Source organism: Yersinia vastinensis, assembly GCF_044905075.1.
GTDB classification, from domain to species: Bacteria; Pseudomonadota; Gammaproteobacteria; order Enterobacterales; family Enterobacteriaceae; genus Yersinia; species Yersinia vastinensis.
On the sequence record NZ_CP173260.1, the window covers coordinates 115343 to 230685 of the forward strand.

Consider the following 115343-nt stretch of genomic DNA (forward strand, 5'->3'; position numbering starts at 1 on the left):
TGCTAACAGCCGTTTACAGCAAGATTTGCACCAGCTTTGGTTGCAAAGCCTCAATAACTTATTGGCGACATTTATTCATCGCGATGAAGCGATGGCCGAAGCATTGGCGGCCAAACAGCCCTTGGGCGAATACAGTGCACAAAGTCTGGCGGCAGAAGAGGTCATGACGCTGGCGAATTGGTGCCTGATTAATGTTGCGGACCGCGGCCTATGAACCGTTTGATGCGGATGTTATTCCTCACCCCGGTTTATCAGGGGATGCGCCGCCGCTATCATCACTATATGCAGCAAGGCTGTACGGTACTGACCGCTTTTCTCACCACGTTGGCGCTGCCACTGTGCTGGGTATTCCTGCGTCTTGAGTCCCCCAGTTGGCAATATGTGATACAAAACCGAACCTATTGGTTCCCACAAATTTCCCCTCTTCGCCCACGTCTGGGGGATGGTCTGCGCTACCTGCTGCAAGGGCTTTGGTTGCTTTTAATCCATCCAGAATCACGCCATGAGAAGAAGCGTCAGCCCGCAGCGGTTGGCAAAGGTTGGGTGAAAAGCAAAAGACAGCGTTATATCAGTTGGTTGGGGAGTGCACCTGCGCGCTTTGAACTTCAGCGGATAGAACAATCGGTGGCGACACGACTCAGCCAGCTCTCAAGGCCAGCTCGTCGTATCCTGTTCATTATTTTAGGTCTTTTTACGGGTATTCTGGCCTTACTGTGTATTTCGCAGCCGTTTGGCATGATGGCACAGTTTGTGTTTGTCCTGTTGCTATGGGCCATTGCTATGGTGGTGCGGCGTGTTCCGGGCCGCTTACCGACCTTGATGTTGATTGTGCTGTCGTTGACGGTTTCCTGCCGCTATTTGTGGTGGCGTTATACCGAAACGCTTAACTGGGATGACCCGGTCAGTCTGGTATGTGGGTTATTGTTGCTGCTGGCTGAAACCTACGCTTGGATAGTGCTGGTTCTGGGCTACTTCCAGACTATCTGGCCGCTAAACCGTCAGCCTGTTCCTATGCCAGACGATATTAATAGCTGGCCTACCATTGATTTGATGGTACCGACGTACAACGAAGATCTCAGTGTGGTGAAACCGACCATTTATGCTGCACTGGGTATTGATTGGCCGAAAGACAAAATCAATATCTATATTTTAGACGACGGTAACCGACCCGCATTTAAAGACTTCGCCGCTGAAGTTGGGGTGCACTATATTGCCCGGCCAACGCATGAACATGCCAAAGCGGGGAATATCAATAACGCCCTGAAACAGGCTACTGGTGAGTTTGTTGCCATCTTTGACTGCGACCACGTTCCGACGCGCTCTTTCCTGCAATTAACGCTTGGCTGGTTCTTTAAAGATAAAAAGTTGGGCATGATCCAAACGCCACATCACTTTTTCTCCCCTGATCCCTTTGAGCGAAATTTAGGCCGTTTTCGGCAAACTCCCAATGAAGGCACGCTGTTCTATGGTTTGGTTCAAGATGGGAATGATATGTGGGATGCCACCTTCTTCTGCGGTTCTTGTGCTGTTTTGCGTCGCAGCGCTTTAGATGCTGTTGGCGGCATTGCGGTAGAAACGGTTACCGAAGATGCCCATACCTCATTGCGTCTGCACCGTAAGGGTTACACGTCGGCTTATATCCGCATACCACAGGCCGCAGGGTTGGCAACGGAAAGCTTGTCAGCGCATATCGGGCAGCGCATTCGCTGGGCACGAGGCATGGTTCAGATTTTCCGGCTTGATAACCCACTGCTTGGCAAAGGGCTAAAACTCGTTCAGCGCTTATGTTATGCCAATGCCATGTTGCACTTTTTATCCGGCATTCCGCGGCTGATCTTCCTGACCGCCCCCTTAGCTTTCCTGCTGCTGCATGCCTACATCATTTTTGCTCCCGCACTGGCGATTGCGCTCTATGTCTTGCCACATATGATTCATGCCAGCTTGACCAACTCCCGCCTTCAGGGGAAATACCGCCACTCGTTCTGGAGTGAAATCTACGAAACAGTGCTGGCTTGGTATATCGCCCGCCCAACCACGGTGGCATTACTTAACCCACATAAAGGGAAATTTAACGTCACGGCAAAAGGTGGTCTGGTTGAAGAGCAGCATGTGGACTGGGTTATTACTCGTCCGTACATGGCGTTAGTGCTGCTGAATCTGGCCGGTTTGATTGCAGGCTTATGGCGCTTAGGGCATGGCCCTTCCACTGAGATCATGACGGTAGTCATTAGTCTTGTGTGGGTTATTTACAATATGACCATTCTCGGTGGTGCAGTGGCTGTGGCGGTCGAGGCCAAACAAGTGCGCCAGTCTCATCGGGTAGAAATTGCGATGCCCGCGGCTGTCGCTCGCGCTGATGGGCACTTATTTGCTTGTACCCTGCGCGATTACTCTGATGGTGGGGTAGGGATTGAAATGCGCGAAGCCGGGTTGCTGAAAGATGGCGAGGCTGTGCATTTGCTGCTGAAGCGGGGCGCGCAAGAATATACCTTCCCATGTGAAGTCACCCGCGCTTTCGGAACCAAAGTCGGGATGCGGATGCATAAGCTGACTGTGGCACAACATATTGATTTTATACAGTGTACCTTCGCTCGTGCTGATACGTGGGCGTTGTGGCAGGACGGCTTCCCAGAAGACAAACCGATTGAGAGCTTGCGCGATGTTTTGGCGCTGGGCTTTAGAGGTTATGTCCGTATGGCCAGCTATGCGCCGCCGGTGATTCGAAATGTACTGGTAGGATTGACCTCCCTGATTGCCTGGATTGCATCATTTGTACCCCATGGCGTGGATAAAAATCAGGCTCCGAGTAGCCAGGGCCAGACAGTGGCTCAACATTGATGATGATATGATGACGAGAAAAATAACCTGGTTTACCGCACTGGCTTTGGGATTGACGCCATTCACCCATGCCGAAACACCGGCAACGCCGTCACCTCAATCGGCGGCGTCTTCGCTTGCCGTAGAATCGACAGCGGAGCTAACACCTGCTGTGCCAACCATTGATGCCAATGTACCGGTACGGGATGTGGCGTACACTTTCGCCAAAATAGCTCCTCCACCGGGTACATTCTCACTGCGTGGCACCAACCCGGAGGGGGTGATTGAATTCGGTGTGCGCAGTGATGAAGTGGTCACTAACGCGACATTGAATCTGGAGTTTACGCCATCGCCATCGTTGATCCCGGTGGAGTCGCAGCTAAAAATTTTCCTCAATGACGAACTGATGGGTGTTACGGCAGTCACCAAAGAGCAACTGGGTAAGCCGACTCGCATTCAGTTGCCCATTGACTCGCGCTATATCACCGATTTCAACCGCTTGCGGCTGGTGTTTGTTGGTCATTACCAGAATATTTGTGAAAACCCGGCCAGTAGTACGTTATGGCTGGATATCAGCAAATCCAGCTCGCTGGATTTACGCTATCAATCACTGGCGGTTAAAAATGATTTATCCCATTTCCCTGAGCCGTTCTTTGATGCCAGAGATAACCGCCCACTGACATTGCCAGTGGTGTTTGCTGCTGTACCGGATGTGGCGCAACAGCGAGCCGCGTCCATTTTGGCATCGTGGTTTGGTGACAAAGCACAATGGCGTGGACAGAATTTCCCGGTGCTGTATAACCAGCTCCCCACCCAACATGCTGTGATCTTCGCGACCAACGCACAGCGGCCTGACTTCCTGCAAGATTATCCACCGGTCAAAGCGCCAACCGTGGAGATCATCAGCCATCCTGATAACCCCTATGTAAAACTACTGCTGGTCTTGGGGCGTGATGATAATGACCTGATCACGGCAGCGCAGGGGATTGCACAAGGCAACATTCTGTTCCGTGGTCAGAATGTAACGGTGGATAACGTTGAACAACTGGCACCTCGTGTGCCCTATGACGCACCTAACTGGGTACGAACTGATCGTCCAATGACCTTTGCGGAGCTGCAGCAATATCCAGACCAACTACAAACAACCGGCTTGTTACCGCCACCCATTTCATTATCGATGAACCTACCGCCGGATCTGTTCCTAATTCGCAGCGCCGGTATCGATATGCGCTTGAAATACCGCTATACCTCAACACGCCTGATGGATGGTTCCCGCTTAAGCATCAGTCTGAATAATCAGTTTGTGCAGGACTACCCACTGTCACCAAATATGCCGGAAGACAGTAAAATTCTGCGTCTACCCCTACTGCAAGGTTTACAAGATGCAGCGAAGCGGCTGACCATTCCGGCATTGAAACTGGGGGCCACTAACCAACTTCGTTTTGATTTTGATTACAGCACTTTACTGGCAAGCGGGGCCGAGGGGCGGTGTGAGACGTATTCTACAGCGGCAAACCACGCGGTGATTGATGGTAACTCCACTATTGATTTCTCCGGTTACCGCCACTTTATGGAAATGCCTGATCTGCGGGCGTTCGCTAATGCGGGCTTCCCGTTCAGTCGCATGGCTGACCTCTCTGAGACATTGGTATTGGTGCCACCAAAACCGGCAGCGTCACAACTGACCACACTTCTCAACGCGGTGGGGAATATTGGGGCACAGGTCGGTTATCCCGCGGTGGGAATAAATATCACCGACGATTGGTCACAGGCGAAAGACAAAGATGTTGATGTGCTGATTATCGGCACGATCCCGTCAGAGTTACGCGATGACCAGAAGATTAGCTTGCTGGTGGATCAAACGCAGAGCTGGGTCAAAATGCCCAATCGGCAAACGAGTTTGTCAGGCATGATGGCACCCGCGTCAGATTGGGTAGCAGACAGCAAGGCAACCGTCAGTTCTGAAGGGGCGATGTCGGCGATTATCGGCGTGCAGTCACCTAACTTCCCGCAACGCAGTATTGTGGCGCTATTGGCTGATAGCCCACGTGGCTATAACTTGCTGAATAATGCCCTGCTTGATACCGGTAAACGTGAGGCGGTTTTTGGCTCAGTCGCGGTGATCCGTGAGTCTGGCGTCAATAGCTTGCGTGTCGGGGATACCTATGATGTCGGTCATTTGCCGTGGTGGGAGCGCATTTGGCACACCTTGTCGACCCATCCGGTACTGCTGGCCGGTGTGGCGGTGTTGGTTGTGGTGGTGGCAGCCATGATGGCTTGGCGCTTATTACGCCTGATAAGCCGTCGGCGTTTATCGCCTGATGAGAGAGACTAATTCGGATGGTCGTGATGGTTAAACGACTGATATGCACTCTGCTGCTGCTTGCCAGTTTTGGCGCAGCGGCGGCGTGTGATTGGCCGCAATGGCAGCAATTCAAACAGCACTATATCAGTGATGGTGGGCGAGTTATTGACCCTAGTAGTCCAAGGCAAATTACTACCTCCGAGGGGCAAAGCTACGGGCTGTTTTTTGCACTTGTTGCTAATGACCGGGAGACATTCGACCGCTTATTAACCTGGACCGAGAACAATCTGGCGGCGGGTGATTTAACGGCTCGCCTGCCCGCATGGTTGTGGGGGCAACATCCACAACGTCATTGGGGGGTTCTGGATCCCAATTCGGCTTCTGATGCCGATTTATGGATTGCATACAGTTTGTTAGAAGCGGGGCGGCTATGGGATGTTCGCCACTACCAGACGATGGGGACTTTGCTGCTGCAACGTATCGCCAAAGAAGAAGTGGTCAAGATCCCAGGTCTTGGTGAGATGCTAATGCCGGGCAAAATTGGTTTTAGCGATGAAGGCCGCTGGCGGCTCAATCCAAGCTATTTACCCCCACAATTGCTGGCACGTTTTGCTTCTTTATCGGGGCCATGGAAAGCGATGGTGAAAGCCAATCAGCGGTTATGGCTGGAAAGTGCTCCTCATGGTTTCACCGCTGATTGGGTTGTCTGGCAAGAGGGCAAGGGTTGGCAACCGGATGATGTGCACCCGAACGTCGGGAGTTACGATGCTATTCGAACCTATTTATGGGCGGGTTTATTGTCTAATAACAGCCCGCAAAAAGCCGCGCTCATCCAGCGCTTTCAGCCGATGGCAGAGATTACCGAGCAGCGAGGCTTACCGCCAGAAAAAATGGATACCAGTACTGGCAAAGCCAATGGCGACGGGCCGGTAGGGTTTTCAGCGGCATTACTGCCATTTTTAGCGAGTAGCCCGGCACCGTTTAATAAACAAACATTGAGTCAGCAACAAAAACGAGTACAAGACTCGCCTCCGGGCGCAGATGCTTACTACAGTGCAGTGCTGACCCTGTTTGGTCAGGGATGGGCGCAGCAGCGTTATCGTTTTAATCGGCAGGGCGAGCTTCAGCCCTCATGGAACAGTCAATGCGCAACATTAAAATAAACTGGCTGCTAAGTTTGGCGCTGTTGCCTCAAACTTTTACCGGTGTTGCCCTTGCCGCCGAATCTGTTTCGCCGACCCAGTTCCTGTTGGAACAGGTACGGCTGGGCGAGGCGACCAATAAAGATGAGTTGGTCAAGCAGTCCCTGTATCGCTTGAACATGATGGATCCGAATAATCCTGATGTTATCGCGGCGGGAATGCGTCAGGCCTTGCGGCAAGGGAATCTGGCCGAAGCACAAAAACAGCTTGATAAACTGCAACAATTGGCACCCGACACTGACGTCTATCGGCGGGCGAAACTGATGTTGGCCCTGACTAAACCGGAAGTGCGCCAGCAGCTACAAGAAGCGCGTCTGCTGGCCACGGCAGGAAGGGTTGCCGAAGCCAAAGGGAAATATGACCAACTGCTGCAAGGCAATCCACCCACATTAGATCTTGCGGTAGAGTATTGGCGGCTGGTGGCGCGGTTACCGGGTCAGGAAGCACTGGCTACGCAGAAGCTGGCTTCTCTTGACCAGCAATATCCCGGCAATGTCGCTTTGCGGATGGCACTGGCGCGGATGTATTTTAGCCAGCAAAAGCCTGATCTAGGGTATGCGATGTTGACCAAAGTTGCCGCAGACCCCGTGGGAACGTCAGATGCCGCTGATGTGTGGATGGACACTATTAAAACGATGACGGTCAGCCCAAGCAGTGTTGCCGCATTGACCCACTTCCTTGATGTATTCTCAACAGGCCCTCAGGCCGACATTGCGCGTAAAGAGCTGGCTAATCAGCAGGCTATGTTGGTGGATCCCGCTTATCAGGCTCGGTTAAGTGGGCTGTCAAAAGTGGACAGTGGTGCGGGAATCGCCGCTGTCCCAGCACTGAAACAAGCACTGGCTGCGTCACCTAATGACCCGGAATTGTTGGGAGCACTAGGTTTGGCTTACGCCCGTGGTGGTGATCGGGCGCAAGCACTGCGTTTGTTTGAACAGGCACAGAAAGTCGACACAAATGGCCTGAAAAGTGATAAGTGGGCCAGCTTGATTAAAACCAACCGCTACTGGTTGCTCAATGATCAGGGTGATAAAGCGCTGAAAGCCGGTGATATCACATTAGCTCAACAGAAATACCAGCAGGCGAGGCAAATTGATGGCAGTGACAGCTATGCGTTAGTCGGTTTGGGGGATGTCGCTGTCGCTCGTCATGATGATAAAAGTGCCGAGCAGCACTATCAGCAAGCACTGCGACTGGACTCGACGAACAGCAGTGCTGTCCGTGGGCTAGCCAATATCTATCAACGTGAGTCCCCCCAAAAAGCACTGGATTATCTGAATAATTTGCCGCGCAACCAGCAGGCCAAAATGCGTGACACATTAGATAGCCTGCAATTGGATAGTCTGAAACAGCAGGCTGAAGCCTTGGCAGCGCAGCAACAGTGGCATCAGGCGGCAGAAAAATATCGCGAGGCGCAAAAGCGAGCGCCGGATGATGTCTGGATAACTTACCGGTTGGCGCAAGCACTGGCACAAGATGGCCACGTAACCCAAGCCGATGCGCAGTTCCACCAACTGGCAAGTCGTAAGCCGGGGGATCCGGAGCAGGTTTATGCCTATGCACTTTATCTTTCGAGCACGGGGCGTGATAGTCAGGCCTTGGGGCATTTAGATACTCTGCCAATGGCACAATGGAATGATAATATCCGTGAATTAGACCAACGCTTGAAATTAGATCAGGTGCTGACATTAGCTCGTCAGTTGCGAGCTAATGGCGATGAGGCTGGCGCAATAACGGCGTTACACCAGCAACCGGCAAATACCCAAATTGACCTTACACTGGCAGATTGGGCGCTGGAACGTGGCGACTACAGTGAGGCGCTGGCGGGCTATCAGCGTATTCGTACCCGTGAACCACAAAACCCCGATGCCCGTTTAGGTGAAATAGAAGCCTATATTGCCGAAGGTCGTCTCAGTGATGCACGCCAGCGTTTGCAGCGTGAATCCTTAACGGTGGAAGGGGCGACAATAAATACCCAACGCCGATTAGCTAATGCCTGGAGCGGTGTCGGGGAGCCACAAAAAGCGACGGATATCTTCCAGCGATTGAAGCCGGCCGCGGCTAAAGCGCCGTCACAGGATAATGCGCTGGTCTTCCGTGACTCAGCCCGCGTAGCACAATTGCAAGGGCAACCTGCGAATGCACAAGATGACTTCAAGCATGCCATGGTGGCCAGTGGTATCGCGCCGACTCTTCCCGCAGATAATGACAGCTATACCTTACTGACACGTAATCAGGCCACTGATGATTGGCTCAAGCGAGGCATTCGCGCGGATGCAGCCGACCTGTATCGCCAGCAGGATACCCGCGTCACACTCGACCATGATTATCTGCATTCCAGTGGCACCGAGGGGATTTCTGATCTCAGCGCGCATAACACGATGCTGCAAGTGGATACTTCTCTAGGGGATGGTCGGGCTTTCTTCCGAACCGATACCATACAGATGGATGCTGGCACATTTGATAAGAATACCCGATATAAAGCCGGTACATGCTACCAAACATTGATCCCTTGTCAGGCAACCATGCATCAACGCGCGACGGGTACCAGTGTTGCGGTGGGATGGCAGAATGACTACTGGGCTACAGATATCGGCACCACGCCTATGGGGTTTGAGGTCGTTGATGTAGTCGGAGGACTGGCGTACAGCAATAGCTGGAACCATATCGGTTGGACGGCAACCGCATCGCGGCGACCCATCTCCAGTTCGTTACTGGCTTTTGCCGGTACAGTCGACCCGAATACTAATGTGACTTGGGGGGGCGTGCGAGCCACTGGCGTTAGCTTAGGCACCAGTTATGACCGGGGTGAAGCCAACGGAGTCTGGAGTGATTTAAGTTATCATTATCTAACTGGCCAAAATGTGGCAGACAACCAGCGGTTGCGCTTTATGACCGGCTATTACTACAAACTGATTAATGAGGATAATCGCCGTTTCACTGTCGGCCTGAATGGCATGTGGTGGCATTATCAAAAAGATCTCAGCGGCTACACCCTCGGCCAAGGGGGGTATTACAGCCCACAGAAATATCTGTCACTGGCTATTCCGGTAAACTATCGGCAACGGACGGATAACTGGTCATGGGAGCTTGGTGGGTCTGTATCTGTATCACATTCCGCCACTAATGATCGCGCGCGTTATCCACTGCAAAATCTGCTGGTAAACAGCCTCCAGCCTATCCCAGATCGTTATGCGCCGGATGGCGGTGAAAGCAGCAATGGTGTGGGTTACACTTTGCGGGCGTTGATTGAGCGGCGTTTGAGTTCACACTGGACGTTAGGGGCTGGGGTAGATATTCAACAAGCAAAAGATTATACCCCAAGCCATGCACTGATCTACCTGCGCTACTCAATGGCAGGGTGGCAGGGTGATTTGGATATGCCGCCACAGCCATTAGTGCCCTACGCAGACTTCAAATAATCAGTCATAAGTGCCGATTTGCCTGAAAAAGCAACGTCAGAGGGAGAAATAACGCTCTGACGTTGCTTTCTCGGTAGGAAAAGACCGAAACCCACGGTATTCTTCCCCTCCGGTTTGTTATCACGGATAAAATCTGAAAGCGATCGAGTATACTCAGACAGAATCGACGAGTAGCCATCTATCTGTGGCAACCATTTTACTTTATTCAGTCGACATTGGCGGAGAACGAGTTTGCGGGTAAGGCGTTCATTAACGATTAAACAAATGGCGGCAGTGGCGGGTGTTGCACTGGTGACTATCTGTATTTTTATCGTCCTTCAGTTGTTCCACTTTGTGCAGCAGCGCAAAGATGACTACGCCAAACAGTTGGAGAGTATCGCTTATTCTGTCCGCCAACCGCTCTCAGAAGCTATCTTGAGCGTTGATATTCCGCAAGCCAAAAAAATCCTCAATAACTTATTGCCGATTGGCATCCTCAGTCGCGCAGAAGTGATATTGCCGAACCAAATTCAGGTATTGCATGCCAATTTCCCCACTGAAAGGCCGGTTCCTCATTGGGCGAAACGTATTTTTTCTCTGCCGGTAGAGATAACTGTGCCGCTATATGCGCTAGAGCGGGTATCGGCCAACCCGCAGCCACTGGCACATCTCGTGTTGCGGGTGGATTCATTCCGCATGTATCAGTTCATTCTCAGTGCGTTGTCAGCAATGCTTTCCACCTATTTACTGCTGGCATTGGTATTGTCGGTTTCTATCGCTTGGTGCATTAACCGTCTGATTATTCACCCTTTGCGGGCGATGGCGAAAGAGCTGGAAAAGATTGGTCAACAAGGCGTACTGAATCACCAACTCACCTTACCCGCCCATCATCAGGACGATGAACTGGGGGTGTTGGTGCATAATTATAATCGTAATCAGCAACTGCTTGCTGAGGCGTATACGGACATGAACCGTATTCATGGCAACGAGTTGTCCGCGTTAGACAAAACACAAAAACAGCTCACGCAGACACATGATATTTTGCAAGCCATTGAAAAAAATGATTTTGTCCTGTTTTTACAACCCCAATGGGATATGAGTGAACCACGGGTTATTGGTGCAGAAGCATTATTACGCTGGCGTCAGGCAGATGGTCGTTATCGTTTACCTTCCGAATTTGTTCCTGATGCAGAAGAAAGTGGTGCAATGACCCCGCTGGGCAGTTGGGTACTGGAAGAAGCTTGCCGTATTCTCGCCGATTGGAAAGCACGAGGTATTACCTTATCGTTGGCGGTCAATATCTCCGGCTTGCAGGTACAATGTGATCATATCCTTACGCATCTACGCACTGTCATTAACCACTATGACATTGATCCGCGCCAATTGGTGCTAGAGATTACCGAGACCGCCCGTATCCGTAACCTCGATAAGGCGCTGGCGTTACTGCATGAGCTACGTGGGCTAGGTTTATCTATCGCGCTGGATGACTTTGGTACTGGGCATTCAAGCCTGCAATATCTTAACCACCTGAAAAGTTTGCCGATCAACATTATCAAACTGGATAAAAGCTTTGTGAAGCACCTGCCAGAAGATGATGCGATGGCGCGCATCATTAACACTATCTCCGGGGTGTTGAATCTTCGCGTAATGGCTGAAGGGGTCGAGACCGAAGAACAACGGCAATGGTTGCTGCAGAATGGTATTCATTGTGGGCAGGGGTTTCTATTTTCGCAGCCGTTACCACGAGAGGTGTTCGAGACCCGCTACACCCTTCATCCTTGACGCTACAACGTTGCTAGCGGCACTCATATGCTCGGCCCCTCTCCTCAAGGCTCCGGCTTGCAGCCTTCAAATTGGCTCCCGGCAGATTTGTCACCCAAATCACTGGGCCTGAGTCAGTGCGTCAGTGATTAACGGGCCGATTAATTTGGTTCAATCACTGTAATTCGGCAGAATGTCAGAACTTTCGGCTAAATAGAAAAATTCAAAATAATACTCTTTCTTATATTAAATCCCCAAAACGTTAAATCAATAATATCCGCTCTGGCGTACTCTTCCACTATATTAACGAATATTTCTCTATCAAAAATAGAGCGAATAATGACTATTATATAGAATTAATTAAAACCAACAATAATACCGATAAGAAAATATTCGGCTGACATCTATTAATTTATTTCTTCTTACCTAAATATTATCAATCCGTCAAGACTATTTATCACCCAAGTCATTTCGCTGAAAATAGCGTCAATCCCTTGCTACACCTGCGATATAACATAAAAATTACAGGAATAGGCAGTAATAAAAACTATTTACTTTGAACCGTGTCACATAAATGGATATTTGTTTTATTAATTTCGAACTATCAGTCATTGATCGCGGAACTTAATATCAAAATAAATAGAATGCTGTTTCATAAGTGCGGTTGGTATTTATCATAATAATTAATATCTTTTATTAAAATAAGGTAACTGTAATGAAATTTAAATTACTATCTCTGGCAGTGGCATCACTTATCAGCACCAGCGCAATGGCTGTAACTATTGACTATCGTCATGAAACTCAAGACCAAAGTGGCAATAACCACAAAGACCGTTTATTAATGTCTCATCGCTTTGCTAATGGTTTTGGCTTATCTCTTGAAGGTAAGTGGAAAAGCGCCAGTGACAAAGACAAGCCTTTCCACGAAGGTGTCAGTAATGGGACCGAAGTGGTTGCTAGCTACGTGTACAAAATTGACAAAACATTCTCTATTGAACCTGGTTTCTCATTAGATTCAAGTTCCACTGCTAACAACTATCGTCCTTATCTGCGCGGCAAGGCAAATATGACTGACGATCTCTCTATTTCATTACGTTATCGTCCTTATTATAAGCGCACCAGTGCCAATATTAATACGAAAAAAGACACCTCTGAACATGGTTATAATCTGACAAGTGTTCTGAGCTATAAAATTAACAAAGATTTCCAATTAGACTATGAATTGGATTACAAACAAGCCAATAAAGCCGGTGTTGTGCTGTCAGATAACGAAAATTACGATTGGGCGCATGATTTTAAATTAACTTATAAGTGGGATAAAAACTGGTCTCCTTATATGGCGATCGGCAACGTTTCCGGCAGTAAAAATACTGATGAACGTCAAACCCGTTATCGTGTAGGGATCAAATACAGCTTCTAAATTTATTTGAAATAGCACAATTCTGACCTCTGGGGTCACACCTCGCTATAACGATTTTTGACAGGTAACGAAGTAATGAAAAAAAGAGCGTTATTTTTGAGTATGGCAGTGCTGGCTACGCTGTACATGCCCGCCGGGCAGGCAGCGGATACTGACCGTCTCACTGTGGTAAAACAGTATGTCGATAATGTGTTGAATAAGGCATCAGATACCTACCACGGTGATAAACCCAGCCCGCTGCTGGCGGATGGTGTTGACCCCCGAACTGGACAACAATTGGAATGGATATTCCCCGATGGTCGTCGGGCTGTGTTGTCAAATTTCTCAGCTCAACAAAATCTGATGCGTGTCATGAGCGGTTTAAGCCAACTTAGCGGCGATGATCGTTATCAAAAACGTGCGGAGGATATTGTTCGCTACCACTTCCAGAACTATCAAGATCCAAGCGGTTTACTGTACTGGGGGGGGCACCGGTTTGTTGATCTGAAAACTCTTCAGCCAGAAGGGCCAAGCGAGAAAGAGATGGTGCATGAGCTGAAAAATGCCTATCCCTACTATGACCTGATGTTCAAGGCTGATAGCGATGCCACCGCCCGGTTTATTCGTGGTTTTTGGAATGCCCATGTTTATGACTGGCGTATCCTTGAGACCAGCCGCCACGGTGAGTATGGCAAGCCGATGGGGGAGCTGTGGGAAAGCAAATTTGAGCAGCAACCGCCTTTCTTTGCCACCAAGGGCCTGAGCTTCCTTAATGCGGGTAATGACCTGATCTATTCAGCATCTTTGCTCTACAAACACCAGCAAGATCAAGGTGCATTGGTATGGGCTAAACGGTTGGCTGACCAGTATGTGCTGCCACGTGATGCGAAAACAGGCTTGGGTGTCTATCAGTTTACCCAAGCGCTAAAACGTGAAGAGCCAACAGATGATGCGGATACCCATTCCAAGTTTGGTGATCGCGCTCAACGTCAGTTTGGACCAGAGTTTGGTCCAGCTGCATTGGAAGGCAATATGATGCTGAAAGGGCGCACCAGTACCCTTTATTCAGAAAATGCCTTAATGCAATTGCAGTTAGGTAAAGATTTAGGCCCTCAGGGACAAGATTTACTCAAATGGACGGTGGATGGCCTGAAGGCGTTTGCCCAATATGCGTATAACGATCAGGACAATACTTTCCGCCCGATGATTGCTGATGGGCAGGATTTATCTCACTACACTCTCCCGCGTGATGGCTATTACGGCAAAAAGGGCGCAGTGCTCAAGCCGTATAAAGCAGGCAATGAATTCCTGATTTCCTATGCGCGTGCCTATGCCATCGATAACGATCCATTGTTGTGGAAAGTGGCTCGCGGTATTGCCAACGACCAAGGGCTAGGTGATATCGGTACGGCACCAGGCAAAGATGTGAAAGTTAAGTTAGATACCACCAACAGCGATCCTTATGCTCTGTTTGCATTACTGGATCTCTACAATGCCAGCCAGATAGCGGATTATCGGCTATTGGCTGAAAAAATCGGCGATAACATCATCAAAACACGCTATATCGATGGTTTCTTCATGGCTTCGCCAGACCGTCAATACGCTGATGTTGATGCCATAGAGCCTTACGCTTTGCTGGCGCTGGAAGCCTCACTGCGTGATAAACCACAGGCAGTTGCACCTTTCCTTAATGGCGCAGGCTTTACCGAGGGTGCTTACCGAATGGACGATGGTTCAGCCCGGATCTCAACCCGTGATAATGAACTGTTCTTACTCAATGTGGGTGAGAAGCTGCAACCGAACGGCCGTAAATAGTCCCGACAGCGGCCCGTGCTGGGGCCGCTGTTGGTAAAAAGTGCCGAGCAGCGGCTTCCCAGGGTCTGCATGCCCGGCGCTTTTACCCACGGGTTTTCATTCAGGTGATAAAAGGATAGGTTGATGAAAAAGCAGGTTTTAGCTACCTTTTTGCTCGGTTCGCTGTTCTGCGTCTCGAGTTATGCAGCACAGATTGTTGCTGTCACGGCATCCGGTTATGACAGTGAAAAAGGCCACGTTCCGGCGAATATCGCTGATGGTGATATTAAAACACGGTGGGCGGCATCCGGGGAGAGTTGGATTCAACTGGAATTGGATAAAGAGCAAGCCATTGACAATATTCTTATCGTGCCATTCAAACCCACTGAACGTAAGCTGAAGTTCTCCATTGCTTACTCCAGTGATGGCAAGAGTTGGCAACCGCTGGCAGAAGGGTTGGAAACCTCCACGGCAGACAAAAATGGTGAGAAGCTGACCTTTGCGCCAGTTACCGCCAAATATATCAAACTGGAGACCTTTGGCACGGATGTGAATAAGTGGAGTGCGATTAACGAAATCGTCATCAATAGTGCTGCTGCTGTCCCTAGTCGAGCAATTAAGTAAGTTCGGCTCATACTACGTCATCGCCCCCTTGCTTCAGCTTAAAAAAGGGGGCAACTGCCTATAAAAAACCTCATTCAAAAATCCCCCTCATCTGCGTGTTTCTCAACCTGTCTTGTTGTTTTTCCCCCTCTTTTTCCAGTGCTAATCATTTGTGGGTAATTGTCTGGTTGATTCGACGGTATTTACGCTGTTACTTCCGCTTGAAGCGTTTCAGTTCTTAATTTCGCGTTAAGGGTGCAATCCAGTGCAACTAATAATTTCCATATTGTTATGAGGGTGTTATTTTCCGCGCAAGCACGGATAAAAAAAGAAGTGTCATTCAATCATCACAGAGAGCAACGCGACAAGCTGCCGTGCATTTCTCCAAAAGGACATAGTTATGAAAGCTTCAATATTTAAAAGTCTTTATTTTCAGGTGTTAACGGCGATTACGCTGGGGGTGTTGCTAGGGCATTTTTACCCGGATCTCGGTGCTCAAATGAAACCTTTGGGTGATGGATTTGTTAAACTAATTAAAATGATTATCGCTCCTGTCATTTTCTGTACCGTCGTTACCGGTATCGCGGGCATGGAAAGTATGAAAGCCGTGGGCCGCACAGGCGCCATTGCGCTGCTCTATTTTGAAATTGTTAGTACCATTGCGCTACTGATTGGTTTAGTGATTGTGAACGTGGTGCAACCCGGTGCTGGTATGAATATCGACCCGGCAACACTGGATGCAAAAGCGGTTGCACTTTATGCCGAGCAGGCCTCACAGCAAGGGATTGTGCCATTCCTGCTGGATATCATTCCCGGCAGTGTCGTTGGCGCTTTTGCTAGCGGCAATATTCTGCAAGTGCTGTTGTTTGCTGTCCTGTTTGGTTTTGCCCTGCATCGTTTGGGTGAAAAAGGCCAGCTTATCTTTAATGTTATTGAGAGTTTCTCCCGCGTCATCTTCGGCATCATCAATATGATTATGCGCTTGGCCCCGATTGGTGCCTTTGGTGCAATGGCCTTTACCATTGGTAAGTACGGTGTGGGCAGCTTGGTGCAACTGGGTCAGTTAATTATCTGTTTCTACATAACTTGTCTTCTATTTGTTATCGTGGTGCTTGGTTCTATCGCGAAATTCAATGGTTTCAACATCTTCAAATTTATCCGCTATATCAAAGAAGAGTTGCTTATCGTATTAGGGACATCATCTTCAGAGTCTGTGTTACCGCGCATGCTGGATAAGATGGAGAAAGCAGGGTGTAAGAAGTCAGTGGTAGGTCTGGTTATCCCGACGGGTTACTCATTTAACCTCGACGGAACCTCGATTTATCTGACCATGGCCGCAGTATTTATCGCACAGGCAACCAATACCCATATGGATGTTATTCATCAGGTAACCTTACTGGTGGTGTTGTTGCTTTCCTCAAAAGGCGCGGCAGGGGTCACGGGCAGTGGCTTTATCGTACTGGCCGCAACCATTTCTGCGGTAGGGCATTTACCTTTGGCAGGTTTAGCACTGATTCTGGGTATCGACCGCTTTATGTCTGAAGCCCGTGCTCTGACCAATCTGGTCGGTAATGGCGTAGCCACTGTTGTGGTTGCCAAATGGTGTAAGCAACTGGATAACGATCAGTTACAAGCCGCGTTATCGAACAAAACTGTGCCAGATGCTGAGATAAAACCTGGCGTCTCTTCTTGATAAAACCGTAACAAAGAATTAAGGGGTTTGTCCTGTTGAATTCCCCTTGGTTCTCAAATAATGTTTAGTTCTCAAATAACTGCTGGTGGTGTTTTTGTCTCCAGCAGTTCCTCGTTAGCCAGCCCCACATCCCCATTTCTTGTATAAATTACCATTTAGATACTATTTTTTACTCCGATGAGTGACATCGGCAAAAGCATGCGGTCTAACAGAATGGTACACTCCCACCTCACGAGTGACTTATGCAAAATTGTATCGTTTATACCCGAAGTAAGCAGGGTTAAGATTGGATAGTTTATTAAGTAGGGGTTCACATGCAGGGCACCAGAATTCGTCTTATAGTTGGTGGATTATTGTTGGCGGCTGTCAGCAGTAATGTGCAGGCTGAAGCACTACAACCCGATCCTGCCTGGCAGCAGGGGAAGTTAGAAAACGGGTTTTCATGGCAGTTGCTGGCGACGCCGCAGCGCCCTAGCGATCGGATTGAGCTACGTCTGGTGGTTAATGCTGGCTCATTATCAGAAAGCACACAGCAAGTGGGTTTTGCCCATCTATTGCCACGCTTGGCCTTAATAAGCAGCGCGAGTTTTACTCCTGCCCAACTTCAGTCACTGTGGCAGCAAGGGGTCGATAACGAACGCCCATTGCCACCAGCGATTACATCTTATGATTTCACCTTATATAGCCTGAGTTTGCCCAATAACCGCCCTGATTTGCTGAAAGAAGCCTTGGCATGGTTATCTGATACCAGTGGCAAGCTGGCCATCAGCGAACAAACTATCAATGTCGCGCTGAACAGTGCGACCGATCCTATCGCCACTTTCCCGCAGAATATTCAGGAACCTTGGTGGCGCTATCGGCTTAAAGGCTCTTCTTTAATCGGGCATGATCCCGGCCAATCCGTGGCAAGGCCTGTTGATGTCGAGAAGCTGAAACAGTTCTATGAGCAGTGGTATACCCCGGATGCGATGACATTGTATGTGGTTGGTAATGTGGATAGCCGTAGCATTGCGGCACAAATCAGCAAAACCTTCTCTGAGTTGAAAGGGAAACGCACTACACCAGCCCCTATGGCCATGTTGGCGCCATTACCACCTGAACCCGTGAGCTTGATGAGCGAACAGGCGGCGCAAGATACGTTGTCGCTGATGTGGGATACCCCATGGCACCCTATTCAGGATTCTGTGGCGTTAAGCCGTTACTGGCGCAGTGATTTAGCACGAGAGGCGCTGTTCTGGCATATCCAGCAAGTTTTGGATAAGAGTGATCAGAAGAACCTGAAGTTGGGCTTTGACTGCCGAGTGCAATATCAGCGTGCGCAGTGTGCTATTCACTTGAATACTCCGACGGAAAACCTGACTCCAGGCATGAATTTTGTGGCTCGTGAACTGGCGAGTTTGCGTGAGAATGGTCTGAGTCAGGCGGAGTTTGATGCATTGATGGTGCAGAAAAACGATCAGCTCAGTAAGTTGTTTGCCACCTATGCCCGCACTGATACTGACATTCTGATGAGCCAACGTCTGCGTTCACAGCAAAGTGGTGTGGTGGATATTGCACCGGAGCAATATCAGAAGCTACGACAGGCATTTTTGTCTGGCCTGACGCTAGCCGAACTGAATCAGGAATTGAAACAGCAACTCTCGCAAGATACCACGCTGATTCTGACGCAACCGAAAGGCGAACCGGAAGTGAATGTGAAGGCGCTACAGGATGCGTATAACGCCATTATGACACCACACACCGTGGTCCCAGAAGACGCCGCTCCTGCCGTTAGTGCTACGGAGGCCGTACCGCCAACGCCAACAACGGCACAATAAACCGCTGTACCGCTACTGCACTTTTCCACTTTAGGATTAGCCAGTAGCGGTCATCAGCTCACGTTTAATCAGACTGCTGGCATTGCCGCCAGTGGAATGATGGCTCCGCGGTATTGGATGACTGTGCTGGCAGTCAAGTGACCACGTATTGCTGCGTCATGGGCGCTGCCACCCGTCAAGCGAACCGCCAGATAACCTGCGCTGAAGGAGTCCCCGGCAGCTGTGGTATCGACCACTTTTTCTTTCGGTAGTTTAACGGCGGGCACATCGTATTGGTGAGCTTCAAAACCCTCTTTCACCCAGACAATGCAAGAATCTGCGCCGCGTTTAACAATAATCTCACTGACACCTAAAGCCTGAGTCCGGTCAATGACCTGTTCCAGTGGCTTCTCGCCCCACAGCATATCCTCATCATCTAATGTCAGGAACGCGATATCAGTGCAGGCCAACATGTCGCGATAGGCTTCTTGTGTCTCTTCTTTGCTTTGCCATAGACGTGGGCGATAGTTGTTATCAAAGATAACTTTGCCACCGTTAGCACGGCAGGCACGGAGTAATTTCAGCAAACGCTGACGTGATGTGTTGTCGAGAATTGCCAGACTAATGCCACTAAGATATAGGTAATCAAATTTTTCCAAGCGCTGACAGATGGCGTCAGCGTCTGGGCTGGTCAGCCAGAAGCGCGCGGCGGCATCATTGCGCCAGTAATAGAATGTGCGCTCACCGGTGCTGTCGGTTTCAATGAAATATAACCCCGGTAATTTATTATCCATCCGCTGAATAAGGGAGGTATCGATCTTCTCCTGCTGCCAGGCCGCCAGCATTTCTTCACTGAAGCTGTCAGTCCCTAATGCTGTCACGTAATGCACATTCAGGGCCTGCGGTGACACCTGACGGGCAACATACACTGCTGTATTTAGCGTATCACCGCCAAAGCCCCGGCTAAGGTCGGTACCTTTTTGTGACAGTTCAATCATGCATTCGCCGATAACGGCAATATTTTTGCTGGTCATGGAAAGCTGGCCTATTCCTGAATTGTAAATCAGTGGTGGGAACGAAATAGGGTTAGTCTCACTGCTGGCTTAGTCAGAGTCAATAGTATTAAAACGACGTTTTAAATTTTTTATGATATAGGTCGGGAAACTAGCAAGTTTCCCGCTGTCTAGCACCCTATTATGATGATTTTCGCAGGTCGGTAACACTGTGCCCGCCAATACCCCAGTTATCGGTATCCACTTCATCAATGACGACAACCGTTGTTGCGGGATTTTTCCCCAAAGTATCGACTAATAGTTGGGTGACACCAGCAATCAACTGCTTTTTCTGTTCCGCAGTTGCCCCTTCACGCGTAATTTTAATATTTACATAAGGCATGTTCATCTCCATATCTATTAATACCCTGCATCTTCAAGTACTTTGGGTATACACTCATGATTAACTCACTGTAGACGGCTTTACTGTGCCACTCAAAATCTATTGGGTATATATAAAGTTCTGGTCGCACGAGTCGATAACATTTCCAGAAGGAAAACCGTTTACAACAGGATGTCATCAGACTGCCCTTGCTGTCTGGTGTCCTGAACCATGGCGACTAAACTGATGATGACCAATAAAGTATCAGGTTTACTTGCGCCATCCTTTGCCGCTATTGATCGAAATAAAGGACAAAGCTTCTGGCGGCAATGTCAGCGTCGGTACACTTTTCAACCTATCTATCGTACCTCTGGTGCGCTGTTGGCGATCGAGTTGCTCACGGCAGTTTTTCATCCTTCATCACCCGATACTCGCTTGAATCCGGAGGATTATTTTACTGCTATCAGTATCCGTGCCCGTTTGGATGTGGTGCTGGAGCAATTGAATATGATTAAGCAGTGGCATGCGATATTTGTTCATCATTCAGTGCTGGTTTCTATCAATATTGATGGTCAGGCGTTGATGGCAATGCAGGATGACTTGCAGGCTAAGTTGTTGATTGATGACATGCCATACATTCGCTTTGAACTGCTTGAACATGTTGATACCTCTTTGGATACCCCCTTTGCCCGCATTGCAGAAGCCGATCGACTGTGGTTGGATGATTTTGGTAGTGGGTTGGCGAATTTCACTTCATTTATTAGCTGGCGCTATGAATATATTAAAGTTGCCAGAGATCTGTTTATCGTGCTGCAAGAAAGTGATGCTGGAAACCAACTGTTTTTCACTTTGGTCACCTTAATGGATCGTTACAGTAAAGGCGTGATTGTTGAAGGGGTGGAAACCTCGCAAGAGTGGGCGATGGTACAACGTTCTGATGCTGCGGCTGCGCAGGGTTACTATCTCTCCCGACCCACGTCATTTGATCGATTACAGACACTCCCCATGCTGTTTTGTGGTTAATCTTTCCTGAGAAACCGCCCATCTACTATAGTTAAAGCTATCTTCTGAATCTGCACTTGCCATCGGTTAACCCTTGTCTAACCGATTTTTCAATTAAAATACAGTGAACTGACTCTTGTCTGAACACCCTCGGTGTAGATTCGGCTTTATACATCATGAGTACTGGCATGGAGCTGTTATGACCAAAACCGGAAAAGTGCTGACTGGCGTTAGCGGGATTATTGTGCTGTTACTGGCAGCAGTCATCGTGTTTGTGATGACTTTCGATTGGAATCGTCTAAAGCCGACGATTAACGAAAAGGTGTCAGCTGAGTTGCAACGGCCTTTCGCCATTCGTGGCAATTTGAGTGTGGATTGGTCACGCAAAGGTGACGAACCGGGGTGGCGTGGCTGGGTGCCTTGGCCGCATATTCATGCTGAAGACTTGGTTTTGGGCAATCCTGCGGATCTCGGCGATGATAAAGCCACCAAAACCCCTGAAGACAAAACCGCATCCAGTGCTTTCCCTGCGGGGGAAATGGTCACTCTAAAACGGGTTGATGCCAGCATTGCCCCCTTGGCGCTACTGGCGAAAGAAGTGCTGATTCCACGTATTTGGCTGACCCAACCCGATGCTAACTTGCTGCGTCTGGCAAACGGCAAGAACAACTGGACGTTTAATTTGGCAAATAGCCCGACAGAGGGCGATAACCCGCCTTCAGCTTGGTCAGTAAATATTCACGATATTGTCTTTGATCGTGGGGAGATAAATTTCAATGATGCTTTGCTAAAAGCTGATCTTCACGCAGTGATCGATCCCTTGGGCAAACCGTTACCCTTTGCTGAGGTAACTGGCGCGCGTGCGGAGAAAAAGGATAACCCTGCCACTGAAAAGGCAAAAAGTAACACGCCAGATTATGTTTTTGGTTGGAAGATTGATGGCAAATATCAAGGCCAGCCATTAACCGGCAGTGGAAAAATGGGTGGTATGCTGTCGATGAGTGATGCGACTCAGCCATTTCCGTTGCAAGCAGATGTACGCTCCGGTACTACGCGGGTTGCGGTGGTGGGCACATTAACGGATCCCGGTCATTTAGCGGGATTGGATCTGCAATTGAAATTCTCGGGTGCTAGCTTGGATAACCTCTATCCACTGATTGGTGTTTTGCTACCGGCTACCCCACCTTACAACACTGATGGCCATCTCATTGCGCACCTCAAACAAGAGGGAGGGGCAGTTTATCGCTACGAAAAGTTTAACGGAAAGATTGGCGACAGTGATATTCATGGCAACTTGATTTATACCGCCAGCCAACCTCGACCAAAATTAGCCGGTGAGCTGTCATCAAACAAATTACGCTTTGCTGATTTGGCGCCGTTGATTGGCGCGGATTCTAATCAGGAAAAAGCTAACCGGGGCGAGCGAAGCCGACAGCCTGCGAATAAAGTGCTACCCACTGAGAAGTTTGACACCAAAAGTTGGAATGTGATGGATGCTGATGTGACCTACAGCGCCAAACATATCGATCGTGATAAATCATTACCTTTAACCGATCTATCGACTCACGTGGTGCTCAATAATGGTGAGTTATTGCTTGATCCGCTGCGGTTCGGTATGGCGGGGGGCAATCTCAATGCGACTTTGCGGCTGAACGGCAATAAAGACCCGATGCAAGGTAAGGTCGATTTACATGCCCGCCGCTTGCAACTGAAAGCACTGTTACCGGAAGTTCAGGCGATGCGTAACAGTCTGGGGCAAATGAATGGTGATGCATCATTTACCGCCAAAGGCAACTCGGTAGCCGCTTTGTTGGCAACCAGTAATGGGCATTTGCGTCTGCTGCTGAACCAAGGGTTAATTAGTCGTAGTTTGATGGAGTTACTTGGCCTAAATGTGGGTAACTATATCGTGGCGAAGTTATTCGGTGACGATGAAGTAAAAATCAACTGCGCGGTGGCTGATATTCAGTTGCGTAATGGCTTGGCAACACCGCGGCTATTTGTTATCGACACCGAGAATGCCATTATCAATATTACCGGAAATATCAATCTTGCGACTGAGCGGCTGGATTTATCCATCGATCCAGAAAGCAAAGGGCTGCGCATTCTAACCTTACGTTCACCACTTTATGTCAAAGGGACATTTAAGCAGCCGGATGCAGGAGTGAAAGCGGGGCCATTGCTTGCCCGTGGTGCGGTTGCTGCTGTCTTGGGTGTGGCGCTGACACCAGCAGCGGCGTTATTGGCACTGATTTCCCCCAGTGAAGCGGAAGAAAATCAGTGCACGCCATTCCTGAAAAAAATAAAGCAAAAGAAATGATGTATTAATGTGCCGGTGGTTGGGGGAGCAGTGTGCAACTGTGATCTTGCAACTCCTCCACCGAAGCACGATGCAGCTTCAATGGATTGACTTTACTGGCCAACAGCAAGAATTCTCCGTTGGGCAATGCTGTCATTGCCATACCGTAATGGCCCATGTGATCTTTCGCCCCTTCCACTTCATCTGCTAGCAAGCGAAATGCCCCTAATTGTTGTAATTCCATCGACGTTGTTCGCCGTGCTAGATAATCATGCCCCAATAAACCGCCGAGAACCGGCTGCCACTGTGGGTGGAAGCCGCTTTCTTGCGCGGCTAATGCTGTTTTTACCTGCGGTTTCAGGCAAGAGATATGAATATGAAGCTGATCCTGACTGCGGCCATATTTTGAATTTATGGCTAACGAGATATCAGCATCATCAATCGGTGCGCCATATTTATCTGCCATAAAATGACGAGCTTGCCAGGCATCAAAAAAATACTTTGGGCTGCTGGGGGTTAACAATTCCGGGCTTTCGATACCACTGATCTTAGCCGTCGGCATCAACAAATATTGCAATGGCCCGTGTATATCTTTGTACACCACAAAACCGGCGTGGGTATCGACCTCGATACAAGGCTGTGGATTATGTTCCGTTTCCATATGGGGAACACATTGCTGGTTGACTATTTTCCATAGCGCATCAGCGTTACTAAAACGTAATTTATAGATGACGGCGAGGAGAATAATGATGAGGAGTATCAGTAAAACCCCAAGTTTCTTTATATAACGTGGCATGTGCTTCCCTTCACTTTAATGACGAGCAGTCAGTGTAGTCAGAAACTCATGGGGTCGGCATCCCCCATAAGACTTATATATCATTATGGAAGAAGTATTGTTTAGGTTGGGTTTACAATGAAATGTGGTTATTTTCTTTAAAGAAGAATATGCCAGTCATTGAATGATGACTGGCATATGTGAGTTATTGTGATGTTTTATTACCCGTCTCTGGGGGTAAGGTTCCATCCTCGGCGTAACGGGCCGTAGCTATCCACGCGGCACAAAATAGCGTCAGGCGAGCGAAAAAGTAGAAAAAGGCCATTAAGCCAATCACTGAACCAAAGGCCGCGCCGGAGGGGGAACTGGCGAGACGTGGTAGCATCATGGTCATGATGAATTTAATGATTTCAAAACCGATAGCGGCAATCAGCGTGCCGCGCAGTAGCGCTTTTTTCTTGGGCTTATATCGCGGTAGAATCCAAAATATCCATAGAAATAATAGATAGTTAGCCGCTATGGATATCGATAGCGCAATCAGTGTCATCGCTGGCCGCAGCCACTCTATTCCTTCTAGCCCTAGTGCATGAACAATCGCCGACTGTGCAGCACCCGCAATGGAGGTCAGCGAAAGAGTGATAATCAATGCAATAACCAACCCGGTGAGAGAAATAAAATCGCGGGCATAGCGGTAATAGAATTTTTCCTGATCCTGCGGATTACGCTCCCATACATCGCGAGATTGCGCACGTATGGCTTCGCGTAAATTCCCCATCCAACTGATACCGGAATAAAGTGCAATCGCCAGACCGGTCAACCCGACGGTGGTGCGCTGCTGGATGGCAGTATTAACTGTATTTTTAAGTGTGGCTGCTAAACTTGGATCGCTGATGGTATTAACAATTTTATTAATTAATTCAGCTAATAAGTCAGGGTTAGAGGCCAGCACGAAACCGACCACGGCAAAAGAGACCATCAAAATAGGAATCAGTGACAAAAATGAGAAGTAGGTAATTGCGGCACCAAACTGACTGCCGAGCCGATCATTGAAACGATCTGTTGCACGGATAATATGGGCAACAGCAGGAAAAGCTTTAACACGGTGGCTTATTCGCGCTATATAGGAAATCGCTTTTTTACCCGTCTTAAACCCTGTGTTCAGTGGCGCTGAGTTATCTTGTTGTGCGTTCGGCATCATTCCCCTCAATTGCGTTAATCCATGCCTTATGCAGATGATTATTCTACAAAATATGACATAAAACGATAACTAATCTGTTGATGATAGCAGAGTTAGCGTCTATCACAACCAGCCGAATTAAATTCCACTGAGCTGAAATATCAAAATTATAACTAATTATATTTAATATTAATTAATCTTAACTTATTGATTATTTCCTACATTCTTAATTTTGTAGGAAATAACCTACAAGCAATATGGCGTAATCTCATATTAAATTGTTTATTAAATGAATACATTATTAATAAATTAGGTTGGTTATTCTTTAAATTAAACCCGCCAATTAAATCTAAATAATACCAAGAAATAGCATTTAACGAATTAAGTTGAAGATTTTCTCTATTTGAATCATTTATGTAAAAGCCCAGGTTATTAACATGAAAACACACAGAACAACCCTCTCCCCGCGCTTTCGTAAAACGTTGCTGGCGAGTTTGCTTATCCCTCTTTTCAGCCCGATCTACAGCTGGGCGGCACAAACCATCAGTGTTACGGATGGTACTACGGTTCCTATTTCGGGTGAATATGGCACTGACGGTGAATACCAGCCCGCCGTTGTTGTACAAGGTACTGATAGCACCGTCACGGGGGTATCTGACCTCACCATTAATACTACGGCGCGTGGCGCGAACGGTGTCAATGTGAGTAATGGCGGTTCATTAAACCTGGAAAATTCCACCATTAAAACCAATGGAGTGGTTGCTTATGGCATCAATAATAATAAAGGTTCGGTGGTATTAAATGGTGGGTCGATAACCACTATGGGCCAGCAGGGAAATGGTGTTCATTCTACGGGGATCGGGAGCCGCACAAGTCTTAATGGGACTGAGATAACCACCCGTGGAAGTTCAGCATACGGTGTCTCAGGCACTGCGGGCGCAGCATTAACGGTGAACAACACAACACTTAATGCGAGTGGTGGTGGTGGCTATGGCATTTATTTGAGTGATCTTGGCAGCACCTTAGCCGGTACAAATAATGTCATTAATAATACGGGCACTGGCGGCGGTACGGGTGTGTATATTTCCTATGGCGGTTTACATGCTGCCTTGGATAACACGACGATCAATATGGCCAATGGTTATGCCGGCGTTACCGTTGGTCGGGATTCCTCTATTACTCTGGATGGCCTCACGGCTACCGGTAATATTGCTCAGGTTTTTGACATCACGGGTGCGGCGACCATCAGCAATGCCAATATTGACTTGGCATCGGGTGCAGTATTGCGTGCCATGGGTAATAGTTCGACCAACAAAGCCGTCATCATATTAAACGATGTTAATGCCGTTTCTCACAGCGGTAATGCGACAATGGTTAACGTAAATATGAACGCCGATGTCACTGTTAATGGTGGCTCTTATCACACCAAAGGGACTTATGCTTTGGGGATTTGGGTGCCGGATACGACTTCATCAGTGAAAGTATATAATTCTGAAGTTATTACTGAGGGTGACGGTGCGACGGCTATTGAGAACCGCGGTAGTGCTATTGTAGATAATACTCGGGTTATCACTACGGGAAATAGCTCCCACGGTATTTATTCGGAATCAATGTTTGACGCCACGAACATGACCATCTCGACTGCTGGTGTGGGTAGTATTGGCGCGACTGCCGCACGAGGGGGAACACTGAATGTGGATCGTGCCACCATTAATACCACGGGCGATTCGGGTATGGTGCTCGGCACTTTTGCTAGCTCATTAGTGAACGCTAAAAATATTACTGGGACATCCACTGGCGCGAGTGCCTATGCTTTGTGGCTACAAACTAATAGCCGTATTTTGCTGGCAGATAGCCAAATCACGACCACGGGAGCGAATGCCGGGGGGATTTATGCAACCAGTTCAAATACAACTTATAGTCAGGCGACATTAGATAACAGCCAGATTATCAGTGAACAGGGGACTGGTATCCGGGCTTATGGTGCCAGCATCAATGTGGATGTGAAAAATGGCTCGCAACTGAGTGGCGGCAATGGGGTACTGGTCAGTGCCTCGACCAATACGGGGAGTGTTGCCACGCCATTGAATGTTGTCAGTAACGTTAATGTGAACGCCGACAATCATTCTATTTTGGTGGGTGATATTCGGGCCGATGAAAATAATACCGTTAATCTGGCGCTTAAAAATGGCTCTGTCTGGAGCGGTGCGGCCAGTAATGCCAAAAGTGTTGATATCGATGTTAGCAGTATTTGGAATTTGACTGGAGATGCCGATGTTGAGTCCATGAATATTCTGGGCCAACTGAATTTTATTTCGACGGGTAATAATCCCTCTGCTCGTGGGCCGAGCACCGGTTTCAGTACATTAACGGTGAACAGCGATTTAACCGGCAACGGCATCCTGAACTTTAATACACAATTGGGTGATGACAGTTCTCCGACGGATAGATTGCATGTGACCGGAAATGCGACAGGCGATCATCGTGTTCAGGTCATTAATCAGGGAGGGTTGGGGGCATTGACGACTGGGTCCGGTATTAATCTGATTACGGTTGACGGGGACAGTAGCGGTAGCCGTTTTGCGATGAATGGCTCTGTTGTCGCTGGTGCTTATGAGTATTTCCTGTATCAGCTTGATGAGCACAACTGGAATTTACAATCGAATCTGGCGCCTGTTGCCCCCCCACCGCCATTACCGATTCCACCTACACCACCTACACCACCGATTTCACCCACGCCACCGACTCCACCGAAGTTAACGGATCCGGCTGACCCAACCGATCCCGGTGAAATTGTTACGGTCAATCCAGTTGTGCCGGGGGTCTCTGTGCCAGAAACGGCTTATCGCCGTGAAGTTCCCGGCTATATTGCAACACCTTGGTTAAATGCATTCTACGGGTTCACGACACTGGGTAGCTTCCATGAGCGCCAAGGGGATGTAAAAGGGGCGGCGAATGGTTTTAGCCAGGGCTCTTGGGGGCGAATCAGTGGGCAACATAATCAGTTTGAAGCTGGCCGTTTTAACTATGACTCCGATATTTGGTTCGCCCAACTAGGGCATGATGTCTATCAGGCTGAAAATTCGGCGGGAACTCAGGCCACTGCTGGCGTCATGATAACCTTGGGTAAGCAGGACACGGATGCACAAGATCAGGCGCGGGCAGTGCGGCCAGATCTCTCGGTCAATACCGGAAAAATTAAAACGGATGCTTATGGCTTGGGGGGGTACTACACCTTAACTACGCCACAAGGTGGTTATGTTGACATCGTTGGGCAGGGGACGCTATACCGTAATAACTATCAAAGCCAACATGATGCAAAACAAAATGGTTATGGTGTGGCGCTATCTGCCGAAGTTGGGCAGGCATACCCCATTGTCGGAAACTGGAAAGTAGAGCCTCAAGGTCAACTGAAATATCAGTACCTGAATCTGAGTGGTTTTAGTGATAATGTTTCTGGGGTAAGTGGCACTTCATACTCTGTTGGACAGGCTCGTGCTGGGATGCGGATATTCAGTGAGGCGACGCCACAGCGAGCTATCAAACCGTATTTTTCTGCTGATGTTGTTCACCAACTTGGGCAGAACCCGCAGGTCACTATTGATACTGCCAGCCTCCGCCCAGAATTCACGAAAACCTATTGGCAGGGCGGTGCGGGTGTGACCGCAAAAGTGAATGATCGTGTTGATATTTATGCCGATGTTAAATACCAGCGTGCATTTGATGGCAAAATGGACGGCTACGCCGGTAATTTAGGTGTCAAAGTCAGTTTCTGAGTTAGCTGATTAAGTGAGCAATAAAAAAGGCTATAAACCCTGTGGTTTATAGCCTTTGACCCTCTATTTGCCCAGTCTTAGCGCATGGTGACAAATTCTTCAGCAGCAGTTGGATGGATAGCGACAGTGTTGTCGAAATCTTTCTTGGTCGCGCCCATCTTCACGGCAACAGCGAACCCTTGCAGAATTTCATCCATACCAAAACCGATGCCATGAATGCCAACAATCTTCTCTTCCGCACCGACACAGACGAGCTTCATCCGGCATGGCTGACGGTGCTGAGTCACGGCGCTGTACATGGCCGTGAATGAAGATTTGTAGACTTTCACTTGATCGTCACCAAACTTCTCGCGCGCTTGTGGTTCAGTCAAACCAATCGTGCCGATAGGTGGATGGCTAAAGACCACGGTTGGAATATTCGTGTAATCCAAATGTTCATCTGGCTTGTTATTGAACAGGCGCTCAGACAAACGGCGACCTGCGGCTACAGCCACTGGCGTCAGTTCAACCGCGCCAGTATTATCGCCAACGGCATAGACACCTTTGACATTAGTATTCTGGAACTTATCAACCTCGATATAGCCTTTTTCATTGGTTTTGACACCGCTGGCAGGCAGATTCAGGTTGTCTGTTGCAGGTTCACGGCCAATGGCCCAAATCAGATGATCGACGGTCACTCCTGTGCCGTTTTCCAGTTGCAGTGTCAGGCTGCCATCGGCATTTTTGATCACGGCTTTCGGTACGGATTCGGTATGCAGTTTTGGCCCTTCGGTGTTCATCACTTCCAACAGGGTTTCCACAATCAGTGGATCAAAGGTACGCAGTGGCGCGTGCTTACGCACAAAAAGATGTGTTTCTGTGCCTAATCCATTGAGTACGCCCGCGATTTCTACCGCAATATACCCGGCACCTACGACGGCGACCCGTTTTGGCATCTCATCTAACTCAAAGAAACCGTCAGAATCGATACCATATTCAGCACCAGGAATATTCGGACGGCTTGGGCGACCACCGGTGGCAATCAGAATATTGTCTGCGGTTATCTTCTCACCATTGACTTCCACCGTATGGGCATCAACAAAACGCGCGAAGCCGTGGATAACATCAACTTTGTTATTGCCTAAACCACGTTCATAAGACTGATGGATACGATCGATGTAGGCAGTACGATTCTTTATCAGAGTCTTCCAATCAAAATGATTGATTGTGGTGTCGAAACCGTAGTCTGGGCCATATAATTTAATCGCTTCCGCGATTTGTGCGGCGTGCCACATCACTTTTTTTGGCACGCAACCCACGTTTACACAAGTCCCACCGAGCTGTTTAGCTTCGATCAGCGCACACTTTTTGCCATACATGGCTGCCCGGTTGATCGACGCAATCCCGCCACTGCCACCGCCAATTGCTAGATAATCGTAATGTTTAGTCATCAGGGTCGTTTCCATCAAGAATCGTTTAAAAATTGCCTAAGAGTTTAACCCTTGCCAGCATTTTGTCGCAAAGGTTGCATCAATTGCTCTGATTCACGTGACCAATTGATTGATACCCGACATCTTTCAAGCCGTAGGGTTGTTGGCTGCTATCATTGATCCCATCCATTGAGTTATCTCAACGCGTTGAGTTCATTCAGTTACCACCTACGACAACTCGAAATCTATTGGGTATAGGCACTATTTACTCAGGGACTACCCACTTCACTAATGTATGACCATGGCCTGAAGGCACGAGTGCTTTGTGTAGCCATGGCAGCAGGGTATTCATTTGCTGTTCAAGTTTCCACGGCGGGTTAATCACAATCATGCCAGAGGCCGTCATACCGTGCTGGTCGCTGTCTGGGCGCACGGCCAGTTCAATTTGCAAAATACGGCGGATGCCGGTGGCTTCCAGATCACGTAATAACCGTTTGATTTGCTGACGTAGGACTACTGGATACCATAAAGCATAGGTGCCAGTTGCAAAACGTTTATAACCTTCCTGAATCCCTTTCACTACATCCTGATAGTCGGTTTTCATTTCATACGGTGGGTCAATCAGGATAAAACCCCGGCGTGATGGTGGCGGTAATTGTGATTTAAGTTGTTGATAACCATCAGCTCGTTGTACTTTTGCGCGCTCATCTTTGGCAAATTCATTACGCAATAATGGGAAATCGCTAGGGTGCAGCTCCGTCAAATGAATTTTGTCGTATTCACGCAATAAGTGGCGTGCAATCAACGGTGAGCCAGGGTAATAACGCAACTTATCACCACGGTTAAAGTAGTTGATAGCACTCATATACGGAGCTAAATCAGCAGGTAAGTCATCGCGTTGCCACAGCTGGCCGATACCTTCAAGGTATTCACCCGTGCGTTCGGCGTGTTCGCCACTTAACTGATAGCGACCGGCACCCGCATGAGTGTCCAAATAAAGGAACGGTTTTTCTTTTTCTTTCAAAGACTCAATAATCAAGCTTTGAACCGTGTGTTTAAGAACGTCGGCGTGGTTGCCGGCGTGAAAGCTATGGCGGTAACTTAACATTTTATTTTAACCAATTGATATTCTGATATAAATCATCAAGTTAATGAGAGTATATACTGTGGATTGTGACCATGCTTTGTCTGCGTGGATGCAATAAACATCCCAGTCAGAGACCGTAGCCAGCACATTATGGCAACTAGTATAAACTGTCTGGTGGATAAAAAGTGAAAAGCATTGATTTGTGGCAAATACTTCGCCTTGCGACCATGGATGTAAAAATGAATGGATAAAATAATGAATAAAAAGGCTCTCGCCGAACGATACCCTGACGCCTTGCACTGGCCATTTGGTGATAGCCCTGAAATGGCTGATGAACTGGCACAACTGGTTATCAGTGGGGCTAAAACAGCGACTTGCGGCTCGTATCATGCTTATAAGTCAGAGGTTTCGCCGAGTATTGGTGATTACAACGTCATTCTTAATGGCCGAAATGAGCCGGTCTGCGTGATCAGAACTGTTAGCCTAACACTGGTTCGTTATTGCGATGTCAGCGCAGAAATGGCTGCCAAAGAAGGCGAGGGTGATAAAAGCCTAACGTACTGGCAGCAAGGGCATCAGGCATTTTTTGAACGAGCAGGGGATTTTTCTCCTGATATGCTACTGGTCTTTGAGCAATTTAAGTTGGTTGAGGTTTTTGATTAACCTGTCAGCCATTGATTTTCGTGCTGGCAGACCTCATGTTAATAACTTATTCGTCATTTATTCTTTGTAGCCAGCGCTGTTCTGGCTGACATTCAAAACCTTATTGAAACTTAAAATAATCAGGACTGCCCTATGACAAACCCGCTGTTGACCCCGTTCTCCCTGCCGCCATTTTCTGCTATTCGCCCTGAAGATATCGTGCCGGCGGTGAAATCCGCTCTGGATGAATGCCGTCAAGCGGTGGAGCGGGTAGTTGCCCAGCCAGGCCCTTTTACGTGGGATAATTTATGCCAGCCATTGGCTGAATCCGATGACCGTTTGTCTCGCATTTGGTCGCCTATTGGGCATTTGAACTCCGTGAAAAACAGCCCGGAACTGCGCGAGGCATATGAGCAAAGTCTGCCACTGCTCTCTGAATACGGCACATGGGTCGGGCAGCATAAAGGTTTGTATCAGGCTTATGTCAGCCTGAAAGAAGGGCCGGGGTTTGATGCCTTGACGGCTCCTCAGCGCAAAGCGGTAGAAAATGCTCTGCGTGATTTCCAGTTATCCGGTATCGGTCTGGAACCCGAACAGCAAAAACGTTATGGCGAAATTGTTGCCCGCCTGTCTGAGCTAGGTTCGACTTACAGCAATAACGTGCTTGATGCCACGATGGGTTGGAGCAAGCTGATTACTGACGTTGAGCAACTGAAAGGGTTGCCAGAAAGTGCACTGGCAGCTGCCAAAGCCATGGCCGAAGCCAAAGAGCAAGAGGGCTGGTTACTGACACTGGATATGCCAAGTTATCTTCCGGTGCTGACGTATGCCGATAATGCCCAATTGCGTGAAGAGATGTATCGTGCTTTTGCGACCCGTGCCTCTGATCAGGGGCCAAATGCTGGCAAATGGGATAACAGCGAAATCATGGCCGAAATTCTGACCTTACGTCATGAATTGGCACAGTTACTTGGTTTTAATAGTTATGCGGATAAATCGCTGGCAACCAAGATGGCAGAAAGCCCACAACAGGTGCTGGGCTTCTTAAATGATTTGGCAAAACGCGCTCGCCCGCAAGCAGAAGAAGAGCTGGCCCAGTTACGTGCTTTTGCTGAAAAGCATTATGGCGTCAGTGAGCTAGCCGCTTGGGATATCACTTATTATTCCGAGAAACAAAAGCAGCATTTGTTCTCCATTAGTGATGAACAATTGCGGCCTTACTTCCCGGAACAGCGTGTTGTTGAAGGGCTGTTCGAGGTGGTTAAACGTATTTACGGTATTACCGCCAAAGAGCGCCATGATGTGGATACTTGGCATCCAGATGTGCGTTTCTTCGATCTATTTGATGCCAGTGGTGAATTGCGCGGTAGCTTCTATCTGGATTTGTACGCCCGTGAACATAAACGTGGCGGTGCTTGGATGGATGATTGCGTCGGCAGCTTGCGTTTGGCCAATGGCCAATTACAAAAACCAGTAGCCTATCTAACCTGCAACTTTAATGGGCCAGTTGGCGGTAAACCGGCGCTGTTTACCCATAACGAAGTGACCACATTATTCCATGAATTTGGCCACGGCTTGCATCATATGCTGACCAAAATTGATACTGCGGGTGTTTCTGGTATCAATGGTGTGCCGTGGGATGCGGTCGAGTTACCGAGCCAATTTATGGAAAACTGGTGTTGGGAGCCACAAGCGCTGGCTTTCATTTCGGGCCATTACGAAACCCATGAGCCATTGCCGCAAGAGATGTTAGATAAGTTGCTGGCTGCGAAAAACTATCAGGCGGCGCTGTTTATTCTGCGCCAACTGGAGTTCGGTCTGTTCGATTTCCGTATGCATTATGAGTTCGATCCGTTGACGGGCGCGCAGATCCTACCGATCTTGTATGAAGTGAAAAAACAGGTCGCTGTTGTGCCATCACCCACTTGGGGCCGTTTCCCACATGCCTTTAGCCATATCTTTGCCGGTGGTTACGCGGCGGGTTATTACAGCTACCTGTGGGCGGAAGTGCTCTCTGCCGATGCTTTCTCGCGCTTTGAAGAAGAAGGGATCTTCAATGCGGCAACCGGGCAGTCCTTCCTCGATAATATCCTGTCTCAAGGTGGTTCTGAGGAGCCAATGACGCTGTTCAAGCGCTTCCGTGGCCGTGAGCCGCAGTTGGATGCTATGCTGCGCCATTACGGTATTAAGGGCTAGAATGTGTCACAGATAAGTATTTGTTTATTGTCTGAATCAGGCGCCGATCCCGGCGCCTTGTCTATTCTGGCAGAACGCTGGCGTTTGGTGTCTGACGAGCAAGCGATAATGGCGCTGGTACTCACTCCTGAGCGCCTTGAACTGCGCAAGCGAGATGAGCCGAAACTCGGCGGGATCTATGTTGATTTTGTCTCCGGCACACTGGCTCATCGCCGTAAATTTGGCGGCGGGCGTGGTGAAGCGGTCGCCAAAGCGGTAGGTATCAAAAAAGGCTACCTGCCGCGGGTTGTCGATGCGACCGCTGGTTTGGGCCGTGATGCTTTTGTACTGGCGGCGCTGGGTTGCCATGTGCAAATGTTGGAGCGTAATCCGGTGGTGGCCGCATTGCTGGAAGATGGCTTGCGCCGGGGTTATCAGGATGCTGAAATTGGTCCTTGGCTACGCGAGCGATTAACGTTATTGCATGCTTCGAGTTTGACCGCGCTGGTGGAGATTGAGCCTCGGCCTGAAGTCGTTTACCTCGACCCTATGTACCCGCACCGGCAAAAAAGTGCACTGGTGAAAAAGGAAATGCGCGTGTTCCAATCGTTAGTGGGCGCAGATGAGGATGCCGATGGTTTACTGGCTCCGGCGCGTGCTTTGGCAACCAAGCGAGTGGTGGTTAAACGCCCCGACTATGCTGAACCTCTGGCAGGTGTGGCAGCGCAGGCCGCGGTGACGACGAAAAGCCATCGTTTTGATATTTATCCCCCTCTTTCTTAATACAACTACGATGGTCTACCCGCCATATTTCAGCGTGAGCTTGAAGTATGGCGGGTATAAATTTTATGCAGCGAATATTGGGCTGGTAATAAAATTATTTGATGACAATTGATGCTTCCCCGAGAGGTTTATCAGCATATCGTTTTCATATTCGTAATCATTAAGATCAATCAGCAGATATGTCATATCGGTCTCTTCATCAAATATCTGCATGATTTCTACACGTTCATTAATCCCTTTAAAGGTAAATCTATCGACCAAATGCATATCACTCTCTTTAGAAAGAAAGGGCGATAAATCGATTTTATCTTTATCTGCTTTAAAATCATGAATGGTATCGGCAGAGGTTGTTAAAGAATCACTATCATTAAGATAGGCAAAAGTATTATTACCCTCTTTCCCCCAAAGGTGATCAGCACCTAGCCCACCGGCCAATCGATTATCTACACTGTTACCTCTAATTTCATCATCACCTCTGCCGCCGATGGCATTTTCAATACAAACATCGGCGGCAATTGAGATATTTCCTTTTAAACCACCCACGTCAGAAAAACTGAGTTCATTCAGGTTAATTTTTTGATTTTGTGAATAACCGGAGAAATCAAATGTATCAATACCACCGGCATCCCATACGCAAAATATCAATACGTCATTGGCATCATGTGCGGTGAAATACGCCCGCTCGCTATTGGAGCTAAAACCATAAATGGTATTGCCCGTCCGTGTGTGGAGATTAGCACCATAGAGATATTGGACAGTGGCGATATCCAATATCTGCGGTGTTGATGGATAGTTCCAGCGGTAATCAGCACCAGAATATTTCTCCGACAAATAGCTCATCACACTGGCTTGCTGCGTATAGCCATAAGGAGCATGGGTATGTGCCAGCCCCAAAGAATGACCGATTTCGTGAGCAATGACATGCCCACCGTAGTTTATTTTTGTGGGATTGGTCGCACCGTTTTTAGCGTAATTAATCCATATTGGGCTGAAGCTTCCATTGTTGGGATAATAAGCATAGCCAGAAATAGGGCTACTTTGCTGTTCATAATTTAAAAATAATAGATTGGCTGAATGGTTTTCCGAGGCTTGAATAAATTGAATGTTAGCGATGTCTGCATAGCTTTGCATCGCAGCTTTAGCTTGGGTAATCTGCTTTTCATTAAATAAGAATAGGGGCGCATTTTGTTGTTTTTGAGTATCCGCTTCCCATAATGTGTAACCTTGACTAAATGAATAAAGAAGTGTGATGATTTTGTTATCTTCAGTGTTATTTTTCCATGTATAGCGAGAGGTTATCTTACTAATATTATCTATTTTCAATTTTTCTTTAGAAATTATATTTTTTTCATATGATTTATAACTGTCTGTCATTGTCCGATCCTTGGTAATGAAAACCTTTTGATAAGTAAAACAGGCTATTTAGAAAAAGAGTAATGCGACTGAGGATATTACTAATAGTGCTTATTAATTAAATAAGCATTATCCTAAATGAGAAGGTGAAATTAAATAAAATATTCGTAGGGTTAATGATAAAAATAAATATCCCATATTCTTTTTGTATTACCTTCGCAAAGAATATGGGAATAAGGATTATTTACAGCACACCTTGGGCCAGCATGGCATCTGCCACTTTAACAAAGGCGGCAATATTGGCACCGTGCACATAATGCGTTTGCTTACCTTCACCACCATGTTCAACACAAGACTGGTGAATATCCAACATAATGTGGTGCAGACGGACATCAACTTTTTCTGACTTCCAGCTCAGACGAGCCGCATTCTGTGCCATTTCCAGACCGGATGTGGCAACGCCGCCAGCATTGGCTGCTTTACCCGGAGCGAACAGCACGCCAGCTTCCAGGAAAGCATCTGTCGCTTGAATTGTCGTCGGCATATTCGCGCCTTCGGCAACGGCTTTCACGCCATTCGCAATCAACTGGCGAGCGGCAGGTAAATCCAGCTCATTTTGTGTTGCACAAGGCAAAGCGATATCAACGGGCACATTCCATGGCTGTTGGTTGGCCAAATAAACCAGATTACGTTCGCGAGCATAGTCTTCGATGCGACCATAACGTTTATTTTTAATGTCAGCCAGATGGGCTAATTTTTCCGGTGTAAAGCCGGCTTCATCCACCACTGTGCCGCCAGAATCAGAAGCCGTAATGACGCGAGCGCCCAGCTCCATGGCTTTTTCGATAGTATATTGAGCAACGTTACCCGCGCCAGAAACAGAGACTTTTCTGCCCTCAAAACCTAAACCGTGGCGTTTTAGCATGGCATCAGTGAAATAAACTAAACCGTAACCGGTTGCTTCCGGGCGAATGAGGCTGCCGCCGAAAGAAAGACCTTTACCGGTGAAGACGCAAGCCGTGTTATTAGACAGTTTCTTCATCATACCGGACATAAAGGCCACTTCACGGCCGCCAACACCAATGTCTCCCGCAGGAACATCGGTATCTGGGCCAAGATGACGGTAAAGCTCAGTCATCAAGGCTTGGCAAAAACGCATGACTTCAGCCTGACTTTTTCCTTTCGGATTAAAATCAGAACCGCCTTTACCACCGCCCATTGGCAATGTTGTCAGCGCATTTTTAAATGTCTGCTCAAAACCGAGGAACTTAAGAATTGATAAGTTTACTGAGGGGTGAAAACGCATCCCACCCTTATAAGGGCCAATCGCAGAGTTAAATTGAACGCGCCATGCTCGGTTAACCTGAACTTTTCCTTGATCATCAGTCCAAGCCACACGGAATTGAATAACGCGCTCTGGTTCGACTAAACGTTCCAGTAAGCTTTGTTCACGGTAATGTGGGTTCTGTTCCAGAAAGGGCCAAAGTGAGGTAAAAACTTCACGTACAGCTTGGAGATATTCTGGTTGGTTGGCATCACGTTGTTGTAAAGATTCTAAAAACGACTCCAGAGAGGTTAAACCATTCATCACTAATAATTCCTTGTACCAATTAAGACTCTCCCTACGAATTATTATTATTAAAACTGTGAGGAGACGATGTTGTGCATCCTTGACTATATCATCGCTTTATATTCAGACAGCAAGGGATTTTTGACGAAACTTAGTGTGCTTATTAACAACAGAGTGTTGTCGGGCAGATACAAGGAAATGCAATAAAAACGCCCGCATATGCGGGCGTTTAGGAGAGAATCAGCATCGGAAAGTTTTAATTATCTTCGTTATCGTCCTCATCACGCAGTGGCACGATGAGCATATCGACATGTACGGTATTGATTAACTGGCGCGCTGAAGACATCAACTTACTCCAGAAATCCTGATGATGGCCGCATAATACCAAGTCCATATCATATTTCTTAATGGCATCAACCAAGACCTGCCCCAAATCACCACTACCACTTAGCGTTTGCTCAATAGGGTAGCCTGCGTTTTGTGACAGCTCAGTCAACGCATTATGAGTTTCTTCAGAAATGCGTTTTTGCATATCGCCAAGATTAACGTCAATCAGGCCGGTATAGAGATCTGAGTAGTTAACATCAACATGGATCAAGGAAACTTTGGCATTGTACGGTCTGGCCATGGAGACCGCTTTTTCTACCAACACCTTACTTTCCGGAGATAGGTCAACCGCAATCAGAATGTGTTTGTAAGCCATAAGTAAACTCCTTCCATAATGTTAATTAATGGGTAAGCAAACATTCAACCTGTTGAACGGGTGCTAACGCTATATCGACATAGTAGCATTATGACCCCTAACTGAAGTGTTTCACGGATCACAACACACTGTTTTGATGATGATCACTAAAATCAGCGTCTCTATTTTTACACCAAGGAAGAGTCAAACTCTACCACTCATTACCTTGGTACACCGCCAGATTGATTGAATTTAAAGCAGATCATTACATTAAGTATAGCGCCGATAAATCATCCCGATGAATGGAATTTCATATTTGTGATGCAAATATAGCTTATAAAAAGCGGCTGTCGAATCTATGGGTGTTAGTTAAGAAAGATTAATATTTAGACAATCTCTGTGTGGATTAAACGCCATCTCCAACAAATGAGATTAAATATAAGTTAGTACTCATCGGTTCTTAACCGCGGCGAGATAAGGCTTAATTTAGAGATTATCAGGCTATTTTTCATTTCATTTCCTACACTCATAGAGGGAGTCCTACACGTTCGGATAGTGTGTCGCGCGAAAACGCATCGAGCCACCGTCAAAAAGCGAACGATAGGGGGTGGCTTTTGATGCCCTGGGGGTGTTTGTATCGGCTAGAGTGAGCGATGGCGCAAAAGGAACAGGCAACTGGCCTTAATGCGTGTGATATCGCTGGGAGGATGATTATGATCAGTACCGTCGCGCTTTTTTGGGCTTTGTGTGTGGTATGTGTGATTAATATGGCACGTTATTACTCATCACTACGTGCTTTGTTAGTGGTCTTACGTGGTTGCGACCCGTTGCTGTATCAGTATGTTGATGGCGGTGGTTTTTTTACCTCCCACGGTCAGCCGAGCAAGCAAATTAGATTAGTCGGTTATATCTTTGCTCAACGTTATCTTGATCATCATGATCCGGAGTTTATTCGCCGCTGCGAGAGGCTACGTGGGCAATTTATCCTGACCAGCGCATTATGTGGTTTAGTCGTGGTCAGTCTGGTGGGCTTAATGCTGTGGTATTAGTATGAACTTTTGGCATAAAAAAATCTAAAAAGGCGACCTAATAAGGCCGCCTTTATTTACGCTTACCGTCCGGCTCGATGACCTTTCAGTATCATCACAGCACTGCACCAAGGCGCACTGTGACAACTATCCATTCGCTCGGTTTAGATAAACTTCAACGCTATCCAATACAACCCGCCGGAAAGAAGAATAGAGATTGGCAAGGTTAATACCCACGCCAACATAATGTTCTTCACCGTCTTACTCTGCACACCGCCGCCATCAACCAGCATGGTCCCGGCAACAGCGGAAGAGAGCACTTGTGTGGTCGATACTGGCATACCGGTATAACTGGCAATACCGATAGACACTGCGGCAGTCATCTGAGCAGAAACCCCTTGTGCGTAGGTCATGCCTTTCTTACCGATTTTCTCACCGATAGTGACCGCAACACGTTTCCAGCCAACCATGGTTCCCAAAGAGAGGGCCAGAGCGACGGCAACGATAATCCAGGTCGGTGCGTATTCCACGGTTTCCAACAAATCTGTACGTAGATTGTTGAGGAAACGACGGTCTTGCGCACTGGTTTCTGGCAGTTTAGCCACTGTACCTGCGGTTTCGGCAACACACATCAGCAAGCGACGCATATGGCTGCGTTGATCAACTGTCAGGTCGTCATAGCTTTGCAGATTAGCCAGCAGTGTTTGTGCTTGCTCAATGGCTATCATGGCGCGTGAGCTATCACAGTGGAACTGTACTGGTGTATTCGGCAATGTTTCCGGTGTCGGCACCAGAGGCTTGAGCGCAACAGCATGAGGTAATACCTCAACATGCTGTTGATAATATTGTTGCAGATGAGTCACTGCATCGCGGGTGCGGGCAATATCATAGCCTGTAGCACTCATATTCACGACAAACCCGGCTGGAGCCACACCGATTAATACCAGCATGATCAAGCCAATCCCTTTCTGACCATCGTTAGCGCCGTGAGAGAAACTCACGCCAATAGCCGATAGGATCAGAGCAGTACGAGTCCAGAATGGCGGTTTACGTTTACCGTCTTTCTTTTCACGTTCAGCAGGTGTCAGGTGAATACGTTGCTGCTTCTTGGTTCCGTTCCAGTAACGACGTAGCAGGAACACCATCAGCCCTGCAATAACCAGACCCACAATCGGGGATAAGATTAATGACAGGAAGATTTGAATCATCTTAGGAACGTTCAGTGCATCGACTACAGATGTACTGGTCATTAATGCATTGGTTAAACCAATACCGATGATTGCACCAATCAGCGTATGTGAACTGGAAGCTGGGATACCAAAATACCAAGTGCCCAAATTCCAGATAATCGCGGCCAGTAGCATAGAGAAGACCATGGCCAACCCATGTGCCGAACTGACGTTTAACAGCAGATCAGTAGGCAATAGGTGAACAATGGCATACGCCACGCTCAAACCGCCCAGCATCACGCCGAGGAAGTTAAACACCCCTGCCATCACGACAGCCACTTGTGAACGCATGGCACGGGTATAAATTACGGTCGCAACCGCATTGGCTGTATCATGAAAACCATTGATGGCTTCGTAAAACAGCACGAACAACAAAGCAAGAACTAACATTAGGCCGGTATGGAAATCCAGGCCAGCGAAAAGATGTAGCATAAGCGTTACGCCAGTTTGTGGACATGAACGCGGCGCATTATCAGTGACAATGGGGGGTGGGGAAAAGGAAAATATGACCTTTTTTTGACATGACCGCAGATGAATTCATCTTTTTATACAACATATGCATGTTATATCAGCAGGTTACTTAGTTTTACCGTATGAGACATTTTCTTACTATGGCTTCCTGTCGATGGGCGACTTACAATCTTCCGCCGCAAATTTGTCGGTCGAATGAACTCAATAATACGCAAACCGACTAAAAGCGGGCAATTTTGCAGCAATGATTTTCTGACTCAGTGAGGCTCAGAGTGGAACAGTTTGATGTGGTAGTGATAGGTGCGGGTGCTGCGGGGCTATTTTGTGCGGCGCAGGCGGGGCAAGCAGGGTGCCGGGTGTTGTTGGTGGATAACGGCAAGAAAGCAGGACGTAAGATTCTGATGTCCGGTGGTGGCCGCTGCAACTTTACCAATATGTTTGTAGAACCTGCCGCCTACCTGTCACAAAACCCTCATTTTTGTAAATCTGCTTTGGCGCGTTATACCCAGTGGGATTTCATCGATCTGATGAATCGTTATGGTATCGCTTGGCATGAGAAAACGCTGGGGCAATTATTTTGCGACGATTCGGCGCAACAAGTTGTCGAGTTGCTGTTAAAAGAGTGCGAATTGGGGCAAGTGACCATTCGACTGCGCAGTGATGTTCTGTCGGTCGAAAAAAATGAGAGTGGTTTCCTGCTCCAGATTAACGATTTGAAAGTGAGTACTAACTCACTTGTAGTGGCCTCTGGTGGGCTGTCTATGCCTGGATTGGGCGCTTCACCGTTTGGTTATAAGCTGGCCGAGCAGTTTGGTTTAAAAGTATTGCCGACCCGCGCGGCATTGGTGCCTTTCACTTTGCATAAACCCCTATTGGAGCATCTGCAAACCCTTTCCGGTGTTTCTGTGCCCGCCGTAGTTACCGCAGAAAATGGTGTGAGCTTCCGCGAGAGTATTTTATTCACTCATCGGGGACTTTCTGGCCCTGCAATTTTGCAACTTTCAAGCTATTGGCAGGCTGGCGAGTATGTAAGCATTAACTTACTTCCTGATGCTGATTTAGATGCTTTCCTGAACAATGAGCGACAAGTGCATCCAAATCAGACGCTGAAAAACACCTTAGCTCAACTGCTCCCTAAACGGTTGGTTGAATGTCTGCAAACTCTGGAGCAACTGCCAGATGTCACGCTAAAGCAATTAAATGCGCCACAACAAGCAGCACTGGTCGCCAATCTTCAACAGTGGCGTGTGCAACCCAATGGGACTGAAGGCTACCGTACGGCTGAAGTCACCATCGGTGGTGTAGATACCCAAGAGTTATCCTCTAAGACTATGGAGGCCCATAAAGTGCCTGGTCTGTACTTTATTGGCGAGGTGGTTGATGTCACCGGTTGGTTGGGAGGGTACAATTTCCAGTGGGCTTGGAGCTCTGGCTGGGCCTGTGCTCAGGCATTAGCGGCGAAGCAGGTGCAATAATAAAACGACTTCGATAGTTGAAATAAAGCCTCTTAGTCCGATTTATCAGACTAAGAGGCAATAATGCAGCATGACTCTTAACGCAGCGCCTGAAGAATATTATAGGCCGCTTGTACGCGCACAGGATTAGGGTAGTTTTTGTTAGCTAGCATCACTATGCCAATCTTCTCCTGCGGGATGAAAACAATATAGGCGCCAAAACCATTGGTCGCACCGGTCTTATGAACCCAGGATGCCGGTGTTGCTGGTTGCGGTGGTAATAATTCCTCCACTTTACGCGGTTTTAACGCGATATCATTACCACTGTCGGCAATGACTGTTTGTGGATTGATAGGCCAGTTATACATTTCCCATCCCAATCCTTGGAACAGATCCCCTGCTTGGAAATAGCGAGATTGAGCTGCGACTATTGCTTTCTTTAACTTATCGTTTTCGGTCGGTAGATTGTTTGGCTCCATATTGGCCTGCATAAATCTCACCATATCTTTCGTGGTGGATTTTACCCCGTAGGCCTCCTCACCCAGCATGCCCAAGGTGACACGTACTGGCTGACCATCCTTATATCCCCACGCATAGTTTGACTGCATCGATTCAGGGACAGTGATAAAAGTATGTGTCAGTTTTAATGGCTGGAACACAGACTCTTTCATGTAGTTTTCGAATGTTAATTGGCTTTTTTTCACCGCCAACGCACCGAATAAACCGATGCTGGCATTGGAGTAATTTCGCATTACACCTGGCGCCCACTGTGGTTGCCATTGCTGATAATATTGCCACAGCGATTTTTGGTCTGTCACCGAATCGGGCAGTTGAAGAGGAAGCCCTCCCGCGGTGTATGTTGCAAGATGCAACATTTTCACACCTTGCCACTGGCTCCCCGTTAGCTCAGGGGCATATTCTGTCACTGGATCATTAAGATTCATGATGCCGGTTTGCGCGGCATATTCCCCGGCTATTCCGGTAAAGGTCTTACTGACCGAGCCAAGTTCAAACAGTGTATTTTCAGTCACTGGAATACCGGCTTTTATATCCGCTACACCATAGTTAAAAAATTGCGGCTTGCCGTCATAAAAAACAGCGACAGCCATTCCGGGTATATTCTGTTGTTCGAGCAACGGCTTAAGAGTTTTATTGACGATAGCCGCGACCTGTTGCTCCGTCAGTATGGTTTGTGCCGTGGCATAAAGTGGAGAAGTTGCGATGGTGGTAAAGACTAAAGTATTGATTATAGATTTTTTCAGCATGGGTAAATCTTCCATAGATTGATAAACGACAAGCAGTGTGGCTCCTTTTGTGCGGCAGATTTTGCGATGATTGACTATGGATAACAATCGATTATATTTGATACTTGATAATAGAAAATCTAACAGATGAGCCTATGGTGCGCAGTTATATTCCTTTAAATTCACTTCGTGCCTTCGAGGCTGCGGCCAGACAGTTAAGTTTTACTAAGGCTGCTATCGAATTAAATGTCACCCATGCAGCCATCAGCCAGCAGGTCAAAGCGCTGGAGCAACGTCTCAATTGTCGCCTCTTTATTCGGATTTCACGCGGATTAGTGTTAACAACAGAAGGTGAGAACCTGCTACCAATCCTTAATGATTCCTTCGATCGTATCGCTGACACGCTAGACCGTTTTTCTGCTGGAGTGATGCGTGAAAAAGTTAGGGTGGGTGTTGTTGGGACGTTTGCAACCGGCTACTTATTAGCCCGCCTGCGGAATTTTCAACAGCGCTATCCACATGTGGATATATTACTTTCTACGCATAACAACCGTGTTGATGTCGTGGCTGAAGGGCTAGATTATGCTATTCGTTATGGCAATGGTGCTTGGCATGATACCGAGTCACAATATTTGTGCGATGCACCATTGGCTCCTCTGTGCGCGCCTTCATTTGCGGCAAATTTACGCCAGCCTAATGACCTGCAAAAATTTACGCTGCTCCGCTCTTATCGGCGCGATGAATGGTCAGCATGGTTCACTGCTGCTGGAGGATGCATACCTTCACCTTCTCAACAAATCATGGTGTTCGACTCGTCGGTGAGTATGCTGGAAGCTGCGCAAGCAGAAATAGGTGTTGCTCTGGCTCCGCCGTCCATGTTTTCGCATCTACTACTCAGCGAACGTATCATCCAGCCTTTTAGCACGACGATTAGCTTGGGCGGATATTGGCTGACTCGCCTACAATCTCGCACAGAAACTGCCGCTATGCGGGATTTTTCAGTATGGTTATTGTCTGAGATGGCATCTGACAGAGTAGAGCCGCAGTGTCAGCCTTAGTGGTTTTATCATATAGACACGCCTAAATCAGGAAGACAATTAATCGAGCTGATTGAGTTAAAGAGAACCCTCTCATCGCGCCATAAAAAATACGCTGGAGTGAAGCATTTCTCTATATAGAAATATCCCTTACTTGTTAATAATAACCCATATTAAATAATTTTATCTCACACTAACCAAAAAAATATTTTTTTATCTAACCAATTTGGCTTAATGACAGTATTAATTTTACCAATTGTATTTTCCGCATGAAATATTTTTTACTTTAATAAATTTCCTAAGATGATGATATGATCGGTAGCTTATGCATGAATTTATCTTGCCTTGAAATATTTATGTACACAGCAATATATAACATTGAGTTAACTTCTCTCTAATAAAACACATCGTTAAGCATTCTATATTGGCTTACTTTTATTTAAGTGACTATCTAAAGGACTATATGGTGAAATACTCTAAATCTCTTTGTCTTATATTGGTGTCTATATTGTTATCAGGTTGTGCTGGTAAACAGCCTTATGATACTGAAGTCGAAAAGAAAGCCATTCGTGGTGAAAATGGCGCAGAAATACCCATCTCTGCATATAACAAGCTGGAGACAGGTGGCAGCCATGCTACGGATACCTCATTGCGTCTAGTGACACGTGCGGATACCGCTGCCGCTGTGGGTCTATCTGTTGTCACTTTTGTTGCTCAGGCATTTGCGGGTAGTGCTTCAGGTGGTACGTTTACTAAAGAGGAACTAAGAGGCACGAAAATAGTTGTTTTAAGTAACCCAAGCATTGGTTATTTCATGCCAAATATTGAAGCGGAAGTAAAGAAAGGGCTGGCGGGTAAACCTAAACATCTTTATATGGAAAAAATAGAAATACGCCCAAGTGTCTGGTTACTAATGTATGAGAATTTATCCGGTTCAGAAACTAACTATGAATTACGTTATGCCACTAGTCTAAGTAAAAATAAAGAGACTTGGCAAAAAAGCGGAATGTATTTCACCTGTGAACCTAAACCAATTAAAGCTCCGCTGGAGCAATGGCAAGCAAACAACTATGAAAAAGTGACAAAAGTCACTCAGCAATATATGGCCGATTGTATGAAAGACTTTGCTGAGAAAGTGGACAGCATCGTTAGCTAATATTTATTTTTTTGTATCTTAAATACCATTGTATTTTTATCGTCATCTTATCAGGGGGCATTTAGCTCCCTGATTTATTTGATTGCCCTGCTACTTTACAATATCTTTGGATTTCTTACTTGGAAGTTGTGTTCCCGCCAAACTTGGCATGGCTTGACGCATAATATCGAGGAATGCGCGTAATCTGGCAGGATAAAAACTGGCGTGTGGATAAACTAAATAGATGGGTAAAGGTAACCCGTGCCAGTTTGGCGCCAGATGAACTAATCGCCCTTGGGTAAGGTCATCGCTTATTACCCATGTTGAGGCAATTCCCGCACCTACCCCCGCCAATGCGGCGTTGCGTAACGCATACAGGCTGTCAGTACTCAATTGCGGCTCAATTGAAAAACGCTGAATCTCACCGTTCGTTTTATGGCTCAGAACAACTTCATTGCGGTAGAACGAATTTAATGCAATCCAGCGAAAATTTTGTAATTGCTCAGGGTGAGTGGGCAAGGGGTGATTGCCTAATAACTCAGGTGCAGCGACCACGATACGTGGTACTTCAGCTAGCAGGATAGCAACTACCGAAGGGTCGGTTACTGCACCGACTTGAATGGCACAATCAATACCTTCAGCAATAAAATCTGGGCGGCGATCGTTTAGCATCCACTCAACTGACATTTTTGGGTAGCGATACAGATAGTCCTTAAGTGGTTGGATTAACTGGTCTTGCCCGAAAGCATGCGGAACCAACACCCGCAGCAACCCTCTAGGTTCATCTGTTGCACTACGCAAATCATCCGCCATTGCATCCCAGCTCTTAACCAATTCTTTGGCATGGGCAAAGCAACGTTCGCCATCATCCGTCAATTTCATAATATGCGTGGTACGTTGCAATAATTTCAAACCAAGCAGACGCTCCAGTGTTTGTAACCGGCGGCTAATGGTTGGTTGGCTTGTTCCCAGACGAATGGCTGCTGCGGATAAGCTCCCCGCCTCAACGATACGAATAAATGTTTGCATTAATTCTATACGATCAATGCTTGCTAAATTAGATTCTTTCATACGTCAAGCGTATAACAGTTTTACTCTCTGTGCGACTACCAAGATGCATCCGAGCGCGTAAAAATACAGCCTCAATATCATTACAGGTAGCCATCATGTCAGTCATCCAATCCACATCAACCCACACCGCAAGTCCTGAACAGGCCCTTACAGGTCGAACAGTTCTGATGTTGGCAACCGGTGCAGGTCTTAGCGTCGCATCAATTTATTACAGCCAGCCGCTGCTGGGTGTCATGGGTTCTGATTTGCATGCCCGTGTTGGCGCGGTAGGTATGATACCGACACTGACCCAAATTGGTTATGCGTTGGGCATATTATTACTTGCTCCACTGGGTGATCGTCATGACCGCCGAATTATCATTCTATTGAAAGGTATTTTGCTGACAGCAGCATTGCTGTTTAGCGGTTTTGTTCCGGGTATGAGTGGCCTATTAGTCACCAGCTTTGTTATTGGTATTTCGGCAACGATGGCTCAGGACATTGTTCCGGCTTCTGCTACGTTGGCTTCAGCAGCACAAAGGGGAAAAACGGTCGGAACGGTGATGACGGGTTTACTGCTGGGAATTTTGCTGTCACGAGTATTAAGTGGATTTGTTGCTGAATACTTCGGTTGGCGATCACTGTATATCGGGGCTGCGCTGTCCGTTATTTTAATCACTCTTGTGATATGGCGCCGCTTGCCACGAGTTCCTGCGACCTCGACACTGAGTTATCCCGCATTGTTCGCTTCAATGAGTCATCTATGGCTTCAGTTTAAAGAGTTACGTCGAGCTGCGTTATCACAGGGATTATTATCTGTAGGGTTTAGTGCTTTCTGGTCAACTCTGGCTGTGATGTTACAGGATACTTATCATCTGGGCAGTGCTGTGGCGGGGGCATTTGGTCTTGCGGGTGCTGCGGGTGCCCTAGCTGCACCATTAGCGGGAACACTGGCAGATCGCCGTGGGCCACAAGTCGTGACGCTGATTGGTGCAGGTCTGGCAACACTGTCATTTGCTTCTCTGTTTCTTTTACCTTTGTTACCGTTCCAACTTCAAATAGGGCTTATTGTTGTTAGTGCAATTGGTTTTGATTTTGGGGTTCAAGCCACATTGGTAGCACATCAAACCATTATTTATGGCTTGGAACCTGCCGCTCGTAGTCGACTCAATGCATTATTATTTACCGGTGTATTTGTTGGGATGGCTGTTGGCTCTGCTTTAGGTAGCCTGATGTTGGAAAAAATGGGATGGACGGGGGTCGTTGCTCTGATTACTTTCTCTGGTATCGCGAGTCTGGTTGTTAGAGGGTGTGGTCGACGAACTCAATAGTCTGTGAGAGGGTAAGGAACGGCGAAAATAGACATGTTATCCAGCCGATTTCGGGATGCCTGAGTCAGTAGGTATCCCGATGACACATTTTAAATTCCAATATAAAGCGCTAAATTGTACCTATTAGGGCGACCTATTCATTTTGTAGATAAGCAATACTCTTGCGTACCTCTCTTTCAATATCGGCTTCTGACCAGGTATTCAACTGTGAAGAAAAGGGTTCGAAGGCATATATTCCTTGATAACCCAGCCGCTCAAGATTCATAACTTGCTGCTTACTGTTAAGTTTATCTTGCTCACTTAGCATGATGCGATCTTCATCCGTCAGTGTAGATTTTAAACGGGTTTCTTCAACACCAGAAAGATGTACTAAACCAATGGTGTTAACATCGATATGCGCATCAAACTCGGCTTGAGCAATATCACTCAGATAGTAGTGGAAGGTATCTAACACCATTTTGTAAGGGGCGGCTGACTTGCGAATGATCGATTGCGTGAGCAGATGAGAACGTAATGAACTGATACCAAAACCCAAAGGTTCCACCAGTCCGGTCACCTGATATTTTTTAAACAGTGGTGCGAGCAGCAACAACGCATTCAGCGTGTCTTGCTCTTTTTGCTCGACTGAGCGCCGGTCACTGGCACTACAGTTTGGACACAAAATAATCCCTTGGCAGTGAATTGCTTGCGCCAGTTTCAGCATGTTTTCTGCTTCTTGCTGCAGTGCAGAACTGTACTCAGGCAAATTGAAATATTGCAGTGCGTTGATAGTGACAATTTCAATTTCGTATTCACCGGCCAGAGCATTAAGTTGTGCAGTGGTCAACTCATCAGTTACCTTTCCACTCGCCATGTCATTGCGGAGTTCTACCTTATTTAATCCGCACTTTTTAACCAGACGAAAGAAGTTTTCAATACTTAAATTGGGAGCGATTTTGCGATTAATGCAGAAACGATTTTGGGCAATAGACATGTTATTTGCTCCTGCCGGGGGTTACCGGCATAGCTGTGGGTAAGGGTTGTTTTGCTCTTTTTGCCAGCATGGCCTCTTCCATATGCTCCAATGCCACACCTTTGGTTTCAGGAACAAAGCGGCAGATAAACCAATAGCTAAACAAGCAGCAAATAGCGAAAATCCACATTGGGAAGGCACCGTGGAATTGAGATGAAAGGTAAGGCTGGTCATTCATCATCGGGAAGCTTTGTGAAACAGCGAAGTTGGCGACCCACATACAACCAACGGCAATACTCATGCCCTGCGCCCGCATACGGTTGGGGAATATTTCAGAAATCAGTACCCAAGTCCCGACCCCCCAAGAGAGTGCATAGAAAATCATAAAGAACAGCATGCCAAATAGCGCCAGATATCCGGTTGATTGGTTGTAGAGCGCGAAGGAGGTTATCAGTAACCCAAGGATGGTACCGATAGTCCCAAAACGCATCAGTGGTAAGCGCCCCATGCGATCCATCAGTATTGCACCGATAACAGAACCGACCAGTTGAAGCACACCGAGCCAGATAGTTTGGAATAATGCCTCTTGCATATTACCGGTGACGACTTTCAGTACGACAGGAGCGTAGTACATCATGACGTTAACGCCGGTCACTTGTTGCAGCATCGCCAACATGCAGCCGACAAAAATAATGAAGCGAACTCTGTAATCGCCATAGTTCAACCGGTTCTTATGTTGTTGCCTATCTTGTGCCAGTGATTCTTTTATCTCGTTCAGTACATTCTGGGCATGATTGGCATTGGACACCTTGGTGAGCATGGCAAGTGCCTGTTCCTCTCGACCGACCATGACACACCAACGCGGTGATTCAGGGATAAAGAAAACAAAGATACAAAATAGTGCGCAGGGAATAACAGCTGAGCCAATCATCCAACGCCAACCATATTCAATAAGCCATAGTTCGGTTGCTTGGCTGGCAATTTTATAGTTAACGTAAAAAATCACGATCTGGCCGAATACAATGGCAAATTGCTGCATGCTCAGTGCTCGCCCACGCATATTTTTAGGTGAAACCTCAGACATATACATTGGCGAAACCGTCGAGGCCAATCCAACAGCCAATCCACCGATAATTCGATAGATAACAAATACAGTGAAAGTTGTTGCCAGCGCGGCACCAATAGCAGAGATGGTAAAGAGTGCTGCAGCCAACATTAGGGCTTTTTTGCGCCCCCAACGGCCAGCAATTGGGCCAGAGATAAAAGCCCCGATGATACAACCGATAACCACATTGGATACTGCCCAGCCCGTTTCTGCCGGACTGAGGTGAAAGTAACTTTTCAGTGAATCTATCGCACCGGAGATGACAGCGGTGTCGTAGCCGAACAAGATGCCACCGAGAGCGGCGATGCCGCAGATCCGTAACACATAGCCGGTATTCCTTTTCTGTTGATATGCCATAAAAACTCCGTTTAGTGTCCTTTGTCGCCAGCCTGCTGCATTGACCTGTTGTGAGGAATAAGCAGGAGCAAGAGTTGGATTGAAGTAACGTGCATACTTGATTGAATAAGAACATTCATTTCATTTTTATTAAATAACGAAATATTAATTTTTCGATTCAGCTCAAATATCGAGTAATAAAAACCCTTGCAAAGGCGATCTAAGGCGACAGGAATCTGAGTGGCGACACTTATATTTTTTACTTTAGCAGTTTATTTAGGATGGAAAATCTAGAAAATGCAGTTGGATGGGTGTAATGCGTAAGCGTTCTGAATATTTTGGTCGCCTTGCTGGCACCTTACAGGAACTTGCGATACATCGCACAAAATAAAATTTCTAAAGAAAGTTATTTGAAACTTTTTTTTCAATAGAATAGAGTCTGCATATCGGCTGGTTTTTCGCCTTTCTGGCGGCTGGTCGCCTTGCGGGCTATCTTGGCTCTACCACAAGATAGCCTTTACTGATTGAGCGCATGGTCCGTTAGGTGTCTGGCACTAGCCATTTTTAATGACCCTTGCGATAGCCGCTGTTAAAAAGAGGGTGAAGCATGAAAATTGTGAGTAACTTTATTGGCGGGAAAAACTGTCTGAGCTCCAGCCACCAGACTGCCGATATTCATAATCCAGCCACTGGTCTGGTTGAAGGCCAGGTAACGCAAAGTACGGCTGAGGAAGTGCATCAGGCTATCGGAGTTGCTCATGAGGCCTTCGCTGATTGGTCACGGACAACCCCTTTGCGTCGCGCCCGTATTATGTTCAATTTCAAAGCACTTATTGAACAGCACCGCGATGAACTGGCGGAATTAATTGTTCGTGAGCACGGTAAAGTTTATTCCGACGCCTTGGGTGAAATTACCCGTGGGTTGGAGGTGGTTGAGTTTGCCTGCGGTATCCCGCACTTATTGAAAGGTGAGTATTCCGCAGATGTTGGCACCGGGGTTGATAGCTTTTCAATGATGCAACCTTTGGGTGTCGTTGCGGGGATCACGCCATTTAACTTCCCTGCTATGGTGCCGATGTGGATGTTTCCAGTCGCATTAACCTGTGGCAATACTTTCATTTTGAAGCCGCCAGCATTGGACCCTTCAGCTTCAGTACGTCTGGCTGAGTTACTGACTGAAGCTGGTCTACCTGATGGTGTGTTCAATGTTGTTCACTGCTCAAATGAAAGCGCGGCTCAACTTTGTACTGACCCACGAATTCAAGCCGTGAGTTTTGTTGGGTCCTCTACCGTTGCCGAGCATATTTATACCACCGCCAGTGCTCATGGTAAGCGAGTTCAAGCCTTTGGTGCGGCTAAAAACCAGGCAATTATTATGCCAGATGCTGATCTCGATGCGACTGTAAATGCATTGATGGGGGGGGCATTTGGCTCCGCAGGTGAACGCTGTATGGCTCTGCCAATCGCGGTTGTTGTTGGTGATAGCACCGCAGATAAATTAATTGAAAAACTCAAACCACTTATTGCTCGCTTACGTGTCGGCCCTGGCTTGCAGCAAGGTGGGGAAGAAAATGAAATGGGGCCATTAATTTCAGCCGCCCATCAGAAAAAAGTCCTTGGGTATATTGATCAAGGTGTTAAAGAAGGTGCGACGTTAATCACAGATGGTCGTAATTATAAAGTCGCTGGTCATGAGCAAGGATACTATGTAGGCGGCACGTTGTTTGACCATGTCACTCCGGAGATGAAGATTTATCAAGAAGAGATCTTTGGGCCGGTGTTAGGTATCGTCAGAGTTCCTGATTATCAAACAGCCATTAGTACTGTCAATAGTCATGAATTTGGTAACGGGAGTGCCATTTTCACCAGTAGCGGTCACTTTGCCCGGCAGTTTGTTCATGAAGTTCAGGCCGGGATGGTTGGTGTGAATGTTCCGGTTCCAGTCCCGATGGCATTTCATAGTTTTGGCGGTTGGAAGCGGTCTGTATTCGGTGCATTAAATGTCCACGGCACAGATGGCGTGCGTTTTTACACGCGCATGAAGACAACCACCGCCCGCTGGCCAACGGGCCAGCAAACAGTTTCAGAATACAGCATGCCGACGCTGGGTTAATGCGACTATAAGGTGTTTGTTCGAGCTATTTCATGTTGTTAACAGGAGAATCATCATGTCTTCACTGCTTGCCAAATGTCAGGCACCAGATGCGAATGGGCGTATTCAACATATTTCACCAGAGAATGCAGGCTGGCGTTTTGTTGGATTTGATGTCTACCACCTTGCCGCTGGAAAAAAGCTGGATCTGGACAGTGCTGATAATGAACTCTGTCTGGTATTAGTTGCAGGGATTGCTTCAGTTTCAACACAGCGTGCTGAGTATCCACATATTGGCAAACGCATGAGTCCGTTTGAACGAATACCACCTTATTCTGTTTATGTACCACATCATGACCATGTAAAAATTGTAGCTGAGACTGATATAGAGTTGGCTGTTTGTCGCGCTCCTAGCCATGGTCATTTACCTTCCCGTCTCATAACTCCAGCAGATGTGGGTGTGGAGCGGCGAGGTAAGGGCCGTAACCAGCGCTTAGTACATAATATTCTGCCTGATAATGAGCCTGCGGACAGTTTGCTGGTGGTTGAAGTTTATACTGATGAAGGAAATACTAGCTCATACCCAAGCCACAAACATGATCAGGAAAATGCCACCGATGAAACTTATCTGGAAGAAACCTATTATCACCGGTTGAATCCAGAGCAAGGTTTTTGCATGCAGCGTGTGTATACCGACGATCGCTCATTGGATGAATGTATGCCAGTTTATAACCGTGATGTGGTGAAAGTACCAAAGGGTTACCACCCTGTGGCTACATTGGCAGGTTATGATAGTTATTATTTGAATGTTATGGCTGGACCGGTGCGGCTATGGAAATTTACTTGGGAAAAGGATCATGCTTGGATCAATGGTGATCAATATCCAGTAAATAAGAAATAGACTATTCCTTTGCAAGGATTGGCCAGATCATAAATTAAATGGGTAGGCGAGATCCTACCCATTCTGCGGATCTTTGGGGTATAAACAGACGTCCCAGATAACCTCTCTACTGATTTACTCTTTTGCGTTATTCAGTGCTAATGAAACCGCCAGTGTTTGTGCCAGGCACATGGATGCAACCTGTGAGCGGAACCCGTCGACCTGCGCTTCTCGCACCACAAAACAGACATCGCTAAATGCTGCTAATGGGCTGACTTGGCTGTCTGTAATGGCAATTTGTTGTGCGCCACTTTTTGCACCTAATTCTACCAGCTCTAATGCTTCTTGGGCATAAGGTGAGTAGCTTATGGCAATAACCACATCTTTAGGTTTCACCATGCTTAATTGTTCAGCGAACATTCCTCCTAGCCCATCAATCAAGAAAGCGCGCCGTTCCAGGTGACGCAATGCATAGGTCAAATAGGATGCCACACTGAAAGAGCGGCGTAGACCAATCACATAGATATTTTCAGCGTTATTCAACAACTCAACTGCTCTATCTAATTGCTCGGCACTGGTTTGTACTGCTAGTTGTTGCAGTGCTTGTGCATTTACCATCGTAAATACATTCAATATTTCAGCCGGTTTTTCTGGCGCAGTGTTGCCATCGGTCGATGTTTGACGGAATAGCCGCGCACGCTCAGTATAGTTCACAGTTTCTTCCATCAGATGCTGACGGAATACCTGTTTCATTTCATTAAACCCACTGAAACCAAAGGCATTTGCAAACCGAATTAAGGTTGAAGGTGGTACGCTGGCTTGTGCTGCAATAGATGCAACCGTATCAAATGCAATGCTATTACTGTTATCTAAGATATAACGAGCAACCTGTTTTAAACGCTTGCTTAATGTCTCATAACGATGACGAATTTGGTCTTGTAACAATGAAAGTTGAGTTGGGTTATTCATCCATTCGGCCCACGGCAGAGGAAAATTCAAGGTTATCCCCTTCGTACTTGAAGTTGCAGGGTTGTCTACTAAGTTCAATCATCCAAATTTCCTACCGAGGTAAGCTTGTAGGGATGTACCGCTTGCAACTGACCTGCGATTTCAAGTTCTTTGGGTATGTCTGTCAGATATTCTAACAGGTGGTTGGAAAATTTCATTTACTGATATTGGCATTTGCTTTTATTTCATTGCGACTTGAATCAGTCCACAAAGGCATATTAAAGGAAATGCTTGTAACCTAAAGACATTAGTTTATGAAGTTTGACAAAAATCAGGGTTTTTTCAGGTTAATACGGAATGAACAGCGCAGATAGCAGCATAATGGCGCTAGCGTGTCCCCACGTTAGCGCCATTATAGTAATTTCAAGCTCAGAGAACGGGGCGATAGTCCCGCCAATAACTTATTAGTGTTTGATAATTTTGTTTCACTTGTGAGATAAGCTCGGCATCATCCAACTCGCCTTGTAGCCAATGGCGGGATGCCTGCCCAAAGATAGTTCTGCCAACGGCAAAACCTTTAACCCACGGGGCCTGTGCTGCTGCGGCAAAACCTGCTTTTAATATTGCTTCTGGAGAGTCTAAGCCAAGAATTAACACACCTCGGCAATAAGGGTCTTGAGTTTCAATTAACTGCCCTACCTGTTGCCAGTTTTCAGCACTGAGAGGTGGTAGCTTCCACCAGTCTGGTTGAATACCTAGCTGATAAAAATGTGCCATAGTTTCAATATAATAGCGTTCATCTTTATCTTTATTATCTTCAGGTAAAATCACTTCCAACAGCAATTCATGCCCTGATTTACAGCAAGCATGGTAAACATCAAGAATGAGTTCATCTTGCTGTTGGCGCAGCTCTGCACTGTCTTTGGGGTGATAAAAAACCAAACATTTCACAACATGTTCTAGCGGCCAATCAATAAGTTGGGAACCAATATTGCCATGTTCGAGCCGTAATGGCCTTGAGCTTGGCAGTTCAATTGGTCGGCCTATCCACCACCCTTGGCCCGTAATAGCATTGAGTGCTTCCTGACCATAAGTCGTATCTGCCAGGATGCCACTTTTATGTTCCAGCCCAGACTCTTGGGCGGCCTGCTGTGCTGCTTGCAGCAGTAATGTTTTAAGTTTAGGGATTCTGTCCTCGCTCACACCTGCGTCACGAGCCATGTCAGCGAGTTGTTTACGGTGATCAAAAGCAAACACACAAAGTTCTGGCCACTGTTGTTTGCGAGTGGTCACTCGATGCAAATGGTTGAGTCGATCATCACGGTCAGGGCGTGGGACCCAATTTTCACGACAGAGATAATCATCTAATTCAATCTTGGTTGGCATGGCCGGTGCACAGCCATGTCGCGAAACAACCAGTGCGCCACAAGCATTGGCGTAGCGGCAGGCTTGTTCCCAGCTTTCATCATTAAGGTAACCGCGCAGCAGGCCAGACATAAATGCATCACCCGCCCCCAAGACATTGAGAACCTCAACACGCACACCGGAATGCAATTTGACTAACTCCCAACTGCTGGGGATTTCTCCTTCAAATACTGAGCAGCCTTGCGCTCCGCGCTTGCAGACGAGTGTTGCCTGTGTTGCTTTGCGCACATTCTGTAAGGCCTTTAGTGTGTCTGTACTGCCTCCGGCAATATGGAATTCTTCTTCGGTACCAACAATTAAATTGAAATGATGCAGAACCTCCTGCAATTCCTGAGTGACTTTTTCTGATTCAATGAAACGTGTTTCACCGTCACCAAGGGAGGTTAAGCCCCATAATACTGGGCGGTAATCGATATCCAGAGCTGTTCGTAAACCATGCTTATGTGCATATTCCAATGCTTTGAGTACCGCTGCGCGTGTATTCGGGTGAGAAAGATGGGTGCCAGTGATAGCCAGTGCGCGTGATGACGCGATATAGGATTCGTTAATATCGTCCGGTGTCAGTGCCATATCCGCACAGTTTTCACGGTAAAAGATCAGTGGGAAAGTCTCTTGATCTTTAATACCCAGAATCACCAAAGCAGTCAGGCGTTGTTTATCAGTAATAAGGAAACGGGTATCAGCCCCAACACGTTGTAATTCTTCACGTAGGAAACGGCCCATATGCTCATCACCCACACGTGCCAACATCCCTGACTTCAAGCCTTGAATCGCCGTTCCATAAGCAACATTACCCGACGAACCGCCCAAATATTTGGCGAATGTACTGGTATCTTCCAGCCGGGAACCAATCTGTTGCCCATAAAAATCGACGGCAATTCGCCCGATACATATGACATCCAGCACTTTGTGTTGTGTACCCATCCCCATTTCCTTCTGTATTAATGCAAACCCCGACAATGACCGCTGTAATCACGTTTCTGAAATCAGTATGAGGAATAAATATTTCAAATTCAATATTAAATGAAATTTATTTCCCGGTTATGTGACATGGCTAAAAGCCTGATATCACGGCTCTAAATGAGACTTACATTAATGAACTGGGCTAACTGTTGGTGGCTTTTAGAGGTAGGTATATTCGTGATAATAAGTCATATATATATAATATTATCAATTGATTATGACTATACCTTATTGATTTTAATTGATGCCGTCAGAGAGTAACAAACGTCGGCTTTATAGTTTCAATGTTTACCTGATTATTTGATCCTCATCGCAGAATGAAATGTTTCTTCTGTAATGTTATTTTATGAAAAAAATATTTGTTTATAATCCCTGCTATGTTTCACTTAACAGCCGTCAACATAGTGGAAGTCATCAAGTCAGCTTCTTCTCTTCGGCAGACGTATCCCCAGAGGCTGGAAGTATCTCAGCCACCATGGTCGCGCAAATAAAGCAAAGGATGGATAAATGAATAAGATTCGGCTAACCACGGCACAGGCATTAGTCCGGTTTTTGGACAATCAATTCCTGCTGGTTGATGGTCAGGAAATCAAATTTATCAAAGGTATTTTTGCTATTTTTGGCCATGGTAACGTACTCGGGGTTGGGCAGGCTCTGGAACAAGATTGTGGTGAATTAGTGGTTCATCAGGGGCGAAATGAACAAGGAATGGCCCATGCTGCTACCGGTTTCGCTAAACAAAAGCTGCGCCAGCAAATCTATGCTTGTACATCATCTGTCGGGCCAGGTAGTGCCAATATGGTTACCGCTGCCGCGACTGCAACAGCTAACCGAATCCCGTTACTCTTACTTCCTGGTGATGTATTTGCATCACGCCAGCCAGATCCTGTGCTGCAACAGATTGAACAATCTCATGATCTGAGTATTAGCACTAATGATGCATTCAAACCGGTCAGTAAATATTGGGATCGTATTACGCGGCCAGAGCAACTAATGAGTGCTTGTATTAATGCGATGCGGGTACTGACAGATCCTGCTGAAACAGGAGCGGTGACGCTGTGTTTACCACAAGATGTTCAGGCTGAAGCCTATGATTATCCTGATTATTTTTTCAATAAGCGCATCCATCATCTTGATAGACGCCCCGCCAGTGCTGTAATGCTTGCGGATGCCATCGCTTTGATTACTTCAAAACGTAGGCCCATTCTGGTGTGTGGTGGTGGAGTAAAATACTCACAAGCCGGTCAGGCGTTACAGCGATTTGCTGAATGTTTTGGTTTACCGTGGGTAGAAACACAAGCGGGCAAAGGTACGATTAGCTCTGAACATGAACTTAATCTCGGTGGCATTGGCGAAACGGGGTGTCTGGCGGCTAACACCTTGGCAAAACAGGCTGACTTGGTGATTGGTGTCGGCACGCGTTACACCGATTTTACTACGTCGTCTAAGTGGTTATTCCAGAACCCGGATGTTGCATTTCTGAATATTAATGTCAGCGCTTTTGATGCTGGTAAATTAGACGGCTTGCAATTGCTGGCTGATGCGCGTGAAGCATTATCAGCATTGCATCAACAACTGGGTAATACTGGCTATCATGCGGGCTGGGGCGGTGAAATAGCCCGAATGCGGGCTGAACAACTCGCTGAGACTCAACGAGTTTATCAGGTGGAATATCATGCTGATGATTTCATCCCTGAAATTAATGACCATTTAGACCGCGAGAAAGTGTTTGCTGAATTCATCAATAAAACAGGCTCTTTCTTGACACAAAGCCAAGTGCTTGGCGTGCTCAATAATCAATTACCTCAAGATGCCGTCATTGTTGCAGCTGCAGGCAGCTTACCAGGAGATTTACAGAGAGTTTGGCGCACAAAAGGGAGTAATGGCTATCACGTTGAGTACGGCTATTCGTGCATGGGTTATGAAGTTAGTGCTGCATTAGGTGTGAAGCTGGCAGAGCCTAGCCGTGAAGTCTATTCGTTAGTCGGTGATGGTGCCTTTATGATGCTGCATTCTGAGCTGGTTACGTCCATTCAAGAGCGCTGCAAGATTAATGTCGTATTATTCGACAATATGACCAATGGCTGTATCAACAATCTCCAAATGGAACATGGCATGGACAGTTATGCCACTGAGTTCCGTTTCCGTAACCCAGAAACTGGCCAATTAGATGGTGATTTTGTCCCGGTAGACTTTGCTATGTTGGCAGCCGCCTATGGTTGTAAAACATATCGTGTTTCCACTGAACAGCAACTTATCGATGCATTGGCCGATGCCCGTTTGCAGACGATTTCAACCCTAATCGACATAAAAGTCCTGCCGAAAACCATGGTGCATAAGTACCTGAGCTGGTGGCGGGTCGGGGTTGCTCAGGTTTCTGAGAATGAAAGGACGGACGCAGTGGTTCGGGTATTAGAGCAAAACATTGCCAAAGCCCGTGATTACTAACGCTAATTGTATTTGATCTAGATGTGAAGTCGTAAAACGAGCAGGTATTACCTGCAAACTGAAACTTCATGAGGAAAATAATATGTCGTTAAATATTGGTGTTATCGGAACGGGCGCGATTGGTCAGGATCATATTCGCCGTTGTAGCAAAGTCTTGCAGGGTAGCCGCGTGGTTGCTGTAACCGATATTAACCGTGAACATGCTACCAAAGTTATTCGCGACCTTGGTATCGAAGCAAATATTTACACTGATGGTTATGAAGTCATAAATGCCAAAGAGGTGGATGCAGTATTAGTCACCTCTTGGGGGCCGAGCCATGAAGAGTTTGTTTTGGCGGCCATTGCTGCGGGTAAATACGTTTTTTGTGAAAAGCCATTAGCTGTGACTGCTGAGGGTTGTAAGCGCATTGTAGAAGCAGAAGCGGCACAAGGTAAACGCTTGGTTCAAGTTGGATTTATGCGCCCTTATGATCAAGGTTACCGTGCATTAAAAGATGTGATTACTAGTGGAAAGATTGGCGAACCATTAATGCTGCATTGCGCTCACAGAAACCCAAGAGTTGGGGATAACTACACCACGAGTATGGCTATCACTGACACCTTAATCCATGAAATTGATGTATTGCGTTGGTTGCTGGATGATGACTATGTTTCTGTCCAAGTTGTTTTCCCGCGCAAAGCTAAACATGCCAAAGCGCACTTGAGAGACCCACAAGTTGTGTTATTTGAAACGGCAAAAGGGACACGTATTGATGTAGAGATTTTTGTGAATTGCCAATACGGCTATGATATTCAATGCGAGGTTGTAGGTGATATCGGCATAGCAAAATTACCCGAGCCATCTTCAGTACTCCTGCGCAGTGAAGCACGTCTATCACATGAAATCCTCATCGATTGGAAGGATCGTTTTATCGACGCCTACGATATCGAATTACAAGCCTTTATCAATGATGTTCTAGCTGAAAAACTCACAGGGCCTTCTGCTTGGGATGGCTTTGCTGCTGCGGTGACTGCCGATGCCTGCATTGCGGCGCAGGAAAGTGGTGCGATTGTTCCAGTTAGCTTGCCACAACGACCATCCTTTTATAGCAAGTAATATCAGATTCTATTTTCTGTGCGTCATCCGTCGAGCTGTCGCATCGCCCTATTTTGTTACGAATAGGGCTTGTCTCGAACTTTCCCCGTATCTCACGTGAAACCGGGAGCACTATGAAGATTGCATTTGATGTTGATGTCATTAAAGACCTTGGTATCACTAATATGGTTCGCCAAGTGGCGGATTGGGGATACAACTATATTGAGCAGTCACCACATCCGCAGCTTAATCCGTTTTATAAGCACCCGAAAGCGGGTCGTGAAGTGGTTGCAGAATATAAGAAAGCACTAAAAGAAACTGGGGTCGAAATATCCTCTTTCATTGTGGTATATCGCTGGGCGGGGCCACTTGAAGCTCGGCGGCAAGCAGCAGTGACCAACTGGAAGAGAATGATTGAGATTGCAGTTGAAATGGGTGTATCCGTTATTAACACCGAACTGTCTGGTGATCCAAACGAGCCTGAGGTTTGTGAGGAAATGTGGTATCGCTCAATGGAAGAGTTGTTACCAATTATTGAACGCGAAGGTATTAGGATAGAAATTCAATCTCATCCATGGGATTTTTGCGAAGAGAATAATGAAACTGTCGATTTAGTGAAATCACTGCGCAGCGATAATGTGAAATATCTCTATAGCGTACCCCACACTTTTTTCTACGATAAAGGTAAGGGAGATGTGGCCAGTATGCTGAAATATGCTGGTGATGACCTTTCACATGTATTAATCGCCGATACCATGAATCACACCAAACATTGTCGTTATATTGTGAACCCACCTGGCGTTGATGCTGTTATTCATCAGCATGTGGGGATTGGTGAAGGGGAGGTTGATTTCTCTACTCTGTTCCAAACATTACGCGATATGGATTTTGCCAGCCGCTCATTTAAAGTGGGTGGTGAATCAATTATTGCAACTTCTCTTTTTGGCTATCCAGAAAAAATGGTGCATCAGGCTGTTGCTACCCGTGAGCGTATTGAACGTGAATTATTGGGTAAGTAAATCTGCATAGTTATCTGATTTTTATCGCTATTTTAAATATGTTTTTCAAGCCAAGATTATTTTTGTATTAAAGGACGGGCAATTAATCACCTTTTAATTGTATTCATCTGTATAAATTAGATGTATCGCAGAGGTTTATTATGAATAAAGATCGTGTGAAGTTGGCAATCGCTCCTATTGGTTGGACAAATGACGATATGCCAGATTTAGGTAAAGAAAATACTTTCCAACAATGTATTAGTGAAATGGCATTGGCTGGTTTTACCGGTAGTGAAGTCGGCAGCAAATATCCACGAGACCCTAAAATACTAAAGCCGATGCTTGAACTACGTGGCATACAGATTTGTAATGCTTGGTTCAGTACTTTTTTTGCCGATGATCAGCGCGCAAAAACGATTGATGAATTTATTAATCATATGAATTTCCTCCATGAAATGGGAGCAAAAGTCATTGGTTGTTCAGAGCAAAGTAAAAGTATTCAGGGAACAACAAAAGCGGTCTTTGAAGAGAAACCTTATTTTACTGATATTGAATGGCAGCGTGTCGCCGATGGTTATAACGAGTTAGCCAAAATTGCTGCCACAAAAGGGATGCAGGTATGCTTGCACCACCATATGGGAACAGGGATTCAAACTAGCGAAGAAATTGATCGTTATATGAGTATGGTTAATGATGATGTTTATCTGCTTTTTGATACCGGCCACGCCTATTATTCTGAGGGCAGTCAGCAGGCAATGTTAGCTATTCTGGAGAAATACTTACCGCGTATTAATCATGTCCATCTTAAAGATGTCCGTGATGAGGTGGTCGCAGAAGTTAAAGCGAAAAAACTCAGCTTCCTTGATGGTGTGAAAAAGGGGACGTTTACTGTTCCCGGTGATGGTGTTATCGACTTCCGACCAGTGTTCAAGTTACTGGATGAAAAAGGCTATCAAGGATGGATGGTGGTCGAAGCAGAACAAGACCCAGCTATTGCTAACCCATTTGAATATGCAGTAAAAGCTCGCCACTATATTAAAGAAACGGCGGGTATTTAGCGCTCTGTTCGGCCCCTTTAAGCTGCAAGGGATAACATAGTAATGTCATCCCTTGCAGGTTAGCCTGATATTTTGACTCGACCCATATGATACGCATCAACAAACTGGCCGTCTCGGAAAGCGAATCGTGGGCTAGTGCCTTCAATTTCAAATCCAAATTTATGATACAGGGCGATTGCTGCGGCGTTATCGACAAAAACAGTCAACTCAATACGCTGTATATTCAGCCAGTTATCGCATAAATCTATCATTGTTGCCATCAGCGCACTGCCGACACCGTTGCCACAGCAATGTGCATCCACTGCAATGCCGAAAGTGGCGACATGGCGGCGGCGAGCGCGTTGATTTGCTTCAACAGTGAGCTGGCCAACGATTTTCTCATCAATACATGCAACCAGATTATGCATACCTGCTGGCAGTTCTTTAATTCTTTTGGCCCACATCTCTTGAGATGGTAGGGGTAGCTGTAATGTGTCGCGATATACCTGCGGATGAGAAAATAACTGCTGTAAGGCCGGATAGTCAGCGGTTTCCACATGGCGGATCTGGACATTTTTCATAAAGATACCCTTACTCTTACTGTTTGAATTACCTAATAAAATATCGATTTATCCCTCTGAGTCAAGAATATTGCGAGTGGTGAAAAAAAACACTTTACAAGTGAGAGTGATAATGATTATCATTGTCGTGCTTTCCGGTGAGACCATCAAAGTGTAGATGTTCACATTATGAAGGCACGACATTGCTCACATTGCTTCCAGTGTTTACTTAGCCAGCCGGGTGCTGGCTTTTTTTTTGCTTATTTTTTTGTTACCTATCTTGGTTAACCCTCACTTTGCTTCCCTGTTGGTCAGGTTTTCTCTCTAACGACTTTAAATTCAAATCATTTGTCTATTAACTAATGAGTCAGTCGAATTTTTTGAACAGAGGCGTGAGTTTTTTGCGCTTTCATATTCTCCAGCGACATCTAGACTAAAGAAAACGTTGAGGAGAACTGAACATGATTTATTTACGCAAAGCAGAAGAACGTGGCCATGCTAATCACGGTTGGCTGGATAGCTGGCATACCTTCTCATTCGCCGATTACTATGATCCAGAATTTATGGGTTTTTCAGCACTGCGAGTGATTAACGAAGATGTTATCGATGCCGGCCAGGGTTTTGGAACTCATCCACATAAGGATATGGAAATTCTAACTTATGTGTTGTCTGGTACTGTTGAACACCAAGACAGCATGGGTAACAAAGAACAGATTCATGCTGGTGAATTCCAGATAATGAGTGCGGGTACGGGTATCCGTCATTCAGAATATAATGGCCGAGACGACCAACCGTTGCATCTGTACCAGATTTGGATTATCCCGAATAAAACTGGCTTAGAACCTCGCTATGAGCAGCAGATGTTTGATATCCCGCAAGGACGGCAACTGGTGCTATCCCCAGATGCTCGTGATGGTTCGCTGAAAGTGTTCCAAGACATGACATTATGGCGCTGGGCGTTGAAACGTGAAGAGCAGTCCATTTATCAGATTCAGGCAGAGCGCCGCATCTGGATACAGGTCGTGCGCGGTAACGTGTCCATCAATGGCCATCGTGCAAGTACCAGTGATGCCTTTGCTATCTGGGATGAAGCTGCACTTTCTATTCATGCCGATGAAGACAGTGAAATCCTATTGTTTGATTTGCCACCTGTTTAAGTTAACTAAACAAGGGTATGCGCGTCGCGTAATACCCTTTTTTTTGCTAGAATAGCGCATCATTTACTCAGCCTCAGTTCATTGATAATGAAGAAAAAAAGGCCAGTGCTACAAGATGTTGCTGATATGGTTGGGGTCACTAAAATGACGGTCAGCCGCTATTTGCGTAATCCACAGCAAGTTTCTGCGGTTTTACAGGAAAAAATTGCGCTGGCACTAGATGAACTTGGTTATATTCCTAATCGTGCCCCTGACATCCTCTCTAATGCAACGAGCCATGCTATTGGCGTATTGCTCCCATCGTTAACCAATCAGGTTTTTGCCGAGGTGCTGCGCGGTATCGAGAGTGTGACTGATGCCCATGGCTATCAGACAATGCTGGCGCATTACGGTTATCAGAAAGAGCGTGAAGAGCAGCGGCTGACTTCACTACTCTCCTACAATATTGATGGTTTGATCCTCTCCGAACGCCACCATACGGCTCGGACATTGAAAATGATTGAAGTCGCGGGTATTCCGGTTATTGAGCTAATGGATTGCTCCTCGCCCTGTATCGATTTGGCCGTAGGTTTTAACAACTTTGAAGCCGCACGACAGATGACTCAGCAAATTATCGCTAAAGGCCATAAGTTCGTGGTGTATTTTGGCGCTCGTCAGGATGAGCGTACGGTTATCAAGCAACAAGGTTATGAACAGGCGATGCGTGAATCTGGCTTGACGCCGATGAGTGTGATGACCAGCCGTTCCTCATCCTATTCTGCTGGCGCGGAGTTATTACGCGAAGCGCAGGTGAGCTACCCGCAGATTGACAGTATTTTCTGCACTAATGATGACTTGGCCATTGGCGCGGTATTTGAGTGTCAGCGTCAAGGGCTATCTATCCCACATGATATGGCGATTGCCGGTTTTCATGGTCATGATATTGGCCAGTCGATGGTGCCGAAACTGGCCAGTGTGCTGACCCCGCGCGAAAGAATGGGGCAAATTGGTGCTGAGCGCTTGCTGGCTCGGTTGCGCGGAGAGGTGGTAACACCCAAGATGGTTGACGTCGGTTTCACCATCCTCCCCGGCGGCAGTATTTAAATCACCGTCGCTAACAGCAAGCAGCCAACTAAGCCGCAGACTGAAATGATGGTTTCCAACACCGACCATGACTTAAAGGTTTCGACAATCGTCAGGTTGAAGTATTCCTTGAACAGCCAGAAACCCGGATCGTTGACGTGAGAGAAAATCACGCTACCGGAACCCACAGCAATAACCATCAACTCAGGGCTGGCTCCTGTGGTGGCGATTAACGGTGCGACGATACCGCCGGCAGTAATGGCGGCAACTGTCGCCGAACCCAGAGCGATACGTAACACGGCTGCAATTGACCATGCCATCAGAATTGGTGATAGACCGCTGCTATTCATCATGCTGGCAATATAGTGGTCAACGCCACTGTCGACTAATACCTGCTTGAAAGCACCGCCACCCCCGATAACCAACAGCATCATCGCGATGATTTTTATGGAGTCGGTCACGGTATCCATGACAGATTCCATTGAACGGCCACGGTTTAAGCCAAAGGTGAAAATGGCAATTAACACTGCAATCAGGGTTGCAATTACCGGGTCGCCGAAGAACTCGGCATAAGAGAGAATCGGGTGGCCTTTGGGCAGAATCATTTCCGCCACTGCTCGCAATGCCATCAAAATAACGGGCACCAACGCAGTGCTGACACTGACCCCAAAGCTCGGCATCTCTTCATCGGTGAAAGTTTTTGGGTTGTACAGCCCTTCAGGGACTGGCTTATCAATGCCTTTCAAGAAGCGAGCAAATACCGGGCCGGCCAGAATAACTGTTGGGATCGCCAGCAACGTCCCATATAGCAAGGTCTTGCCCATATCAGCGTGGAAAATGGTCGCTATAGCAGTAGGGCCGGGATGCGGTGGTAAGAAACCATGCGTCACCGAAAGCGCAGCGGCCATCGGGACACCGACATACAATAAGGGAATGCGGGCTGAAGCTGCGATGCTAAATACCAGCGGCAACAATAGTACGAAGCCAACTTCATAGAACAATGCAAAACCGACAGTAAAACCGGTCAGTACCACAGCCCACTGAATGTGTTTTTTACCAAACTTATCAATTAGGGTGGTGGCGATTCGTTGAGCGCCGCCGCAGTCTGCCAGTAATTTACCGAGCATAGCCCCGAAGCCCATAATCAGCGCTAGGCTACCCAGTGTTCCACCGACCCCAGCTTTGATTGAGCCGACCACTTTATCAACGGGCATCCCTTGCATAACGCCGACCGCGAGTGCGACCAGTATCAAGGAGATGAACCCATTGAGTTTGAAACGAATCATCAGTAACAGCAGCATGGCAACGCCAACTGCGACAATGACTAATGGCATAGTATTTCTCCGCTTACTTAGGGTATATATCGCTTTTAGTTTTAGTTTGCAGTCAGCCTTTTCCGGCCAGCGTGATTGCGCGATTGCGTTCTATAGTGATGTTCTATCCTTTGTGATAACAGTCACATCTCCATTTGTTACCGGTATCATGATACCGGTAACATGGTAAAATACGGAACCATAGAGAGCGGTAAATTCCCATTCTGAGATAGAGATCAAAATTATGGCAGGACGTAGCATTATCGTGATGGGCGTATCGGGTAGCGGTAAAACCACCGTGGGAGAAGCAGTGGCTCGCCGAATTCATGCCAAATTTATTGACGGTGATGACCTGCATCCCCGTGCCAATATTCAGAAGATGGGCAGTGGGCATCCGCTCAATGATGAAGATCGGATGCCATGGTTAGAGCGCTTAAGTGATGCGGCTTACAGTTTGAATCATAAGAACGAAACCGGAATTATTGTCTGTTCGGCACTGAAGCGTCGCTATCGCGATCGCCTGCGTGAAGGCAACCCGGAAATGGCTTTTTTATACCTGAAAGGCAGTTTTGACGTGATTATGGAACGGCTAAAAGCCCGCGCAGGCCATTTCATGCCTACCGATCTGTTGAAAAGCCAGTTTGACGCTCTCGAAGAGCCAGGTTCAGAAGAGCCGGATGTTATCTGTGTGGATATTGATGCAGATATTGATGAAGTGGTGGCGCGGTGTGTTTTGGCATTGGGACAACATGGCTCGTGATTGGGAGTCATTGATTAGTGAGTGGGATTGGTTTACATGATATCGGTTCCGATTGAAAATCGATCTGCCCCTTTGCTGACTCCCGAGCTTCAACTGAGCAGGCCAGTTTCCTGCTCAGTTGAAGTGGCTGAGATAAGTTCATTAATGGGCAATGATCAACCGAACGGGATCACCAAGCCACGCCCCCAAACGCCCCATACAAATCACTTCATTAAATATGCTCGCACGCCGTCCAAAAACATCTGTGTTGATAGCATGACCAAAATTAACCCCATTAACCGCTCCAATGCACTGACGCCTTTACTGCCAAGCAAGCGCAGAAACAGATTCGACATCAATAAAATAGCAGCGGATAAGCCCCAGGCAATCATCAACGCCAGTACTAAATGACTGAGCTGATTAGGATACTGATGGGATAACAACATCAATGTCGCAAGAATGGATGGACCCGCCACTAATGGGATGGCCAAGGGAACCAAGAAAGGCTCTTCCCCAGCCGATAACCCGGTCACATTGCTTTCGGGGGAGGGGAAAATCATCTTAATCGCGATTAAAAACAAAATGATGCCGCCAGAAATCGACACGGTTTCAGTACGCAGATTCAGAAATGCCAAAATCTTTTCACCTGCGAAGAGGAAAATCAGCATCAATATCAGGGCAATCAGCAATTCGCGGATCAATACCACTCGTCGCCGTTTAGGCTCCAGATGTTTGAGCACCGACATAAAAATCGGCAAGTTTCCTAACGGGTCCATAATCAAAAACAGCAACACAGTTGCCGCGATCATCTCTGTCATTTTTACCTCAAAAGGCCCTAAAAGACCGGCGTTTCCAGCCAGTCAACGGCACATATTAGGAAGATTGCTTTGAATCATTCTGGTATCGAATAATTTAACTTGCCACTTTGTCCATATTTTGTAAGGTGGTATCCGGTCTATGTTCGTCAGCTTGCCGTACATAACGTGCAGCGATGCAAGATAGACATCCATTAATCGGTGTCACCTTCCAAGGCAGGACAGTAAACATGAAAAACGTTGGTTTTATCGGCTGGCGCGGTATGGTCGGCTCAGTCCTCATGCAACGCATGATTGAAGAACGCGACTTTGACGGTATCCGCCCAGTCTTTTTCTCTACCTCTCAACACGGTCAAGCTGCTCCCGCTTTCACGGGGCAACAAGGCACGTTACAAGATGCCTATGATATTGATGCATTGAATGCATTGGATATTATCATCACTTGTCAGGGGGGAGATTATACCAACGAAATTTATCCAAAGCTGCGAGAAACTGGCTGGCAAGGTTATTGGATTGACGCAGCTTCTTCTCTGCGTATGCGGGATGACGCGATTATTATTCTGGATCCGGTTAACCACAACGTCATTCAGCAAGGGCTGGATCACGGTATCAAAACATTTGCCGGTGGTAACTGTACCGTCAGCCTGATGCTAATGTCATTGGGTGGTTTGTTTGCCAATAATCTGGTTGAGTGGGCATCTGTTGCAACTTATCAAGCGGCATCCGGTGGCGGTGCGCGCCATATGCGTGAATTACTGACCCAAATGGGCATGCTGCATGCGGGTGTGGCTAAAGAGTTGCAAGACCCCGCTTCTGCCATTTTGGATATTGAACGTAAAGTGACAGCGGCCACCCGCAGTGGCACTTTACCGACCGATAATTTTGGTGTCCCGCTGGCTGGTAGCTTGATTCCATGGATCGACAAAGCGCTAGATAACGGCCAGAGCCGTGAAGAATGGAAAGGCCAAGCCGAGACCAATAAAATTCTGAATACCGGTAGCGTAATTCCGGTTGATGGTCTGTGTGTCCGTATCGGCGCACTGCGTTGTCATAGCCAGGCCTTCACACTGAAGCTGAAAAAAGACGTACCATTGCCAGAAATTGAGCAATTACTGGCAACTCATAATGATTGGGTTCGCGTTATTCCGAACGACCGCGAACTGAGCATGCGTGAACTGACGCCAGCTGCGGTCACTGGTACATTGAATACACCGGTTGGCCGCCTACGTAAATTAAATATGGGGCCAGAGTACCTTTCAGCCTTTACCGTCGGTGACCAGTTGTTATGGGGCGCGGCAGAACCACTGCGCCGTATGCTGCGAATTCTAATGTAATCAGATTTCCCCAAATGCATGATAACGCCTTGATCTTATGGTCAGGGCTTTTTTGTTTAGTGAACCTACTTATAGCAACTGACTAATATTCATCTCTTCCATTAAACGATAATTGTCTGAATAATCTACTGGTATAGCGATGACTGCAGGGCCTTGTATATCCATCGCCAGATGTAATTTATGAGTGAGTTCATCGGCGGATTCTACGGCAAAGCCTTTTGCGCCAAAGGATTCTGCATACATCTTGAAATCAATAGGGCCGAAATGGACACCTGATGGTCGGTGATATTTTTTCTGTTCTTGAATTTCCACCATGTTGTAGCCGTTATCGACCCAAATAATATGCAGCACATTACTTTTTAGCCGAACGGCAGTTTCCAGTTCCATACTCGATTGCATAAAACCCCCATCTCCTGAGACAGACACTACTTTTTGCTGTGGATTCACAAGTGCTGCAGCAATGGCCCAAGGCAGCGCAACTCCCATCGTTTGCTGGCCGTTTGACATTAGAATTTGGCGGCTACGGAAGCTGTAAAGATAGCGGGCAATCCAAATATGAAAACTCCCCATATCGACACAAAGCGTGACGTCACGGTTGACGATATCCTGCATTGCTCGCACCAGGCGAAGAGGGTGGATAGCGAAGCCGCTCATGTGGCTGGCCCGGTTAGCCAAATCGAGGCGCTGGCGTGCTCGATCTTCCAGTATTGCCTGTGTTTGGTGAGTTAAAATTAATGGGCCGTTGATCAGCTCATTCAATGCATCCAATGTGGCGGCGATATTGCCCAGCAGCTCTTTTTCGGGTTGATAAGCGATGTCTATCTCGGCGGGTAAAATATCTATATGTATGAGTGTTGCCTGCCCGGTATTCCATAGCGCTGGGTCATACTCCACCGGACTGTATCCGACGGTGATAATTAAATCGGCTTGTTGCAGTAGCTTGTCACCTGCCTGATTATTAAATAACCCGACCCGCCCAGCAAAATGGTCAAAATGTGTTTGTTCAACGACCCCTGCGGCCTGATAAGTGCTGGTAACCGGTATTTTGCTGTGACGAAGAAAGCGTCGTATCGCTTGCGCATTTGCCGGTTGGCTCGCCATCAATCCAAGTAACAAGATAGGATTTTTAGCTTGGTTGAGTAATCTCGCTGCAGCAATAACTTCATCGCGTGGGGCACTGCCGTTTTGTGGGCAAGTTTGATGGATTAGTGCATGGCTGGTGATGGGTTTATTAAGAATATCTTGTGGCAGACTCACGAAGGCGGCACCCGGTCTGCCAAATTCCGCAGTGCGAAATGCATTGCCCAGCACTTCAGACAGCGCCGCAGAAGCGGTTACTTCTGCACTCAATTTGGTTACTGGGCGGAAAATACTCACGGTATCCATACTTTGGTGGGTTATTTTCAAGCTGTCGGCCCGTTTGACTGCACCACCTAATGCGACTACCGGGTCCCCTTCTGAGGTGGCCGTCGCCAGCCCAGTCACCAGATTGGCACAACCCGGTCCGGATGTCACCAGCGCGACACCGGCTTTGCCCGTCAGGCGGCCTACGGCCCCGGCCATAAATGCGGCATTGGCTTCGTGACGCACCACGATGGTGTTGATACGGGAGTCTTCCAGTGAATCAAATATCCGATCAATTTTAGCGCCGGGGATACCGAAGACTTGTTTCACACCTTGCTGCTCTAAATGATTAACCACCAGATCGGCACCGCATTTCCAGACCTGCACATTGGATTCTCTCTTCATGATATTGCGTCCTTTATTTTATAGATTTAGCTATAACTCGTTATTTATTAAATAATTACAGCCTATTAACTCTCTACGGCGCGGATAACATGACTCAAATTTAGAGGAGAGAGGTCTGCGTGGAGAAAATCGGGGTCTTGCGGCAGGTCGATAACCAATTTTGTTACGGTGCCAAATGTCAGCATGCCGTTTTCGAGTTGGTAATCCAGTACGTGGCCGCCGCCACTGCGGTCATCGGTAATAAAATGTTCGTGATAGCCGGCAACGTTGATTCCTTGAGTATATTTGGGGCTACGAAACCCGATGATGGTGCCACTGAGACGCTCAAATTCAAATGTAGGTTGCTCGGCAATAGCCTCAAGCATAGGTTTATACGGGCGTTTTTGGCAGGGGACGGTACGAGTTTCAACATGGTTGAACATGCCATCAATGCGTAGCGCACAAAACAAGTTATCTGATTCGGCGACGTCATTAATGACATTATGAAGTTGGCTGCGGCCCATTTTATGCGTGAAGCTGCGTTTTTCTGTTGGTTGGAAAAACGTCATCACCGCAAAAGGGGTTTTCTGTTCTGGCGGCGCTGACTGAGCACTGCCATCGGCACGCAATTGGTAAATTTTACTGTTTAATGCAACCAATTCACCATCAAGATTATTAAATGTTCCTAATCCAAAATCACCGTGTTTAAGCAATTCGGCCATCGTGATATGTCCTTCATAAACCCCACTTATCAACGCGCTCATAAGTGATGTTTGGTAAATAATGCACTCGGGATGCCATTTTTTATAGTTAGCAAAGCTGTCAGTAACCTCTTGAGTACATGAACAATGTGGTGCGAATGATGGATTCATACTGTTCTCTCTTCATCAATAACATAAATTATATTTATATATAAGGTTGACGCTGAAAGAGCATAAGTACCAATATAGGAGGCTCACTTTCTTGATATCGAAAAAATATGGAACTACGTTATCTACGCTATTTTGCTGCAGTGGCTTCAGCCCGTCACTTCACTCGGGCGGCTGAAAAGTTGGGTATCTCACAGCCTCCATTAAGTCAGCAAATTCAAAAATTAGAGCGGGAGATTGGGGCACCGCTGTTGCGTCGCTTAACGCGTGGAGTTGAACTAACCGCGGCGGGGAAAGCATTCTATGCAGATGCTTGTCATATATTAATGCTCACAGACGAAGCAGTAGAGCGGGCGAAAAGTATCGCGCGTGGGGAAACAGGTAAGTTACGGGTCGGTTTTGCCAGTTCGACCGCTTTTCAGCCCTTGGTATTGCAGTTACTGCATGCATATCGGGAGAAATACCCTGAGGTGATATTGTCGCCCTGTGAAGAGACGATGCCGGTCTTAATGAATGATTTGCATAATGAGCACATTGATGTGGCCTTTATCCGTCAGCCGTGTGATGCCAGCAATGAATTTACCTGTAAGGTGCTGGAGGAGGAAGATATGCTGCTGGTGCTGCCACATCACCATCCGCTACAAGATTGCCCTAGAGTTAACTTGAAGGCTCTACAGTATGAAAAACTGATTATTTTTCCGCGAGAAGTTGGCCCCGGGCTATTTGATGCCATTATCAGTGCCTGCTACCGCGCCGGATTCCAGCCAACATTAGGGCAACAATCACCACAGATGGCCTCCGCAATCGGGATGGTTGCTGCTGGATTCGGTTTTACTCTGGTTCCTCGTTCACTGACTGCTATTCAGGCCAACAACGTGACTTATCATGAAATTGACGACAACCAGCTAAAAACCAAAATTACATTGGCATGGCGACGGCATGAGCGATCAGCCGCCGTGCTTAACATGGTGAGCATTATTACTCACCGAGATAAGCCGAGAAAGTGAGTGCTAACTTTCATTCACGGTAATAAACGGCAGTTTAATAATGATGCGGGTGAATTCCTCAGCCTTGCTTATGACGGTCACACCATATTCATTGCCGTAACGCACCTTTATTCGTCTATCTACTAGGTTCATGCCTAGCCCATCACCATTAGGTCGTGGCTGATATAAGCCCGCATTATCTTCAACTTCCAGTACGAGCACGTTGTTATCCAGTTTGCCGTGCAACCTGATTTGTCCATTGCTGAACATCTGCGATATACCGTGTTTAATGGCATTCTCAACCACAGGCTGGAGGGAAAATGCAGGCAAGCGTGCCTCCATTAAGTTGTCTGGCAATGCCATTTCGACACTCAGACGATCAGCAAAACGCGCCTTTTCTATTTCCAGATAAGCATTCACATGCTCGATTTCATCACTCAATGTGACCACATCATGGCTTCGCTTGAGGTTCTTGCGGAAAAATGTCGATAGGGATAACACCAGCTTGCGGGCATGGTCTGGATTGCGGCGGATCACCACTGACAATGTATTGAGCGCATTAAACAGGAAATGGGGGTTGACCTGAGCATGGAGTAGTTTGATTTCAGATTGGGCCAGCAGCTGTTTCTGTTGTTCGAATTCGCCCGCCAAAATCTGCGCCGACAGCAGGTGAGCAATACCTTCTCCCAACGTACGGTTAATGCTGGAGAATAATTTACTTTTTGGCTCGTATAACTTGATGCTGCCAATGACCCGATGTTCTTCGCCCCGCAATGGGATAACCAAGGTAGAACCCAGTTTACATGTTGGTGAAATTGAACAGGTATAGGGCACGGCGTTGCCGTCGGCATAGACGACCTGATTTAGCTCAATCGCCCGGTGAGTATGCTCTGAAGTGATTGCGCTCCCTACTCTATGGTGGTCAGAGCCAGTACCGATAAACGCCAGTAACTTTTCACGATCGGTAATAGCGACTGCGCCAACCCCCAGCTCTTCGTACAAAATGCGCGCCACCCGCATGCTATTTTTCTGGTCAAACCCATGCCGAAGTAGCCCCTCCGCTCGTGCTGCAATTTGCAATGCTTTGGCAGAGAATGCGGTAGTGTATTTTTCAAAAATAGCTCTTCGGTCTAATAAGATGCGCATAAACATGGCGGCACCGATGGTGTTGGTGATCATCATTGGCAACGCAATGTTTTCTACCAGCTCGACGGCTTCGGTGAATGGGCGGGCAACCGCCAAAATAATCAGCATTTGCAGAACTTCAGCCACCAACGTAATGCCCGCAACGACCAGTGGTTGGAATAACAGGTCAAGGCGATTTCTGCGAATCAAATAGCTGTGCAGGAACCCACCTAACAACCCTTCAGCCACGGTGGATAACATGCAGGCGGTGGCGGTCATTCCTCCCATAGAGTAGCGGTGCAACCCACCAGTCAGTCCCACCAAAAAACCGACCGAAGGGCCGCCGAGTACCCCCCCCAATACGGCACCGATGGCGCGGGTATTAGCGATCGAATCTTCAATATGCAAACCAAAATAGGTGCCCATGATACAAAACATGGAAAACGTGAGGTAGCACACCAGTTTGTGGGGCAGCCTAATGGTAACCTGCATTAAGGGGATAAAAAGCGGTGTTTTACTCAACAGATAGGCAATAACCAGATACACACACATCTGTTGTAAAAGGGAAAAAATCAGTTCGACCTGGCTCACGCCCATGTTAGATGACCACTGTAAGTATTATGACTATTTATGTCTGCCGCTATTGTATCCAGATTTCAGTGCGGAGAAGTTAACCCGTCTCTTTTTTTAAGAAAAAAGCCCTCTGGGCCGAATATCGTGTCAGTTTCTTGTTTTGTACATTTCATTTGGCAAGTTACGCTTTTTTTGGCGTGACTCATAAAGACATTTTCTTCATATCAGTGCCTTTTATGTAGCTCAAATGCCTCTTTTCTCACCAAATTGCATGAGAAAAAATTTCATTAATCATAAGCCGATTTTTTTACCATCCATTGACTATGCTTATAGATTGGAAAAGAAAAGTTTGAAGGCTGTGCGCTTTTTAGCAAGAAAACGGGTTAAGGCATTAAATCCATTTATTGACCTTGATCATGTCTCATACATTAAATGGATTGCATGATCTCAATGTTAGAATTTGAGGCCTTTATTCAAATTTTGTCATGAAATCATGTTATTAATCGAAGGAAGAAGATATGTCAGTACTTCCCGACCGTCAGGTGATTAATCAAATTATTTCAGGCCATTATGCCGATCCTTTTTCCGTGTTAGGGATGCACCAAACTGCGCAAGGTATACGGGTATGCGCGTTACTGCCTGATGCCAAAGAAGTCTGGCTGGTGGACACCAAAAATGGGCGAAATGTTGCTCAGTTTACCCAAGAAGACCCACGTGGTTTTTTTATTGCTAAACTCCCTCGCCGTAAAAACCTATTTCGCTATCAATTAGCCGTGACTTGGCAAGAAAGCACACAAATCATCGAAGATCCCTACCGATTCGGTACATTATTGCAAGATATCGATAGTTGGCTGCTAGCCGAAGGGACTCATTTACGCCCTTATGAACGTTTAGGCGCACATTTGATGAGTCTTGACGGTGTTGAGGGGGTTAGCTTTGCTGTGTGGGCGCCGAATGCCAAACGGGTATCTGTGGTTGGCGAATTTAACTTTTGGGATGGTCGCCGCCATCCGATGCGATTACGACGTGAAAACGGCATTTGGGAGCTATTCCTACCCGGTGTTCAGGCGGGGCAGCTCTATAAGTTTGAGATAATCGACTGTAACGAACAAGTGCGCTTAAAGGCGGACCCTTATGCGTTTGAAGCTCAGATGCGGCCTGAAACGGCATCTTTAATTAGTCCGTTGCCCGATGTGGTGGCAAATACCCCTCGGCGGCAAAAGGCCAATGACTTACGCTCCCCGGTATCTATCTATGAAGTGCATCTTGGCTCGTGGCGTCGTCATACTGAGAATAACTTTTGGCTCAGTTACGGCGAATTAGCCGACCAATTGGTTGAGTATGTTAAATACATGGGCTTTACCCATGTGGAATTATTGCCCATCAATGAGCATCCCTTTGATGGGAGTTGGGGCTATCAACCGCTGGGACTGTATGCTCCGACCCGCCGTTTTGGTACGCCGCAGGATTTCAAGGATTTCGTCGCCAAATTCCATGAGGCAGGGATTAACGTCATTCTTGACTGGGTTCCCGGTCATTTCCCCAGTGATGAACATGGCTTATCGACTTTCGATGGCACTGCCTTATATGAATATGCCGATCCGCGTGAAGGCTATCATCAGGATTGGAATACCCTAATTTATAACTATGGTCGCAACGAAGTTCGTAACTATCTGGCAGGTAATGCTTTTTATTGGATGGAGCGTTTCGGTATTGATGCATTGCGTATTGATGCTGTCGCCTCAATGATTTACCGCGATTACAGCCGTGCTGAAGGACAATGGGTGCCGAATTACTACGGCGGGCGTGAAAATCTGGAGGCCATCGCTTTCCTGCGCTATACCAACCGTACTATTGGTGTTGAGCGCCCCGGTGGTGTGACTATGGCCGAGGAATCTACCGATTTCCCAGGCGTGACATTACCCCCCGATGCGGGTGGATTAGGCTTCAACTACAAGTGGAATATGGGCTGGATGCACGACACGCTCAATTACATGCAATGCGACCCTGTTCACCGCAAATATCACCATAATTTAATGACTTTCGGTATGTTATACGCCTATACCGAGAACTTTATTCTACCGATTTCTCACGATGAAGTGGTCCATGGTAAACGGTCGATATTGGATCGTATGCCGGGCGATGCATGGCAGAAGTTTGCTAATCTGCGTGCCTATTACGCCTTTATGTGGGCGCATCCGGGCAAGAAATTACTGTTTATGGGATGCGAATTTGCGCAGGGTCGTGAGTGGAATTTCGATACCAGCTTGGATTGGCACCTGCTGGATGATGAGAATGGCTGGCATACCGGTGTGCAACGACTGGTGCGCGACCTTAACCATTGTTATCAACAAAATGCACCACTATATGAGTTGGATTATCAGCCTGAGGGCTTTGAGTGGTTGGTGGTGGATGACCATGAAAACTCAGTATTTGCCTTCCTGCGCAGAGATTCAAATGGTCAGGAACTGATTGCTATCAGTAATTTTACCCCTGTTCCGCGTTATGAGTACCGTGTGGGGATTCCACATGAGGGGCATTATCGTGAAGTCCTCAATTCCGACTCGGCGTTTTACTGCGGCAGTAATTTGGGCAATCAGGGGGGGATTGACAGCCAACCTGTAGCCAGCCATCACCATGCGCACTCTTTGCAGCTAACATTGCCACCTCTGTCGACAATTTATTTGTTGCGGGAGGGGTAGGATGGTCCGTTTGACAAGTGGTTTTCCGACTCCGAGTGGTGCTCACTTTGATGGGACTGGAATAAATTTCACACTCTTCTCAGCCAATGCTGAGCAAGTTGAACTGTGCCTGTTTGATGATAACAATCAAGAGCTGCGTATCCCGTTACCTGCTCGTACAGGGGATATTTGGCATGGCTATCTTCCGGGGGGGAAACCGGGGCAGCGTTATGGCTACCGGGTCAGTGGGCCATTCTCCCCGCAACAAGGTCACCGTTTTAATCCTAACAAGTTACTGATCGACCCCTGTGCTCATGCGCTAGACCATAAAGTAGGGGATGACCCCAGTTTGAATGGCGGGGTTAACCATCCTGATGAGCGAGACAGTGCTGCCGTCGTACCTAAATGTATTGTGGTTCACGAGGAATACGATTGGCAGGGTGATCGTTCGCCTGTCATTCCTTGGGGCAATACTGTCATTTATGAAGCCCATGTGCGCGGTCTAACCCGACTGCATCCTGATATCCCCTCTGACTTGCGTGGTACTTATGCCGCTCTGGCCCACCCGGCCATGATCCGTTATTTGAAAACGCTGGGTATTACGACGTTGGAACTGCTGCCAGTGCAATTTCACGTTGATGAGCCACGGTTGCAGAAGATGGGGCTGAGTAATTATTGGGGTTATAACGTGCTGGCTCCTTATGCTGTTGACCCTGACTATGCCTCGGGCCGTGAGGGTATATCTCCTCTGCGAGAGTTACGGGATGCGGTTAAGGCACTGCATAAGGCGGGTATTGAAGTGATCCTCGATGTGGTGTTCAACCACAGTGCGGAGCTGGATGTTTTTGGTCCGACTCTATGCCAGCGCGGGGTCGACAATGCCAGCTACTACTGGCTAACTCCCGAGGGTGACTACGACAACATGACGGGCTGCGGCAATACATTGCGGCTCAATCAGCCTTATGTGATGCAGTGGGTCATTGAATGCTTACGTCATTGGGTTGATAGCTGTCATATCGATGGTTTCCGTTTTGATTTGGGCACTGTTCTGGGCCGTACACCGGGTTTCGATCAGCATGCGCCATTCTTTGCGGCTCTCGCCGCTGATGAGCGGCTCAGTACCTGCAAAATGATTGCGGAGCCTTGGGATATAGGCTGGGGAGGTTACCAATTGAGCCAATTCCCCGCTGGTTTTAGCGAATGGAATGATCAGTATCGCGATGCGATGCGTCGTTTCTGGTTACGGGGCGATTTACCTTTAGGGGTCTTTGCCCAGCACTTTGCAGCATCAAGCAATTTGTTTAAACAGCGGGAGCGTTTGCCTTCTGCCAGCATTAACCAAATTACCGCTCATGACGGCTTTACTTTGCAGGATCTGCTGTGTTTCAACCAAAAACACAACCAAATCAACGGTGAAGAAAATCGTGATGGCAGTGATAACAATCTTAGTAATAATTTTGGTAGTGAAGGTTTGGTGGCTGATGAAGCTATCTGGCAACGACGTAAGTCGTGTCAGCGGGCATTACTGACCACCTTGCTACTCTCACAAGGAACGCCGATGTTGCTTGCAGGCGATGAGCATGGCCATAGCCAGCAAGGCAACAACAATGCGTATTGTCAGAACAATATTCTCACCTGGCTTGACTGGGGCAGCGCGGATACTTCATTAACGGCGTTTACCGCTGAACTTATTCGGTTACGCCAACAAATTCCGGCTCTGATTAAAGACACTTGGTGGGAAGACGGTGATGGCAATGTGCAATGGTTGGATAGTCAAGGACAAGCGCTGAGTGATATGGCCTGGGAGCAGGGTTGTCAGAAGCAGCTACAAATTCTGTTATCTCGGCGCTGGTTGTTGGTCATCAATGCAACTGACCAACCCTGTGAAATGCATTTACCTGTGGGGGAATGGGTGGTGGTTCCTCCTTTTGAGCCGTCAGAGCATACAGAGCCGTTAACCGTATGGAACGGGCCTGCTTATGCCGTTTGCGTGCTCGCACAGAAATTTTAAGGAGTCGTCATGGTTAAGTATGAAAACAAAGATCCGCTGATGTTAGCCAGATTATTACCGAATAAATCTGTGGCACTGATTCTGGCGGGAGGGCGGGGTACAAGGCTAAAAGACTTGACCGATAAAAGGGCTAAACCTGCGGTACATTTCGGTGGTAAATACCGGATTATCGATTTTGCGCTGTCTAATTGCCTGAACTCTGGTATTCGGCGTATTGGGGTGATTACTCAGTATCAGTCTCATTCTCTGGTTCAGCATATTCAACGTGGCTGGTCATTTCTTAATGAGGAAATGAATGAGTTTGTTGATTTATTGCCTGCCCAGCAGCGTAATAGTTCTGAGCAGTGGTACAGAGGCACCGCAGATGCGGTTTACCAGAATCTGGATATTATTCGCCGCTATAACGCGGAATATATTGTCATTCTGGCCGGTGATCACATCTACAAGATGGATTATTCGCGCATGCTCATTGACCATGTAGAGAAAGGGGCGCAATGCACCGTTGCTTGTATTCCAGTGCCAATTAAAGAGGCCACTGAGTTTGGTGTCATGGAAGTTGATGAGGATTACCAGATAACCGCCTTCTTTGAAAAGCCTGATGACCCTCCTGCAATGCCAGGCCGCCCAGATACGGCGCTGGCGAGCATGGGTATCTATGTTTTCAATGCCGACTACCTGTTCAAATTATTAGAAGAAGACCGGAATACCCCGGAGTCTACCCATGATTTTGGGAAAGATTTAATACCGAAACTCACAGAACAACGCGTCGCTTATGCCCACCCGTTTGATCTTTCCTGTGTCACATCGAACTCTGAGCTGCCACCTTATTGGCGTGACGTTGGGACGTTAGATGCTTACTGGCGAACTAACCTTGACTTAGCCTCGGTGACACCTGAACTGGATATGTATGACCGTTCCTGGCCCATTCGCACCCATATGGAGCCGTTGCCTCCGGCTAAATTTGTGCAGGATCGTTCAGGCAGCCACGGTATGACCATGAACTCACTGGTGTCCGGCGGTTGTATTGTTTCCGGCTCGGTTGTGGTGCATTCCGTGTTATTCCCGAGGGTTCGGGTGAATTCGTTCTGCACCATTGATTCTTCCGTGTTGCTGCCAGATGTTCATATTGGGCGCTCATGTCGTTTGCGTCGTTGCATTATCGACCGGGCTTGCCACATTCCAGAGGGGATGGTTATCGGGGAAAACGCAGATGAAGACAGCGCCCGTTTTTATCGTTCCGAGGGCGGGGTGGTATTAGTGACCCGCGAGATGCTAGCCAAATTGGCTGAAAAATAGGGCTATTTTATTTGCCACTTTGAACTTGGGCAGTGCGAAAAATCTTCACGTACCACGTGTACGCTCCGGGTTTTGTGCGCTGGCCGCATCTAAATTGGCTGCCACAATAACGCTCATTTGGGTCACTTTTAGTGAGAAGTGAGTGAAACCAGATGGATGACCAGGAGTGATAATGCGGGTCTTACACGTATGTTCCGAGCTATTTCCCTTGCTGAAAACAGGTGGATTGGCTGACGTTGTTGGTGCTCTACCTGCCGCTCAAATTGCTGAGGGGGCCGATGTTAGGGTTATGCTACCGGGCTTCCCTGACTTGCGTCGAGGTATTCCAGATACCGTGTTGGTCAGGGAGATAGATACCTTTGCTGGGCGTGTTTCATTACGTTATGGTCATTATCAAGGGATTGGTATTTATCTGATTGATGCTCCGGGTCTTTACGATCGCGCAGGTAGCCCCTACCACGACCAATCTTTATATGCTTACGCCGATAACTATCGCCGCTTTGCATTGCTGGGGTGGATGGCTTGTGAGCTGGCTTCTGGACTCGATGGTTACTGGCGTCCAGAAGTGGTACACGCCCATGATTGGCACGCGGGGCTGGCCTGTGCATATCTGGCAGCACGGGGGCGGCCTGCACGATCGGTATTTACCGTCCATAATTTGGCTTATCAAGGATTGTTCTCAGCCAAACATTTAGCTGAGTTACAACTGCCCGCAGCATTCTTCCAAATGTACGGGTTGGAGTTTTATGGCCAAATTTCCTATCTGAAGGCTGGGCTATTCTTTGCTGATCATGTCACTACCGTCAGCCCGACTTACGCTAAGGAGATTACACAGCCAGCTTTTGGCTACGGTATGGAAGGGCTGCTGCAAGAACGGGCCAATCAGGGACGATTGACGGGTATCCTCAACGGTGTAGATAGTGATATTTGGGATCCGCAGAGTGATGCTTTACTGCATGCCCGTTATGATGCAGAAAACCTGCAAAAGAAAGCTGTGAATAAAGTGCACCTACAAACCACGATGGGGTTGGAGGTGACGGAAAAGAAACCTATTTTTGCTGTTGTGAGTAGGTTAACGGCACAGAAAGGGCTGGATTTAGTGCTGGAGGCGTTGCCTGATTTATTGAAACTAGGCGGTCAACTGGCTGTCTTGGGGGCTGGGGACGCCATTCTACAAGAGGCATTTTTGGCCGCAGCAGCAGACTATTCCGGTCAGGTTGGGGTACAAATAGGTTATCACGAGGCATTTTCTCACCGAATTATTGCCGGTGCGGATGTGATTCTGGTGCCGAGCCGGTTTGAACCTTGTGGGTTAACGCAATTATATGGTTTGAAATATGGCACTTTGCCACTGGTCCGGCGTACGGGCGGGTTGGTAGATACCGTGGTGGACTGCGCGCTAGAAAATCTGGCGGATGGCAGCGCCTCGGGGTTTGTGTTTGATGAATGCGATGCGCAGGCATTGGTACAGGCGATACGCCGTGCTTTTGTACTGTGGAGTCGGCCAAAACATTGGCGCCATGTTCAACGCCATGCAATGGGGCTGGATTTTGGTTGGCAAGTAGCAGCGGCAGAGTATCTGTCACTTTATCGGCGTCTTTAATTGCTGGTTGGTTAGAAATACGATGGCTTGTAACCACGAATTGGGAAAACCGCTATGACATCACCGTTCAGTTATACCTCACCCGTTGTCAGTGTGGATGCGCTGAAACACTCCATTGCCTACAAACTGATGTTTATTGTTGGCAAAGATCCTTCGATTGCGACTCAGCACGATTGGCTGAATGCGACTTTATTTGCTGTGCGAGACCGTATGGTCGAACGATGGCTGCGTTCTAACCGTGCACAATTATCACAAGATGTCCGGCAGGTTTATTACCTGTCGATGGAATTTTTATTGGGGCGAACACTCTCTAATGCACTGTTATCGATGGGGATTTATGAAGATATCGAGCAGGCATTGGATGAAATGGGTCTCAGTTTTTCTGAGCTGCTACAAGAGGAGAATGACCCCGGCTTAGGTAATGGTGGGTTAGGGCGCTTGGCTGCCTGCTTTCTCGACTCACTGGCTACACTGGCCCTGCCGGGACGTGGTTACGGCATCCGCTACGAATATGGCATGTTTAGCCAGAAAATAGTTAATGGCCAACAGATGGAGTCGCCAGATAACTGGCTGGAATATGGCAATGCTTGGGAATTCCCACGGCACAATACTCGCTATAAAGTACGTTTTGGTGGGCGTATTCAGCAAGAGGGTAGCAAAACTCGTTGGTTGGAAACCGAAGAGATTCTTGCTTGTGCTTACGACCAAATCATCCCCGGTTTTGATACCGATGCGACAAATACACTGCGCTTATGGTCTGCGCAGGCCAGTAACGAAATCAATCTGGGTAAATTCAATCAGGGCGACTATTTCGCCGCGGTAGAAGATAAAAACCATTCAGAAAACGTATCGCGGGTATTGTATCCCGATGACTCGACCTACTCAGGGCGTGAGTTGCGCTTACGGCAAGAGTACTTTTTAGTCTCAGCGACGGTACAGGATATTCTGAGTCGCCACTGGACGATGCACCAAACGTTTGACAATTTGGCCGATAAGATTGCGATTCACCTCAACGATACCCATCCGGTGCTTTCTATCCCTGAAATGATGCGTTTGCTCATTGATGAACATAAGTTTACCTGGATGGATGCTTGGGATGTGGTGCAGCAGGTTTTCTCTTACACCAACCACACACTGATGAGCGAAGCGCTGGAAACCTGGCCAATCGATATGATTGGTAAGATCCTGCCACGACACCTACAAATTATTTTTGATATCAATGATCATTTCCTCAAATTGGTGCAGGAACAGTATCCAAACGAGCCAGACTTGTTGTCGCGGGTATCCATTATTGATGAAAGTAATGGTCGTCGAGTGCGCATGGCGTGGCTTGCGGTGATTGCCAGCCACAAAGTCAATGGTGTCTCTGCCTTACACTCCGACTTGATGGTGCAGTCGCTGTTTGCTGACTTTGCTCGCATTTTCCCTAATCGTTTCTGCAATAAAACCAACGGAGTTACACCACGGCGTTGGCTGGGCTTGGCTAACCGACCACTAGCGAAAGTTTTGGATGAGAGTATTGGCCATAACTGGCGGACAAATTTGAACCAACTGAGCGAACTGGAAAAGAATCTTGATTATCCGAGCTTCTTGCAGGCACTGCAAAAAGCCAAGTTAGAGAACAAAAAACAGCTGGCCGCTTATATTGCTGAAAAGCTGAATATCGTGGTGAATCCGGCAGCATTGTTTGATGTGCAGATCAAACGTATCCATGAGTACAAACGGCAATTGTTGAATGTGTTGCATGTCATTACCCGCTACAACCGCATTCTTGAAGCGCCAGATGAAAACTGGGTACCACGGGTCGTTATTTTTGCCGGTAAAGCGGCTTCGGCTTACTACAATGCCAAACAGATTATTCGGCTGATCAATGATGTAGCCAAGGTGATCAACAATGATCCGCGGATTAACAATTTACTGAAAGTGGTGTTTATCCCGAACTACAGCGTCAGTCTGGCGCAGTTGATCATCCCTGCCGCTGATCTTTCTGAACAGATCTCGCTGGCAGGAACCGAGGCTTCTGGCACCAGTAACATGAAGTTTGCACTCAATGGCGCGTTGACTATCGGCACCTTGGATGGGGCGAATGTTGAGATCCGCGAACACGTGGGTGAGGATAATATCTTTATCTTCGGTAATACCACCGAGCAGGTAGAAGCACTGAGGGCCAACGGTTATAACCCACGGAAATATTACGATGATGACCCAGAGCTGCATCAGGTATTGACTCAAATTGCGACAGGTGCTTTTAGCCCCGAAGAACCGAATCGCTATACTAGTTTGTTTGATTCACTCGTTAATCTAGGGGACCACTATCAATTGCTGGCGGATTATCGCAGCTATGTGGATACCCAAGAGAAAGTGGATAGGCTTTATCGCCATCCGGATGAATGGACGCGCAAAACACTACTCAATATTGCCAATATGGGATATTTCTCTTCAGACCGAACCATTGAAGAGTATGCCGATGAAATTTGGCATATTAAACCTATCCGATTGTAATTAAATTGGTTTTTTAACAAAGAACCCCCCTCAGAGAGGGGGTTTTCATTGACGAGAGGGACAACGCGGTATTATCAGGAAACCAGCGAAAGTGTCTGCTGTTTCTCCGCTTGTACTGTTGCCAGCCACTGCGCGATCCGCTGTTTTTGCGCATCATCTAAGGCCATACCCAGTTTGGTGCGACGCCAAATGGCATCATCAAGCTCGACTACCCACTCTTTTTCGACCAAATAGCGCAATTCTGCCTCATACAAACCATGACCAAAGTGCTCGCCCAAACTTTCGAGGCTGGTGGCATCTGCTAAAATCAGTTCGCTGTGACTACCATAGGTGCGGGTATAGCGGCGCGCCAGAGCTTCAGGTAACCAGTTATAACGATGGCGCAACTGCACGGTATAGTTGTCACGGTTGCCACCGATATCACCACCCGGTAACGAGCCAGTTTTCGTCCACGCAGGGCCGACATTTGGATAGTAACCTGACAGTTTTTCCAATGCGTGTTCTGCCAGTTTACGGTAAGTGGTCAGTTTGCCACCGAACACGGACAGCAGCGGTGCTTTGCCGCCTTCATCGGCGACATCTAGCGTGTAGTCGCGGGTAACGGCTTGCGGCGAATCTGACTCATCATCACACAGCGGGCGAACACCTGAGTAGGTCCAGACGATATCGTCGCGGCCCAGCTGTTTTTTAAAGTGGTCGTTATACACTTTCAGCAAGTAATCAATTTCTTGATCGTCAATTTTCACATCTTTAGGATCACCGTGGTATTCCACGTCGGTGGTGCCGATGATGGAATACTCATCCAACCATGGGATAACGAAAACAATACGGTGGTCTTCGTTTTGCAGAATATAGGCTTGCGGCTGATTATGAACCCGAGGAACGACAATATGGCTGCCTTTAATCAGGCGGATACCATAAGGCGATTTCAGCTTCAGGCCATCATCGAAGAACTGTTTTACCCATGGGCCGGTAGCATTGACTAGCCCTTTGGCACGCCAAGTAAAGGTTTTGCCGGTATTCACATCAACAGCTTCAACCATCCACAAGCCTTGCTCGCGCCATGCCCGGGTCACTTTGGTACGGGTGCGCACTTCACCACCACGCTCGACCACTTCCTGAGCATTCAATACCACTAAACGCGCATCATCCACCCAGCAATCAGAATATTCGAAACCGCGCACGAGTTCTGGTTTCAACACTGACTCAGGACCAAAACGCAGCCCTTTACTGGCTGGCAGACTGGTACGTTTACCCAAGTGATCGTACAAGAATAAACCGGTACGAATCATCCACGCCGGGCGCAGATGGGGTTGATGAGGCAAGCGAAAGCGCATTGGGAAAGCGATATGGGGAGCCAGTTTCAGCAAAACTTCACGTTCGGCCAGCGCTTCGCTCACCAGACGGAATTCGTAATGTTCCAGATAGCGCAAGCCACCGTGGATAAGTTTGGAGCTGGCGGAAGACGTAGCACAGGCCAAGTCTTGCGCTTCCAGCAGCAGAACGGACAGGCCACGCCCTGCAGCGTCCGCAGCGATGCCGGCACCATTAATGCCACCACCGATCACGATCAAGTCTTTGGTTTCCATGCTTACTTCCTCCGGATGTTCGAAACAGCTCTTTAATGTTCGTTTTCGCTCATGATTGTAATCAAAAACCAACAAACAAGCCAAGAGTTAACCAAAAAAAAACATTCTCCCGTGATGGAGGTAACAGTTTTGTTATCAGGATGTGGGGGGAATTGGAATTGAGATTAGTGAGCGGTTCGGTTGTTAAAGTATCGGATCAGGTTTCGGTTGATATTCGTTCCGTGAACACCTAATTTCAGTCGCTTCAACCGAGCAGGAGGGCAAGCCGGCCCTCCTGCACCTGCGGCTTGCGCGAAATATTACTGCTATTCGCAGTCCCCTCCAGCAGTTTGCAGGCTAATCGAACCGAGGCTGACTCGCTCCCAGCTCGACAGCCCCTTTCGCCGCGTCCATGCGGCTCATTCGGCCTGCAATCTTTGTCGGTAATATTCCTGATTGCGCTTAACGTCAGAAGATAAATTCAAAACCTGGGTTTGGGGTTTTGATGTTAAAAGCACATTTGAGCAGCCGAGTGAAGAATGAAGGTAGGACGCGAGGCATGGATGCCGAGCGAGGGCCGCTTGAGCATGGATGCGAACCGGGCCGGTCCGTTAGTGAAATGATGAATCGAGGGCCACCCACGAAGTGGGCTAGCGATACGTGCGTAGGCGCGGGATTGTTAAGGGTGTGCGCTAACACACCCTTGACCGGTTGAGGCTTATGAAGCTCAGCAAACACCAATGCTTTAACAACCGAACCTATTCCCCGATCGGATTGAACATCAACTAAACTGTTAACAAAGTTCTAATTGAACTTCATGTTGCTCAATAATCTTCATTACACTCGGCGGTGGCAATTGATCAGTAAACAAATAGTCGATCAAATTCATATTCCCCAAATTCACCATCGCATTACGGCCAAACTTGGAGTGGTCGGTCACTAACATCACACAGCGAGAATTTTCGATAATCGCTCGTTTGGTGCGCACTTCATGGTAATCAAACTCCAGCAGGGAGCCGTCCATATCAATGCCGCTGATGCCGAGAATGCCGTAATCAAGGCGGAACTGAGAAATAAAATCTAGCGTGGCTTCGCCAATAATCCCACCATCTCGGGTGCGGACTTCACCACCGGCCAAAATTAGCCGAAAATCTTCCTTGGCTGTCAGCAATGTGGCGACGTTCAAATTATTCGTCACCACTCGCAGGCCCTTATGGTTCATCAGGGCGTGAGCGACAGCTTCAGGCGTGGTACCGATATCGATAAATAATGTTGCACCATCGGGGATCTGGCTGGCAACGCGTTGAGCAATACGCGCTTTTTCTTCCGACCACATCACTTTACGGTCGTTATAAGCCGCATTGACTGAACTGGAAGGTAATGCTGCCCCACCATGATGGCGGTGAATTTTGTTTTGATCCGCCAAGTCATTTAAATCGCGTCGGATGGTCTGCGGGCTGACGGCAAAATGCTCCACTAACTCTTCAGTACTGACGTAACCTTGTTGGCGTACCAATTCAATAATCGCATCATGTCGCTGCGTTTGCTTCACGATAATCCCCTAATGCGCCTGATTGCTTCAGGCAGTTATTGTGCGGTTTTAGCGCTATTGCGCGTATCCCAAAATGCCATCAGTAACCCAATAATCAGACCTGAAACATGAGCTGCATTGGCAATTGATAAACCTAAAATATCGAAATATCCGGCAACCAGCCAGAGAACAGAGAAAGCCATCAAACCGCGAGGCAATGAGATACCGCGTTCAGGCGCACGTTCGCCAGTCAGCCAGACATAACCCATTAAGGCATAGACCACACCCGAAAGGCCGCCGAAATTCACACCGCTAAACAGCGATTGCCCCCAGCCACTAAATAAGGCTGAAACAATAGTTAATACCAGCAGCTTGCCGGTGCCAAGCCGTTTTTCCATCTGCCCGGCCAGATACCACCACCACATCAGATTAAACAGAATATGCAGCAGTGAAAAGTGCAATAAGGCATGGCTACCCCAACGCCAGATTTGCAGATACTGGCTGCTATCGCGGGGCCAAGCCAACCAGGACATCACGGTGGCATCCCCGACAATTTGCATCAGAATATAGATAGCAATGGACAGTATCATGACACTCAGGGTCAGCGGCCCCGCTTGACTGCGAATCGTTTGGAGATAGGAAAAACGCTGATAGGTTAAATTAGAATGCAGATTACCCGACTGCCAACTGGCGGCCTGATAACGCGGATTAAGAGGATCCAGTAAAAACTGTTCCAGCTCATGTTGTACCAAAGATAATTGCTCATCATCGGCGAGCCAAATTTCGGCGCCCTGATCATCAGGGCGAGCTTCCAGTGCCACATTGCGGGTGGCCATATAATCAACAAAGGCCTGCGCCAGACGTAGATTAGATATTGCGATGACACGAATCATATTTTAATTACCGCCTATACCCTGCGTACTTAAAGCCGCAGGGGTGTTATCTACGTTCACTCACCGTAATCACTGATTTGCGTCAGCTCATCGAGGTTCGTTTGCTTGCCGCCTTCCTGCAACTTCAATGACGTTAGGTATAGATATTCTGAATACGATTGAAGTGCTTAAAAATATCATAATTTGTTTGTTCGTTGCGAATGCCTGGTCATAAACGAACAATAAAGATCAGGCATTTTCACGAATGATTTCTTGTGGATAGTTCTTGGCCCAAGCTTCAAACCCACCATCAATACTGTATACGGCCTCGAAACCTTGCTGAAGTAGATACTGTGCAGCACCTTTACTGCTGTTTCCGTGATAGCACATCACCATGACAGGCTGCTCAAAATCGGTTTGCTGCATAAAGGTATGCAAGCTGCTATTGGTCAGATGGAATGCCTCGGGGGCGTGGCTTGCCTCATAACTTTGCGGATCGCGGATATCGACTAAAACCGCCTGTTTATCTTTCAGGCGGGTATGTGCTTGCTCAATGCTAATTGTTTCAAACTGCTCCATTTTTTTGCCCTAATGCAGATGAGTCATATTTATGCGCCATTGTAAGCGATTTTGAGTTAATAAAAACCAACAAGTTATATAGGGTTATGTCTATCATATTCAATGTGTCTATTTTATAAATTAAGGGGCTTTATAAAAGAACTCTCCGATGTGAAGGGATAGGATTACATGAAATAAGCTAAGAGGTATTTATATGGATGATATAACCACAGGATACTTTTCCAATCATAAGTTAAATATCAATGATTTGAATTCTCTTCAAAACGACCCCGAAAACTTTAAACCGCAATTAACATTAAAAGAGGCGATTATTGATTTCTTAAGAAAGCTATTGTGTCTTGATACAAAAAGTCATGCGCTATTTAGCTTGAATAAGTCTATATATGAAAATCATCTTGAGCACAGCCCAATTAAAATATTAACTCTTTTTGATAAGTTACTCCCTGATGACTTAAAAGATAATATGAGTTTTTTTATTCATTATGGAAGTAATGATGAAAAAATAAGATGTATAGAAATAACATGCAATGGTAAATTTTTAAAGATAAATCCTGAGCAGTGTTGGTTAACGGATACGGATAAAGAGATAATAGAACAATCAACATTTAACATTGCTACAGTGATAAGCAAGGCAGACAATGATCTTTGTGGTTTCCCTATAAATAAAAATAGGAGAGAGCACGAGGAAATAACAAGAGAAGACCTCATTAAACATGAAGTAACTAAACTGATTGATGAATGGTCAATTGCGAATGAGTATGATAAAAAAAGTTATCATGCGACGCTGATAACTAATATATACAAAAGCCAGATTGAACGGTTTATGATAAGCGTTGATGGGGTTCCTAGATTGGATATTCCCCTGAATGAAAAAGAGCGCGAATTAATAGAAATCACTTTTGATGAATATGGGGAAAATATAAGTTCGAATATTATTGATTTTAAGATTAGTCATCATTATACCGCATGTCCATATTCTGAGATGACGAAGGTAATGGCAAGGGTTGATGATATATTAAGAAGTATTTTGGAAGGAAATGATTATCCTAACTATAATAGGATAGAGCGGCGAAATTATATTGAACCCATAGTAAAAGAAATAGAGAAATTAGGTTTGTTAACCCAATGCAATAACATAATAAGAAGAATGGGGGTTGAAATAACCTCAGGTGAAGGAAGCTCAGAATCCACTTCGCAACATTTAAGTGACATATCGAAGAATGCAAGGTTACTTTATCTCAATGAATTAAATATTGCATTTGATCGGAAACAGGCTGGTTTAATTTCTAATGATTTAGATGAGATAAAAAGAAATATAATCACTAAAAAACATGCTCCGTATAATCCAGATGAGAGAATAAAATATATTGATTTAATTGTTAATACATTGAGGGAGAAAGAGAATGACTTTGTGGGTAAGGAAGCAGAAATAGAGAGCGGAAGGATTAAAAGTGAGATAAGAAATATTAATATTCTTCATGAATATTGTGAGAGGATCATTGATATGAGCGAAAACATTCTAACGTAGAGAGCCAACTCATCGTCATAGAGGAGATGAAAAGCAGGGTGTATTCACCCTGCGACTTAAACATACCCCATCATTTGCAATAATCGCTGCGCTTGCTGCACCGCTTCTTGACGGTGGGCAACCCCCAGTTTTTGATACAAATTGCGGATATGCGTTTTAATGGTAGTGGCTGCCACCTCCAGCTCACCGGCAATCTGATCATTACTGTAGCCGGAGTAAATCAGCCCCAATACTTGCCACTCGCGTTGTGTGAGTGGGCTGGTGCGGATAAGCTCTGGTACTTGTGGATGCGTGAGCAACTTATCGACGAATATCTCATCAAAGTGAGCAAACTTATGCCGATGATGCTGATTAATGTCTTTTAGGATCCGCTGGGCGCGGTGCTGTTCCAACTCGGGTAATGCATTTAGCTGAATCAGTTGCCGAAGCTGTTGTGCCATCGCCTCACCTTCAATTACAAAGTGGCTGATAAAGCCAGTGCGATTGGCGAGCGATAGTGACTCAATCAGTGTTTTTTGTGCTTCGCTTTTACGTTCGGTTTGCCAGTAAAGAATATTACTTAACAATAAGTTACGGTTAAGGTCGCTGGTTAAACGTAAGCGGCGAGCATTTTCATTCAGCTCGTCCAGTACCACTTCCGCTTCATTATAACGGCCCAACATAATTTGTATTCGGGCGATATTGCGCCACTGACCCTGCAAAAAGTGATTATCCGCCATACCCGGTTTTTCTGCCTGACGCAGCCAATTGGCCGCCGCGACTTTATCACCGGTCATCTGCCAGTGAATGACCCTCGGTTTGTCTGCATTGGTTATCCAGTCGAGGTGATACTGGCTACCGTGTTGCAGCGCCTCACAACGCTGAATATACATATTGGCGTTATCCAGATCTCCGCGCGCTAGCGAACATTTTGCCAGCATCGCCAGGCACTGTAATTGCTGCTGTGGCTGGTAGTTGACCAGAATCTCGATCCCCTTACGCGCGGCTTCTTCGGCTTCATCCAGCCGAGACCACGACCACAAAACCTGAGAGCGAATACGCAGTAAAAATTCATGCATCGGTAATTGTTCAAGATGCTGCTCATGAATCAAATCAAAAGCCTTATCTTGTGTTTCGTAGGCTGCTTGCAGGAACCCCTGCGCAATCAGAATTTCACTTTGTTGCAATAACGCCCACAAAGCATAGTGATAAGCTTCGTGGCGCCGCGCCATTTGCTCTGTTTGCTGCATCATTGGTAGCGCCCGGCTCAGTTCCCCTTTGCAATGGTGAACTTCACCCGTGACAGAGGTGGCAACAATCCGGCTGTAAAAGTTTGCCATCGGCAGGTACTTCAGTGCATCTGTAGCCAACTTCTCGGCTTCATCCGGCTTGCCAGCATTGATAGCCACCTGAGCACGCAACGCATCAAATTCAGCCCGCAAAATTTCATCAATTGGAATTTTGCGCTCCTGCATAGCTGACTCCGCGCGTTCAAGCAGCGTATTGACCTCGCCATAGCGATGTTGGCTTTGTGCCAACCAAGCCTGTAGTAAGGCCAATTCAGGGTTTTGTACCAACAGAGAGTAGGGCAGGGCGACCAAACATTGTTCCAGTAGCGCCAACTCGCTGTGATTAAATAGCGCCCAGGCATGTTGTAGCAAAATGTCGCGCAGCATACCGACATCACCAGCCGCCAGTGCGTGGTGGATAGCTTCAGCCGGGTAACCCAGCGCCATCCAACCCTCGGCTGCCGAATGGTGCAGTTCAGGGAGTTCCAGCGCCAATTCCCACTGGCAGCGCTGGCGCAGGAAAGTGGCAAACAGTGGATGGAAGCAGAACCATTCTCCACTGTCATCCATACGATGGATAAACAACCCTTGCCGCTCTAATTCTTCCAGCCGTTGCTGGCCATTATCTTCCCCTGTTAGGCGCACAATCAGGGCATCATTCATGGAGCGTAATACCGAGCAGCGCAGCAGGAAGGCGCGGGCATCACTGTCAACCTGATCCAAGACTTCATCGACCAAATAATCTGACAAATGGCTGGCATTCAGCCCTGCCAGACGTTTTGCCGATTTTTGTGCTGAAGAGTTGGGTTGACGTGAGGATAGCGCAATCAATTGCAGCGCTGTTGCCCAGCCTTCAACTTCATCACACAGGCGGCTGCTATCGCCTTGTTCCAGCGGTACGGACAGGCGGTAATCAAAGAATTGCTGTGCTTCCTGATGGTTAAATGCCAGTTGTTGCATCCCCAATTCCAGCAACTGGTCACGAACCCGCAGGTTAGCAATACCCAATGGCGGCAAGGTGCGAGAAAGCAGAATCAGCGTCAAATTCTCTGGCTGATGGCGCAGGAAAAAACGCATGGCTTCATGAATGGCATCATTGGTTATCAGATGATAATCATCGATGACCAGATAGAGTGGGCCATGCCAATCAGACAATTCGATGAATAACTGGGCAAACAGCGCGGAAAGACTGGCGTATTGATGTTTTTGGCTGATGGCTTCGCTTTTATTGCAATGCCCCGCAGTCGCCAATTGTACAGCGGCGATCAGATAGGTCGCGAAACGCTCTGGCTGATTGTCACTTTCATCCAGAGAATACCAGCCAAGATTCGACTGGTCTGCCGCCCACTGAGCGATCAGCGTGGTTTTGCCGTAGCCAGCCGGACAATTTATCAATGTCAGGCGATAGTTTGCGACACCGGATAACTTCACCAGCAAGCGGTCGCGTATCACGGTATTTTGCAGCCGTACCGGGCGGCTCAGTTTTGATGGGATCAGCATGCTGTGTCCGGTTTAAAAGAGGTCCGGTGAGAAGATGTCCTGACGATTGATATGTCCATTTGTAGTGAAATGTTACAGGCATTCATAAGAGTAATTATTTTTAGCCTCGTAATTAATCAGCACTGCTAAGGTCTGATAACGGACATCTTATTGCAATAGAGTTAATGTTTCCTATGGCTGTAAGTTGCACCGGATCACAATTTTAGCTACGCCCTGCGACTCATCCCCAGCTAATCCCTCGGCAGGATGATGCTCTTGTTAGTTCTCATTGGCAGGATATGGGTAACATTACCATTACCCCACTCACAGGATAGAGACTTCCCTATGTCACAGCCTATGCTTAAAAAGGACGATTTCCTGGCCGCACTGACCCGCCAGTGGCAGCGCTTTGGCTTAAGCTCTGCACAGCAAATGACCCAACACCAGTGGTGGGAAGCTGTCAGCGCAGCCTTAGCCGAACAGTTGTCGGCCCAGCCAGCACCCAGTGAAACCCAAAAAGTACAGCGTCATGTTAACTACATTTCGATGGAGTTTTTAATTGGTCGCTTAACCGCAAATAACCTGATTAACCTAGGTTGGTATGATCAGGTCGAGGCGCTGTTGGCCGAGCAACAGGTGAATTTGAGTGATTTGTTGGAGCAGGAAACCGATCCTGCATTGGGTAATGGTGGCTTGGGGCGCCTTGCGGCCTGTTTTCTTGATTCAATGGCGACCGTTGAGCAACCCGCCACAGGTTATGGCCTGAATTATCAGTATGGTTTGTTCCGCCAATCTTTCAGTGAATGTAAGCAACAGGAAGCGCCGGATAATTGGCAGCGCGAAAGCTATCCGTGGTTCCGCCATAACGCAGCGCTGGCGGTGGATGTCGGTTTTGGTGGCAAGCTCGAGAAACAAGCTGATGGCCGCCAGTTATGGCGTCCGGCTTTTACCTTCCGCGGCGAAGCTTGGGACTTGCCGGTGCTGGGCTTTCGTAATGGCGTAACACAACCGTTGCGTTTATGGCAGGCGACTCACCAGCATCCATTTGATTTAACTGACTTTAATGACGGTAAATTCCTGCTTGCAGAGAAAAGCGGCGTTGAAGCAGAAAAACTGACCAAAGTACTGTACCCGAATGATAATCATCTGGCGGGTAAGCGCTTACGCTTAATGCAGCAATATTTCCAATGCGCATGCTCTGTGGCCGATATTTTGCGTAAGCACCATCTGGCGGGGCGTAAATTGGCTGAACTGCCAGATTATGAAGTGATTCAGCTAAATGATACCCACCCGACTATCGCTATCCCTGAAATGCTGCGCGTGCTGCTGGATGAGCACCAGTTAGATTGGGATGCGGCTTGGGCAATTACCAGTAAAACCTTCGCTTACACCAATCATACTCTGATGCCAGAAGCGCTAGAGTGCTGGGACGAAAAACTGGTACGCAGCTTGCTGCCACGCCATTTTGTCATCATCAAGCAGATCAATGCGCAGTTTAAAAAACAGGTAGATAAGCAGTGGCCGGGGGATGACGAGGTATGGGCCAAGCTGGCGGTTCACCACAATAAGCAAGTGCGAATGGCGAACTTGTGTGTTGTGAGCGGTTTTGCAGTCAATGGTGTGGCACAGTTGCACTCTGATTTGGTTATCAAAGATCTGTTCCCTGAATATTATCAATTGTGGCCAAATAAATTCCATAATGTGACTAATGGCATAACGCCACGCCGCTGGCTGAAGCAATGTAACCCAGCACTTTCGTCGCTCATCGATGAAACACTAAAAGTCGAATGGGCGAATAATTTAGATGCATTAGCCGGGCTTGAGTCTTTTGCTGAAGATAAGGCCTTTTGCCAACGCTATCAGCAGATTAAATATGACAACAAAGTTAAGCTCGCTGAATATGTTCAGCGCGTCATGGGAATCACCATTAATCCTGATGCTATCTTTGATGTGCAGATTAAGCGGCTGCATGAATATAAGCGTCAGCATCTGAACCTGTTGCATATTCTGTCGTTGTACCGCCAGATTCGTGATAATCCGAACTTGGATATGGCCCCGCGAGTGTTCCTGTTTGGTGCCAAAGCTGCGCCGGGTTATTATTTAGCCAAAAATATTATTTATGCTATTAACCAAGCGGCTGAGAAGATCAATAATGATCCGATCGTCAAAGATCGTCTGAAAGTGGTCTTCATTCCTGATTATCGTGTTTCAGTCGCGGAATTGATGATCCCTGCCGCGGATGTGTCTGAGCAGATTTCTACCGCCGGCAAAGAAGCCTCCGGTACGGGTAATATGAAGTTGGCGCTAAATGGTGCATTGACGGTTGGCACATTGGATGGGGCTAATGTCGAAATTGCTGAACAGGTAGGTGACGAAAATATCTTTATTTTTGGTAATACCGTTGAGCAAGTCAAAGCGATTCTGGCGAAGGGCTACAAACCACAAAAGTATCTAAAAACTGACGCACATCTGAAAAGTATTCTGGATGAATTAGCCAGTGGGGCATTTAGTAATGGCGACAAGCACGCATTTGACATGATGTTGCATAGCTTGTTGGAAGGGGGAGACCCTTATCTGGTACTGGCTGATTTTGCTTCATATTGTCAGGCCCAGAAGAAAATTGATGCCCTGTACCGCGATAAAAAGGAATGGACTCGTCGTACCATCCTTAACACTGCACGGGTAGGGATGTTCAGTTCTGACCGTTCAATTCGTGATTATCAACAGCGAATCTGGCAAGCCAAACGTTAAGGAGAAGACTGCATGGATCGTAAATCGCTCGATCAAGCAGCGACACTGGCAGGGATTGCCGCCAGCTATATTAATGCGCATGGTAAACCGCAAGCTATTTTGCCGGAAACCAAGCAGCAGTTGTTGGCGGCGATGGGGCGTACACATGCGCCCCATGATACTCAGACAGAAAAAGCACCATTACCGGTGGTAAAAGTCTTTACTTTTGGCAGCCCAATGCAGTTGCCAATGGCGGGTTCAGGTGATTATCACTGGCAGCTACAGACAGAAAAAGGTGAGTTGCACCAAGGGCGCATTAGCGCGAAAAAAACACTGACGCTACCTGCATCTTTACCGCAAGGCTATCATCGTTTGGTGCTAGAACAGGGCTTACAGCAGTGGTTGTGCTCAGTTATCGTCGCTCCGAAACGTTGCTATGAGCCAGATGCTTTACTGGCTGGAAAAAAGCTTTGGGGAGCCTGTGTTCAGCTCTATACCCTGCGGTCTGAACGTAACTGGGGTATTGGCGATTTTGGTGATTTAAACCAGATGCTGGAACAGGTGGGGGAGCGCGGTGGTGCCTTTATCGGTTTAAATCCGATTCATGCGCTGTATCCGGCCAATCCACAGAGCGCCAGCCCTTACAGCCCCTCATCCCGGCGTTGGCTGAATGTAATTTATATCGACGTTAACAGCGTGGATGAATTCCAGCACAGCGAAGCTGCGCAAAAGTGGTGGCATCAACCAGAGATACAGCGAGTGCTGACCCATATTCGGGCTAGTGAATGGGTTGATTATCCGCAGGTTATGCAACTTAAATTGAGCGCCCTGCGTCTGGCCTTCCCACTATTTACTGCTCGTAAAGCAAAAGATACGCGGGTACAGGCATTTCATAAGTTTGTTGAGCAAGGGGGCAGTAGCCTGCATCAACAAGCCGCTTTTGATGCCTTGCACGCTCATTTGAGCAAAAATGACCCAATGATGTGGGGTTGGCCAGTATGGCCGGACGAATATCGTGACGGTCACAGCAATGCAGTGGCTGAGTTTTGTCGTGAACATGCCAATGAAGTGAATTTCTATCTGTGGTTGCAGTGGTTGGCAGCCAGCCAGTTTGATGACTGCTTCCGCGCCAGTCAGGCGCGAAAAATGCCACTGGGTTTGTACCGTGATTTGGCCGTGGGTGTAGCAGAAGGTGGTGCTGAAACCTGGTGTGATCGCGAACTGTATTGCCTTAAAGCGTCGGTGGGTGCGCCGCCCGATATTTTAGGGCCATTAGGCCAGAACTGGGGATTGCCACCGATGGATCCTCACGTCATGGTTGCACGTGCTTATCAGCCATTCATTGATTTGCTGCGCGCGAATATGACTAGCTGTGGTGCTTTGCGCATTGACCATGTGATGGCTTTATTGCGCCTATGGTGGATCCCTTATGGGCAAACCGCCGACCAAGGTGCTTATGTCAAATATCCGGTAGATGACCTGCTGGCAATATTGGCTCTGGAGAGTCAGCGCCATCGCTGTATGGTGATTGGCGAGGATTTAGGTACGGTTCCCGTCGAGATTGTGGGTAAATTACGCGACAGCGGCGTGTATTCCTACAAAGTGCTCTATTTTGAGCATGACAGTGAGAATACTTTCCGTGCACCACAGTCGTATCCGGTACAAGCAATGGCAACCATTACCACCCATGACCTGCCGACACTGCGCGGTTATTGGCAGGGAGATGATTTGACGTTAGGGAATAAGCTGGGGCTTTATCCGGATCAACAGATATTAAAGCAGCTTTATCTTGATAGAGAGCGGGCGAAGCAAGGCTTGCTGGAAGGGCTGCATCATTATGATTGCGTACCGAAGAAAGTGGGTCATAAAGCGTCGTTGCTGGCAATGAGTCCGGTTCTTAACCGTGGACTGCAACGTTATGTAGCAGACAGTGCTAGCGCGTTACTGGGTTTGCAACCGGAAGATTGGCTGGACATGGCGGCACCCGTTAACATCCCCGGAACCAGTGATGAATATCCAAACTGGCGACGTAAGTTGACGGCAACATTGGAAGAGATGTTTGCTGACAGCCAAGTTAATCGTTTATTGAAAGATTTGGATAAGCGGCGCAAGAACGTTTCGGCGGGGTAATATTAGCCTGATTTTTTGATTAACAAGTGAAAGGGGAATCGCACTTAGCGGCGCTTCCCCTTTGTTTTGCATCTCATCTTGTCAGCCAAAAGAGATTAGCCAAAGTCATTGGTGTTACAGCAAGGCAGCCAGCGAGCAAATCCCGATGAGCTGACACAGGTCAGAGATTCGGGTGCGTGAGTGCAGCTAACACCGCTGTCGCCTAGTAAGAAGAAAGAGATTAGCCAAAGTCATTGGTGTTACAGCAAGGCAGCCAGCGAGCAAATCCCGATGAGCTGACACAGGTCAGAGATTCGGGTGCGTGAGTGCAGCTAACACCGCTGTAACGCCAAGGACGAAGGTTAATAATTAGTAGTAAGAGTGCTCGCCACGCTGATGCTCGGTCAAATCTCTCACGCCTTTCAATTCTGGGAATTTCTGCAACAGTTCTTTCTCGATGCCTTCTTTTAGGGTGACATCGACCATGGAACAGCCGTTACAACCGCCACCAAATTGCAGGATAGCCAGCGCATCTGGTGTGATTTCCATCAAGGTCACACGACCACCGTGGCCTGCCAGTTGTGGGTTAATTTGCGATTGCAGAACATACTCAACCCGCTCCATCAGTGGCGCATTGTCATCCACTTTACGCATTTTGGCATTAGGTGCTTTCAGTGTGAGCTGCGAGCCTAATTGGTCAGTGACGAAGTCAATTTCAGCGTCTTCCAGATAAGGCACGCTAAGTTCATCAACATAGGCTGACAGTTGCTCAAACTTCAGTTCAGTATCTGTTGCCTCAACCGCATCTGGCGGACAGTAAGACACACCGCATTCTGCGGTTGGCGTACCGGGGTTGATAACAAATACGCGGATTTGGGTGCCTTCTTCTTGGTTTGCCAACAGTTTGGCAAAATGAGATTGTGCTGCGTCTGTTATTGTGATCATGGCATCTGCTCAATAGTTGACTATTCTTGTCGGTTATAATACGCCCATTGTTAGGGTGACTACAAGGTTCGGCAGAGACACCAAACCTGCAATGAGGCAATCCCCTCAGCCCAGAGTAACTTGGCAATCTCATTAATTGTACTGCCAGTTGTCACAACATCATCCAGCAAAGCAATATGTTGACCCTGAACTGACTCCCGACAGCGAAAAATTCCTCGCATATTTTTACGCCGCGCCGTGGCGTTCAATTGTTGCTGGGCGGGGGTTGCCCGCGTGCGCTGTAAGGTCATATGGCTATAGTGGCAGCCCAACCAGTGGGCTAATGGTCGGGCTAACAGATCTGTTTGGTTATAGCCACGTCGCCAGCAGCGCCAACGGTGTAGTGGCACACTGATGATTCTATCCGGTTTGATGACCTTACCTGCGCGCCAGTCATCAAGCCAACGTAGCAATAATAGACGAGCCAGTATTGGTGCCAATGGGGTCGCCCCGTGAAATTTTAGCTTTTTTATGAGCTGATTCAATGGGGGAGTGTAATCGCTAACGAAGGTTAGGCTTTCCCAGCGTGGAGGGGTATTCAGGCACCGGCCACAGGGTAACGCAGTATTGTGACTCGGCAAGCCGCAGCGAGGGCAGCAGGGAGGTAAGGGAGGCAGATGACGGCGGCAGTAGCAACAAATGCCATTCTTGGGATGATATAACGGCTGCTGGCATAGCCAACACGGGCTGACGATTGTTAGCATAGACATCTTCCTTGATGAAAAACTCCGGTGACAGGATCCTAACGCATGAAACAACTTTATTGGAACATCTGTGGCGAAGGCAGTCGCGATCTTGTGCTACTGCACGGATGGGGGCTGAATGCTGGTGTGTGGCATTGCATCATTGACAGACTTGCGCCGCATTTTCGCCTGCACTTAGTGGATCTTCCCGGCTATGGGCGCAGTAAAGATTTTTCTGCAATGTCACTGTCTGATATGGCTGAAATTGTATTACAACAAGCGCCACAACAAGCTTTGTGGCTTGGTTGGTCGATGGGTGGCTTGGTTGCCAGTGAGATAGCCTTACGCCACCCTGAGCGTGTTCAGGGGCTGATAACCGTCTCTTCTTCTCCCTGCTTTACCGCGCACGATGAGTGGCCGGGGATTCGGCCCGACGTGTTGGCTGGGTTTGAGCAACAACTCAGCGAGGATTTTCAGCGCACGGTTGAACGTTTTCTGGCATTGCAAACTTTGGGAACAGAAAGTGCTCGTCAGGATGCCCGTTTGTTGAAAGCCGTGGTGCTACAACATCAAATGCCAGAGGTGGAAGTATTGACGGGGGGATTGGAAATTCTGCGCACGGCAGATTTGCGTCAAGGGTTGGCCGCGTGCTCGGTGCCTTTCTTGCGCATTTATGGTTATTTGGATGGGTTAGTCCCGCGCAAAGTGGCTGCATTGTTAGACAGTGCATGGCCAAAGACACAATCCGTGGTGATGCAAGGAGCTGCCCATGCTCCCTTTGTTTCCCACCCAGATGATTTTTCAAACTTAGTCGTGGACTTCGCCCAGCAACTGAAATAGTGAGTACGGCCAGTACCGTGTTTTAATCGGCGGTTTTCAACTGATAAATCACGGTACTGCACAGGTTTTGCCCTTCAGGGCAACGCTGACAACTGCCGCTCAGGCAGCCGCCATTATCTTGCTCAACGCGTTCAATCTTACCCATCGCGGCCAGTTTTTCCAGCATCGCCTCGACCAGAGGCAAAGGCATATTCAGTTGATGACTTAGCTGATGGGCATCAGCGCTGCCGCTGAGGGCGATTGCATCGCGCAATTGCAGTAGGCTTGCCATAGCGCCTCCTATTCAGACCTTATCCATTAGTGACAGTCACTGCTTGATTTTTGGCAGCAACTGGCGGGCGCACTACTTTGTAATCTCACTGTGACCCGGCTACGTGCACGGCGTAAGCCAAACAAGATCACCGCATTAATTATTATGACCAACGCCATTATCCCTAAGCTCTGCTGTGGGTGATCGCGGAAGGTGGCTGCTTGATAAAACAGCGTTGCCAGCGAATAAGCCACATTTAGCCCCCACAGTATTGAGAAGGTCATCCAGCCCCGGCTGGTTTCTCGTGCAATAGCCCCCATGACCGAGACACAAGGTACATACAGCAGTACGAAAATCAGATAACTGTAGGCAGAAACACTGGAACCGAACTTACTGCTCATCATCCCCATTGAGCCTGCGGCCATCTCACCGTCGCCTTTACTGGCTTCAATTGGGTTCGATAATACACTGAGGCTAAATGTCTCTTTTAAACCCTGCCATGTGGTATCAACCGCCCCGGCCAATTCACCCAGTAAATTGAAGTTTTCAGCATCAAAAGGCTCATTTTTAATCTGCTCGGCGGTGTAAAGGGTATTCAGTGTCCCTACCACCACTTCTTTGGCCATCGCCCCGGTCACTAACCCTACCGTCGCCTGCCAGTTATCGCTATGGACTCCCATTGGGGTGAGGAGGGGGGTGAGTACCTTACTGACCGATGCCAGCGCAGAGTCATTGATACTATCGACAGGTTTGCCGCTGAAAGAGAAACTATTTAGACCACCAATAAAAATACTGGCGACTACAATGACCTTCCCTGCTCGCAGGACAAAGCCTTTCAGCCGCTGCCAAGTCTGTAATAACAAGCTCTTCAGATGCGGGACATGGTAAACCGGTAATTCCATCACAAAGGGAGAGGCTTCACCGCGCATGATGGTGTATTTCAGGACTAAGCCGGTGAGGATGGCGACAGCAATGCCCAATAAATAGAGCGAGAAGACGATGCTGGCCCCATCTTGGCCGAAGAATGCGGCTGCAAATACCGCAAAAATCGCCAACCGTGCGCCACAGGACATAAAGGGGGCCATCATGATGGTGATCAAGCGCTCGCGTTGGGCATCCAAGGTTCGTGCGCCCATAATTGAAGGCACATTGCAGCCAAAGCCAACAATCAGCGGTACAAATGATTTACCCGGTAACCCCAGCGCTTGCATTAGCCGGTCCATCACGAATGCCGCACGGGCCATATAACCGGAGTCTTCCAAAAAGGAGAGGAACAAATACATCATGCCTATCTGCGGCACGAGTGGCAGCACGGTGTTGATACCACCACCAACACCTTGGGCCAAAAAGATGGTCAGCCACTGTGGGAAATGCAGGGTATAACCGACCCATTGCAGCCCTTGGATAAAGATAGCGGCAGAGCCAATATCAAATATCGGCTGCAATGCTCCGCCGATATTGATGGCTAAGACGAACATTAAATACATAACAAACAAGAAGATAGGGACGCCTAACCAACGGTTAAGAATCACTTTATCCAGTGCTTGTGTCAGGCGATTTGGCTCTGCCTGCTGCGAGTTACCGACGATATCGCAGATACGCGCGATACTTTGATAGCGGGCATCAGCAATCACCAGTTCCGGATCTTCGTGCTGATTTTGTCGCAGATTTTCACGTGCTTGCTCAACCTGAGATGGCGCGACACCCGCACGCGCTAGGCTGTAAATATCCCCTTCCAGAATTTGCAGCGCCAGCCAACGGCGTTGTTGAATCGGCCAAGATCCCGGCATGTTCTGTACCAGTTTATCCACTTCGTGGAGCAGTACTGGCGGGTAGTTAACCAAAGCCTTAAAAGTGATGGGTTGAAACTCATCAATACAGTTTTTTAATTCATTGATACCGCGCCCACGGGTGGACACCAGCGGAATGACCGGGCAGCCGAGCTGCTGAGAGAGCGCTGCGATATCAATATCAATATGCTGGCTTTTCGCAATATCTAGCATGTTGAGCGCGACAATACAGGGGATACCGAGCTCAAGCAGTTGCAATGTCAGGTAGAGATTACGCTCCAAATTGGCGGCATCAATCACGTTGATCAGCAGGTCAGCTTCGCCACTCAGAATATAGTGGCAGGCTATTTGCTCATCCAGCGAGGTTTGCTCAGAAATCGTGGTCAGCGAGTACGTCCCCGGTAGGTCAACCAAGGTCACCTGATGCTGTGGGGTACTAAAATGGCCTTCTTTGCGCTCAACCGTGACCCCGGCCCAGTTGCCCACTCGTTGACGAGCGCCAGTTAACTGGTTGAAAAGAGTGGTTTTACCCGCATTAGGGTTGCCGATAAGGCCGATTGTGAGTGCTTTCATGATCCAACGTGATATCGATAAATTAACATCAGACAGCGCAGGGTGACGTTGACATCTCACCTTGCAACCAGAACAAGAGGTTGACCTGAATTGTCAGGGTTGCAGGTCGAGCGTCAGCAGGTCTAAATCTTTTTTACGTACCACCAAACTGACCCGACGGGTTTCTATTTGGATGGGGTCACCCAATGGTGCAAGACGGACAACATTAAATGAAGAACCGGGTAGCATACCCAGAGACAATAACTTCTGCCGATAAGCTGGGCTAATTTCAGGTGAGAAGCCAACAATTTTGTAGGAACGCTGTGGAATAAGATGCATAGAAGCCTCTATTTACCCTTTGTGTTTGAGATTTCGGGGTATGACTTAATGGCGTACCAGAATGAGAGTAATTTCACATTAAGAAGTAATGAGTCAAATAATAATAGTGAGAATCGTTTTTATATTCAACTAAGGCCAAATACTCAAAAGTAAGTATTCATTACGATTCTATCTTTATAATTAATGAGTCTGATTTTTATTTATGCTTGTTTTACCACCAAATCAGCATGATCGCAAATGCAAATAATGAGTTAAATCAGTTAACTGGATGTTTATTTTATTCCCTTTATCTTCCAAGTGATAGGCGTGGTGACTGCCATCATTCACCCAAGCCATTGAGTTATCTGAACTCCTTGGTGTTCATTTCGTTGCCGCTTTCCTGTTACTCGAAATCTATGGGGTATAAGTTAATGTATATATTGTAGAATACTGATAATTACCATACTCCCTTCACTATGATTGGAATCAAATAACATACGATTTTTAATTAATTTGTAGAGTGTTATTGTAATTATTTATAAATTAACAATATTGACCCAATAAACTCTTTAGTATGTTAAAGATAATGTTAAATAAGTCAGATTGATTTCTGGTTTTTACGACGATAGCGCCGAAAAAAGAATTGCGTGCTAATTAATTTAAAAAAATAATCTTACAATTTTAAAGGCTCAACATTATGGGTGTTCCCGGAAATTCTTATGAATTCACCGATAAAAAGGGCCACAAAATGTGGCCCTAGTTGAGATATCAGCGCTTTTTAAACGCCGCAGCTAGCGCATCACTCATGGCGCTGTTTCCGCCAGAATTGCTGTCTGCTCGCCCTTTGGCTGGTGGACGGTTATTTGAATCACTGCTGTTATGGCTATTACGTGGGCGGCTAGCACCGCGATTATCATTCTGAGTGTTAGCACGGTTCTCGCCAGCATTACCCCGACGCGAACCTCCTTCACCCGGCTGTTCATCAAGGCGCATGGTTAGCGCAATACGTTTGCGCTGCAAATCCACTTCCATCACTTTCACTTTGACGATATCACCGGCTTTAACCACCTTGTGCGGGTCATCAACAAACTTATCGGCCAGTGACGAGATATGCACCAGACCATCTTGATGAACACCAATGTCCACAAAAGCACCAAAGTTCGTCACGTTCGTGACCGAACCTTCAAGGATCATGCCCGGTGTCAGGTCATTGAGTGTCTCAACACCTTCGGCAAAGGTGGCGGTTTTAAACTCAGGGCGCGGATCGCGGCCTGGTTTTTCTAACTCGCGCAGGATATCTGTAACGGTAGGCACGCCAAAACGCTCAGTCGTGAAGTCTCGTGGATTAAGATTACGCAAGGCCGCAGCATTACCCATTAAGTCCTGCAATGCTTGCTCTGTTGCCGCCAAAATGCGCTCGACGACCGGGTAAGCCTCAGGATGCACCGTAGAGGCATCCAGTGGGTTATCTCCGTGATTAATACGTAAGAAACCAGCACACTGCTCAAAAGCTTTTGGCCCCAAGCGGCTGACTTTCAGTAATTGGTCACGGTTATGGAAACGACCATTTTCATCACGCCAGTTGACGATATTCTGCGCCATCATGCGGGTTAAACCGGCCACACGAGTCAATAAAGGCACGGACGCAGTATTCAAATCCACCCCCACGGCGTTAACGCAGTCTTCTACTACCGCATCTAGCTTTTTCGCCAATTGACTTTGGCTGACATCGTGCTGATATTGGCCGACCCCAATGGATTTCGGATCGATTTTAACCAATTCGGCCAGCGGGTCTTGCAAGCGACGGGCGATAGAAACTGCACCACGGATAGACACATCCAGATCCGGGAACTCCAACGCGGCCAGCTCAGAAGCGGAGTAAACCGATGCCCCAGCTTCACTGACAATCACTTTTTGCGCCGTCACTGCCGGATATTGTTGTTGCAGTTCGGTGAAGAAGCGCTCCGTTTCCCGCGACGCGGTGCCGTTCCCGATAGCGACCAATTCAACCTGATGTTTGATACACAAGGCCGCTACCACAGCCGCAGCTTTGGCGGCTTGCCCGGTGTGAGGGTAGATGGTATCGAAAGCAACCAGCTTGCCGGTGGCGTCAACCACCGCCACTTTCACCCCGGTACGTAGGCCGGGATCGAGACCCATGGTCGCGCGCATGCCTGCCGGTGCTGCCATCAGCAAATCCTGCATATTGCGGGCGAACACATTGATGGCTTCATCTTCCGCCCGCTCACGCAGGGTACTCATTAGCTCGGTTTCCAAATGCAGCAGCACTTTGATACGCCATGTCCAGTTGACTACGGCTTTACGCCAAGTGTCCGCAGGGGCGTTATTGAGTCGCAAATCGAGGTGGTTGATGATTATCTGTTCACCCTGACTTTCGCGAGGCGGTTCGTCAAACTGTGGATCAGGATTCAGCGCCAGTTGCAGCACACCTTCATTACGGCCACGGAACATTGCCAGCGCACGGTGGGAAGGGACTTGGGCGATAGGTTCATGGTGATCAAAGTAATCGCGGAATTTAGCGCCTTCCTGCTCTTTACCTTCCACCACTTTTGATACTAAATGCGCGTTTTTCCACAAGTATTGGCGCACTTTCGCCAGCAATGTCGCGTCTTCAGCAAAGCGTTCCATCAAGATATAGCGCGCGCCATCCAGTGCTGCTTTGGTATCTGCGACACCTTTGTCAGCATCTATATAGGCTTGGGCAACGTGTTCAGGGTCTTGCTGTGGGTCATTCCATAAGCTGTCTGCCAATGGCTCCAGACCGGCTTCAATAGCAATCTGCCCGCGGGTTCGGCGCTTGGGTTTATAAGGGAGGTATAAATCTTCTAGCTCGGTTTTACTCATGGTGCCATTGATGGCACTGGCCAGTTGTTCGGTGAGCTTGCCTTGATCTTCAATTGATTTAAGAATGGTTTGGCGGCGATCTTCAAGTTCGCGCAGATAGCCCAAACGGCTTTCCAACTGGCGCAACTGGGTATCATCCAACCCGCCGGTAACTTCCTTACGATACCGTGAAATAAAGGGCACGGTATTACCTTCATCCAGCAGACGTATCGCGGCGTCAACTTGCTCCGGGCGTGCCTGTAGTTCGCTTGCAATAATGCGGCTCAGTTGTTCATTCATAAGTCTGGTATCAATTAGTGAGTAGGAAAAATGGCAGAGGATAGTTATACGGATTGCGCCGATAAATTGCCAGTAGAGAGGTCGTCAGGCTTGAGGTAACCCGAACTTATCGGTAAAAACATAGGGTATAGTAGAGGTATCTATCCTCAAGGGATAATTGGATAATTTTATGGCTAAAAGCAACTATATTACCCGTGAAGGCTGGCAGGCGTTGGATCGTGAGCTGCATTATTTGTGGCGTGAAGAGCGACCGGTCGTGACTCAGGCGGTCTCTGAAGCGGCGGCTATGGGTGACCGTTCGGAAAATGCCGAATATATCTATGGCAAGAAACGGCTGCGAGAAATTGACCGTCGGGTGCGTTTTTTGACCAAACGCCTTGAGGTGCTGAAAATAGTCGACCCGGACCCGCGTCAGGAAGGGAAAGTCTATTTTGGGGCGTGGGTGCGGGTAGAAAATGAAGTAGAAGAACAGCGTATCTTCCGTCTGGTTGGCCCAGATGAGTTTGATCCGGCAAAAAAATGGATTTCTATCGATTCACCGGTGGCTCGTGCCTTAATCGGTAAACAGGTGGATGATGAGGTGACGGTTCAGACACCTAATGGTGAAGCGACCTACTGGATTTTAGAGATTCGCTATCGCCCATTTGACGAAAGTGTTGATAATTAGGCACAACAATAAGCTTTGTAACAATTTCGACTAGAATATATACCATAAATAGCTGTCTGTTAGAGTGAGTTTTTCTAACAATGTGCAGATTCGGGCAATACGGCCTTTGGGAGTAATAAAATGCAAGAGAATCACAAGATTCTGGTCGTTGATGACGATATGCGCCTACGTGCGCTGTTGGAACGTTACCTGACAGAGCAAGGTTTTCAGGTGCGCAGTGTTGCCAATGCTGAACAGATGGATCGCTTGCTAACCCGTGAGTCATTCCACCTGATGGTACTTGACCTGATGTTGCCGGGTGAAGACGGCCTGTCTATCTGCCGCCGTCTGCGTAGCCAGAGCAACCCAATGCCCATCATTATGGTTACGGCAAAGGGTGAAGAAGTTGACCGCATCGTCGGGCTGGAAATTGGTGCGGATGATTACATTCCTAAACCTTTCAACCCTCGCGAATTGCTGGCACGTATCCGTGCTGTATTACGTCGTCAGGCAAATGAATTACCAGGTGCACCTTCACAAGAAGAAGCAGTGATTGCTTTTGGTAAGTTTAAATTGAATCTCGGTACTCGTGAGATGTTTCGTGAAGATGAACCTATGCCATTGACCAGCGGTGAATTTGCGGTGCTGAAAGCCTTGGTGAGCCACCCGCGTGAGCCGTTATCGCGCGATAAACTGATGAATTTGGCACGTGGCCGTGAATACAGTGCAATGGAACGTTCTATCGACGTACAGATTTCACGTCTGCGGCGTATGGTAGAAGAAGATCCAGCGCATCCGCGCTATATCCAAACCGTTTGGGGCTTGGGCTACGTATTTGTACCGGACGGCAGTAAAGCATGAGGCGATGGCGCTTTTCTCCACGTAGCTCATTTGCCCGAACCTTATTGTTGATTGTGACCTTGCTGTTTGTCAGCTTGGTTACAACCTATTTGGTGGTGCTGAATTTCGCCATTTTGCCCAGTTTGCAGCAGTTTAATAAAGTGTTGGCCTACGAAGTTCGTATGCTGATGACTGACCGACTGCAACTGGAAGATGGCACGCTACTTGAAGTCCCGCCGGCGTTTCGGCGTGAGATTTACCGTGAATTGGGGATTTCGCTTTATACCAATGCTGCGGCAGAGGAAAGTGGCCTGCGTTGGGCACAGCATTACAAATTTCTCAGTGATCAGATGGCCCAGCAGTTGGGTGGGCCAACGGATGTTCGTGTTGAAGTTAATAAAAACTCGCCGGTCGTCTGGCTGAAGACGTGGTTGTCGCCGGATATCTGGGTGCGGGTGCCATTAACTGAAATCCATCAGGGTGATTTCTCGCCACTGTTCCGCTATACCTTAGCCATTATGTTGCTGGCTGTCGGTGGTGCCTGGCTGTTTATCCGTATTCAAAATCGACCCTTGGTTGAGCTGGAACATGCGGCTTTACAAGTTGGTAAGGGCATTATTCCACCTCCGTTACGAGAATATGGCGCTTCGGAGGTGCGTTCAGTTACCCGGGCATTTAACCAAATGGCGGCTGGCGTGAAGTTGCTGGCGGATGACCGGACCTTACTGATGGCTGGGGTCAGCCATGATTTACGGACACCGTTGACTCGTATTCGTCTGGCGACGGAAATGATGAGTGAAGACGACGGTTATCTGTCCGAGTCCATCAATAAAGATATTGAAGAGTGCAATGCCATTATCGAGCAATTTATCGATTATTTGCGCACAGGGCAGGAGATGCCGACCGAGCCAAGCGATCTTAATGCGGTATTAGGTGAAGTCATTGCCGCAGAAAGTGGTTATGAGCGGGTGATTGAAACAGATTTATGCGCAGGTGAGGTCATTGTGGATATTCATCCATTATCGATTAAGCGCGCTTTGGCGAATATGGTAGTGAATGCCGCTCGTTACGGTAATGGTTGGATAAAAGTCAGCAGCGGCACCGAGCTTCAGCGGGCTTGGTTCCAGGTGGAAGATGATGGCCCCGGTATTAAGCCGGAAGATTTAAAGCACCTGTTCCAGCCTTTTGTGCGTGGTGACAGTGCGCGTAGCACCAGTGGCACTGGGCTGGGGCTGGCAATTGTACAGCGGATTATTGATGCCCATGCCGGTTCGTTAGATATTGGCACCAGCGAGCGTGGCGGGTTGCGGATCCGGGCATATATTCCATTGCCGTTAGATGTGAAGCCGAGATTGCCTGCGGTAGTGGGGAATAGCTGATATTGAGTTTGTGGTATTTAGTTTCGGTTGATAGCCGTTCAGTGACCAGTGAATCCCAGTCGACTCAACCGAGCAGGAGGGCAATCAGGCCCTCCTGCATCTGCGGCTTGCGCCGAAATATTACCCTATGGGTAAACCTTCTGCATCTTTCGGGCTGACGAGCCAGCGCGATTCGCATCCATACGTAAGCGCGAGGATTCCAGGAGGGGTCACGCGCTTGTGACCCCTTTGGCGGTTGAGTTAGCGGAGAGACGGTTGTTGCCAATCTTATGCCGACCGAATCAGACTGCCGAACTCATCCCCAATCCGCCCTCACCACCAAAATGCTAAATCGACTCCCGCAGAAAAACAAAAGGGGCACATTGTGCCCCTTCGTAATATAACAATCTTAAACTAACTTAGATTTTTGGCCCTGCACTGACCAGTGCAGCCCCAGCAGGGGTATCGGTATATTTATCAAAGTTAGTGGTAAAGCGCTTCGCCAAATCTTCGGCTTTCTCTTGCCACTGTGCGACATCCGCATAAGTATCACGTGGGTCGAGGATATCTGGGTCCACGCCCGGTAATGACATTGGCACAGCCAGATCGAAGATTGGTAAGGTAAATGTTTCGGCTTTATCAATTTCACCATTCAGAATGGCATCGATAATACCGCGGGTATCCTTGATAGAAATCCGTTTGCCAGTACCATTCCAGCCCGTATTGACCAGATAAGCCTGTGCACCCACGGCTTGCATGCGCTTGACCAGCACTTCTGCATATTGCGTTGGGTGCAGTGACAAGAATGCTGCGCCAAAGCAGGCCGAGAAGGTGGGAGTCGGCTCGGTGACACCGCGCTCAGTACCAGCAAGTTTGGCCGTAAAGCCAGACAGGAAGTGATACTGGGTTTGATTTGCCGTCAAGCGAGATACCGGAGGCAAGACACCAAAAGCATCGGCCGTCAGGAAAATAACCTTGGTGGCGTGGCCCGCTTTAGAGACCGGTTTAACGATATTTTCGATGTGGTAAATCGGGTAAGAGACACGGGTGTTTTCAGTTTTGGAACCGTCATTGAAATCAACAGTTCCGTCGGCCAACACAACCACGTTTTCCAACAGCGCATCACGTTTAATTGCATGATAAATATCGGGTTCTGCTTCTTCGGATAACTTGATGGTTTTGGCGTAACAACCCCCTTCAAAGTTAAATACACCGTCATCATCCCAACCGTGTTCATCATCGCCAATCAACTTGCGTTTCGGATCTGTGGACAAGGTGGTTTTACCGGTACCGGACAAGCCGAAGAAAATGGCGACATCCCCTTTTTCACCAACGTTGGCCGAACAGTGCATGGACGCAATGCCTTTCAGTGGCAACAGGTAGTTCATCATGGAGAACATACCTTTCTTCATTTCACCGCCATACCATGTGCCGCCAATCAGCTGCATACGTTCTGTCAGGTTAAAGGCAACAAAGTTCTCAGAATTCAGACCTTGCTCTTTCCAATTCGGATTCGTGCATTTAGCCCCATTCATGACGATAAAATCAGGCTCGAAGTGGGCCAATTCTTCATCCGATGGGCGGATAAACATGTTTTTAACGAAATGTGCTTGCCAAGCCACTTCAGTGACGAAGCGAACTTGTAGACGAGTATCGGCATTAGCACCGCAGAAGGTATCAACAACAAACAGACGCTTGCCTGACAGTTGCTTGGTAACCAACCCTTTTAGGTGGTTCCAGGTTTCTTGGCTCAGTGGCTTGTTATCATTTTTGCCTTTGCCCTGATCGGCCCACCACACGGTATCCCGAGTGATATCGTCGCGAACAATATATTTATCTTTTGGCGAACGGCCGGTAAAGATACCAGTATCGACCGCTATTGCTCCTGTGGTGGTGAGGGTTCCGCGCTCGTATCCTTCCAGCGTGGGTTTGGTCTCTTCCTGGAACAGTAAATCATAGCTTGGGTTGTAAACAATCTCGCTGACGTTATGGATGCCATAGGCGGCGAGCTCCTGCGGGGTAATTCCTTTAACACTCATGTCATAACTCCTGGATCGTCAATTTTCTACCAGCGATTGTAAATCCTCATCTCTGATTAACAGCGATAGCTATCAAATATTTTGACATATGGCCTACTTTTCGCTGGGTTATGAGAGATAGAACACGGATTGTAGCAAGAGTGAAACGCGAGAAGGAATGGCTGGGCACGAGTCAGCACCCAACCAAGTATTACAAGAATTAATGAATTTGCTCTGAAGAAGGGCTATTCCCATTTTTTAGGGTGGCAATATCCACAGCATCAAACAGGTAGTGATTGCCGCAATATTCGCAATGCATATCGATATTACCATCCTGCTCAAGCATTTCTTTCACGTCATCTTCAGACAATGTTACTAATGCATCAGCACAACGTTCACGAGAACAGGTGCAGCGGAAACTGACATTTTGTGGCTCATATAACGTCACTTCTTCCTGATGGTATAAACGATACAGCACTTCATTGGCTGGCAGCGTAAATAGCTCCTCAGCCTTAATGGTGGTGGTCAGTTGTGCCAGATGGTCAAACTCATCTTCATTGCGCTCTTGCGCTGGCAGTACTTGCAACAGCATCCCGCCTGCAGCGGCTTTCCCTTCTACGCTGCCGGTACGGATAAACAGACGAGTAGGTAGCTGTTCAGACTGCATGAAATAATTTTCCAGACAGGCTGCAATGGTCTCACCTTCCAGTGCGACGACACCCTGATAACGCTCACCTTGAGCGGGGGTAATGGTGATGACCAGATAACCATTGCCGACCATCTCTTTTAGGGTGCTTTCATCGCTGATTTCGCCTTTAAAACGGGCAACACCGCGCATTTCTTGCTGGTTATTGCCGTTAATGACTGCCAGTGATAGCGGGCCATCACCGCCCTGTAATTGTACGGTGATATCCCCGTCAAATTTGAGGGTAGCGGTTAGCAAACTGGTCGCGACCAACATTTCGCCTAGCAGTTTTTGTACCGCGGGTGGGTAATCATGGTTGGCTAATACCTGCTGGTAGGTTTCATTAACTGAAACGAGTTCACCGCGCACAGCATGGTTAGCAAACAGATAGCGGTGTAACTGGTCGTGATTAGACATAGTTTTCTCTCATTTGGGCGGCGACTTACTCTGGCTCGCCTTGTTTAAATTTGATCAGGTTGCGACGCTCTTTTTTATCCGGTCGCCGGTCCGGGTGTGGCATGGTCAGGGCATTTAATTTACGCGCCTGCGCCACTTTTTCGCGGTTGGCAATGCTGGCCTCGGTTTCTTCGTATAAAGCTTGTGCTTCACTGGCCCCCCGGCGCTGGCTGTTGAGCGCCAAGACCCGCACGGTGCGTTCGTCATTGCCCTGACGCAGACGGATTTCAGCATTCAGCTCCACCAGCTTACTTGGTTTTCCGCGCTGCCCGTTGTAATGGACTTTGCCGCCATCGACCATTTCCCGCGCTATCGCTCTGGTTTTATAAAACCGGGCAGCCCAAAGCCATTTGTCCAGCCGAACCGATTCGTCAGAGGTTGTTTTCTCTTTCATGCATATTCCTCCTGCATACCCTTTGTACTTGAAGCCACGGCGGTGTTGGCTGCATTCACTTTATGAATAACGTAACTGCAATGCAGGCAATAACTTGCGGTAGTCATTGATTGCTGGATGGCTGTGAAAGGTTTTATCAGCACAACTGGAATCCGGATTTTCTATTCCCAGACAGTAGCGGATACCAAAGGTGCGCGCGGCATCCAAAATTGTTTCGCTGTCATCGACAAATAAGGTTCTGGCTGGATTCAGCCCTGTATGCTGAGTGACAGCTTGCCACAGACGTTGATCTTCCTTTGGATACCCAAATGTATGGGTGGAAAGTAATAAATCAAGGTGCTGGTCGAGGGCCGTATGCTCCATTTTTACCGCCAGGCTGTGTGGATGGGCATTGGTAAGCAAAATGGTTTGCAGGCCACGTTCGCGCAAACGGGTTAAAAATGGCTTGGTATCTTCACGCAACCGCACTCGGCTCCCGGCTTGCGTGGTCATGGCATAAATGTCTAAGTCCAGCCGCTCGCTCCAGTAATCGAAGCAATACCAATTTAAGGTATGTTGCACAGCAAGATATTCATCATGAATAATTTTATGCGCCTGATCCAGCGGGATGCCCCGATGCTGGCTAAGTGTTTCCGGTACCTGCTTTAACCAGAAATGGCTGTCGAACTCCAAATCCAGCAGAGTGCCATCCATATCCAGCAACACGGTATCAATTTCTTGCCAATTAAATTCAGGGGGCATAGCGACTCCACAATCACAACTTTGGTGATAAATAATACTAATAATAAACGAAAAAGCGCTAACGGAGGAATGATGTTGGGGCGAGGGTTTGGCTAAAGCAATTGTCATAGTAGCGTTGAATATTATCCATACGGCTACGATTCTTTAGGATGCGCTGAATTAACAAGGTGGTGTTCACCACTAAGCAGACAATCAACACCAGCAGTAATAGGCTGGTGCCGAGATAACGGCCGAGCGTTATGATATCTGGCTCGCTGTGTAACGCGATATGACGCGTGCCATTGGCGTCGGTTGTGATATTGGTGATGATGCCTTCGGCTTTAAAGGGGGTATTGAGCAGCAACCCAGAGAGCCGCTGTAATTCGCGCCACTGTTCCAGTGCACTGTAATCAAATAAGGGCACTGAAGGCACAGGATGGCTGACGAGTTGCTTGCCCTCGTCACTGGTGATCAAGAACCCCCCCGGTGGCGGGCTGTTTAAGGCTTCTGTTGCCAAATGCGTTTCACGGTAAA

At 47.6% G+C, this 115343-nt stretch carries 83 protein-coding genes (2 of these 83 running past the window's edge); 45 read left to right on the forward strand and 38 right to left on the reverse strand.

Features of this window, described 5'->3' with window-relative positions; translation table 11 throughout:
* From bcsQ to ACIOG0_RS00495, 11 genes are all read left to right on the forward strand, one after another.
* Window positions 1-214: the final stretch of a cellulose biosynthesis protein BcsQ gene (gene bcsQ, locus ACIOG0_RS00445; RefSeq protein ID WP_050295680.1), read on the forward strand. It extends 524 nt beyond the left edge of the window; the window shows 214 of its 738 coding nt (coding positions 525-738); its start codon lies off the left edge, out of view; its stop codon occupies window positions 212-214.
* Window positions 211-2838 (forward strand): UDP-forming cellulose synthase catalytic subunit, encoded by a 2628-nt coding sequence (gene bcsA / locus ACIOG0_RS00450; RefSeq protein WP_050099479.1) that lies wholly within the window; start codon window positions 211-213, stop codon window positions 2836-2838. The genes bcsQ and bcsA overlap by 4 nt, the downstream gene beginning before the upstream one ends.
* A gap of 10 nt (window positions 2839-2848) precedes the next feature.
* Window positions 2849-5152: a cellulose biosynthesis cyclic di-GMP-binding regulatory protein BcsB gene (bcsB, locus tag ACIOG0_RS00455; RefSeq protein WP_050099620.1), complete on the forward strand. Its 2304-nt coding sequence runs from the start codon at window positions 2849-2851 to the stop codon at window positions 5150-5152.
* 5 nt (window positions 5153-5157) lie between these two features.
* Complete coding sequence (gene bcsZ / locus ACIOG0_RS00460; protein WP_050140041.1) at window positions 5158-6285, forward strand: cellulose synthase complex periplasmic endoglucanase BcsZ; 1128 nt, start codon at window positions 5158-5160, stop codon at window positions 6283-6285.
* A complete protein-coding gene (bcsC, locus tag ACIOG0_RS00465; RefSeq protein ID WP_050140040.1) occupies window positions 6267-9746 on the forward strand; it encodes a cellulose synthase complex outer membrane protein BcsC in 3480 nt (1159 codons plus the stop codon). The genes bcsZ and bcsC overlap by 19 nt, the downstream gene beginning before the upstream one ends.
* A 231-nt stretch (window positions 9747-9977) precedes the next feature.
* The gene (locus ACIOG0_RS00470) at window positions 9978-11507 is read left to right on the forward strand and encodes an EAL domain-containing protein (protein ID WP_128451435.1); all 1530 of its coding nucleotides are present in this window, start codon (window positions 9978-9980) and stop codon (window positions 11505-11507) included.
* A gap of 694 nt (window positions 11508-12201) precedes the next feature.
* Window positions 12202-12906 (forward strand): oligogalacturonate-specific porin KdgM family protein, encoded by a 705-nt coding sequence (locus tag ACIOG0_RS00475; protein ID WP_050099482.1) that lies wholly within the window; start codon window positions 12202-12204, stop codon window positions 12904-12906.
* A gap of 75 nt (window positions 12907-12981) precedes the next feature.
* Window positions 12982-14700, forward strand: a complete 1719-nt coding sequence (locus tag ACIOG0_RS00480; RefSeq protein WP_050099483.1) for a pectate lyase — start codon at window positions 12982-12984, stop codon at window positions 14698-14700.
* A gap of 123 nt (window positions 14701-14823) precedes the next feature.
* Window positions 14824-15303, forward strand: a complete 480-nt coding sequence (locus ACIOG0_RS00485; RefSeq protein WP_050099484.1) for a discoidin domain-containing protein — start codon at window positions 14824-14826, stop codon at window positions 15301-15303.
* A 379-nt stretch (window positions 15304-15682) separates the two neighbouring features.
* Entirely contained in the window at window positions 15683-16975 is a 1293-nt protein-coding gene (locus ACIOG0_RS00490) for a dicarboxylate/amino acid:cation symporter (protein ID WP_050099485.1), read from the forward strand.
* Between the two features lie 314 nt (window positions 16976-17289).
* Window positions 17290-18792, forward strand: coding sequence for a pitrilysin family protein (locus tag ACIOG0_RS00495; RefSeq protein ID WP_050099486.1), 1503 nt, complete (start codon window positions 17290-17292; stop codon window positions 18790-18792).
* Between the two features lie 68 nt (window positions 18793-18860).
* Here the strand turns inward: ACIOG0_RS00495 and ACIOG0_RS00500 are convergent, their stop codons facing one another.
* Together ACIOG0_RS00500 and ACIOG0_RS00505 are read right to left on the reverse strand one after the other, a co-directional pair.
* Window positions 18861-19805: a sugar kinase gene (locus tag ACIOG0_RS00500; RefSeq protein ID WP_050140036.1), complete on the reverse strand. Its 945-nt coding sequence runs from the start codon at window positions 19803-19805 to the stop codon at window positions 18861-18863.
* A gap of 160 nt (window positions 19806-19965) precedes the next feature.
* Entirely contained in the window at window positions 19966-20166 is a 201-nt protein-coding gene (locus ACIOG0_RS00505) for a 2-hydroxymuconate tautomerase family protein (RefSeq protein ID WP_004388926.1), read from the reverse strand.
* A gap of 210 nt (window positions 20167-20376) precedes the next feature.
* On the opposite strand from ACIOG0_RS00505, the gene pdeH reads away from it, so the two are divergent.
* Both pdeH and ACIOG0_RS00515 read left to right on the forward strand, forming a co-directional pair.
* Window positions 20377-21168 (forward strand): cyclic-guanylate-specific phosphodiesterase, encoded by a 792-nt coding sequence (pdeH, locus tag ACIOG0_RS00510; RefSeq protein ID WP_050099488.1) that lies wholly within the window; start codon window positions 20377-20379, stop codon window positions 21166-21168.
* Between the two features lie 178 nt (window positions 21169-21346).
* Window positions 21347-23467 (forward strand): AsmA family protein, encoded by a 2121-nt coding sequence (locus ACIOG0_RS00515; RefSeq protein ID WP_050099489.1) that lies wholly within the window; start codon window positions 21347-21349, stop codon window positions 23465-23467.
* Between the two features lie 4 nt (window positions 23468-23471).
* Here ACIOG0_RS00515 and ACIOG0_RS00520 read toward each other — a convergent pair whose 3' ends face one another.
* Both ACIOG0_RS00520 and yhjD read right to left on the reverse strand, forming a co-directional pair.
* Window positions 23472-24242, reverse strand: a complete 771-nt coding sequence (locus ACIOG0_RS00520) for a CDP-diacylglycerol diphosphatase (RefSeq protein WP_128451434.1) — start codon at window positions 24240-24242, stop codon at window positions 23472-23474.
* Window positions 24243-24426: 184 nt separating this feature from the next.
* Window positions 24427-25416, reverse strand: coding sequence for an inner membrane protein YhjD (yhjD, locus tag ACIOG0_RS00525; RefSeq protein WP_050099491.1), 990 nt, complete (start codon window positions 25414-25416; stop codon window positions 24427-24429).
* Between the two features lie 419 nt (window positions 25417-25835).
* Between yhjD and ACIOG0_RS00530 the strand changes: the two genes are divergently transcribed.
* A complete protein-coding gene (locus ACIOG0_RS00530) occupies window positions 25836-29174 on the forward strand; it encodes an autotransporter outer membrane beta-barrel domain-containing protein (protein ID WP_128451433.1) in 3339 nt (1112 codons plus the stop codon).
* A gap of 77 nt (window positions 29175-29251) precedes the next feature.
* Here the strand turns inward: ACIOG0_RS00530 and gorA are convergent, their stop codons facing one another.
* Together gorA and ACIOG0_RS00540 are read right to left on the reverse strand one after the other, a co-directional pair.
* Entirely contained in the window at window positions 29252-30604 is a 1353-nt protein-coding gene (gorA, locus tag ACIOG0_RS00535; RefSeq protein WP_145582067.1) for a glutathione-disulfide reductase, read from the reverse strand.
* Between the two features lie 244 nt (window positions 30605-30848).
* Complete coding sequence (locus ACIOG0_RS00540) at window positions 30849-31691, reverse strand: 23S rRNA (adenine(2030)-N(6))-methyltransferase RlmJ (protein ID WP_050140033.1); 843 nt, start codon at window positions 31689-31691, stop codon at window positions 30849-30851.
* Window positions 31692-31925: 234 nt separating this feature from the next.
* Between ACIOG0_RS00540 and ACIOG0_RS00545 the strand changes: the two genes are divergently transcribed.
* The 3 genes from ACIOG0_RS00545 to rsmJ all read left to right on the forward strand — a co-directional run bounded on the left by ACIOG0_RS00545 (window position 31926) and on the right by rsmJ (window position 35270).
* Window positions 31926-32333, forward strand: coding sequence for an ASCH domain-containing protein (locus ACIOG0_RS00545; RefSeq protein WP_128451431.1), 408 nt, complete (start codon window positions 31926-31928; stop codon window positions 32331-32333).
* Between the two features lie 132 nt (window positions 32334-32465).
* The gene (prlC, locus tag ACIOG0_RS00550; RefSeq protein WP_050140032.1) at window positions 32466-34508 is read left to right on the forward strand and encodes an oligopeptidase A; all 2043 of its coding nucleotides are present in this window, start codon (window positions 32466-32468) and stop codon (window positions 34506-34508) included.
* A gap of 3 nt (window positions 34509-34511) precedes the next feature.
* Window positions 34512-35270 (forward strand): 16S rRNA (guanine(1516)-N(2))-methyltransferase RsmJ, encoded by a 759-nt coding sequence (rsmJ, locus tag ACIOG0_RS00555; protein WP_050099497.1) that lies wholly within the window; start codon window positions 34512-34514, stop codon window positions 35268-35270.
* Window positions 35271-35333: 63 nt separating this feature from the next.
* Here the strand turns inward: rsmJ and ACIOG0_RS00560 are convergent, their stop codons facing one another.
* From ACIOG0_RS00560 to uspA, 3 genes are all read right to left on the reverse strand, one after another.
* Window positions 35334-36644 (reverse strand): M57 family metalloprotease, encoded by a 1311-nt coding sequence (locus tag ACIOG0_RS00560; protein ID WP_128451429.1) that lies wholly within the window; start codon window positions 36642-36644, stop codon window positions 35334-35336.
* Window positions 36645-36867: 223 nt separating this feature from the next.
* A complete protein-coding gene (gdhA, locus tag ACIOG0_RS00565; protein ID WP_050099499.1) occupies window positions 36868-38211 on the reverse strand; it encodes an NADP-specific glutamate dehydrogenase in 1344 nt (447 codons plus the stop codon).
* A gap of 238 nt (window positions 38212-38449) precedes the next feature.
* Window positions 38450-38896, reverse strand: a complete 447-nt coding sequence (gene uspA / locus ACIOG0_RS00570) for a universal stress protein UspA (RefSeq protein ID WP_050099500.1) — start codon at window positions 38894-38896, stop codon at window positions 38450-38452.
* Window positions 38897-39588: 692 nt separating this feature from the next.
* Here uspA and uspB point away from each other — a divergent pair.
* A complete protein-coding gene (gene uspB / locus ACIOG0_RS00575; protein WP_005187112.1) occupies window positions 39589-39924 on the forward strand; it encodes a universal stress protein UspB in 336 nt (111 codons plus the stop codon).
* Between the two features lie 143 nt (window positions 39925-40067).
* Here the strand turns inward: uspB and pitA are convergent, their stop codons facing one another.
* Window positions 40068-41564, reverse strand: a complete 1497-nt coding sequence (gene pitA / locus ACIOG0_RS00580; RefSeq protein WP_050099501.1) for an inorganic phosphate transporter PitA — start codon at window positions 41562-41564, stop codon at window positions 40068-40070.
* A 311-nt stretch (window positions 41565-41875) separates the two neighbouring features.
* Here pitA and ACIOG0_RS00585 point away from each other — a divergent pair, with 311 nt between their 5' ends.
* Entirely contained in the window at window positions 41876-43078 is a 1203-nt protein-coding gene (locus tag ACIOG0_RS00585; RefSeq protein WP_050099502.1) for an NAD(P)/FAD-dependent oxidoreductase, read from the forward strand.
* 77 nt (window positions 43079-43155) lie between these two features.
* Here the strand turns inward: ACIOG0_RS00585 and ampC are convergent, their stop codons facing one another.
* Window positions 43156-44322, reverse strand: a complete 1167-nt coding sequence (gene ampC / locus ACIOG0_RS00590; protein WP_128451428.1) for a class C beta-lactamase — start codon at window positions 44320-44322, stop codon at window positions 43156-43158.
* A gap of 134 nt (window positions 44323-44456) precedes the next feature.
* Here ampC and ampR point away from each other — a divergent pair, with 134 nt between their 5' ends.
* Together ampR and ACIOG0_RS00600 are read left to right on the forward strand one after the other, a co-directional pair.
* Window positions 44457-45359, forward strand: a complete 903-nt coding sequence (gene ampR / locus ACIOG0_RS00595; protein ID WP_050099504.1) for a LysR family transcriptional regulator AmpR — start codon at window positions 44457-44459, stop codon at window positions 45357-45359.
* Between the two features lie 445 nt (window positions 45360-45804).
* The gene (locus ACIOG0_RS00600; protein WP_050099622.1) at window positions 45805-46494 is read left to right on the forward strand and encodes a hypothetical protein; all 690 of its coding nucleotides are present in this window, start codon (window positions 45805-45807) and stop codon (window positions 46492-46494) included.
* Window positions 46495-46584: 90 nt separating this feature from the next.
* Here the strand turns inward: ACIOG0_RS00600 and ACIOG0_RS00605 are convergent, their stop codons facing one another.
* A complete protein-coding gene (locus ACIOG0_RS00605; protein ID WP_050099505.1) occupies window positions 46585-47544 on the reverse strand; it encodes a LysR family transcriptional regulator in 960 nt (319 codons plus the stop codon).
* Window positions 47545-47639: 95 nt separating this feature from the next.
* Here ACIOG0_RS00605 and ACIOG0_RS00610 point away from each other — a divergent pair, with 95 nt between their 5' ends.
* A complete protein-coding gene (locus tag ACIOG0_RS00610) occupies window positions 47640-48854 on the forward strand; it encodes an MFS transporter (protein ID WP_050295705.1) in 1215 nt (404 codons plus the stop codon).
* Between the two features lie 133 nt (window positions 48855-48987).
* On the opposite strand, the gene ACIOG0_RS00615 is transcribed toward ACIOG0_RS00610, so the two are convergent.
* Both ACIOG0_RS00615 and ACIOG0_RS00620 read right to left on the reverse strand, forming a co-directional pair.
* Complete coding sequence (locus ACIOG0_RS00615) at window positions 48988-49827, reverse strand: TIM barrel protein (protein WP_050099507.1); 840 nt, start codon at window positions 49825-49827, stop codon at window positions 48988-48990.
* 1 nt (window position 49828) lies between these two features.
* Window positions 49829-51268 (reverse strand): sugar porter family MFS transporter, encoded by a 1440-nt coding sequence (locus ACIOG0_RS00620; RefSeq protein WP_050099508.1) that lies wholly within the window; start codon window positions 51266-51268, stop codon window positions 49829-49831.
* A 586-nt stretch (window positions 51269-51854) separates the two neighbouring features.
* On the opposite strand from ACIOG0_RS00620, the gene ACIOG0_RS00625 reads away from it, so the two are divergent.
* Together ACIOG0_RS00625 and iolB are read left to right on the forward strand one after the other, a co-directional pair.
* The gene (locus ACIOG0_RS00625; protein ID WP_050140025.1) at window positions 51855-53360 is read left to right on the forward strand and encodes a CoA-acylating methylmalonate-semialdehyde dehydrogenase; all 1506 of its coding nucleotides are present in this window, start codon (window positions 51855-51857) and stop codon (window positions 53358-53360) included.
* A gap of 55 nt (window positions 53361-53415) precedes the next feature.
* Entirely contained in the window at window positions 53416-54240 is an 825-nt protein-coding gene (gene iolB / locus ACIOG0_RS00630) for a 5-deoxy-glucuronate isomerase (RefSeq protein WP_128451427.1), read from the forward strand.
* A gap of 114 nt (window positions 54241-54354) precedes the next feature.
* Here iolB and ACIOG0_RS00635 read toward each other — a convergent pair whose 3' ends face one another.
* Together ACIOG0_RS00635 and iolC are read right to left on the reverse strand one after the other, a co-directional pair.
* Complete coding sequence (locus ACIOG0_RS00635; RefSeq protein WP_004707148.1) at window positions 54355-55188, reverse strand: MurR/RpiR family transcriptional regulator; 834 nt, start codon at window positions 55186-55188, stop codon at window positions 54355-54357.
* 408 nt (window positions 55189-55596) lie between these two features.
* Window positions 55597-57516 (reverse strand): bifunctional 5-dehydro-2-deoxygluconokinase/5-dehydro-2-deoxyphosphogluconate aldolase, encoded by a 1920-nt coding sequence (iolC, locus tag ACIOG0_RS00640; protein WP_050295715.1) that lies wholly within the window; start codon window positions 57514-57516, stop codon window positions 55597-55599.
* A gap of 546 nt (window positions 57517-58062) precedes the next feature.
* Between iolC and iolD the strand changes: the two genes are divergently transcribed.
* The 4 genes from iolD (at window position 58063) to iolE (ending at window position 63134) form a co-directional block, all read left to right on the forward strand.
* Window positions 58063-60003, forward strand: a complete 1941-nt coding sequence (gene iolD / locus ACIOG0_RS00645) for a 3D-(3,5/4)-trihydroxycyclohexane-1,2-dione acylhydrolase (decyclizing) (protein ID WP_050140023.1) — start codon at window positions 58063-58065, stop codon at window positions 60001-60003.
* 82 nt (window positions 60004-60085) lie between these two features.
* Window positions 60086-61099, forward strand: a complete 1014-nt coding sequence (locus ACIOG0_RS00650; RefSeq protein WP_145524655.1) for a Gfo/Idh/MocA family protein — start codon at window positions 60086-60088, stop codon at window positions 61097-61099.
* Between the two features lie 113 nt (window positions 61100-61212).
* Window positions 61213-62097: a sugar phosphate isomerase/epimerase family protein gene (locus tag ACIOG0_RS00655; RefSeq protein WP_050099514.1), complete on the forward strand. Its 885-nt coding sequence runs from the start codon at window positions 61213-61215 to the stop codon at window positions 62095-62097.
* 140 nt (window positions 62098-62237) lie between these two features.
* Complete coding sequence (iolE, locus tag ACIOG0_RS00660; RefSeq protein WP_050140022.1) at window positions 62238-63134, forward strand: myo-inosose-2 dehydratase; 897 nt, start codon at window positions 62238-62240, stop codon at window positions 63132-63134.
* A gap of 59 nt (window positions 63135-63193) precedes the next feature.
* On the opposite strand, the gene ACIOG0_RS00665 is transcribed toward iolE, so the two are convergent.
* Entirely contained in the window at window positions 63194-63694 is a 501-nt protein-coding gene (locus ACIOG0_RS00665) for a GNAT family N-acetyltransferase (RefSeq protein WP_050099516.1), read from the reverse strand.
* A gap of 440 nt (window positions 63695-64134) precedes the next feature.
* Here ACIOG0_RS00665 and ACIOG0_RS00670 point away from each other — a divergent pair, with 440 nt between their 5' ends.
* Both ACIOG0_RS00670 and gntR read left to right on the forward strand, forming a co-directional pair.
* Window positions 64135-64830, forward strand: coding sequence for a pirin family protein (locus ACIOG0_RS00670; RefSeq protein WP_050099517.1), 696 nt, complete (start codon window positions 64135-64137; stop codon window positions 64828-64830).
* A gap of 87 nt (window positions 64831-64917) precedes the next feature.
* A complete protein-coding gene (gene gntR, locus ACIOG0_RS00675) occupies window positions 64918-65913 on the forward strand; it encodes a gluconate operon transcriptional repressor GntR (protein WP_050140021.1) in 996 nt (331 codons plus the stop codon).
* Here the strand turns inward: gntR and gntT are convergent.
* Entirely contained in the window at window positions 65910-67226 is a 1317-nt protein-coding gene (gene gntT, locus ACIOG0_RS00680; RefSeq protein WP_050099519.1) for a gluconate transporter, read from the reverse strand. The two genes, gntR and gntT, sit on opposite strands and share 4 nt — an antisense overlap.
* A gap of 223 nt (window positions 67227-67449) precedes the next feature.
* On the opposite strand from gntT, the gene ACIOG0_RS00685 reads away from it, so the two are divergent.
* Complete coding sequence (locus ACIOG0_RS00685) at window positions 67450-67965, forward strand: gluconokinase (protein ID WP_050099520.1); 516 nt, start codon at window positions 67450-67452, stop codon at window positions 67963-67965.
* A gap of 203 nt (window positions 67966-68168) precedes the next feature.
* On the opposite strand, the gene ACIOG0_RS00690 is transcribed toward ACIOG0_RS00685, so the two are convergent.
* Window positions 68169-68762: a YhgN family NAAT transporter gene (locus ACIOG0_RS00690; RefSeq protein ID WP_032911111.1), complete on the reverse strand. Its 594-nt coding sequence runs from the start codon at window positions 68760-68762 to the stop codon at window positions 68169-68171.
* Window positions 68763-68989: 227 nt separating this feature from the next.
* Here ACIOG0_RS00690 and asd point away from each other — a divergent pair, with 227 nt between their 5' ends.
* Window positions 68990-70093 carry an aspartate-semialdehyde dehydrogenase gene (gene asd / locus ACIOG0_RS00695; RefSeq protein WP_050099521.1) on the forward strand — a complete coding sequence of 368 codons (1104 nt, stop codon included), beginning with the start codon at window positions 68990-68992 and terminating at the stop codon, window positions 70091-70093.
* A gap of 69 nt (window positions 70094-70162) precedes the next feature.
* On the opposite strand, the gene alsS is transcribed toward asd, so the two are convergent.
* Together alsS and budA are read right to left on the reverse strand one after the other, a co-directional pair.
* Window positions 70163-71842, reverse strand: coding sequence for an acetolactate synthase AlsS (gene alsS / locus ACIOG0_RS00700; protein ID WP_050099522.1), 1680 nt, complete (start codon window positions 71840-71842; stop codon window positions 70163-70165).
* A 65-nt stretch (window positions 71843-71907) separates the two neighbouring features.
* Window positions 71908-72693 (reverse strand): acetolactate decarboxylase, encoded by a 786-nt coding sequence (gene budA / locus ACIOG0_RS00705; RefSeq protein WP_050099523.1) that lies wholly within the window; start codon window positions 72691-72693, stop codon window positions 71908-71910.
* Window positions 72694-72800: 107 nt separating this feature from the next.
* Between budA and ACIOG0_RS00710 the strand changes: the two genes are divergently transcribed.
* Complete coding sequence (locus ACIOG0_RS00710; protein WP_050099524.1) at window positions 72801-73697, forward strand: LysR family transcriptional regulator; 897 nt, start codon at window positions 72801-72803, stop codon at window positions 73695-73697.
* 3 nt (window positions 73698-73700) lie between these two features.
* Here the strand turns inward: ACIOG0_RS00710 and ACIOG0_RS00715 are convergent, their stop codons facing one another.
* Window positions 73701-75398, reverse strand: a complete 1698-nt coding sequence (locus tag ACIOG0_RS00715; protein ID WP_050099525.1) for a sensor histidine kinase — start codon at window positions 75396-75398, stop codon at window positions 73701-73703.
* 494 nt (window positions 75399-75892) lie between these two features.
* Between ACIOG0_RS00715 and glgB the strand changes: the two genes are divergently transcribed.
* From glgB to glgP, 5 genes are all read left to right on the forward strand, one after another.
* Window positions 75893-78076, forward strand: a complete 2184-nt coding sequence (gene glgB / locus ACIOG0_RS00720) for a 1,4-alpha-glucan branching protein GlgB (protein WP_050099526.1) — start codon at window positions 75893-75895, stop codon at window positions 78074-78076.
* 1 nt (window position 78077) lies between these two features.
* Window positions 78078-80066, forward strand: a complete 1989-nt coding sequence (gene glgX, locus ACIOG0_RS00725; RefSeq protein ID WP_050295728.1) for a glycogen debranching protein GlgX — start codon at window positions 78078-78080, stop codon at window positions 80064-80066.
* Window positions 80067-80075: 9 nt separating this feature from the next.
* Window positions 80076-81362 (forward strand): glucose-1-phosphate adenylyltransferase, encoded by a 1287-nt coding sequence (gene glgC, locus ACIOG0_RS00730; protein ID WP_050099528.1) that lies wholly within the window; start codon window positions 80076-80078, stop codon window positions 81360-81362.
* Between the two features lie 172 nt (window positions 81363-81534).
* Window positions 81535-82965, forward strand: a complete 1431-nt coding sequence (glgA, locus tag ACIOG0_RS00735) for a glycogen synthase GlgA (RefSeq protein WP_128451424.1) — start codon at window positions 81535-81537, stop codon at window positions 82963-82965.
* A 54-nt stretch (window positions 82966-83019) separates the two neighbouring features.
* Complete coding sequence (gene glgP / locus ACIOG0_RS00740; RefSeq protein WP_050099530.1) at window positions 83020-85467, forward strand: glycogen phosphorylase; 2448 nt, start codon at window positions 83020-83022, stop codon at window positions 85465-85467.
* Window positions 85468-85541: 74 nt separating this feature from the next.
* On the opposite strand, the gene glpD is transcribed toward glgP, so the two are convergent.
* The 4 genes from glpD to glpE all read right to left on the reverse strand — a co-directional run bounded on the left by glpD (window position 85542) and on the right by glpE (window position 90017).
* Window positions 85542-87056 carry a glycerol-3-phosphate dehydrogenase gene (gene glpD / locus ACIOG0_RS00745; protein ID WP_128451423.1) on the reverse strand — a complete coding sequence of 505 codons (1515 nt, stop codon included), beginning with the start codon at window positions 87054-87056 and terminating at the stop codon, window positions 85542-85544.
* A 772-nt stretch (window positions 87057-87828) separates the two neighbouring features.
* Window positions 87829-88587: a DeoR/GlpR family transcriptional regulator gene (locus tag ACIOG0_RS00750; RefSeq protein WP_050140012.1), complete on the reverse strand. Its 759-nt coding sequence runs from the start codon at window positions 88585-88587 to the stop codon at window positions 87829-87831.
* Window positions 88588-88622: 35 nt separating this feature from the next.
* Complete coding sequence (gene glpG, locus ACIOG0_RS00755; RefSeq protein ID WP_050099533.1) at window positions 88623-89459, reverse strand: rhomboid family intramembrane serine protease GlpG; 837 nt, start codon at window positions 89457-89459, stop codon at window positions 88623-88625.
* Window positions 89460-89687: 228 nt separating this feature from the next.
* Window positions 89688-90017: a thiosulfate sulfurtransferase GlpE gene (glpE, locus tag ACIOG0_RS00760; protein WP_050140011.1), complete on the reverse strand. Its 330-nt coding sequence runs from the start codon at window positions 90015-90017 to the stop codon at window positions 89688-89690.
* A 193-nt stretch (window positions 90018-90210) separates the two neighbouring features.
* Here glpE and ACIOG0_RS00765 point away from each other — a divergent pair, with 193 nt between their 5' ends.
* Window positions 90211-91545, forward strand: a complete 1335-nt coding sequence (locus ACIOG0_RS00765; RefSeq protein ID WP_128451422.1) for a hypothetical protein — start codon at window positions 90211-90213, stop codon at window positions 91543-91545.
* Between the two features lie 56 nt (window positions 91546-91601).
* Here the strand turns inward: ACIOG0_RS00765 and malT are convergent, their stop codons facing one another.
* Window positions 91602-94313 (reverse strand): HTH-type transcriptional regulator MalT, encoded by a 2712-nt coding sequence (gene malT / locus ACIOG0_RS00770; protein ID WP_050099536.1) that lies wholly within the window; start codon window positions 94311-94313, stop codon window positions 91602-91604.
* A 324-nt stretch (window positions 94314-94637) separates the two neighbouring features.
* On the opposite strand from malT, the gene malP reads away from it, so the two are divergent.
* Entirely contained in the window at window positions 94638-97043 is a 2406-nt protein-coding gene (gene malP / locus ACIOG0_RS00775; protein WP_050295733.1) for a maltodextrin phosphorylase, read from the forward strand.
* 12 nt (window positions 97044-97055) lie between these two features.
* The gene (malQ, locus tag ACIOG0_RS00780; protein ID WP_050099538.1) at window positions 97056-99152 is read left to right on the forward strand and encodes a 4-alpha-glucanotransferase; all 2097 of its coding nucleotides are present in this window, start codon (window positions 97056-97058) and stop codon (window positions 99150-99152) included.
* A gap of 348 nt (window positions 99153-99500) precedes the next feature.
* On the opposite strand, the gene nfuA is transcribed toward malQ, so the two are convergent.
* Together nfuA and gntX are read right to left on the reverse strand one after the other, a co-directional pair.
* Window positions 99501-100076: a Fe-S biogenesis protein NfuA gene (nfuA, locus tag ACIOG0_RS00785; RefSeq protein ID WP_050099539.1), complete on the reverse strand. Its 576-nt coding sequence runs from the start codon at window positions 100074-100076 to the stop codon at window positions 99501-99503.
* A gap of 59 nt (window positions 100077-100135) precedes the next feature.
* Window positions 100136-100819 (reverse strand): DNA utilization protein GntX, encoded by a 684-nt coding sequence (gene gntX, locus ACIOG0_RS00790; RefSeq protein WP_050099540.1) that lies wholly within the window; start codon window positions 100817-100819, stop codon window positions 100136-100138.
* A gap of 45 nt (window positions 100820-100864) precedes the next feature.
* Here gntX and bioH point away from each other — a divergent pair, with 45 nt between their 5' ends.
* Complete coding sequence (gene bioH, locus ACIOG0_RS00795; protein ID WP_050295735.1) at window positions 100865-101638, forward strand: pimeloyl-ACP methyl ester esterase BioH; 774 nt, start codon at window positions 100865-100867, stop codon at window positions 101636-101638.
* Between the two features lie 22 nt (window positions 101639-101660).
* On the opposite strand, the gene ACIOG0_RS00800 is transcribed toward bioH, so the two are convergent.
* The 4 genes from ACIOG0_RS00800 to ACIOG0_RS00815 all read right to left on the reverse strand — a co-directional run bounded on the left by ACIOG0_RS00800 (window position 101661) and on the right by ACIOG0_RS00815 (window position 107692).
* Window positions 101661-101909, reverse strand: a complete 249-nt coding sequence (locus ACIOG0_RS00800) for a FeoC-like transcriptional regulator (RefSeq protein WP_050099542.1) — start codon at window positions 101907-101909, stop codon at window positions 101661-101663.
* A 26-nt stretch (window positions 101910-101935) separates the two neighbouring features.
* Window positions 101936-104251, reverse strand: coding sequence for a Fe(2+) transporter permease subunit FeoB (feoB, locus tag ACIOG0_RS00805; RefSeq protein ID WP_050099543.1), 2316 nt, complete (start codon window positions 104249-104251; stop codon window positions 101936-101938).
* A gap of 93 nt (window positions 104252-104344) precedes the next feature.
* The gene (gene feoA / locus ACIOG0_RS00810) at window positions 104345-104569 is read right to left on the reverse strand and encodes a ferrous iron transporter A (protein ID WP_004702177.1); all 225 of its coding nucleotides are present in this window, start codon (window positions 104567-104569) and stop codon (window positions 104345-104347) included.
* Between the two features lie 747 nt (window positions 104570-105316).
* Window positions 105317-107692, reverse strand: a complete 2376-nt coding sequence (locus tag ACIOG0_RS00815; RefSeq protein WP_050099544.1) for a Tex family protein — start codon at window positions 107690-107692, stop codon at window positions 105317-105319.
* A 169-nt stretch (window positions 107693-107861) separates the two neighbouring features.
* Here ACIOG0_RS00815 and greB point away from each other — a divergent pair, with 169 nt between their 5' ends.
* The 3 genes from greB to envZ all read left to right on the forward strand — a co-directional run bounded on the left by greB (window position 107862) and on the right by envZ (window position 110557).
* A complete protein-coding gene (gene greB / locus ACIOG0_RS00820) occupies window positions 107862-108359 on the forward strand; it encodes a transcription elongation factor GreB (protein ID WP_050099545.1) in 498 nt (165 codons plus the stop codon).
* Between the two features lie 120 nt (window positions 108360-108479).
* Window positions 108480-109199, forward strand: coding sequence for a two-component system response regulator OmpR (gene ompR / locus ACIOG0_RS00825; RefSeq protein WP_004709363.1), 720 nt, complete (start codon window positions 108480-108482; stop codon window positions 109197-109199).
* On the forward strand, window positions 109196-110557 hold the full coding sequence (gene envZ / locus ACIOG0_RS00830) for a two-component system sensor histidine kinase EnvZ (RefSeq protein ID WP_050099546.1): 1362 nt from the start codon (window positions 109196-109198) through the stop codon (window positions 110555-110557). Before ompR ends, envZ begins: the two co-directional genes overlap by 4 nt.
* 398 nt (window positions 110558-110955) lie before the next feature.
* Here the strand turns inward: envZ and pckA are convergent, their stop codons facing one another.
* From pckA to ACIOG0_RS00855, 5 genes are all read right to left on the reverse strand, one after another.
* A complete protein-coding gene (pckA, locus tag ACIOG0_RS00835; RefSeq protein ID WP_050099547.1) occupies window positions 110956-112575 on the reverse strand; it encodes a phosphoenolpyruvate carboxykinase (ATP) in 1620 nt (539 codons plus the stop codon).
* A gap of 199 nt (window positions 112576-112774) precedes the next feature.
* Window positions 112775-113656, reverse strand: a complete 882-nt coding sequence (gene hslO / locus ACIOG0_RS00840) for an Hsp33 family molecular chaperone HslO (protein WP_050099548.1) — start codon at window positions 113654-113656, stop codon at window positions 112775-112777.
* Between the two features lie 25 nt (window positions 113657-113681).
* Complete coding sequence (gene hslR, locus ACIOG0_RS00845) at window positions 113682-114089, reverse strand: ribosome-associated heat shock protein Hsp15 (protein ID WP_050099549.1); 408 nt, start codon at window positions 114087-114089, stop codon at window positions 113682-113684.
* Between the two features lie 60 nt (window positions 114090-114149).
* Window positions 114150-114830: a GMP/IMP nucleotidase gene (gene yrfG / locus ACIOG0_RS00850; protein WP_050099550.1), complete on the reverse strand. Its 681-nt coding sequence runs from the start codon at window positions 114828-114830 to the stop codon at window positions 114150-114152.
* A gap of 58 nt (window positions 114831-114888) precedes the next feature.
* Window positions 114889-115343: the final stretch of an intracellular growth attenuator family protein gene (locus ACIOG0_RS00855; protein ID WP_050295736.1), read on the reverse strand. Its footprint extends 1693 nt past the window's final position; the window shows 455 of its 2148 coding nt (coding positions 1694-2148); the start codon falls outside the window, past its right edge; the stop codon is at window positions 114889-114891.

Excerpts from the sequence above, each read along its gene's own strand:
- bcsA (WP_050099479.1), top strand. The coding sequence starts at position 211 with ATGAACCGTTTGATGCGGATGTTATTCCTCACCCCGGTTTATCAGGGG.
- bcsB (WP_050099620.1), top strand. The coding sequence starts at position 2,849 with ATGACGAGAAAAATAACCTGGTTTACCGCACTGGCTTTGGGATTGACG.
- bcsZ (WP_050140041.1), top strand. The coding sequence starts at position 5,158 with ATGGTCGTGATGGTTAAACGACTGATATGCACTCTGCTGCTGCTTGCC.
- bcsC (WP_050140040.1), top strand. The coding sequence starts at position 6,267 with ATGCGCAACATTAAAATAAACTGGCTGCTAAGTTTGGCGCTGTTGCCT.
- ACIOG0_RS00475 (WP_050099482.1), top strand. The coding sequence starts at position 12,202 with ATGAAATTTAAATTACTATCTCTGGCAGTGGCATCACTTATCAGCACC.
- ACIOG0_RS00480 (WP_050099483.1), top strand. The coding sequence starts at position 12,982 with ATGAAAAAAAGAGCGTTATTTTTGAGTATGGCAGTGCTGGCTACGCTG.
- ACIOG0_RS00485 (WP_050099484.1), top strand. The coding sequence starts at position 14,824 with ATGAAAAAGCAGGTTTTAGCTACCTTTTTGCTCGGTTCGCTGTTCTGC.
- ACIOG0_RS00490 (WP_050099485.1), top strand. The coding sequence starts at position 15,683 with ATGAAAGCTTCAATATTTAAAAGTCTTTATTTTCAGGTGTTAACGGCG.
- ACIOG0_RS00495 (WP_050099486.1), top strand. The coding sequence starts at position 17,290 with ATGCAGGGCACCAGAATTCGTCTTATAGTTGGTGGATTATTGTTGGCG.
- ACIOG0_RS00500 (WP_050140036.1), bottom strand. The coding sequence starts at position 19,805 with ATGACCAGCAAAAATATTGCCGTTATCGGCGAATGCATGATTGAACTG.
- ACIOG0_RS00505 (WP_004388926.1), bottom strand. The coding sequence starts at position 20,166 with ATGCCTTATGTAAATATTAAAATTACGCGTGAAGGGGCAACTGCGGAA.
- pdeH (WP_050099488.1), top strand. The coding sequence starts at position 20,377 with ATGGCGACTAAACTGATGATGACCAATAAAGTATCAGGTTTACTTGCG.
- ACIOG0_RS00515 (WP_050099489.1), top strand. The coding sequence starts at position 21,347 with ATGACCAAAACCGGAAAAGTGCTGACTGGCGTTAGCGGGATTATTGTG.
- ACIOG0_RS00520 (WP_128451434.1), bottom strand. The coding sequence starts at position 24,242 with ATGCCACGTTATATAAAGAAACTTGGGGTTTTACTGATACTCCTCATC.
- yhjD (WP_050099491.1), bottom strand. The coding sequence starts at position 25,416 with ATGCCGAACGCACAACAAGATAACTCAGCGCCACTGAACACAGGGTTT.
- ACIOG0_RS00530 (WP_128451433.1), top strand. The coding sequence starts at position 25,836 with ATGAAAACACACAGAACAACCCTCTCCCCGCGCTTTCGTAAAACGTTG.
- gorA (WP_145582067.1), bottom strand. The coding sequence starts at position 30,604 with ATGACTAAACATTACGATTATCTAGCAATTGGCGGTGGCAGTGGCGGG.
- ACIOG0_RS00540 (WP_050140033.1), bottom strand. The coding sequence starts at position 31,691 with ATGTTAAGTTACCGCCATAGCTTTCACGCCGGCAACCACGCCGACGTT.
- ACIOG0_RS00545 (WP_128451431.1), top strand. The coding sequence starts at position 31,926 with ATGAATAAAAAGGCTCTCGCCGAACGATACCCTGACGCCTTGCACTGG.
- prlC (WP_050140032.1), top strand. The coding sequence starts at position 32,466 with ATGACAAACCCGCTGTTGACCCCGTTCTCCCTGCCGCCATTTTCTGCT.
- ACIOG0_RS00560 (WP_128451429.1), bottom strand. The coding sequence starts at position 36,644 with ATGACAGACAGTTATAAATCATATGAAAAAAATATAATTTCTAAAGAA.
- gdhA (WP_050099499.1), bottom strand. The coding sequence starts at position 38,211 with ATGAATGGTTTAACCTCTCTGGAGTCGTTTTTAGAATCTTTACAACAA.
- uspA (WP_050099500.1), bottom strand. The coding sequence starts at position 38,896 with ATGGCTTACAAACACATTCTGATTGCGGTTGACCTATCTCCGGAAAGT.
- uspB (WP_005187112.1), top strand. The coding sequence starts at position 39,589 with ATGATCAGTACCGTCGCGCTTTTTTGGGCTTTGTGTGTGGTATGTGTG.
- pitA (WP_050099501.1), bottom strand. The coding sequence starts at position 41,564 with ATGCTACATCTTTTCGCTGGCCTGGATTTCCATACCGGCCTAATGTTA.
- ampC (WP_128451428.1), bottom strand. The coding sequence starts at position 44,322 with ATGCTGAAAAAATCTATAATCAATACTTTAGTCTTTACCACCATCGCA.
- ampR (WP_050099504.1), top strand. The coding sequence starts at position 44,457 with ATGGTGCGCAGTTATATTCCTTTAAATTCACTTCGTGCCTTCGAGGCT.
- ACIOG0_RS00605 (WP_050099505.1), bottom strand. The coding sequence starts at position 47,544 with ATGAAAGAATCTAATTTAGCAAGCATTGATCGTATAGAATTAATGCAA.
- ACIOG0_RS00610 (WP_050295705.1), top strand. The coding sequence starts at position 47,640 with ATGTCAGTCATCCAATCCACATCAACCCACACCGCAAGTCCTGAACAG.
- ACIOG0_RS00615 (WP_050099507.1), bottom strand. The coding sequence starts at position 49,827 with ATGTCTATTGCCCAAAATCGTTTCTGCATTAATCGCAAAATCGCTCCC.
- ACIOG0_RS00620 (WP_050099508.1), bottom strand. The coding sequence starts at position 51,268 with ATGGCATATCAACAGAAAAGGAATACCGGCTATGTGTTACGGATCTGC.
- ACIOG0_RS00625 (WP_050140025.1), top strand. The coding sequence starts at position 51,855 with ATGAAAATTGTGAGTAACTTTATTGGCGGGAAAAACTGTCTGAGCTCC.
- iolB (WP_128451427.1), top strand. The coding sequence starts at position 53,416 with ATGTCTTCACTGCTTGCCAAATGTCAGGCACCAGATGCGAATGGGCGT.
- ACIOG0_RS00635 (WP_004707148.1), bottom strand. The coding sequence starts at position 55,188 with ATGAATAACCCAACTCAACTTTCATTGTTACAAGACCAAATTCGTCAT.
- iolC (WP_050295715.1), bottom strand. The coding sequence starts at position 57,516 with ATGGGTACACAACACAAAGTGCTGGATGTCATATGTATCGGGCGAATT.
- iolD (WP_050140023.1), top strand. The coding sequence starts at position 58,063 with ATGAATAAGATTCGGCTAACCACGGCACAGGCATTAGTCCGGTTTTTG.
- ACIOG0_RS00650 (WP_145524655.1), top strand. The coding sequence starts at position 60,086 with ATGTCGTTAAATATTGGTGTTATCGGAACGGGCGCGATTGGTCAGGAT.
- ACIOG0_RS00655 (WP_050099514.1), top strand. The coding sequence starts at position 61,213 with ATGAAGATTGCATTTGATGTTGATGTCATTAAAGACCTTGGTATCACT.
- iolE (WP_050140022.1), top strand. The coding sequence starts at position 62,238 with ATGAATAAAGATCGTGTGAAGTTGGCAATCGCTCCTATTGGTTGGACA.
- ACIOG0_RS00665 (WP_050099516.1), bottom strand. The coding sequence starts at position 63,694 with ATGAAAAATGTCCAGATCCGCCATGTGGAAACCGCTGACTATCCGGCC.
- ACIOG0_RS00670 (WP_050099517.1), top strand. The coding sequence starts at position 64,135 with ATGATTTATTTACGCAAAGCAGAAGAACGTGGCCATGCTAATCACGGT.
- gntR (WP_050140021.1), top strand. The coding sequence starts at position 64,918 with ATGAAGAAAAAAAGGCCAGTGCTACAAGATGTTGCTGATATGGTTGGG.
- gntT (WP_050099519.1), bottom strand. The coding sequence starts at position 67,226 with ATGCCATTAGTCATTGTCGCAGTTGGCGTTGCCATGCTGCTGTTACTG.
- ACIOG0_RS00685 (WP_050099520.1), top strand. The coding sequence starts at position 67,450 with ATGGCAGGACGTAGCATTATCGTGATGGGCGTATCGGGTAGCGGTAAA.
- ACIOG0_RS00690 (WP_032911111.1), bottom strand. The coding sequence starts at position 68,762 with ATGACAGAGATGATCGCGGCAACTGTGTTGCTGTTTTTGATTATGGAC.
- asd (WP_050099521.1), top strand. The coding sequence starts at position 68,990 with ATGAAAAACGTTGGTTTTATCGGCTGGCGCGGTATGGTCGGCTCAGTC.
- alsS (WP_050099522.1), bottom strand. The coding sequence starts at position 71,842 with ATGAAGAGAGAATCCAATGTGCAGGTCTGGAAATGCGGTGCCGATCTG.
- budA (WP_050099523.1), bottom strand. The coding sequence starts at position 72,693 with ATGAATCCATCATTCGCACCACATTGTTCATGTACTCAAGAGGTTACT.
- ACIOG0_RS00710 (WP_050099524.1), top strand. The coding sequence starts at position 72,801 with ATGGAACTACGTTATCTACGCTATTTTGCTGCAGTGGCTTCAGCCCGT.
- ACIOG0_RS00715 (WP_050099525.1), bottom strand. The coding sequence starts at position 75,398 with ATGGGCGTGAGCCAGGTCGAACTGATTTTTTCCCTTTTACAACAGATG.
- glgB (WP_050099526.1), top strand. The coding sequence starts at position 75,893 with ATGTCAGTACTTCCCGACCGTCAGGTGATTAATCAAATTATTTCAGGC.
- glgX (WP_050295728.1), top strand. The coding sequence starts at position 78,078 with ATGGTCCGTTTGACAAGTGGTTTTCCGACTCCGAGTGGTGCTCACTTT.
- glgC (WP_050099528.1), top strand. The coding sequence starts at position 80,076 with ATGGTTAAGTATGAAAACAAAGATCCGCTGATGTTAGCCAGATTATTA.
- glgA (WP_128451424.1), top strand. The coding sequence starts at position 81,535 with ATGCGGGTCTTACACGTATGTTCCGAGCTATTTCCCTTGCTGAAAACA.
- glgP (WP_050099530.1), top strand. The coding sequence starts at position 83,020 with ATGACATCACCGTTCAGTTATACCTCACCCGTTGTCAGTGTGGATGCG.
- glpD (WP_128451423.1), bottom strand. The coding sequence starts at position 87,056 with ATGGAAACCAAAGACTTGATCGTGATCGGTGGTGGCATTAATGGTGCC.
- glpG (WP_050099533.1), bottom strand. The coding sequence starts at position 89,459 with ATGATTCGTGTCATCGCAATATCTAATCTACGTCTGGCGCAGGCCTTT.
- glpE (WP_050140011.1), bottom strand. The coding sequence starts at position 90,017 with ATGGAGCAGTTTGAAACAATTAGCATTGAGCAAGCACATACCCGCCTG.
- ACIOG0_RS00765 (WP_128451422.1), top strand. The coding sequence starts at position 90,211 with ATGGATGATATAACCACAGGATACTTTTCCAATCATAAGTTAAATATC.
- malT (WP_050099536.1), bottom strand. The coding sequence starts at position 94,313 with ATGCTGATCCCATCAAAACTGAGCCGCCCGGTACGGCTGCAAAATACC.
- malP (WP_050295733.1), top strand. The coding sequence starts at position 94,638 with ATGTCACAGCCTATGCTTAAAAAGGACGATTTCCTGGCCGCACTGACC.
- malQ (WP_050099538.1), top strand. The coding sequence starts at position 97,056 with ATGGATCGTAAATCGCTCGATCAAGCAGCGACACTGGCAGGGATTGCC.
- nfuA (WP_050099539.1), bottom strand. The coding sequence starts at position 100,076 with ATGATCACAATAACAGACGCAGCACAATCTCATTTTGCCAAACTGTTG.
- gntX (WP_050099540.1), bottom strand. The coding sequence starts at position 100,819 with ATGCTAACAATCGTCAGCCCGTGTTGGCTATGCCAGCAGCCGTTATAT.
- bioH (WP_050295735.1), top strand. The coding sequence starts at position 100,865 with ATGAAACAACTTTATTGGAACATCTGTGGCGAAGGCAGTCGCGATCTT.
- ACIOG0_RS00800 (WP_050099542.1), bottom strand. The coding sequence starts at position 101,909 with ATGGCAAGCCTACTGCAATTGCGCGATGCAATCGCCCTCAGCGGCAGC.
- feoB (WP_050099543.1), bottom strand. The coding sequence starts at position 104,251 with ATGAAAGCACTCACAATCGGCCTTATCGGCAACCCTAATGCGGGTAAA.
- feoA (WP_004702177.1), bottom strand. The coding sequence starts at position 104,569 with ATGCATCTTATTCCACAGCGTTCCTACAAAATTGTTGGCTTCTCACCT.
- ACIOG0_RS00815 (WP_050099544.1), bottom strand. The coding sequence starts at position 107,692 with ATGAATGAACAACTGAGCCGCATTATTGCAAGCGAACTACAGGCACGC.
- greB (WP_050099545.1), top strand. The coding sequence starts at position 107,862 with ATGGCTAAAAGCAACTATATTACCCGTGAAGGCTGGCAGGCGTTGGAT.
- ompR (WP_004709363.1), top strand. The coding sequence starts at position 108,480 with ATGCAAGAGAATCACAAGATTCTGGTCGTTGATGACGATATGCGCCTA.
- envZ (WP_050099546.1), top strand. The coding sequence starts at position 109,196 with ATGAGGCGATGGCGCTTTTCTCCACGTAGCTCATTTGCCCGAACCTTA.
- pckA (WP_050099547.1), bottom strand. The coding sequence starts at position 112,575 with ATGAGTGTTAAAGGAATTACCCCGCAGGAGCTCGCCGCCTATGGCATC.
- hslO (WP_050099548.1), bottom strand. The coding sequence starts at position 113,656 with ATGTCTAATCACGACCAGTTACACCGCTATCTGTTTGCTAACCATGCT.
- hslR (WP_050099549.1), bottom strand. The coding sequence starts at position 114,089 with ATGAAAGAGAAAACAACCTCTGACGAATCGGTTCGGCTGGACAAATGG.
- yrfG (WP_050099550.1), bottom strand. The coding sequence starts at position 114,830 with ATGCCCCCTGAATTTAATTGGCAAGAAATTGATACCGTGTTGCTGGAT.